Here is a 113,307-nt window from a genome sequence, read left to right on the forward strand (position 1 = left end):
GGTCGACCTCGAGCAGCTGGATGAGCGACGTGTCGCGCGCCGCGGTCTTCGCGAGGATGGTCGCGACGCCGTCGAGACGCTTGAGCAGTTCGGCGCGCGCGGCGGTGGGCACCGCCTCGTCGGCCTTGACGCGGGCGCGCTCCTCGCGCACGAGGAAGGCGATCACCTGGAACTTGACGCGATTCGTCGGTCCGAGCTTGCCGCGCTGCGACTTGGCTTCGACCTCGCGCACCTTGCGGGCGAGGATCGGGATGAGGGGGGCGTCGTCATCGCGACGCGCGGACGATCCGCGGGACTGTCCGCGGCGGCGGGCAGTGGCGGTGGATGCCGTGGGCGGCATGCTCCTCCTGAGCGTGAGAGCCGGATGTGTCACCGGCGTGACGCCGACCTGAATGCACCTACGCGAGGTATTCGGGCCGACCGGTCGGTTCCGCGGCGGGTGCCGCGGGGGAATGCGCGATCCGTGCTCCTGGGGCTGCGGGTACTCGCTTCTGCGAGCTGCGGCGACGCGGGGGCGCGGTCTTCGGCATCCAGTCTAGCGCGGTCAGCGTGCCGACCGCAGACGCAGGCTGTTCAGTACGACGAACACACTCGAGAACGCCATCGCGGCACCGGCGAGCATGGGGTTGAGAAGGCCCAGCGCGGCCGCCGGCAGCGCCGCGACGTTGTACGCGAAGGCCCAGAACAGGTTGCCGCGGATCGTGCGCATCGTGCGGCGGCTGAGGGAGAGCGCGGTCACGACCGGCGTCAGGCCCGAGCCGGCGAGCGCGATGTCGCTCGCGTGCGTCGCGGCGTCCGTGCCGCCGCCCATCGCGATGCCGAGGTCGGCCACGGCCAGGGCCGCGGCGTCGTTGACCCCGTCGCCGACCATCGCGACGCGGTGTCCCTCGGCCTGGAGGCGCGCGATCTCGGCGACCTTCCCCTCCGGCAGCACCCCGGCGATCACCCGGTCGATTCCGGCGGCGGATGCCGCGGAGCGCGCCGCCCCCGGGTTGTCACCCGTGAGCAGGATGACGCTCTGACCGAGCTCCCGCAGCCGCGCGACTGTCGCCGCACTGTCGGGGCGCACGAGGTCGGACACCGCGATCACTGCGCGGACGGCACCGTCCCAGCCGGCGACGATCGCCGTCGCCCCGGCATCCTCCGCATCGCGGACCGCGGATGCCGCGACCGCCGGCAGCGCGCCGGCGACCTCCACCGCGAAGTCGGGTCGACCGGCGAAGACCGCGCGGCCATCGACGGTGCCGGTGACACCGCGCCCCGCGAGTCCGGCGAACTCCGAAGTCTCGGGGAGTGCCGTCCCGTCGGCCGCCCCGTGCGCGGCGATCGCGCGGGCGATCGGGTGCTCGGAGGCGTGTTCGAGCGCGCCGACGAGCCGGGCGATCTCCGCGGCATCCGTCCCGTCGACGGGTGTGATGCCGGCGACCGACATCTCGCCGGTCGTCAGGGTGCCGGTCTTGTCGAGCACGACGGTGTCGATGCGCTCCGCCGCCTCGAGCGCCTCAGGGCCGGTGATGAGCACGCCCAACTGCGCGCCTCGCCCCGTGCCGACGAGGATCGCGATCGGTGTCGCGAGGCCGAGCGCGCACGGGCAGGCGATGATGAGGACGGCGACGGCCGAGGTGAATCCCGCGGCGATCGACGCGCCGCCGAAGCCGCCGACGACCATCCACGCAAGGAGTGTGAGAGCCGCGAGCGCGACGACGACCGGCACGAAGACGGCCGAGATGCGGTCGGCGAGCTGCTGGGCACGGCTCTTGCCCGCCTGCGCGTTCTCGACGAGACGAGCGAGGTGAGCGAGGCGCGTGTCGTCGCCGACCGAGGTCGCCCGGACGACGAGCCGGCCGTCCGCGGCGAGCGTGCCGCCGGTGACGGCATCCCCCGGGGATGCCTCGACAGGTGCCGCCTCGCCCGTGATCATGCTCTGATCGAGCGACGCGTACCCCGAGACCACGACGCCGTCCGTCGCGACCTTCTCGCCGGGCCGCACGAGGAAGCGGTCGCCCACGCGCAGGAGGTCGGCACTCATGCGCGTGCCGTCCTCGAGCTCGACGTCGCGGGCGGCGAGGTCCAGCAGGGCGCGCACGGCCGCGCCCGCGCGACGCTTGGAGCGCTGCTCGATCACGCGGCCGAGGAGGAGGAAGACCGTGACCGCCGCCGCGACCTCGAAGTAGACGAGCGCCGACGGGTCGTGAACGGGATCGAACGGACCGCCGGAGTGCGTCATTCCGATGCGGCCGGCGTTCCCGAAGACGAGCGCCCACACACTCCACAGGAAGGCCGCGCCCGTGCCGAGGGTGATCAGCGTGTCCATCGTCATCGCGCCGCGCCGGGCGTTCGCGAACGTCGCACGGTGGAACGGCCACCCGCCCCACAGGACCACGGGCGTCGTCAGCACGAGCGAGACCCACTGCCACCCGGGGAACTGCCATGCGGGCACCATGCCCAGGGCCACGACGGGCGCGGCGAGCACGGCGCTCGCCGCGAGGCGGGTCACGAGCGGGACGCCGCCGTCGGCCGAGGCGCCGTGGGCGTGCATGTCATGCGACGGCGATGCCGCGGCCTGCGGCGTGCGGCGGACCGTCGCGTCGTAGCCGGCCTCGCGGACGGCGGCCACGAGGCGACTCGGATCGAGCTCTGCCGGGTAGTCCACGCGCGCCGATTCCGTCGCGAGGTTGACCGTCGCGCTCACGCCGTCGAGCTTCTGCAGGCGCTTCTCGACCCGCGCGACGCAGCTCGCGCAGGTCATCCCCGCGATGTCCAGGACCGCATCGGCCCGCGCCGCGGCGCCCGAGCGGGGCGAATCGGCGGTCATCGGCCGGCGACGAGCGTGTAGCCGGCTTCGTCGACGGCGGCCGCGACCGCGGCATCCGGAAGCTCCGTCGCGGAGGTGATCGTCACGTGTCCGCCCTCGACGTCGACAGCGACCGCCTCGACACCGTCGATGCGCCGTACCTCACGGCTCACGGCACCGGCGCAGTGCGCGCACGTCATCCCCTGGACGGTGTAGGTCTGCTCGATCATGTCGTCTCCTCGTTCGCGGCGACCGCTCTCCGCGGCCTTCACTCACGAGAACATAATACCCCCCTAGGGTATTCCCCCGCTAGTCTGATGACATGGCCACGATCACTGAACGCGCCCTCGCGGCGACCCTCGACCACGCGATCCTCAAGCCCGAGCTCACTCGCGCCGACGTCGACGCCGAGCTCGACATCGCCGCCGAGTGGAAGGTGTTCAGCGTGTGCGTGCGCCCGAGCGACATCCCGCACGCCGTCGAACGCCTTGCCGGCACCGGCGTCGCGGTCGGCACCGTGATCGGCTTTCCGCACGGCACGACGTCGACGGCGGCGAAGGTCGCCGAGGTCCGTCAGGCGCTCGCCGACGGCGCGACGGAGTTCGACATGGTCATCAACATCGGCGCCCTGCGCTCCGGGTTCGACGACGCCGTCGCGGCCGACATCGCCGCCGTCGTGGAGGCGGCATCCGGCCACGTCACGAAGGTGATCCTCGAGACGGCGCTCCTCGACGACGAGCAGATCGCACGCGGCAGCCGGCTCACCGAACGCGGCGGTGCCGACTTCGTCAAGACCTCGACGGGCTTCGCCGGCGGCGGCGCGACCGCGGCGCACGTCCGTCTCATGCGCGAGAACGTCGGCGAGGGCGTGCAGGTCAAGGCCTCGGGCGGCGTGCGCAGCTACGCCGATGCGCTCGCGATGCTGGATGCCGGCGCGACGCGCCTCGGCACGAGCGGCAGCGCCGTGATCCTCGGCGAGGCACGGCGCGTGGATGCCGGGGAGGAATCCACCGGCGCCGTCGACGCCTCCTCGTACTGAGCGCCGCGCGCGCCCGGCGGCCGTCAGGCGCGCAGCGCCGTGCGCACGCGCGCGACGTCGTCGGTCATCTGCGCGATCAGCTTCTCGATGCCTTCGAACGCGACCATCCCGCGGATGCGGTCGGTGAACTGGATCTGCACGCGGTGCCCGTAGAGATCGAGCCCCGTCTCATCGAGCACGTACGCTTCGACCTGACGGCGCTCCACGTCGTCGAAGGTCGGGTTGGTGCCGACCGAGATGGCGGCGGGGTACCGCGTGACGGGCGCCGCGGCATCCACCTCGCCGCCCGACGGACCGATGTCGATCAGCCAGCCGCCGTACACGCCGTCGGCGGGGATGAAGCCCTCGGCATCCGGTTCCAGATTCGCCGTGGGGAAGCCGAGTTCGCGCCCGCGCTTGAGACCGTGGACGACCTCGCCCTGCACGGCGTGCGGCCGACCGAGGAGGCGCGCCGCGCCCTCGACGTCGCCCGCCGACAGGAGGTCGCGCACCCAGGACGACGAGACGCGGCGACCGCCGCCCTGGACGTCGCCCACGACGTCGACCGCGAATCCGTACTCCGCGCCGAGCTCCTCGAGGAGCGCGGGGGTGCCCGCTCCCCCGCGGCCGAAACGGAAGTCGTCGCCGACCATGACGGTCACGACGCCCAGCGCGTCGACGAGAAGGTGCTCCACGAACGCACGCGGCTCGAGGCTCGCGAGGCTCTCGTCGAACCGCAGCACGAGGGTCGCGTCGACGCCCGCGTCGGCGAGCTGGGTGAGCTTCTGATCGACGCTCGAGAGCGGATCGGGGCAGAGCTCGGGCCGCAGCAGGCTCAGCGGGTTGCGGTCGAAGGTCACGGCGACCACGCGCGCACCGGCCTCGGCCGCCGTCACGCGGGCGCGGTCGATGACGGCGCGATGCCCGGAGTGCACGCCGTCGAACTTGCCGATCACGACGACGCTCGGGCCGAACTGCGCGGGGACCTCACCCGGCGCGCGGAAGACGATCACCAGTGGGACCCTTCGATGACGACCTGAACGGCCTCGGGCTCGGGGATGCCGTGCCGATGACGCACGAGCCACCACAGACCGACGAACGGCAGCACGAGCGGCACCCAGAAGTAGCCGTAGCCGAAGCCCGACCACACGGTCGCATCGTGCGCGAACAGCTCGGGATGCGTGAGGCTCAGCGTTCCCACGACGAGCACGCCGACGAGCTCGAACGAGATCGCGATCCACGCGACGACGTACCACCCCGCACGGCCGGAGAGGACGAGAGCGACGGTCGCGAGGACGTAGACGAGCGCGGATGCCGCGGAGAGCGCGTAGGCCAGCGGGGCGTTCGCATAGTCCTCGACGATCTGCACGAGGGAGCGGCCCGTCGCGGCGAGCGCCATGATCGCGTAGACGACCACGAGGACCCGGCCGATGCCGGTCATGCGGGTGCGGGACGTGGACGACATGACTTCTCAATGATAGGCGGGCACGGTACGGCACCGGCGCGCTGCCAGCGCGGTGACCTCAGAGCCCCGGAGTCGTCCAGATGACCTCCATACGCCACACCATGACCGCGACGGCGAGAGCCGCGACGCCCATGATGACGGTGCTCCACCGGCTCCGTTCGAGGAGCGCCCAGAACACCGCCGCCGGCGGGAGGAGAACGGCGGACACCAGGTACACCCAGAACTCCAGCGCGCTACCGAGCGGCGGGTTGCCGGCGAGGGGCGCGATGATCGCGACGACGACCTGCGCGATCAGGAGCAGCAGGATGAGCGCCATCCCGCCGACCGAGACATCGCCCGGGCGACGCCCGGCGAGACCCGCGACGACCGCGACGAGGCCGACCACGACCGCGACGATCACCTGGGTGATCGCGAACCACCAGATCACGCCTGCTCCTCCGCCATGTTCATCGCACTCTTGAGATCGGAGCCGCGGCGTTCGACGATCCCGACGAGCCGCCCCTCCGGGTCGATCGCGGCGGGCGTCGAGGTCGTCAGCCCCTCGAGCCGCGGCGCGGCGCCGGCGAGGCGCTTGCCGTGGCGGAGGTCGCGCGCCTCATCGGCCGTCACCGGCAGCGCACCGAGGACGCCCGCCGCGACGATGGCCGGCGGGAGGAGGGCGGCACCCGGCGCGATCTCGACGGCGTCGGCGACCTCGAACGGGCCGATCCGCGTGCGGCGGAGGGCCGTGAGGTGGCCGCCGACGCCGAGGTCCGCGCCCAGATCACGGGCGAGCGCACGGATATACGTGCCGCTCGAGCAGTCCACGACGACGTCGAGGTCGATCCCGTCGGCGTCGCGGCGGAGGTCGCGGATCTCGAACCGGCTGACGGTGACCTCTCGCGGCGTCAACTCGACGTGCTCTCCCGCGCGGGCGAGGTCGTAGGCGCGCTTCCCGCCGACTTTGATCGCCGAGACCGTCGAGGGCACTTGCGAGATCCGGCCGGTGAGCGAGGCGACGCCGCCCGCGATGCGCGGGTCGGTGGCGGCGGCGAGTGCCGCGGCATCCGCCCGCGCGATCTCCGTACCGTCGGCGTCATCGGAGTCGGTCGAGACGCCGAGCCGGATCGTGGCCTCATAGGTCTTGTCGAGCCCGACGATGAAGGTGAGCAGGCGCGTCGCGGGACCCACGCCGAGGATCAGGAGCCCCGTCGCCATGGGGTCGAGGGTGCCGGCGTGGCCGATCTTGCGGGTGTTCAGCGCGCGTCGGGCGCGCGCGACGACGTCGTGGCTCGTCACGCCGCCGGGCTTGTCGACCAGCAGGATGCCGTTCGGGACGCTGTTGTCGGGCATCCCCCCAGCCTAAGCGGCGCGGTCCCCACCGCTTCGTGTTCGCAATTCAGTCTCCGCACAGTCACGACATCGGCCGGCGCCCGGAAATCCGGGCCCCAGCGCGCGTGCGCAAGACGTGCGGACTGAATTGCGTACGCGCCGGCGCCGTAGGCTGGCGTGATGCCCGACCTCGCGACCCCGCTCATCGCGTGGTACCGCGAAGCCGCGCGCGATCTGCCGTGGCGCCGCGCCGGGTTCGGGGCCTGGGGCACGCTCGTGAGCGAGTTCATGCTCCAGCAGACGCCCGTGAACCGCGTCATCCCGCACCTCGAGGCGTGGCTCGACCGCTGGCCGACGCCCACCGCCCTCGCCGCGGACGCTCCCGCCGCCGCGGTCGCCCAGTGGGCGAACCTCGGCTACCCGCGGCGCGCCCTCTGGCTGCACCGGGCGGCCGTCGAGATCCGCGACCGCCATGCCGGCGCCGTCCCGCGCGATGTCGACGACCTCCTCGCTCTGACGGGCATCGGCGATTACACCGCGCGCGCCGTCGCGGTGTTCGCCTATGGCGACCGGCATCCCGTCGTCGACACGAACACTCGACGCGTCCTCGTGCGGGCCGTCGGCGGGCGCGCACAGCCGGGACCTCCGGGCCGTGGCGACCTGGCGGCGATGGCTGCGATCCTGCCGGACGACGATGCGGATGCCGCGATCGTCAACGCCGCGGCGATGGAACTCGGCGCCCTCGTCTGCACGGCGCGCGCCGCGCGATGCGACGAGTGCCCTCTCGCGCACCTGTGCGCGTGGCGCGCGGCGGGTTACCCCGACACGGGCGACACTCGACGTCGCCAAGCCCGCTACGAGGGCAGCGACCGGCAGGCCCGTGGGGCGATCCTGCGCGCGCTGCGGGCGGCACCGGCGCACTCGATGCCGCACGACGCCGTCGCCCCCGACTGGCCGGATGCCGCCCAGCGCGACCGTGCGATCGACTCGCTCATCGCCGACGGCCTGATCGAGGCATCCGGCGGCGCGCTGCACCTCCCCCACTGACGTGCGTCAACGGCCCGGATCCCGCTCCACGAGCACAGGATCCGGCGCCAGCTCACCCGCGACGGCACGCCCTCGGAAGGCGCCGCCGAGAGCCATCACGACGATCACGACCGCGCAGACGCCCCACATGACGACACCGATCGGGCCGGCGATGACCGGCGAAGGCGACTCACCCGCTGCCACGAACAGCGCACCCATCCCCGCCGAGGCGTTGAACGCACCGTGCCCGAGGACCGCCGGCCAGACCGAGCCGGTGTGCAGGCGCGTCCAGCCCAGGAGCACGCCGATCACGGCGCAGCCGATGATCATGAGCGCGACGCCGACGAGATTCGGCTCCGCGAAGTTGTAGCCGAGCAGAATGAGCGGTGCGTGCCAGAACCCCCAGAATGCGCCGCTGAGCAGCAGGGCCGGCCACACTCCCAGGGGACGGAGCGCAGGCAGCAGCCATCCGCGCCACCCCACCTCCTCCCCGAAGGCGAACGGGATGTTGATGAGCGCACCGACCGGGATCGCGACGAGCTGCAGGGCGACGACGTAGCCCATCGGCGGCAGCGGCGTCGCCTCCGAGACGGAGGCGCGCAGCATCTCCCTGAACCCGGAGAACTCGAGGAGATCGAAGCGCACCACTCCCAGCGCACCGCTGATCACGAGCCCGACGGCGACGAGCAGCGGCAGCGCGAAGATCATCGCCACGGTCCACCAGGCGGTGCGCGCCGCGGGTCGCAGCGGCCACATGCCGAGTCGGCGCAGGATGTCGCGGCCCCCGCGCGGACCGTATCCGCGCCTTTCGACGGCGATCGCCGGAATCGTCCCGAGGGCGGGGGTGAACATCATCGCCGCGGCGATGATCGGGAGGAGAGGGTCCGCCAGCCCGCGCCCGCCGACCCACAACGGCAGCGCAACGAGCCAGGACAGCGCGACGGCGACGACCGCGAAGACGGAGACGGCGAGCCAGGGCACGCGTACCGCGGAGACAGGGGTGCTCATGCCCCCACGCTAGGAGACTGGATGCCGCGCCGGATCCCCCGCACGGCGGAGGCCGGGCCGGATCAGTCCTCGTCGGCCTCGCGCGGCTTCACGTACGGATCGGCCTCGCCCGCGTAGGCGGCACCGGCAGCGAGACCCGCGACGGCGGCATCCCGCTCCTGCGCCTCGCGCAGCAGATCCGCGATGTGGCCGGCGTTCTCGGGCAGCGCATCGGGGATGAACTCGAGCGACGGCGTCAGTCGCACGTTGAGGTGCTTGCCGACCTCGCTGCGCAGCATGCCGGTGGCGGCCTTCAGCGCGGCGGCCGAGTCCTCACGCTCCTGGTCGCTGCCGTACACGGTGTAGAACACCGACGCGTGCTGCAGGTCGCCCGTCACGCGGACCTCGGTGATCGTGACGAAGCCGAGTCGCGGATCGCGCAGCCCCTTCTCGAGGCGCTCCGCGAGGATGACGCGGATCCGGTCTCCCAGTCGCGCCTGACGTTCGTTAGCCATCTTCTCTTCCTTCGGGTGTGCGTGAGGGGCACCCGTGAATCCTCACACGGGGTGCCCCTCACGTCGAACGCAGGATCAGCCGCGGGGCTTCTCCACCATCTCGGTCGTCTCGATCTCATCGCCGATCTGGATGTCGTTGTACTTGCCGAGACCGATACCGGCCTCGAAGTCCGTGCGGACCTCGGTGACGTCATCCTTGAAGCGGCGCAGCGACTCGATCGCGAGGCCATCGGCGATGACGACACCGTCGCGGATGACGCGCGCCTTCGCGTTGCGCGTGATCGTGCCCGAGCGGACGATGACACCGGCGATGTTGCCGAACTTCGAGGAGCGGAACACCTCGCGGATCTCGGCGACACCCGACTGCTTCTCTTCGAACTCCGGCTTGAGCAGGCCCTTGAGCGACTGCTCCACGTCGTCGATCGCGTTGTAGATGACGGAGTAGAACCGGACGTCCACACCCTCGCGGGAGGCGCGCTCGCGCGCCTTCGTGTCGGGGCGGACGTTGAAGCCGATCACGATCGCGTTGTCGATCGTGGCCAGGTTGATGTCCGACTCGGTGATCGCGCCGACGCCGCGGTGGATGATCCGCAGCTGCACGGAGTCGTCGACCTCGATCTTGAGGAGCGACTCCTCCAGCGCCTCGACGGCACCGGAGACGTCACCCTTGATGATGAGGTTGAGCGACTCGACCTTGCCCTCTTCGAGCGCACGGGTGAAGTCCTCGAGCGAGATGCGCTTGCGGGCCTTGGCCAGCTGGGCGTTGCGCTCGGCGGCCTCGCGCTTCTCGGCGATCTGACGCGCCATGCGGTCCTCGTCGGTGACGATGAACGTGTCGCCGGCGCGCGGGACCGAGTTGAGACCCTGGACCTGCACCGGACGTGAGGGGTAGGCCTCGTCCACGGCGTCGCCGTTCTCGTCGATCATCGCGCGGACGCGGCCGTACGCCGTGCCCGCGACGATGGCGTCGCCGACGCGCAGCGTTCCGGACTGGATGAGCACCGTCGCCACCGAACCGCGGCCCTTGTCGAGCTTCGCCTCGATCGCGACACCACGCGCCGCCTTGTTCGGGTTGGCCGTGAGGTCCAGACCCGCGTCGGCGGTGAGGAGGACGGCGTCCAGAAGGTCCTGGATGCCGGTGCCCGCACGCGCCGACACGTCGACGAACATGACGTCGCCGCCGTACTCCTCGGCGACGAGGCCGTACTCGGTGAGCTGCTGGCGCACCTTCGCCGGGTTGGCGTCGGGCTTGTCCACCTTGTTGACCGCGACCACGATCGGCACGTTCGCCGCCTGGGCGTGGTTCAGGGCCTCCACCGTCTGCGGCATGATGCCGTCGTCGGCGGCGACCACGAGGATCGCGATGTCGGTCACCTGCGCACCGCGGGCACGCATGGCGGTGAACGCCTCGTGACCCGGGGTGTCGATGAAGGTGATCGCACGCTCGATGCCCTCGTGCTCCGTCCACACCTGGTAGGCACCGATGTGCTGCGTGATGCCACCGGCTTCGCCCGCGACCACGTTGGTCTGACGGATCGCGTCGAGAAGGCGCGTCTTACCGTGGTCGACGTGACCCATGACGGTGACGACCGGCGGGCGGATCTCGAGGTCCTCCTCGCTCTCCTCCTCCAGCTCCTTCTCGAGGTCGAGGCCGAAGCCCTCGAGGAGCTCTTTGTCCTCGTCCTCGGGCGAGACCATCTGGATCTTGTAGCCGAGCTCGGCGCCGAGCACCTCGAAGGTCGCCTCGTCGAGCGACTCGGTCGCCGTCGCCATCTCACCCAGGTTGAACAGGATCGTGACGAGCGTGCCGGGCTGCACGGTGTAGCCGCGCAGAGCCTCGAGCTTGTCCGCGAAGTCGGCGATCGAGGCGCCGCGGCGGAGGCGGATGATCTCGCCGTTGCCCTTCGTGACGTTGACGCCGCCGACGACCGGGGCATCCCTCATCTCGAACTCTTGCCGCTTCGCCCGACGCGACTTGCGCTGCTTGCTCTTGCCGCCGCCCTTGCCGAAGGCACCCGCGGTGCCGCCGCCGGGGCCACGACCGCGACCACCGCCGCCACCGGGACGACCGGCGAATCCGCCGGGCGCGCCACCGGGTGCGCCGCCGGGGCGCTGGAAGCCGCCCGCACCGCCGGGACGACCGGGGCCGCCGGGGCGCTGCTGGAACGGCGCGCCGGGACGACCTGCGCCACCGGGGCGGCCCGCGCCGCCCGGACGCGGCGCACCGGGACGCGGAGCGCCCGGACGCGGCGCCTGCGGGCGCGGGATGTTCCCCGGGGTCGGGCGCTGGCCCATGCCCTGCGCCGACGCGAACGGGTTGTTACCCGGGCGCGGGCCGGCGGGACGCTGGCCCATGCCCTGGCTCGAGGCGAACGGGTTGTTGCCGGGGCGCGGCGCGCCACCGGGGCGCGGCGCCCCGGGGGTCGCGGCTCCCGGGGTCGGGGCCGCTGCGCCACCGTCCGACGGCGCGGCCGCGGCGGGCGCTGCCGGGGCAGCACTGGCAGCCGGAGCGGCGGGCGTCGCGGGGGCGGCCGGCGTCGCCGCCGGGGCCTCCGCGGCCGCGGGCGCCGCAGGAGTCGCCGGGCCGGGGACCGGTGCCGAGGGCTTCGCGGGGCCGGGGCGGGCGCCCGTCGTCGGGCGCGCCGACGCCGCGGGCTTCGCGGCGGGTGCCGCGGCCGCGGGCGCCGCGGCGCTCGTGCCGGCGCCGTCCGCCTCAAGGGCGGTACGGAGCTTGCGCGCCACCGGGGGCGCGATCGTCGATGAGGGGCTCTTGACGTACTCGCCGAGCTCCTTCAGCTTCGCGAGGGCGACTTTCGAGTCGACGCCGAGCTCGGAAGCGATCTCGTGCACACGTGGGTTTGCCACATTTCTCCTGTCTGGGGCCCACCCCGGACAGGGCGGACCGCTACTTGCGGACGGGTCTCATTTCGAGCCGTTCACTTTGCGTCCATAGCCGTTCAGCCTTTTCGCTGGTGGTTGTGAGGAAGGATCTGCGTATCCCAGGCCGACGTATCGAGGGCTCCCGTCACACGCAGTGCTCGCCCGAAGGCCCGGCGACGGAGAGCCGCCGCCACGCACGCGTCCGTGTCATGCACCCACGCACCCCGACCAGGAAGGACCGCCTTCTCGTCTGCGACGAGCACGCCGTCCCGCTGGACGACCCGCAGCAAGGCGGATCGCGGGGCACGCGCGCGGCATCCCACGCACGTTCGAACAGCTTCCATCCTACCCCCGGTCAGGCGTCCTCGAGAATCGAGTCGGGCTGGATGTCGATCTTCGCGCCCGTGAGCTTCGCGGCGAGGCGGGCGTTCTGGCCCTCCTTGCCGATCGCGAGCGAGAGCTGGTAGTCGGGCACGAGAGCGCGGACGGCTTTCGTGTTCGCGTCGAGCACATAGCTGGACGTCACCTTCGCGGGCGAGAGCGCGTTCGCGACGAACTTCGCGAGCTCCGGGTCGAAGTCGACGATGTCGATCTTCTCGCCTCCGAGCTCTTCCGTCACGGCACGCACGCGACGCCCCATCTCGCCGATGCAGGCGCCCTTCGCGTTGATCGCGGGGTCGTTCGCGGTGACGGCGATCTTCGTGCGGTGCCCCGCCTCGCGGGCGAGGGAGGTGATCTCGACGAGCCCCGAGGCGATCTCGGGGACCTCGAGCGCGAAGAGCTTGCGGACGAGCCCGGGGTGCGTGCGCGAGACCGTGATCTGCGGGCCCTTGAGGCCCTTCGAGACCGAGGTCACGTACACGCGGAGCCGTGCGCCGTGCGGGTACTCCTCGCCGGCCACCTGCTCCTCCGGGGGCAGGATCGCCTCGACGGCGCCGAGGTCGACGTGCACCATCCGCGGGTTCGGACCCTGCTGGATGACGCCGGCGACGATGTCGCCTTCCTTGCCGCGGAATTCGCCGAGCACCTGATCGTCGGCGATGTCGCGGAGGCGCTGGCTGATGACCTGCTTGGCGGCGAAGGCGGCGATGCGGCCGAAGTCCTCGGGGGTCGACTCCTCTTCGCCGATGACGGCGCCCGTCTCGTCCACGAGGGGGATGAAGACGGCGACGTGCCCGGTCTTGCGGTCGAGCTCCGCGCGGGCGCCGTCGGGAAGCTCGCCGTCGGGCGAGGTGTGCTTGGCGTAGGCGGTGAGGATCGCCTGCTCGATGATCCGCACGAGCTCGTCGAAGGGGATCTCCCTCTCGCGCTCGACCGTCCGCAGCAGTCCCAGATCGATGTCCACAGGTTCCTCCCCTATTCAGCTCTCACCGCGACGCTCGCGCGCACGGCATCCTTCGAGGATACCGGATGCCTCGCACGGCGACGCCGTCCGTGGGCCCGGCTGGTGCGACCTCGCCGGCCCCCGCGATACTGAGGCAATGGATACGCAGAACGTCGCACGGCCACGCCTGCGCACCGCCGATCCCGGACTCATCGGCCTCCTCGGCTTCGTGATCGCGACCCTCACGGCGCAGCTCGCGCACCTCGGGGTGCAGGACGAGAGCGCCGTGTTCTGGGTCGGCGCCGCGTTCGGCGGCATCGTCCAGGTGACGGCGGGGATGCTCTCCTACTTCATCGGCGACGACTTCCACTTCGTGGTCTACAACGCCTTCGGCTGGTACTGGATCTGCATGCCGGGATTCCTCCTCGGCGGCCAGCTCGGATTCTTCGAGGTCTCGGGGCCGGCGAAGCCCCTCTTCATGCTGATCTTCTCGCTTCTCGCGTTCGGGTTCGCGGTCGCCGGCGCGACGCACAACTCCGTGCTGCCGACGACGCTCCTGTGCGTCGGCGTCGGGCTGGGGCTCGAGTCGATCGGTGCGTTCGCGAACGCACCGGCCTTCGGCATCGTCGGTGCGTGGTTCCTCATCGGCGCGTCCGCGCTCGCGACGTACATGCTCATCGAGAAGTTCTTCTGGCGCACGATGGCGCGTCGGGTCGTTCCCCTCGGCCCCGCATGGATCCGCCCGGCCGACGGCAGCGCGGACCCGGAGTCCTGACGACGGCGGGCGCGCGGCGATCAGGCCACGCGGCGATCAGGGCCCGCCGCGATCACGGAGTCGGCGGCGTCAGCGGCGCGCTCTGCGCGGACGGGAGCTCGTTCAGCGCACGGATGAGCCGATAGAGCTCTCCCACGCGGAACTGGTTCAGTTGCAGCACGACCCGCGGCAGGTCCAGCCGGTCGCCGTCGCGTCGCTCCGCGGGGAGCGGCGCCGTCGCCTGAATGCGCCCCGCGCCGTCGTCGCCCGGCAGCAGGAGATCGCCGAAGCGTTCGTTCAGGCCCTCGATCTCGGCGGGCGTCGGTTCCTGCTGCAACCTGAGCACGAGCCGACCCTTGACCCAGCGGAGCGAGTCGTAGTTGCGGTAGAACCCCGTGATCGCGGCGACGGCGGCATCCACCGAATCGGTCACGAGCACGCGATCGAAATCGTCGGGCGAGATGACGCCCGCGGGGATCAGCTGCTCGGTCGCGAAGCGTTCGAGTCCCGCCCAGAACGTGCCGCCGGGGCGGTCGAGCAGCACGATCGGCGTGGGATCGGCCTTGCCGGTCTGCTGGAGCGTCAGCAGCTCGAACATCTCGTCGAGCGTGCCGAAGCCGCCGGGAACGCAGATGAAGGCACGTGATTCCTTCACCAGCATGAGCTTGCGGGTGAAGAAGTACTTCATCGCGACCGAGCGCGAGTTCCTCGCGATGACGGCGTTCGGCTTCTCCTCGAACGGCAGCCGGATGCTCACGCCGAGCGAGTGATCGGGGCCGGCGCCCTCGGCCGCCGCCTGCATGATGCCGGGGCCGGCACCGGTCACGACCATCCACCCGCGCTCCGCGAGCGCGCGCGCCGCCGCGGATGCCGCGCGGTACAGCTCATCGTCCGGCTTGGTGCGGGCCGAGCCGAAGATCGTCACCTTCGGGATGCCGCGGTACGGCGCGAACAGCCCGAACGCCGCGCGCATCTCACTGAGCGCCGCGGAGGTGATCTTCAGGTCGAGCCGGTCGGTGTCGTCGAGCCCGAGCCCGACGCCGGTCGCGAGGATGCGCGCGACGAGGTCCCGATCGGTCTCGATGCCGGCGTCCGCGAGCAGGCGACGCACATCGTCGGTGACGTCGGCGGGGATCGGGGTGGAGCTCGGGGTCATACGCCCACCCTGGCACGGCCGGGTGAACAGCGGGTGCGCGCACGCGACCGCCCGCTTGTCAATCCCCTGACAGCCGTCGCCGCGCGCTGGGAGGGTCGGGGCATGACCGAGATCACCGGAACCGAAGCCCTCGCCCGCGTCAAGGAACTCGTCGAGGACATCGACTTCACGATGCTCACGACCGAGGATGACGACGGGCACCTCGTGAGCCGCCCGATGTCGACGCGAGAGATGGATGCCGCGGGCGATATCTGGTTCTTCACGTCGGAGGACACCGAGAAAGTCGACGAAGCACGCGCCCACCGCGACGTGGGGCTCTCCTACTGCGACGCGAAGGGCATGCGCTACGTCTCGGTGGGCGGCACTGCGGAGATCGTCCACGACAAGGGCAGGATGGCGGAGCTCTACTCCCCCTCGCTCGATGTCTGGTTCGAGGACGGCCTCGACACCCCCGGGATCGCACTGCTGAAGGTGACGCCGAAGGTCACCGAGTTCTGGGAGCCGTCGAAGGGCAAGATCGCGATGGCCGCGGGGATGCTCAAGGCCCTCGTCACGAAGGACACGCCCGACGACGACATCATGAACCACGGCAAGATCACCTGCTGACGCGGCGTCGTCCCCGTCGTGCGGTCCGCACCGGAGGCGGGACGTCAGCGCGCGTCGCGCGATACCGCGCGGTCGCGCGCGATCTGCTCCCCCAGCACCTGACCGCCGCTCGTGAGGAGTGCCCGGCGCCACGGCAGCACGCCCTCGATCTCGATCTGGATCGACATCGACAGGACCGTCCGGATGAGGACGATCAGGCCGAGGATCACGGCATCCTCGAGGGACGGCTTGGACGTGATCGTGCGGATGAGGTCGGCCGCCACGAGCACCTCGAGTCCGAGCAGGATCGCGGCGCCGAGCGTCGTCCGGAGGGTCTGGAAGGCCGCCTGCCCGCCGTCGCCGCGCCGCAGGGAGCGGATGCCGAGGACGACGGCCACGACGAACCCGACGCACATCGCGAGCGCACCGATCACCTCGAACACGACCGCGACGGTCGTGAAGACGGGTTCGATGTCCATGGGTCGAGCTTACGGGGCGCCTGCGCCGCGCTCTCAGCGTGCGCGGAGGCGCTCCACGACGTCGGTCGCCGGCACGACCTCGCGCTCTCCGGAGCGGCGGTCCCAGAGCTCGACCTCGCCCGCGGCGGCGCCCCGGCCGACGATCACGATCTGCGGCACGCCCACGAGCTCGGCGTCGCCGAACTTGACCCCGGGCGAGACCTTGGGTCGGTCGTCGTACAGGACGTCGAACCCGGCGGCATCCAGTTCGTCCGACAGCGACGCCGACAGCGCGAACGCCGCCTCGTCGCGCCCCGTGGCGACGACCTGCACGTCGAAGGGGGCGACGGATGCCGGCCAGACGAGGCCCTTGTCGTCGTTGTTCAGCTCCGCGATGATCGCGAGGATGCGCGTCACGCCGATGCCGTACGAGCCCATCGTCACCGTCACGAGCTTGCCGTTCTCGTCGAGCACCTTGAGCCCGAGCGCCTCGGCGTACTTGCGTCCGAGCTGGAAGACGTGCCCGATCTCCATGCCGCGCGCGAGCGACACGGGGCCCGAGCCGTCAGGTGCCGGGTCGCCCTCGCGGACGGTCGCGATCTCGACGACGCCGTCGCCGAAGAAGTCGCGCCCGGCGACGAGGGAGTGCACGTGCTTCTGGTCGATGTTGGCGCCCGTGATCCACGCCGTGCCGTCGACGACGCGCGGGTCGAGGAGGTACCGGATGCCGGTCGCCGACTCCTCGCCGAGGATGGCACCCTCCGGCGACCAGGGCCCGATGTAGCCCTTGACGAGGAGCGGGTGGTTCTCGAAGTCCTCCGGCGTCGCGGGCTGCACCGCCGCGGGGGCGAAGGCGACCTCGGCACGCTTGTCGTCGACGTCGCGGTCTCCCGGGATGCCGACGATCACGAGCTCCCGCGTCCCGTCGAGGTGCGTCAGGGCCAGGACGATGTTCTTCAGCGTGTCCGCGGCCGTGTACGGGCCGGAGGTCACGTCGAGCACCGCATTCGTGTGCGCGACGAGCGTCTCGATCGTGGGGGTGTTCGGGGAGTCGAAGATGACGGGCTGCACGGCGTCGTCGAACGGCACGGCGTCCGGAGCGGTCGTCGTGAAGGCCTCGACGTTGGCGGCGTAGCCGCCCGCCGATCGCACGAAGGTGTCCTCGCCTACGGGGGTCGGGTGCAGGAACTCCTCGCTGCGCGAACCGCCCATCGCCCCGGCATCCGCCTGCACGATGACGTACTCGAGGCCGAGGCGCTGGAAGATGCGCTCGTAGGCGTCGCGCTGCGCCTGATAGGAGGCATCCAGACCCGCGTCGGACGCGTCGAACGAGTACGCGTCCTTCATCGTGAACTCGCGCCCGCGGAGGAGCCCGGCGCGGGGTCGAGCCTCGTCGCGGTACTTGTCCTGGATCTGGTAGATCGTGAGCGGCAGGTCCTTGTACGACGAGTACAGATCCTTCACGAGCAGCGTGAAGGCCTCTTCGTGCGTCGGGGCGAGCAGGTAGTCGCCGCCCTTGCGGTCCTGCAGGCGGAACAGCAGGTCACCGTACTCCTCCCACCGACCGGTCGCTTCGTATGCCTCGCGCGGCATCAGTGCGGGGAAGTGCACTTCCTGTGCTCCCGCAGCGGCCATCTCCTCGCGCACGACCTTCTCGATGCGCGCCTTGACGCGCAGGCCCAGCGGCAGCCACGCGAAGATGCCCGCCGCCTGCGGGCGGATGTAGCCGGCGCGGATCAGCAGCTTGTGGCTCGCGACCTCGGCCTGGGCCGGGTCTTCGCGGAGCGTGCGGAGGAAGAAGTTCGACAGACGGGTGACCACGAGGGTCAAGCTTAGCCGCGCGCCGCGGCGTCCTTTCCGGCGATGACGGACAAGACACCGAGGGCGGTGTCGACGACGCTCACGCCGGCGAGGCGCTGGCCCTGCAGGTGCAGGATGTTGACGCCGTCGGAGAGGTACACCTCGCCCTTCGAGGTCACGCGCGCGGCGTACCCGCCGACCGTCGCGTCGACCGAGTCGGGGATGCTCGCCGCGAGCGTCTTCCACGCCCATGCGCCGTTCGGCACCGCGATAACGCTGAAGTCGGAGCCCCGGTCGCCCTCCTGCGTCGGCGTGCGCACCCAGTCGCAGCGCGCGATCGTCGACGAGGCGATCGAGAGGCGTCCGTCGACGGTGGATGCCGCGGGTGCGGCGAGCGCGGTGCGCGCCTCGTCCGACCCGAGCAGGGACGTCACGCCAATCGTCTCCGCGATCGCCGTGCAGTCGAGCGGCTTGCTCCACGTCGCGGGACGCGACTTGGCGGGCTGCCCCTCCGTCGTCGACCCCGCGACGGCGGACGCGATCGCGGTCAGTTCGGCGAGCGCGGCCGGATCGTCCACCGACGTGTCGAACGACGCCGCGGCGAGCACGGTCTGCCCCGCGCCCGGCGCCGACGCGTGACACTCCATCGAGCCGGTGCCGCGATCGCACGTCGCCGCGCCGACGACCGCTGCGACATCCCCGACGACGGTCGCCGCCGGCAGGACGTAGACGTCCACCGCGAGGCGCGGAGTGAGCAGCGAGCAGGCGAGCCCACCCGCCGTGTCGATCCCGATGTGCCACATCTCGTCGAGCGCCGTGACGCGCTGGATCTCACCGGCGGCCGCGACCACCGCGGCCGCGGCGCCGAGCGCGGCGCAGCCTCCGGCGATCGGCGAGGTCGGCGTCAGAGGGGCGGGCGTTCCGGACGGCGTCGGGGTCGGCGTGGCGGTCGGCGACACCGAGGACGGGCCTCCCTGCGTGTCGGCATCCGCCGGTCCCGTGCATGCGGAGAGGAGGCCGGCGACGAGGATCAGCGAGGCCAGGGCCACCGGGACGGACACGGACCTCGACCTCGTAACGCTCACTGCAGAATGCTAACCGGCGGAATCTGTGCCCGCGATGTGCGCAGGCCACCTGCCCGGATGCGCACGACCTACACTGACCCCGTGCCGCACCGTCGCCCCCGCATCGTCCCGAGCCCCGCGCGCGGCGCGCTGGCCGCCTCGCTCGCCGCCCTGCGGCGGTCGCTCGATCTGCCGGAGGCCTACCCGGCCGACGCGCAGGCCGAGGCGGAGGCCGCCGCGCGGGACGTCCCCCTCGCACCGGACGCGGCGGCTCTGCCGGATCTGCGCGACATCGCGTTCCTGACGATCGATCCCGCCGGCTCCACCGACCTCGATCAGGCACTCCACCTCGAGCGCACTCCGACCGGCGCCGTCCTGCACTACGCGATCGCCGATGTCCCCGCCTACGTCGCCCCCGGTGGGCCGCTGGATGCCGAGACCCGCCGCCGCGGTCAGACGATGTACGCACCGGACGAGCGCATCCCGCTCCATCCGCCGGTGCTCGGCGAGGGAGCGGCATCGCTCCTGCCCGGCGTCGACCGGCGCGCCTTCGTCTGGCGGTTCGTCCTCGACGACGGCGCGCGGCCGATCGAGGTGACACTGACACGGGCCGTCGTCCGCTCGCGCGCGCAGTGGTCCTATGACGACGCGCAGCGGGCCATCGACGCCGGCGAGGCGCCCGGGAGTCTCCTGGCCATGCCGTGGTTCGGCGCGCAGCGCGAGGCGCGCGAGCGTGAACGCGGCGGGGCGAGCCTCACCCTCCCCGAGGCCCGCATCCTCCCCGTCGCCGGCGCGGGCGGCGCCGGCGACAGCTACACGATCGAGCGCAGTTACGGCGTCCCCCTCGAGGACTGGAACGCGCACGTGTCGCTCCTCACCGGGATGGCGGCGGCCGACATCATGATCGCGGGCGGCGTGGGCATCCTCCGCACGATGCCGCCGGCGGACCCCGAGGACCTCGCCGACTTCCGCGCGCAGACGGTCGCTCTCGGCATCCCCTGGCCAACGGACGTCGCGTACGGCGACTACCTGCGGAGCCTCGACCGCTCCCCCGCCGCGCGCGCCGTCAAGGAATACGCCGCCGGCCTGTTCCGCGGCGCCGGCTACGTCACCTTCGACGGCGAGGTGCCCGTCGAACGCGAGCAGGCCGCGATCGGCGCACCGTACGCGCACACGACGGCACCGCTGCGGCGCCTCGTCGACCGCTGGGCGCTGATCGTGTGCGAGGCACTCGCGAACGGCCGGGAGATCCCGGAGTGGGCGCGGTCGTCACTGCCGGAGCTCCCCACGCTCATGGCGCGCTCCTCGCAGAAGGCCGCGCAGCTGGATGCCGGGGCCCTCGACCGCGTCGAGGCGGCCCTCCTGCTCGGGCGCGAGGGCGAGACCTTCACGGGCGTCGTCCTCGCCCGGCGCGGCGACGGGGCGCGCATCCAGATCTCCGATCCTGCGGTCGAGGCGAAGGTCGCCGGGGTGGATGCCGAGCCGGGCAGCACCGTCCGGGTCCGGCTCGTCGCGGCATCCATCGCCGACGGCGCGATCGAGTTCGCCGCGGAGTCCTCCGTCGTCGCGGAGTCTTCCCCTCAGCAGAAACTTCGCTGAACTTCACATGCCCAATGGCCGGAAGAGCACCGGTTATTGGCACACAGTGGTGTCAACGCCCACCGCTTCGCACCGGATGCGACAGCGGACGACCACTACGGAGGACGCACAATGACTGCCTACACCGACGCCATCCAGGCGATCACGGCCCTGAAGGAACAGAACGGCTCGGCTTGGGACGCCGTCAACCCCGAGTACGTCGCCCGCATGCGCCTGCAGAACCGATTCCAGACGGGGCTCGAGATCGCCCAGTACACCGCCGACATCATGCGGCGCGACATGGCCGAGTACGACGCCGACTCGTCGGTCTACACGCAGTCGCTCGGTGTCTGGCACGGGTTCATCGGGCAGCAGAAGCTCATCTCGATCAAGAAGCACCTGAAGTCGACGAACAAGCGCTACCTGTACCTCTCCGGATGGATGGTCGCGGCCCTGCGCAGCGAGTTCGGTCCGCTCCCCGACCAGTCGATGCACGAGAAGACGGCGGTCCCGGCGCTCATCGCGGAGCTCTACACGTTCCTACGTCAGGCCGACACCCGCGAGCTCGATCTGCTGTTCTCGAAGCTCGACGATGCGCGCGCCGCCGGCGACGAGACCGCGGTCGAGTTCATCCAGTCGCAGATCGACAACCACGAGACGCACGTCGTTCCGATCATCGCCGACATCGACGCCGGCTTCGGCAACCCCGAGGCGACCTACCTCCTCGCCAAGAAGATGATCGAGGCGGGCGCGTGCGCCATCCAGATCGAGAACCAGGTGTCGGACGAGAAGCAGTGCGGCCACCAGGACGGCAAGGTCACGGTCCCCCACGAGGACTTCCTCGCGAAGATCAACGCGGTCCGGTACGCGTTCCTCGAGCTCGGCATCGACAACGGGGTGATCGTCGCCCGCACCGACTCGCTGGGAGCCGGCCTCACGCAGAAGATCGCCGTCTCGCAGACGCCGGGCGACCTGGGCGACCAGTACAACGCGTTCCTCGACGTCGAGGAGATCGACGCCGCGGACCTGAGCGACGGCGACGTCGTGATCCGCCGCGAGGGGAAGCTGCTGCGCCCCAAGCGCCTGGCATCCAACCTCTACCAGTTCCGCTCCGGCACGGGTGAGGCCCGCTGCGTGCTCGACTGCATCACGTCGCTGCAGAACGGTGCGGACCTCCTCTGGATCGAGACCGAGAAACCGCACGTGGCGCAGATCGCGGGGATGGTCGACGAGATCCGCAAGGTGATCCCGAATGCGAAGCTCGTCTACAACAACAGCCCGTCGTTCAACTGGACGCTGAACTTCCGTCAGCAGGCCTACGACGCACTCGTCGAGCAGGGCGCGGATGTGTCGTCCTACGAGCGCAGCGAACTCATGAACGTGTCGTACGACGACACCGAGCTCGCCCGCATCGCCGACGAGATGATCCGCTCGTTCCAGAAGGACGGCTCGGCTCGCGCGGGCATCTTCCACCACCTCATCACGCTGCCGACCTACCACACGGCGGCGCTGTCGACGGATGACCTCGCGAAGGGCTACTTCGGCGATGAGGGCATGCTGGCCTACGTCAAGGGCGTGCAGCGTCGCGAGATCCGCGAGGGCATCGCGACGGTCAAGCACCAGAACATGGCCGGCAGCGACATCGGCGACAACCACAAGGAGTACTTCGCCGGCGACGCGGCCCTGAAGGCCGGCGGCGCGCACAACACGATGAACCAGTTCTGACGATCGCGTCGAACGCTCGCACGGGCTCCTGCTGAGGCAGGGGCCCGTGCGGCGTTTTTCCTCCGGTTCATTTTGCGATATATTGCATATCGTGCCCCTCGCGTCCACGCCCCTCCCCCGCAACCTCCTGCGTGAGGACGTGCACGCACGGCTGAAGAACGCCATCGTGGACGGGACCCTCGCTCCCGGCGAGCAGCTGCGCGATGGCGAGCTCGCCGCACGCCTCGGCGTCAGCCGCACACCGGTGCGCGAGGCCCTCCTCGAACTCGCGCGCGCGGGTCTCGTCCGCGCGACCCCGGGGCGGTCCACCGTCGTCGCACCGATCGAACCCGCCGCCGTTCGCGACGCGCAGGCAGTCGTGGCGGCGATGCACGCCCTGGCCGTCCGGGCGGCGGTGCCGCACCTCACGGCATCCGACCTCGACGAGATGCGCGCCGCGAACGCGGAGTTCGCCGCCGCGCAGACGCGCGGAGACCTCGACGCAGCGATGGATGCCGATGCCCGATTCCACGCCGTCCCGGTCGCCCGATCGGGCAACGGCGCGGCGGCGGCGGTCCTCGCCCAGTACGAGCCGGTCCTGCAGCGCGCCGAGCGCCTGCGCTTCGCCTCCCACGAAGGCGCCCTGTCCGCGGAGCGGCACGCGCGCCTGATCGAGCTGTGCACCGCCCGTGACATCGACGCCGCGGCGACACTCGCCGCAGAGATCTGGCAGACCCTCCCGGCGCCCGATCTCGCCTCGCCTCACCATCCACACCCGCATCGCCCGCCGAACAGGACACCCCATGAAGCTGCACGAGTTCGCCCGCTACCCGCTGACGTTCGGCCCGAGCCCCCTCCAGCGGCTCGACCGCCTCTCCGACCACCTGGGCGGAGCGCGCATCTGGGCCAAGCGCGAAGACGTCAACAGCGGCCTCGCCTTCGGCGGCAACAAGGTGCGCAAGCTCGAGTACATCGTCCCCGATGTGCTCGCGTCGGGGGCCGACACGATCGTCTCGATCGGCGGCTACCAGTCGAACCACACGCGTCAGGTCGCCGCCGTCGCGGCGCACCTCGGACTCAAAGCGCGCCTCGTGCAGGAGAAATGGGTGCCGTGGGACGACCCCACCAACGACCAGGTCGGCAACATCCTCCTCTCCCGCATGATGGGCGCCGACTCGCGCCTCGACGACGCCGGCTTCGACATCGGCATCCGCGATTCGTGGAAACAGGCGCTCGAGGAGGTCGAAGCGGGCGGCGGAACCCCCTACCCGATCCCGGCCGGGGCGAGCGAACACCCCCTCGGCGGTCTGGGCTTCGCGAACTGGGCCTTCGAAGTGGCGGAGCAGGAGAAGCAGCACGGAGTCTTCTTCGACACGATCGTCGTCTGCACGGTGACCGGTTCGACGCACGCGGGCATGATCGCCGGCTTCGCGGCGCTGGAGGAGCTCACCGGGGTGAAGCGACGCGTCCTCGGCATCGACGCATCGGCGACGCTCGAGAAGACCCGCGACCAGGTCGCGCGCATCGCGCGGCACACGGCGGACCTGATCGAGCTCGGCCGGGAGCTCCGGGACGACGAGATCCAGGTGCTCGAGGGCTGGGCGGGCGACCTCTATGGCATCCCTGTGGACTCGACGATGGAGGCGATGGCACTCGGCGCGCAGCTGGAGGCGATGATCACCGACCCGGTCTACGAAGGCAAGTCTCTCGCGGGGCTCATCGACCTCGTCCGATCCGGGGACATCCCGAAGGACTCCACCGTCCTCTACGCGCACCTGGGCGGGCAGCCGGCGATCAACGCCTACCACTCGCTGTGGGATCCGTCGGCCTCCTGAGCGGACGGTCGCCGGCGATGGGGGCCAGGCCGCTCAGGCCGTGACGACCTGCGCGGTGCCGAGCGGGGCGTCGGGGCCCATCTCGGCGGCGAGGCGGTTCGCCTCTTCGATGAGCGTCGCGACGATGTCGGCCTCGGGAACCGTCTTGATGACCTCGCCCTTGACGAAGATCTGCCCCTTGCCGTTGCCCGAGGCCACGCCGAGGTCGGCCTCGCGCGCCTCGCCCGGTCCGTTGACGACACACCCCATCACGGCGACGCGGAGCGGCACGGTCATGTCCTTCAGACCCTCGGTGACGTCGTCCGCGAGGGTGTAGACGTCGACCTGGGCGCGCCCGCACGACGGGCACGAGACGATCTCGAGCTTGCGCTCGCGGAGGTTGAGCGACTGCAGGATCTGGTGGCCGACCTTGACCTCCTCGGCCGGCGGCGCCGACAGCGAGACGCGAATCGTGTCGCCGATACCCTCCGACAGCAGGATGCCAAACGCGGTCGCGCTCTTGATCGTGCCCTGGAAGGCGGGACCCGCCTCCGTGACGCCGAGGTGCAGCGGCCAGTCGCCGCGCTCGGCGAGGAGGCGGTACGCCTTGACCATGATGATGGGGTCGTTGTGCTTGACCGAGATCTTGAAGTCGTGGAAGTCGTGCTCCTCGAAGAGGGACGCCTCCCACACGGCGCTCTCGACGAGCGCTTCGGGGGTGGCCTTGCCGTACTTCTCGAGAAGGCGCTTGTCGAGCGAGCCGGCGTTGACGCCGATGCGGAGGGACACCCCGGCCTCCTTCGCCGCCTTCGCGATGGCGCCGACGTTGCCGTCGAACTCGCGGATGTTGCCCGGGTTCACGCGCACCGCGCCGCAGCCGGCGTCGATCGCCTGATAGATGTACTTCGGCTGGAAGTGGATGTCGGCGATGACCGGGATCTGGCTCTTCTTCGCGATGATGTGCAGCACGTCGGCGTCTTCGGGGCGCGGGACGGCGACGCGGACGATCTCGCAGCCCGAGGCGGTGAGCTCCGCGATCTGCTGCAGCGTCGCGTTGATGTTGTGCGTCGGGGTGGTCGTCATCGACTGGACGCTCACGGGCGAGTCGCTGCCGACGCCGACCGATCCGACCTTGATCTGACGGGTCCGGCGGCGGGGGGCGAGGACTTCCGGCACGCGGGGCATCCCGAGGTTCACTGCTGGCACGACATCAGCCTACGCCGCACGGCGGGGCGAAGGCTGAGGATGCCACGAGCCCGCCCTGCCCGCGACGTCTGCTAACGTGACCTCATGTTCGCGAGCACCTCCTGGTGGCCCACCCGCTGAGGCGGTGTGCTCGCAACGCTTGACACAGACCGCCCCGCACTCCACCGGGCGGTCTTCTCGTTTTCGCGATGAGGCAGCCCGCCTGAACGACAGAAAGGCCCGGCATGCCCGACGCCATCGCTGACGCGATCTCCTCCGGACGCCCCTTCGCCCTGCTCGCCCGCGACGGCGAGACCGTCGAGATCCTGACGGGAGACGTCGTCGATGTCGCCCTCCTCGCCGACATCCCGCTGCACGGCGTGGACGGTGCTCCGCGCGAAGTCCTCGCCCTCGTGCCGTACCGCCAGATCGTCGAGCGCGGCTTCGTCTGCCACGACGACGGCGCTCCGCTGCGCTGCCTCGTCGTCGACGAGCACACGGCGATCCCTGTCGCCGCCGCGCTGGCCGCCCTCCCGACCACGCCGATCCCGCTCACGGATGCCGGATTCGACATCTCCGACGCGGAATACGCCGACATCGTGCGCACCGTCATCACCGACGAGATCGGGCGCGGCGAAGGCGCGAACTTCGTGATCCGGCGCGACTACACGGCATCCGTCGACACGGATGCGCTGACGGCGGGGCTCACGTGGTTCCGTGCCCTGCTCGAGCACGAGCGCGGCGCCTACTGGACGTTCCTCGTCTCGACGCCCGGTCACCTCGCCGTCGGTGCGAGCCCCGAGGCGCACGTCAGCGCCGTCCACTCCGACAGCGGAGCCGGGGTGGTCACGATGAACCCCATCTCGGGAACCTTCCGCCACCCCGCCGGCGGGGCGACGAGCGAGACGTTGACCGAGTTCCTCTCCTCGACGAAGGAGACCGAGGAACTCTTCATGGTCGTCGATGAGGAGCTCAAGATGATGAGCGCCGTCTGCAGCGACGGCGGCCGCATCACGGGGCCGCACCTCAAGGAGATGTCGCGCCTCACCCACACGGAGTACATGCTGCGCGGGCACAGCGCGATGGACCCCCGCGACATCCTGCGCGAGACGATGTTCGCGCCCACGGTCACCGGATCGCCGATGCAGAACGCCTGCACGGTCATCCAGCGCCACGAGAAGACGCCCCGCGGCTACTACTCGGGTGTGGCGGCGCTGTTCACCCCGTCGTCCGACCCGGCGCCCCGGAACGGCGCGGGCACGCACGACCTCGATGCGCCGATCCTCATCCGGACGGCGTACCTCGTCGACGGTCGCCTGCGCGTTCCCGTCGGCGCGACGCTCGTGCGCCACTCCGACCCGGACGGCGAAGTGAGCGAGACCCACGGCAAAGCGGCCGGCGTGCTCGGCGCGATCGGCGCGATCCCGCGCGACGAGGCCGCCGAACGCGCGGTCCTCGACGAGGATGCGCCCACGGTTCCGAAGGCGTCCCTCGCCGACGATCCCGCGGTCGCGACGCTGCTCGCCGCGCGCAACGAGCGCCTCGCCTCGTTCTGGCTGAACCCGCAAGACGGTGCCGAGGCGCCGACGGGACCGGGCGCGGGACGCACTGCCCTCGTCGTGGATGCCGAGGACCGCTTCACGACGATGCTCGCCCACCAGCTGCGGCACCTCGGCTTCGCCGTCGAGATCGCCCCGTGGAGCGAGGTGACGGATGCCGCCGTCGCTGCGGCCGACGTCGTCGTCGCCGGTCCCGGCCCCGGCGACCCGCGCGACGGCGCGAGCCCGCGCATCGCGCGCATGCGCGACGTGGTCGGCCGCCGACTGTCATCCGGCCGGCCGCTCCTCGCCGTGTGCCTCAGTCACCAGATCCTCGCCGACGCCCTCGGCATCGAGCTCGCGCCTCTCGCGTCGCCGCACCAGGGGCTGCAGAAGAGCGTCGACGTGTTCGGGTCTCCCGCGTCGATAGGCTTCTACAACACGTTCACGGCACGCGTGACCCCGGGCACGACATGGCTCGGCGCGACCGAGATCGCCGCCGACGCGGCATCCGGCGACGTCTATGCGATGCGCGGACCGGGCTACGCCTCCGTGCAGGGCCACCTCGAGTCGATCCTCTCCCGCGACGGCCTGGAGACGCTCGAGCGGCTCATCGTGCACGCGCTCACCCCGGTCGGAGCCTGAGGGGGCCCGACGGGGACGCGGCTCACCCCAGCAGCTGGACCGGATTGACGATGTCGGCGAGGATCAGCACGCCGCCCATGACGGCGAGCGCGATCACGACGACGAACGTCACAGGCACGAGCCTCGTCGCATCGACGGGGCGCGGGCTCGGGCGGCGGAACAGCTTCGCCCACGCCCGCTTGAGCGCGTCCCACAGCGCGACCACGACGTGGCCGCCGTCGAGCGGCAGGAGCGGGATCAGGTTGAAGACGAAGAGGGCGATGTTGAGCGCGCCGAGGATCGTGAGGAGGCTCGCCACGCGGTTCAGAATCGGCGCGTCGGTCGCCGCGACCTCTCCCGCGAGCCGCCCCGCGCCGACGACGGAGAGCGGACTGTTCGGGTCGCGACTCTGACCCGTGACGAGGTCGACGGCGGTGTCCCAGACCCGCACCGGGAGCTGCCAGATGATCCCGAACACCTGGCCCGTCTGAGCGAGCGCGGCCTGCGGGCCGTCCCAGATCGGCTGGCGGACGTACTCGACCGTCGCGGTCATGCCGACGAACCCGACCTCGGCCGTCGTGACCGCGCCGCCCTCGCCCTGCACCTGGCGCTCGGCGAGCATCGGCGTGACCTGGAGCGACTGGCGCTGTCCGTCCCGCTCGACGACGATCGGCAGGGCGCGGCCCGGGGATGCCTGGATGATGGCGGATGCCTCGGCGAACGTGGAAACGGCGGTGCCGTCGACCGACACGATCTCGTCCCCCGGGAGGAGCCCCGCGGCCGCTGCCGGAGACGCCGGATCCGAGCTCGTGCACGTGGTCTGTGTCGACCCGGCGGGGAGCACGCATTCGTTGACGGACGCGATGGTCGTCGTGGCGGTCTGCAGTCCGATCCCGCTGAACACGATCGCGAACAGCACGATCGCAAGGACGAAGTTCATGAACGGACCGCCGAGCATGATGATGATGCGCTTGTACACCGGCAGGGCGTAGAAGGTGCCGTCCGCGCTGCCGCCGAGGGTCTCGTCGTTCGCGGTGCGCGCGTCCTGCACCATCGCGGAGAAGAACCTGCCGGGCGCACGTCCGGGCTCCTCCGCGGGCGACGGCGGGTACATGCCCGCCATGGAGATGTAGCCGCCGAGGGGGAGCGCTTTGACGCCGTACTCGGTCTCGCCGATCCGCCGCGACCACAGCGTCGGCCCGAACCCGATCATGTACCTGCCGACGCGCACGCCGAAGCGCTTCGCGGGGACGAGGTGCCCGATCTCGTGCAGGCCGATCGAGACCGCGAGGCCGACGACCAGCAGCAGCACGCCGACGATGAAAGCGATGACGGTCACAGCAGGCGACGATACCGCGGGCCGCTTTGCGTTTGCCGTTAGGCTCCTCGTGTGGCACACGGCGAATCCGGGAGAGCACTGCGCGCGCTGCGCGGGTGCGCAGCCGCCGCGATCGCCGTCCTCATCGCCTCGACCGCGCACACCCTCTCCGGCGGTGAGGCACCTCCGTTCTGGCTCGCCCTCGCGGTGACGATCCTCGCGGCGCCCGTCTGCGTCGCCCTGATCGGGCCCCGCCCGGGTCGCGCACGCGGTCTTCCCCGCCTGGGCGCCGCCGTCGTCGCGGCGCAGCTCGCGCTCCACGGCGCCTTCGCCGCGGTCGGCGACGGTGCCCCGTCACTCGCGTCGGCGGGGCACCACCACGCGATCGACCTCGGCGCGCTCGTCGCGGGCGGTCAGTCCGTCGCAGCCGGCATGACGCTCGGCCACGCCCTCGCCGCCGTCCTCACCTTCGTCGTCCTCGCGTGGGGCGAGCGGCTCGTAGCGATCGTCGCCCGCGGCATCCGGCAGCTGCTGCGCCGCACCCTGCCGGCGCTCCGCCCGCACCGGGCCGTGATCACATCGACCGGCCATGTCGCCCCGCATCTGACCTCCCGACTCGTGCACTGCGCGAGCCGCCGTGGGCCCCCGCAGCGGCTCGCGCTCGCTCTCACCGCCTGACCGGGCTCTCCGGCGGCGGTGGCTTCATCGCGGCATCCCGCCGCCGCCGATCTTCGTCGCGGCATCCCGCCGCCATCGACCTTCGTCGCGGCATCCCGCCGTCATCGACCCTCGTCGCGGCATCCCGCCGTCATCGACCTTCGTCGCGGCGTCCCGCCGCTCCCTGACGACCTTGCACAGAAAGACCCTCATGACCCGTACTTCCTCGCGCACGCGTGCGCGCCTGCTCGCCGGCGTGATCGCCGGATCCGCCCTCGTGATCGCCGCCCCGCTCGCGGCATCCGCCCACGTCCACGTCACCCCCGACGAATCGGCGGCCGGCGGCACGACGCGGCTCTCCTTCTCGTTCAGCCACGGCTGCGAGGACTCCCCCACGACCGCGCTCGTCTTCACGATCCCCGAGGGGATCGACGGCGTCGCGCCGGTCCTCGACGGCGCCTGGACCATCCAGCGCGACCTCGGCTCCGACGGGATCCCCACCGCGGTCACGTACACCGCCGTGAACCCGATCGAGTCGGGAGTCGCAGCGTCCGTGTCGCTCGACGTGATCTTCGCCGCGTCGGCGTCGGGGACCTCCGTCGCCTTCCCCGTTCTGCAGAAGTGCGTGGTCGGCGAGACCGACTGGTCGGAGGTGGCCGCCGAGGGCCAGACCGAGGACGACCTCTCCGCCCCCGCGCCGGTCGTCGCCGTGGGCGACGTCGTCGCGGAGTCCGGCCACGGCGGCCACGGCGATGACGACGCGTCGTCGGATGCCGCGGCATCAGATCACGGCGACGCCGCCGCTGCCACGAGCGACGCCGACCCGGTCGCGCGCTGGCTGAGCGGCGGAGCACTCGTCGCGGCTCTCTCCGCGCTCGGTGTCGCCCTGTTCGGACGCCGTCGCCGCACGTAATATCTGCGGGGCGTTCCGTCGGCTCGGACGGGACGCCCCGCTGTGCGCGCGGCACGATGTCGTAGGGACCTCCTCGTTCCTTCTGACGAATCTCATAAGCATGCGCGTGAATATGGATAGGGACATGACTCCTTATCCCCCAGAGCACTCGCCGTCCTTCCTCCATCCCCGACGCCCGCCGCGTCGCCGCCTCGATGACCTCGTCCGCCGACTCGACGCCCGCCTCGTCGGCGCTCCGGCGGAGGATGTCGTCATCGGCGGCATCACACATGCGACGAACGAGCTCCGCCCCGGCGCGGCCTTCGTCGCGCTCCCCGGTGAACGCCATCACGGAGCCGAGTTCGCCGCCGAGGCCGTTGAGCGCGGCGCCGTCGCGATCATCACGGATGCCGCGGGTGCCGACATCGCCGCGGAGATCACGGTCCCGATCGTCTGCGTCGAGGGGCCGCGACGGCGGCTCCCCGAGATCGCGGCGTGGATCTACGGGACGGACGCCGACCTCCCGATCCTCCTCGGCGTGACCGGGACGAACGGGAAGACGAGCGTCACGCACCTGCTGGAGGGGATCCTGACGCAGATCGGTGTGACCGCGGGCTCCTCGTCCACGGTGGATCGGCGCATCGCCGGGCGATCCGTGATCGCCGGGCTGACGACGCCCGAGGCATCCGACCTGCACGCGCTCCTCGCCGTCATGCGAGAACACGACGTCGAGGCGATGGCCGCGGAGGTCAGTGCACAGGGGCTCGTCCGCGACCGTGTCGGCAGCATCGTCTTCGATGTCGCGGGCTTCACGAACCTCACGCACGACCATCTCGACGACTTCGGCGACATGGAGACCTATCTCGATGCCAAGGCGCTCCTCTTCAAGAAGGACCGCGCCCGACGCGCCGTCGTGAGCCTCGATTCCGCCGCGGGTTCCACCATCGTCACCCGCGCCGACGTGCCGGTGACGACGATCCTCACACCATCGGTCGCGATCGATCCCGCCCTGACTGCGCACTGGCGGGTCGAGATCGTCGCCGAGCGCCACGACGGCACGTCCTTCCTCCTGACCGGCCCCGAGGGACGATGGCTGCGCACCACCGTGCCGGTGATCGGCCGGCACATGGCTGCCAACGCGGGCCTCGCGATCGTCATGCTCCATGAGGCCGGATACGCGTGGGACCGCCTGCGTGACGCCCTCCACGGCGCGCGCATCGCAGCGTCGATCCCGGGACGGACGCAGCGCGTGTCCGGCGAGTCCGGCCCGACGGTCTACGTCGATTTCGGACACACCCCGGACGCGTTCGCGAAGACCCTCGCCGCCGTCCGGCGGGTGACGCCGGGGCGGGTCCTCATGCTGTGCGGCGCCGACGGCGACCGCGACGCCACGAAGCGCGCCGCGATGGGCCGTACCGCCGCCGAAGGCAGCGACATCCTCGTCATCACCGATCATCACCCTCGATTCGAGGACCCCGACGCCATCCGCGCGGCGCTCGTGTCCGGGGCGCGCTCCGCCGGCGGATCCACCGAGATCCTCGACTTCTCCCCGCCGGAGCGGGCGATCGTCGAAGCGGTGGACCGCGTGACGGAGGGCGACGCGATCCTGTGGGCGGGGCCCGGACATCAGAACTACCGTGACATCCGGGGCACGCGTGCCCCCTACTCCGCTCGTGAACTGGCTCGGCGAGCCCTGCGGGCGGCCGGGTGGGCGGCGCCCGAACCGACGTGGGAGGTTCCCTACCCGGCGGACTCCACGCCGCCGTCGGACGAGCTCCGGCCCTTCTGAGCGTCGCGGACGACGCCTCCGGAGACGGGCGTGGACTCGTTGTGGTCAGTCCACAGAATGGGCGCCGGTCCGGCCGGGAGGACAGGAGGTTTCGTGCACGAAATCACTGTGGTCTGACCACAGTTCTATCCTGAGATCACGGCTTCGCGCGAACGGGCGCGGATCCCACGACGACTGAGGAAGCGAATCATGACCACCGTCACCCCCGCAGCTCAAGACGCGCAGCCCACCGCCTGGCGCGGATTCACCGCCGGCCCCTGGCAGGACGAGATCGACGTGCGCGACTTCATCCAGCGCAACTACACGCCCTACACGGGCGACGCCACGTTCCTCGCCGGGGCCACCGCGCGCACGACGCGCATCTGGGACACGCTCTCCGCCATGTTCCCCGAGGAGCGCGCCAAGGGCATCTACGACGTCGATCCGCACACCCCCGCGGGGATCACGGCCCACGGCCCGGGATACATCCGCGAGGGCGACGAGGTCATCGTCGGGCTGCAGACGGACGCGCCCCTCAAGCGTGCGATCATGCCCAACGGCGGCTGGCGCATGGTCGAGGGAGCCTTGGAGACTTACGGCTACGAGGTCGACCAGACGCTCAAGACCGTCTTCAGCGAGTACCGCAAGACCCACAACCAGGGCGTCTTCGACGTGTACCCGCCGAACGTCCGCGCCGCACGCTCCTCGCACATCATCACGGGCCTCCCGGATGCCTACGGCCGCGGACGCATCATCGGCGACTATCGGCGCGTGGCGCTGTACGGCGTCGACCAGCTGATCGCCGCCAAGAAGATCGACAAGCTGGGCCTGGACACCACCCCGTTCACCGAGCAGATCGCCCGCGAACGCGAGGAGCACGCCGAGCAGATCCGCGCGCTGCAGGAGCTGAAGCAGATGGCCGCCTCCTACGGCATCGACATCTCCGGGCCCGCGACGACGGCGAAGGAAGCCGTCCAGTGGCTGTACTTCGCCTACCTCGGAGCGGTCAAGGAGCAGAACGGCGCGGCGATGTCGCTCGGCCGCACCTCGACGTTCCTGGATGTCTTCATCCAGCGCGACCTCGAAGCGGGCACTCTCACCGAGACCGAGGCGCAGGAGATCATCGACGACTTCGTGATCAAGCTGCGGATCGTGCGATTCCTCCGCACCCCCGAATACGACGCGCTCTTCTCGGGCGACCCCACCTGGGTGACCGAGACGATCGGCGGCATGGGAGAGGACGGCCGTCCGCTCGTCACGAAGAACTCGTTCCGCTATCTGCAGACCCTCTACAACCTGGGCCCGGCGCCCGAGCCGAACATGACCGTGTTCTGGAGCCCCGAGCTTCCCCAGGGCTTCAAGGACTTCTGCGCGCAGGTCTCGATCGACACCTCGGCGGTGCAGTACGAGTCCGACGAGATCATCCGGCCCGCGTGGGGCGACGACGCGGCGATCGCCTGCTGCGTGAGCCCGATGCGCATCGGCAAGCAGATGCAGTTCTTCGGCGCACGGGTCAACCTCGCCAAGACTCTCCTGTACGCCATCAACGGCGGACGCGACGAAGTCTCGGGCAAGCAGGTCTCGCCGATCGCCGCTCCGGTCGGCGAAGGCCCCCTGGACTTCGACGACGTCATGGCCCGGTTCGACCTTACGATGGACTGGCTCGCCGCGACGTATGTCGAGGCGCTGAACTGCATCCACTGGTCGCACGACAAGTACGCCTACGAGCGCCTCGAGATGGCCCTCCACGACAAGGACGTGCTGCGCACGATGGCCTGCGGCATCGCGGGCCTGTCGGTCGCGGCGGACTCGCTGGCGGCGATCAAGTACGCGACGGTCACCCCGGTCTTCGATGACCGCGGCATCGTCGTGGACTACGCGATCGAAGGCGAGTTCCCGACGTACGGCAACGACGACGACCGCGCCGACGCCATCGCCGTCGACCTGGTCGAGCGCTTCATGTCGAAGATCCGCCGCCACCCGATGTACCGGAACGCGCTGCCCACCCAGTCGGTGCTGACGATCACCTCGAACGTCGTGTACGGCAAGGCGACGGGGAACACCCCCGACGGCCGTCGTGCGGGCGAGCCCTTCGCTCCCGGCGCCAACCCGATGAACGGCCGCGACACGCACGGCATGCTCGCCTCGGCGCTGTCGGTCGCGAAGCTGCCCTATTCGGAATCTCAGGACGGCATCTCGCTCACCAACACGGTCGTTCCCGCGGGCCTCGGCCGTACGAAGGACGAGCAGGTGAAGAACCTGGCAGGTCTCCTCGACGCGTATGTCGGTTCCCAGGGCTATCACATGAACGTCAACGTGCTGAACCGCGAGACCCTCGAGGATGCCATGGAGCACCCCGAGAACTACCCGCAGCTGACGATCCGCGTGTCCGGCTACGCCGTGAACTTCGTGCGCCTGACCCGCGAGCAGCAGCTCGACGTCCTGTCCCGCACGTTCCACGGCTCGATGTGACCCCATCCCCATCGCGACCCATCGCGCAGACCCCGAGAGGAGCAGAGACCATGGCCGCCACGCTCATCCACACCCTGATCGACGCTCCGCTCGGGGGCCTCGCGGTGGCCGACGTCGACCGCCACGAGCGGCTGACCGCGATGCGCGAGGGCCGGCTCGGCTCGGTGCACTCGTGGGAGCTCGTGACAGCGGTCGACGGGCCGGGGACGCGGCTCACGACCTTCCTGTCGGGGTGCCCCTTGCAGTGCCTGTACTGCCACAACCCCGACACGCTCCAGATGAAGGACGGGCACCCGGTGACGAGCGACGAGCTGCTGCGTCGCATCGCACGGTACGCGGGAGTCTTCCGCGCCACGGGCGGCGGCATCACGCTGTCCGGCGGCGAAGTGCTGATGCAGCCCGCGTTCGCGGCGCGGATCCTGCGCGGCGCGAAGGAACTCGGCATCCACACGGCGATCGACACGTCCGGGTTCCTCGGCGCCGCGGCGACCGACGCGATGCTCGCGGACGTGGACCTCGTCCTCCTCGACGTCAAGAGCGGCGACCCCGAGACCTATCGGCGCGTCACCGGGCGCGAGCTCGAGCCGACCCTCGAGTTCGGGCGCCGGCTGGCGGAGACGCCTGACGGCCCCGACGTCTGGATCCGCTTCGTCCTCGTCCCGGGGCTCACCGATGACGCCGACAACGTCGAGCGGGTGGCCGCCTACGCGGCATCCCTGAACGAGATCCGACCCGGCACCGTCCCGCGGGTGGAGGTGCTGCCCTTCCATCAGATGGGCCGGGACAAGTGGGCCGCACTCGGTCGTGAGTACGTCCTCGCCGACACCGAGCCGCCCACGATCGAGCTCACCGAGCGTGTGCGCGGACAGTTCCGCGTACACGGCCTCACGACGTACTGACCGCGTTCAGCCGGCGGCGATGAGCCCGTCGGCACTCTGACGCGCCCAGCGCTCGGCCTCGGCGAGCGCACCCCGGTCGAGGGTCGCCGGCGGCGTGTGCGCGTCCACGACGCGGCGGACCGTGTCCAGGATGCCGAGGAACGTCAGGGCACCCTCGTGGAAGGCATCCACCGCCTGCTCGTTCGCCGCATTGAAGACCGCCGGGTAGGTGCCCCCCGCGCGTCCCACCTGCTTGGCGAGGTCGACGGCGGGGAACGCCTCGGCATCGAGCGGCTCGAACGTCCACGTCTGCGCCGTCGTCCAGTCCAGCGGCACGCCGACACCCGGAACCCGCCGCGGCCAGTCGAGGCCGAGCGAGATCGGCAGCCGCATGTCCGGCGGGGATGCCTGGGCGATCGTCGACCCGTCGACGAACTCGACCATCGAGTGGACGATCGACTGGGGATGCACGGCGACGTCGATGTCGTCGTAGTCCACGCCGAAGAGGAGATGGGCTTCGATGACCTCGAGGCCCTTGTTGACCAGCGTCGCGGAGTTCGTCGTGACGACGCGCCCCATGTTCCACGTCGGATGCGCGAGCGCCTGGGCGGGGGTGACATCGTGCAGCGATGCGCGGGTGCGCCCGCGAAACGGTCCACCGGACGCCGTGAGGACGAGTCGGCGCACTTCTCCCGCCGCGCCGCTGCGCAGCGCCTGCGCGATCGCGGAGTGCTCCGAGTCGACCGGCACGATCTGGCCCGGCGCGGCGAGCGCGGTGACGAGATCGCCGCCCACGATGAGCGACTCCTTGTTCGCGAGAGCGAGGGTGCGCCCCGTCTCGAGCGCGGCGAGCGTCGGCCCGAGTCCGACCGATCCGGTGATGCCGTTGAGTACGACGTCCGCGTCGAGGTCGCGAACGAGCTGCTCGGCGGCATCCGCCCCCAGCGCCGTCGCCGCGCGGGCGACGCCGAACTCGGCGGCCTGCGCCGCGAGGGTCTCCGCGTCGCGCCCCGCAGCGAGACCGACGACCTCGAACTGCTCGCGGCGTGCCCGGATGACATCGAGCGCCTGCGTCCCGATCGAACCGGTGGAGCCGAGGATCAGGACGCGCCGCATGCGCTCAGCCTACCCGCGCGCGATCGGTCGGCCGGGGTCGATCACCCCCGGCCGCTCAGCCCTGGGCCTTCTGCGCGCCGATGATGTCGACGACGAAGACGAGCGTCTCGCCCTTCAGGTCGTTGGCGTTGATGTCGCCCTCGCCGTAGCCGTCCTTCGGCGGGATGACGACGAGTACCTGCGACCCGACGGTCTGGCCCTCGAGCGCCTTCTGGAAGCCCGCGACGACACCCGTCGTCGAGAAGCTGGTGGGCACGCCGCCCTTGTCCCACGTGGAGTCGAAGGTCTTGCCGTCCGACCAGCGGACGCCGGTGTACTGCACGAGGACGGAGTCGCCGCTCTGCACGGTGTAACCATCGCCCTTCTTGAGGGTCTCGAGCGTCGTCTCGGTCGGCGCGTCGCCGCCGGGGAGCGTGATGGTCGGTGCGCCGTTGTCGGCGAGGGCGACGGTCGGCAATCCCTCGGTAGCGGGCTGCGGCTCGCCCCACGCGGACGTCGGAACGACCGAGAGGAGGTCGATGACATACACCTGGCCGGAGGCCGACTCCGTCGCCGGGAAGGTCGCGACGACCCGCTCGCCGGGAGCGCCACATCCGAAGATCTGGCCGAGCGGCGCGTCCGCGGAGATCTGCTGCGGCATGAGCTCGGCGGGGTTGTAGCCGATGTCGCCGACCTTCTCACCGGTCGTCGCGTCGAACGCGCTCATCGCGTAGGTGACGAAGTCGCCGGCCTTGATCGGCGTTCCGGTGCCCTCGGAGATGACCGTGGCCTGGAGCTCGGGGATGTCCAGCGGCGCGCTGAAGGTCGCCGTCGACGCGGCGCCCGCATCCCCCGTCACCTGGACGGCGTCCGAGGCGACGCCCGATGCGGCGCGCGCGTCGCACAGGTCGACCGCTGCGCTCGCGCTGGGGGATGCCGAGGGCGAGGCCGTGCCACCTCCGGCGCAACCGGCGAGAAGCAGCACCGACACAGCGGCGGCGGACAGGGCGGCGATCGGGCGCAGGCGCACGGAGAACCTCACAGAGATGGTGATGCAGGGGACGCCCCATCATGGCGCACTTTGTTCTGTGCACGCTGAGAACGGCGCCGGCCGGCGCGCGCACTCATCGCAGAAGCTGGCCATACGCGAAGCGGCATGGAATCGGGAGTACCCTCGACGGGTGGCAGAAGAGCAGGCCAGCGCACCGGACGCGCATCAGCCCCACGCCCCGCAGGCGCACGCCGAGGTCGCCCCGGTCGGGTTCACGTACTACTTCGGGCGCGGCGTGCTCGTCCCGCTCGCACGCCTGCTCTACCGCCCGCGTATCGAGGGCCGCGCGAACATCCCGCGCACCGGCAAGGTGATCTTCGCGAGCAACCACCTGTCGTTCATCGACTCGCTCGTCATCCCGATGTTCTCCCCTCGCCCGGTGTACTTCCTCGCGAAGTCGTCGTACTTCGACGGCAAGGGGTTCAAGGGATGGGTGAGCCGGCACTTCTTCACCGCGATCGGCGCGACGCCGGTCGAACGCGGGGCCGGACAGGCCGCGCTCGACGCGCTCGACCAGCAGCGCCGGATCCTCCACTCGGGGCGGGCGATCGCCCTCTATCCCGAAGGCACCCGCTCTCTCGACGGCCGTCTGTACAAGGGGCGCACCGGCGTCGCGTTCCTCGCGTTGGAAGAGGGCGCGCAGGTCGTGCCCGTCGGGATCATCGGCACGAACGAGGCGATGCCCGTCGGCGCAAGATTCCCCAAGCGGCATCCTCGCGTGACGGTGCGCTACGGCGAGCCCATCGACCTCTCCCATCTCGGCGCCGCGAACAGCGGACGCGCCCGCCGCCAGGCGACCGACGAGATCATGGCGGCGATCCACGCGCTCTCCGGCCAGGAGCTCGCCGGGACCTACAACGAGGCGCCCGCCTCGAACCCGGTCGAACGGCTCAAGCAGGTCCTTCCGCACGAACGGCGCTGACCGCCGCGCTCGCGCGGGAGATCGTGCGCGTCGGAGCGCCCAGACGTTCCGAAAACAGGGCCGATCGACGACATCCGCGCCGAACGACGTCTGCGCGCCGTTCTCACCCTGCTTTCGTGACCCGCACCGGCCTTCCTGGCGGTCCGGCGTCGGGCACCCCGTCGCCAGCGTGGTCATCGCCTTCTCCACAACCCGCCGATTCGCCGATCGATCCACAGATGCGGCCGTCGCGCTCCGGAACGGCAGGTCCGTCCGCAACCGTGTCCGTCATGGATCACGCCGACACGGCCGAGAGACTCCCCGGCTTCCTCCGCACCCGAGACCTCCGATCCGCTGGCTGGCGTCCGCGCGACCTCCGCGACGCAGTCGCGTCTGGGCGCCTGACACGGCTTCGACAGGGGGCATACTGCGCGGTATCGACTCCCGACGACTGCGTCGCGGCCGGTCGAGCGCGGGGGCGGCTCGCCTGCGTCTCCGAACTGCGCCGCGTCGGCGTGTTCGTTCTCGAACACTCCTCACGTCATATCCACGTCGCCCCCGAGGCATCACGACTCGTCCCTGCCGGAGCGGATCGGGTGCACCGCGACCGACTGTTGCGCGCGCCACACCCCCGTGCGCTCAGTGTGGAGATCGTCGACGCTGTGAGGCAGGCGGTCCTCTGCCAGAATCCGCGCGCGGCGATCGCGACGATCGACTCGGCACTGCATCTCGGTCTCCTGGTTCCGGACGATCTGGATGACCTCTTCGCCGCGCTGCCGCGCCGCCACCGACGCCTGCGCGCGCTCATCGACGCACGGGCCAAGTCCGGGCCGGAGAGCCTCCTGCGTCTCATCCTCCGGACGATCGGATGCCGCTTCGACGTGCAGGTGCGTGTCTCCGGGGTCGGCAGGGTCGACTTCCTCGTCGAAGGCTGGCTCATCATCGAGTGCGACAGTGAGGCCTTCCACTCCTCATGGGAAGACCAGAAGCGCGATCGCCGGCGCGATCAAGCGGCGGCAGCCCAAGGACTAGTGACGTATCGCCCGATCGCCGAAGACATCATGTGGCATCCGGATGTCGTGCGGACCGCGATCTCAGGGCTGCTCGCGCGCCGCCCGCGAGGCTGAGTCACCGCGGCGAACAGGCTGACCCCTGGGAGAACCTTCGCCACGGCTGTGACAAAAGCAGGGCCGATCGACCGCAGGCAAGTCTGCGGAGTGCCTGCGTGCGGGTACGCCCTGCTTTCGTCACACCTGACCCCCGTCACGCGGCACGGCTCGGCGGTGCGGCGCCGTCACCGCGCGGCGCTGACCGCCGCTTCGTGGCGGACCGGGAAGTTCACCGAGTTCGCGATGAAGCACCAAGCGTTCGCCTGCGCGTGCGCGGCTTCGGCGGCGGCGATCATGGATGCCTCGGCCACGACGACACGCGGATGCAGCACGACCTCGCGGAACGCTCCCCCGCCGTGCCCGTCGAGGACCATGACGCCGCTCGCCTCGTCCGTGTACTCGATGACGGTGACGCCCGCGACGACGCACGCGTGGAGGTACGACAGCAGATGACACTCGGACAGCGCGGCCAGCAGCAGGTCTTCGGGGTTCCACTTCGCGCGGTCGCCTCGGAAGGGCCGGTCGGCGGATGCCGCGATCGGGTCCTTCCCGTCGACACGGAGCGTCACCGAGCGGTCGTAGTCGCGGTAGCCGCTCGTCCCCGCGCCGCGATTGCCCGTCCACTCGCTGCGCACGAGATAGCGGTGCTCGTCGATCGTAGAACCCGTCATGGCGCCAGTCTGCCACCACCCCGGCGGTAGGCTGTCCCGGTGCCCGAGACCATCACCGTTCCCGCATCCGTCGAGCTCGCCGTCGTCGAACGCAGCGGCTTCGTGGAGTCCCGGCACGCGGGTTCGGCCATCGTTCTCGACGCGGAGGGCGTGCCGGTCTTGACGCTCGGCGATGTCGAGACGCCGATCCTGCCGCGCTCGAGCCTCAAGCCGCTGCAGGCGCTGGGCTCGCTCACGGCGGGCGCCGTCCTCGACGGCGAGCGCCTGGCCCTGGCGACAGCGAGCCACGCCGGCACCGACCGCCACGTCGCGGTCGTGCGCGACATGCTCACGGCGGGCGGGCTCTCCGAGTCCGACCTCGGATGCCCGGCGGCCTGGCCGAGCGACACCTCGACGCGCGATGAGCTCGTGCGCGAGCTGGGTCAGCCCGAACGCATCCGCATGAACTGCTCCGGCAAGCACGCCGCCATGCTCCTCGCCTGCCGCGCGAGCGGCTGGGACCTCGACACCTATCTCGACCCGGCTCATCCGCTGCAGGTGCACATCCGCGAGGTGATCGAGCGGCTCACCGGCGCGAAGATCACCGTGACGGCGATCGACGGGTGCGGGGCTCCCGTGCACGCGATGAGCCTGTCCGCCCTCGCCCGCGCGACGCATCGGATCGGCACCTCCTCGGAGCGCTCGCCCTTCGCTCTGCATCGCACGGCGGGAGCGCTCGTGCGCGCCGTGCGCGAGAACCCGTGGGCGATCGACGGCCCCGGCCGGCAGGACACGATCGCGATCGAGCGTCTCGGCGTCTTCGCGAAGGGCGGCGCCGAGGGGATCATGATCATGGTCGCCCCGAACGGCACGACCGTCGCCCTCAAGGTGCTCGACGGCTCGGGTCGCGCAGCCACCGCGATCGCGATCGCCCTGCTCGAGCGCGTCGGAGCGCTCGCGGCCGGCGACGTCGCGCAGACGCTCGCACAGCTGCCCCTCGAGGTCCTCGGCGGGGGACGCGGTGTGGGCACGATCCGCGCGACCGTCTGAGCCCGGCGTCTGACCTCGGCATCCGAGCCCGGCGCGCTCACGCGCCAGGGAGCCGTACGCGACGCGTGGGCAGGCCGGGCTCGACGAGCCACGCCCGCCCGGCTCCCGGGGCGGCGAACGGCGGCAGCTCTCGCGATCCGGTGACGGCGCGGAACTCCGCGGCGCACGCCGTGTCGACGACGATCGTGCCGCGCTCGCGCGCGACGGCGAGCAATCGCCACTGCGCGAGCCACGCCTCGGGAGTGCCGACCACGACCTCGACGTCCTCCGCGCCGAGGCCGTCTGAGCGCGCGTCCGTGATGTCGGCGATCTCGCGGACCCGGACTCCTCGATGTGCCCACGCCGCGCATTCTCGCTCGGCCCGCGCACCGTGCGGCAGGACGAGGGCGAGGAGGCGACCGGGCACGTGCTCGACCACCGGCGCCGCCGGCGCCAGCACCTCGCCCACGCCACCCACCTCGCCGGCACCGAAGCCGATGACCGCGACCTGGACGAGCGTCCGCCCCCACCGTCCCCGTCCGGCGGGTGCGTCCGGCGCGAAGTCGGCGGACTCGCCACCCGCCGCGACATGATCCGCGCGCGTCGCCACCGGCAGGATGAGTCGCTGCGGCAGCAGCTCGAGCACGCGCCCGAGCATCCCGGTGAGCCGCGTCACCGCGACGACGATCGTCACCTCCCGCGCCCGCGCCTCGCGGCACGCCCGCTCGAGCGCGGCGAGCCACGCGGCGCCGTGATCGACTCCGAGGCGGGACACCAGCGCGTCGGCGTCGTCGATCAGCACGACGGAGCCGCGCGGCGCGGCCTCGAGGCCCACGATCGCATCCCACGCCCCCTCCGGGTCGGTCGGCACCCGGATCGGCGCCCGCGCCTGTGACGCCACCGTCTGGAGCGTCGTGGTGCGCCCGCTGCCCGGGCCGCCGATGACGACGAGCCCCGTCGCGCCGACCGGCAGTGTCACGGCCGGCTGCCGCTGAAGCTCCGGTTCATCGGCGACGCCGATGAGGATGCCGCTCAGCGATGCCCCCGTCAGCGCACGCGCGGCATCCAGGTCGATTCGATCCGGCAGCGGCGGCAGCCACGGCCGTCGTGCGAGTCGGAGGCTCGCCGCCCTCTCGCGCACGGCACCGATCGTGTCCGGAGGGCACAGGGCGATGCGTGCGCGGCGCGGGGAGCTGTCGGCCGCTCGCCGGATGAGCGCGACGCCGCGCGCCCCCGTCGTGCCCGCCAGTCGCACGGCGTCGTCGTGCCCGAGGATCGTGCGCGAGTCAGCGGCATCCGTCACCCGGAACGCGATGCGCAGCGGAGCGTTCGCGAGCACACCGTCGCGGAAGGCGCCCGCTGCGCGCTGCGACGCGAGGACGAGGTGCATGCCGAGTGCGCGCCCACGCGCGGCGATGTCGGCGAAGAGATCGTGCAGCTCGGGACGCGCAGCGACGAGCGCGGCGTATTCGTCGACAACGATGACGAGGCGGGCGAGCTCGTCACCGGCTTCGTCGATGTCGCGCGCCTCCGCGCGGGCGAGAACCCGCTCGCGATGGCGGATCTCGGCGCGGAGGCTCTCGACGGCCCGCAGCGCCCGCACCTCGTCGAGGTCGGTCAGCACTCCCGTCACGTGCGGCAGCCCGAGGAGTGCGTCGAACGTGCGTCCGCCCTTGAAGTCGACGAGGAGCAGCGCGACCTCCTGCGGAGTCCGGGTGCGGCACAGGGCGATCATCCACGTCGTCAGCAGCTCGCTCTTGCCGGAGCCGGTGACTCCGACCACGACGGCGTGCGGCCCGTCGGCGACGAGGTCGAGCACGACCGGCTGCCCCGCGCTCACCCCGATCGCGGCGGCGAGGCTGGCGCGCCCGCCCGAGACGGGGGTGAGTTCGTCGAGGAGGGTCGCGCCGTCGACCCGATGTCCGAGAGTCGCCGCGCGTGCGGCGAGGGCCGTCGCCAGCCGCTCCGCCTGCCCTCGCGACACCGCCTCGACCGCGACCTCACGCGACGAACCGTCGTGGTCGAGGCGAGCGCGCCCTCCGGCGAGCAGCGTCAGGACGGCGGCGCAGCGCGGCGGAGGTGGCGCGTCCTCGGCGACGCGGATGATCGGGAGATCGGCGTCTTCGGGAACCGGCTGGTCGGCCGTTCCGACGAAGACGACGAGGCCACGTGTCGCGTCACGATGCGGCACTGCCGCAGCGCCCGCGTCCTCCCCCACGAGCCTCGCACTCCCCGGCGGATGAGCGAGGCACGCCTGCAGCGCGAGTGCACGCACGACGGCCGCCGCCGCGACGGGCGGCCCACATACGGCGATACCCGCCGCGAACGGCACCGCGACGGGCACGCCGTCGATGCGCGTCGCACGTCGACGCATCTCGCGGGTCGCGCCCTCGTGCCCGTCGGCGCCGTCGGATGCCGCACCGCCGGCGCCCTCGACGCGGAGCGCGCTCGGCCCGCTCCCCCGGCCGACGACCACGACGTCGCCGCGACCCGGCACGACCCGCCAGATCTCGTCGACGTCGGCGGCGTAGCCCGCGACATCCGGCGTGCGTCGCCACGCCCGCGTGCGCTCGGCGTCGTGCCGCGCGTCGACTTCTCCGCCGAGCGCCAGGAGCGCCGCCGCGCTCGCCCGGAGCGCGCGACGGCGGGCGCGTCGGGCCGTGCGCAGACCGTCGGCGAAGCCTGCGAGAGCCATGAGGGGCCCGAGGGCGGCGAACCACAGCGCGAACATCGAGCCGGTCACCTGCCACAGCACGACGGCGCCGACGACGGGGACGAGGGCCGCCGCGACCGGGATCGTGGGGCGGGCGGGGGAGGGAGGAGCCGCGGGGAGCCGTAGCGGCTCGTCGATGACGTCGTACATGCGCGCCAGTCAAGCGCGCCGGGCCACCGCGCGGAGCGCCGGAGCCGGATCGGTGGATGGATCCCGTCAGAGGCCGGTTGTGGAGGAGTCGATGGACTCCGCGGCATCCGAGGTCGTGCGATGCGCGTTGAGCACGATGATCGTCACGTTGTCGCGCCCACCGTTCTCCAACGCCGCCTCGAGCATGTCGTCGGCGGCCTCCGTCGGGTCGTCGTGCTGCAGGAGGAAGTGCAGGATGCCGTAGTCGGTGAGCTCCTTCGTGAGCCCGTCGCTGCAGATCACGAACCGATCGCCGTCGACGACCTCGAGGCGCACGTAGTCGGGCGCGACGCCGTCGGAGGGGCCGATCGCGCGCGTGATGACGTTGCCGTAGGGATGGTTCTCGGCCTCTTCGGGAGTGAGCCGGCCCGCCGCGATGAGCTCCTGCACGACGGAGTGGTCGGTCGTCACCTGGGCCAGACCACCGTCGCGGAAGAGATACACGCGCGAGTCGCCGACGTTCAGAGTCACCCATGTCGGCTCGTCGCCGGTGAGGTCGAGATACACGCCCGTGACGGTCGTGCCGGTGCCCTCGTCGGTCGTCTCGGGGTGGGCCGCGATGTCGTTCACCGCGCGGGCCAGTGCCTTCTCGATCGTCTTCGGCCCCACATCGCCCTTCGCGGCGACGGAGCGCAGCCGGTCGACGGTGGACGCACTCGCGATCTCACCGCCGATGTGGCCGCCCATCCCGTCGGCGACGACGAACAGCGGGAACTCTGCGAGAACGGCGTCCTGATTGGCATCGCGCCGACGCCCGCGATGGGTCAGCGCGGACCAGGTCAGCTCGAGCGCACCGTCTTCGAGAGGGACGGTGCGCGACTGGGTCGCGGCTTCGGTCACGCTCACACTCTAGTGGACGCCTCCCCCGCGTCCTCGGCGACGGGCTCATCGAACTGCGCGTTGTACAGCCTCCAGTAGGCGCCGCGCGCCGCCAGGAGCGCGGCGTGACTGCCCTGCTCCACGATCGCGCCGGCCTCCATGACGAGGATGAGATCGGCGTCGCGGATCGTCGAGAGGCGGTGCGCGATGACGAAAGAGGTGCGGTCCTCGCGCAGCCGCGACATCGCCCGCTGGATGAGCAGCTCCGTCCGGGTGTCGACCGAGCTGGTCGCCTCATCGAGGATGAGGATGCGCGGATCGGAGAGGAACGCGCGCGCGATCGTCACGAGCTGACGCTCCCCCACGGACAGATTCGTGGCCTCGTCGTCGAGGACGGTGTCGTATCCGTCCGGCAGGGCGTGCACGAACCGGTCGACGTAGGCCGCGGTCGCCGCCGCGACGATCTCCTCCTCGCTCGCCCCGGGGCGACCGTAGGCGATGTTCTCGCGGATCGTGCCGGCGAACAGCCACGTGTCCTGCAGCACCATTCCGGTTCGGCCGCGCAGATCGTCGCGTGTCATCAGCCGCGTGTCGAGTCCGCCGAGGGAGATGACACCGGCATCCACATCGTAGAACCTCATGATGAGGTTCACGAGCGTCGTCTTGCCCGCACCGGTCGGACCGACGATCGCGACGGTGGAGCCGGGCTCGGCGTGGAGGGACAGGTCCTCGATGAGCGGGTTCTCCGGCGAATAGCTGAACGCGACGCTGCGAAAGGCGAGGTCGGCCGCGCTCGGGGGCACGGTCTCGGCGGGGTCGGCATCCGGGGTCTGCTCCGCCTCGTCGAGCAGTTCGAAGACGCGCTCCGCGCTCGCGACACCCGACTGCAGCAGATTCGCCATCGACCCGAGCTGGCTGAGGGGCTGGGTGAACTGGCGCGAATACTGGATGAAGGCCTGGACGTCGCCGATCGACATGAGGCCGCCCGCGACCTGCAGGCCGCCCACGACGGCGATCGCGACGTAGACGAGGTTCCCGATGAACATCATGGCGGGCATGATGATGCCGGAGAGGAATTGGGCGCCGAAGCTCGCGCGATACACCTCTTCGTTCTCCGCGGCGAAGTCGGCCTCGACGTCGCGCTGGTGTCCGAACACCTTGACCACGTTGTGCCCGGAGAAGGTCTCCTCGACACGGGCGTTGAGGATGCCGGTGGCCTTCCACTGCAGGACGAACAGCTTCTGCGACCGCTTCGCGACGAGCATCGTGATGACGATCGTGAGCGGGATCGTGACGAGCGCGATGACGGCGAGGAGCGGCGAGATGAGGAACATCATGACGAGCACGCCGACGACGGTCAGAAGCGAGATGACGACCTGCGAGAGCGTCTGCTGCATCGTCTGCCCGATGTTGTCGACGTCGTTGGTCACGCGACTGAGCAGCTCGCCGCGCTGGACCCGATCGAAGTAGGACAGCGGCAGGCGGTGGATCTTGTCCTCGACATCCACGCGCAGGCGGTTCATCGCGCGCTGCACGATGCCGTTGAGCAGGCGCGCCTGCAGCCAGCCGAAGACCGCCGCGAGCAGGTACACCGCGAGGACCGTGAGGATGATCGCGCCGAGATGGGCGAAGTCGATGCCCGCTCCGGGCGTGAAGTCCATCGCGCCGAGCATGTCGGCCTGCTGCTGATTGCCGCTCGCGACCAGCTGGTCGATCACCTGCTGCTTGGTCGCGCCGGCGGGCACCTGCATCGAGATGAAGCCCGCGAAGATGATGTTGGTGCCCTCGCCGAGGATCTTCGGCCCCGCGACGCTCAGTGCGACGGAGAAGATGCCGAGGACGAGCACCACGATGAGCTTCGGTGTGTCCACGCGGAGCGTTCCGAGCAGCCGCTTCGCGCTCGGGCCGAAGTTCTGCGCCTTCGCCCCCGGAGCCATCCCCCGGCCCATCGGTCCGCCCGGCCCGCGCCCGCCACCCGGTCCGCGCCCGCCGCCCGGTCCCTGCCCGCCGCTCATGCCGCCTCCTTCGCCGAGAGCTGCGAATCGACGATCTCGCGGTACGTCTCCGAGGTCTCCAGCAGTGCGTCGTGGGTGCCCATGCCGACCATGCGCCCGTGGTCGAGGACGATGATCTGGTCGGCGTGCTGGATCGTCGACACGCGCTGCGCCACGACGATGCGTGTCGCGTCGGGGATGTTCCGGTCCAGCGCGCGGCGCAGCGCGGCATCCGTCTTCAGATCCAACGCGGAGAAGGAGTCGTCGAAGACGTAGATCTCCGGCTGCTTCACGAGCGCCCGCGCGATCGCGAGGCGTTGGCGCTGACCGCCCGACACGTTCGTGCCGCCCTGCGCGATCGGGGCTTCGAGACCGCCGTCGAGCGCCTCCACGAAGTCCTTCGCCTGGGCGAGGTCGAGAGCGCGCCACAGGTCGTCGTCGCTCGCGTCACGATCGCCGTAGCGCAGGTTGGATGCCACGGTGCCGGCGAACAGGAAGGCACGCTGCGGCACGAGACCGACCCGCGCCCAGAGATCGTCGGGGTCCATCCGGCGCACGTCGACGCCGTCGACCCGCACCACTCCGTCCGTCACATCGAACAGGCGTGCGACGAGCCCGACGAGGGTCGTCTTGCCCGATCCGGTCGAGCCGATGATCGCGGTCGTCGTGCCGGGCTCAGCCGTGAACGTGATGTCGTGGAGCACGGCGTCGTCGGCGCCCGGATAGGTGAAGGACACGTGGTCGAACTCGACGCGTCCGTTGCCGCGCGCGACGACGGCGCTCTCGGTGGGCGCCTCGACCGAGGGCTCGGTCTCCAGGACCGCTCCGATGCGGTCGGCGCAGACGGCCGCGCGCGGGATCATGACGAACATGAACGTCGCCATCATGACGCCCATCAGGATCTGCATGAGGTAGTTCAGGAAGGCGAACAGGGTGCCGATCTGCACGCCGTGGTTCTGCACCTGGTCGGCGCCGAACCAGATGACCGCGGCCGAGGAGAGGTTCATCACGAGCATCACGACGGGGAACATCAGCGCCATGAGGTTGCCCGCCCGGAGCGCCGTCTCCATGACGTCCGCGCTGGCGCCGCCGAAGCGCTCGCGTTCCTCGCGCTCGCGCACGAAGGCACGGATGACCCGGATGCCGGTGAGCTGCTCGCGGAGGATCTGGTTCAGCCGGTCGATGCGGGCCTGCATACGCGTGAACGCCGGCACCATGCGCACGACGATCAGGGCGACGGCGATGAGGAGGACGGGGATCGCCACGAGCATGAGCCAGGAGAGCCCGGCATCCTGACGCACCGCCATGATGATGCCGCCGATCGCCAGCATCGGAGCCGACACCATGACGGTCGCCGACATCTGGACGAGCATCTGCACCTGCTGGACGTCGTTCGTGTTGCGCGTGATCAGCGACGGGGCGCCGAACTGCCCCACTTCGCGCTGTGAGAACGCGACGACGCGGTGGAAGAGGTCGCCGCGCAGGCTCTTGCCCATACCCATCGCAAGCCGGGACCCGAAGTACACCGCGATGAGCGAGCAGATCACCTGCAGCAGGCTCACACCCAGCATGACGGCGCCCGTGCTCCAGATGTAGTCGATGTCGCCGGTGATGACGCCGTTGTCGATGATGTCGGCGTTCAGTGTCGGGAGGGCGAGCGAGGCGATCGACTGCCCGAGCTGGAACACCACGACGAGCACGAGCAGCGGCCAGGCCGGCGCCAGATAGCGAACGAGGATCTTGCCGAGCATGCGCCCGCCTCTCCGCGCGCGGAGTGAGGTCCGGGCGCGGATCGACGCTACGCCCGGGCGCGCGATGCGGGCAAGCCCTCGCGTGCGCTGTCGGCGAACGCGAGGGCCGCGGCCATGCACGCCGAGACGACGAGGTGGGAGGGGGTGATGTCACCCCCTCCCACCTCGTCAGCGGTACTCAGGCCTTGGGCGCGTCGCCCTCGGCCGCCGGCGGCGCCGGCGGCTCGGTCGTCGGCGGCGTCACGGGCGGAACCGGCGGAGCTGCCGGCGGCTGCGCGGCCGGCGGGGCCGGCGGGGGCTGGTACGCCGGCGGGGCGGCGGGCGGCTGGTAGGCCGGCGGGGCGGCGGGGGGCTGGTATCCGGCGGGCGGCGCCTGGTATCCCGGCTGCGGCGCGGCCGCGCCGGCACTCGGCTGCACGGGGATGCCCTGCCACACGGTGCGGTCCGCGAAGAAGCCGTTCGACGCCCACGGGGCGGGCGCGACATTCGGGTTCCAGCGCGACTTGTCGAACGCGTTGATGCCGAGCCAGACGATCGACAGCAGGACGTAGAGGATGACCCAGGGGGTCTCCTTCTGCAGCTTCTGCCCCACACGCCAGGCGGCCATCGCGCCGGCGGCGACCGGCAGCAGGGCGATGATGAAGCCGAGCACGGGGATCGAGCTCAGGATCGCTCCGGCGGCGATCGCGATCAGCATGACCCAGGGGCTCAGATCACCGAGCTTGGCGAACACGAGCAGGTTGTACACGGGAACCCACGCACGCCAGCGGCCCTGCACGCCCGCCTTGTCGAAGATCTTCATCAAGAACCAGGAGCCGATGACGTAGAACGCGACGGCGAAGAGGAAGAACAGGAACCCGAAGGCGGCGAGAAGGGCGAGATAGCCCGTATCCGAGTAGGAGCTGTCCATGGAAGTGCCTTCCTATCTGACAGAGCGACGCCGATCCGCGGCGCTCGGGGCACACGTGCCCGTCAGGACACATCGTAGGGGTGCGCGGTGCCCCGCGACCAGAGTGCGTCACTCGCGTGTCGGGCGGCCGGGTCGCTAGCCTGGCGACAGACATCTGCCGAGAGGACCGCCATGACCGACCCGTCGACGCCCACTCCCCCGCCCGTGCCGCCGCTGCCGCCGCTTCCCGGCCGCACCGCCGCTGACGCTGCGGCGGATGCCGCCACCGAGCCCGGCCTCGCCGACGGGCCCACCGAGGGCATCGCGGGCGTCGACGACACCGGGGTCCGCCGCCTCGCGGGTGACCTGGACGACATCGGCCGGGGATTCCTCGCCGCGCTGTTCGACATCTCGTTCACGCGTTTCATCACGCGGCGCCTCGCGAGCGTGTTCTTCCTCGTGGGGCTCGTCGCGATCGGCATCGCGTTCGTCTCGACGTTCGTCGGCGGCATCATCTCCGGCATCGGCGCGCTCGGCTGGAACCCCGGCGGCGGCATCGCGCTCATCCTGTCGACCGTGATCGTCGTGCCCGTCCTCGCCTTCTTCGCCGTCGTGTTGCTGCGCTTCGTCATCGAAGCAGGCGTCGCGCTCGTCGCCATCGCGGAGAACACCGAGCGCACGGCGCAGAACACGCGCCGCGACTGAGCTCACACGACGAGGTCGACCTCGCCCGGCGCACCGGAGCGTGCCGTCAGCCCCGCACGGCCCGCCCACGTGAGGAAGGCGGCCGTGCCGCCGATGCGCGGGCGCGTCTGCGCCAGCAGGCGCACGAGGGCGCCCTTCGCGTGCTTGTTGAAGTGGTTCAGCGCGCGCGTCACGCCGTCGCCGGCGTCCGTCACGACCCGCACGTACGCCGTCGGGATGCCGGCGGGGACGGGGCCGAGCGCGACATACGCCTCGGAGCGCAGATCCAGCACGAACCGCGGCGTCGCGTCCGCGAGCGCTGCGCCGGCGGCATCCGCCCACACTCTGCGCAGCGGCGGGATGCCGGGGAGCGATGCGCCCGCAGAGAGCCGATAGGCCGGGATCGCGTCGAGCGCGCCGACCGGCCCGAACGGCGCGGACTGGATCATCACGTGTGTGCCGAGCCAGCGGCGCGCGGGCGCGTCGAGTGACGCGGCATCCAGGGCGTCGTAGAGGACGCCGGTGTAGCGGTCGACCGCGGGCATCGTCGGCGCGGAACGCAGGGCGGCGTTGTCGGCGATCTCTCCGCGCTGCCGGGCGGAGAGCTTCAAGACACGCGCCGCGGCATCCTCGTCGGCGCTGAGGGCGACGAGGGCGTCGACGACCGCCTCGCGCTGCGGTGCCAGGCCCTGAAGCGCCAGCGCCCCGACGTCCAGAGGTCGCGCACGCCCGCCGGGCCGCTTCGTCTCACTCGGCGGCAGCAGGATCAGCACGGAGGTCTCCAGAACAGCGAGAAACCACTCCGCACGCGACGAACCACCTCAGCAGTGGTCTCTCGCGCGAGAAGTGGTTTCTCGACGGGTCGGTCAGGCGGGGTCAGGACTCGAGCGCGGCGTGGCCCGCGACGATCGTGAGCTCGTCGTTCTCCATGGAGAGGAAGCCGTCCTGCGCGGAGGCGATCACCTTGGTGCCGTCGGCCTGGGTGATGCGCACCTGACCCTCGGCGAGGATCGCCAGCACGGGCTCGTGACCGGTCATGAAGCCGATCTCGCCCTCGACGGTCTTGGCGACGACGAGGCTCGCCTCGCCGTGCCAGACCTCCTCCTCCGCGGAGACGAGGGTGACGACGAGAGCCATGTCAGCTGTTCTCCTTCTGGATCTGCGCCCACTTCTCCTCGACGTCGGAGATGCCGCCGACGTTGAAGAAGGCCTGCTCGGCCACGTGGTCGAAGTCACCCTTGACGATCGCGTCGAACGACTCGATGGTCTCCTTGATCGGGACCGTGGAGCCCTCGACACCGGTGAACTTCTTCGCCATGTAGGTGTTCTGCGAGAGGAACTGCTGGATGCGGCGTGCACGCGACACGACGATCTTGTCCTCTTCGGAGAGCTCGTCGACACCGAGGATCGCGATGATCTCCTGCAGTTCCTTGTTCTTCTGCAGGATCTGCTTCACGGCGGTCGCCACGCGGTAGTGGTCCTCACCGATGTAGCGCGGGTCCAGGATGCGGCTCGTCGAGGTCAGCGGGTCGATGGCCGGGTAGAGGCCCTTCGACGCGATCTCACGCGAGAGCTCGGTCGTGGCATCCAGGTGGGCGAAGGTCGTCGCCGGAGCCGGGTCGGTGTAGTCGTCGGCGGGCACGTAGATCGCCTGGAGCGACGTGATCGAGTGACCGCGCGTCGAGGTGATGCGCTCCTGGAGCACACCCATCTCGTCGGCGAGGTTCGGCTGGTAGCCCACCGCGGAGGGCATGCGGCCGAGAAGGGTCGACACCTCGGAACCGGCCTGCGTGAAGCGGAAGATGTTGTCGATGAACAGCAGCACGTCCTGCTTCTGCACGTCGCGGAAGTACTCCGCCATCGTCAGCGCCGACAGGGCGACGCGCAGGCGCGTCCCCGGCGGCTCGTCCATCTGGCCGAAGACGAGGGCGGTCTTGTCGAAGACGCCCGCCTCCTCCATCTCGCCGATGAGGTCGTTGCCCTCACGGGTGCGCTCGCCGACACCAGCGAACACCGAGACACCGCCGTGGTCCTGCGCGACGCGCTGGATCATCTCCTGGATGAGGACCGTCTTGCCGACGCCCGCGCCGCCGAAGAGGCCGATCTTGCCACCCTGCACGTACGGCGTGAGGAGGTCGATCGACTTGATGCCGGTCTCGAACATCTCGGTCTTCGACTCGAGCTGGTCGAAGTTGGGCGCCTGGCGGTGGATGCCCCAGCGCTCGGTGACCTCGATCGTCTCGCCCGGCGCGGCGTTGAGCACGTCGCCGGTGACGTTGAAGACCTTGCCCTTGGTGACGTCGCCGACGGGGACCGTGATGGGGCCGCCGGTGTCGCGCACCTCCTGGCCGCGGACCATGCCGTCGGTGGGCTTGAGCGAGATGGCGCGCACGAGGTCGTCACCGAGGTGCTGTGCGACCTCGAGGGTGATCTCCGCGGACTCGTCGCCGATCGTGATCGTCGTCTTCAGCGCGTTGTAGATGTCGGGGATCGCATCGTGCGGGAACTCGATGTCGACGACCGGGCCGGTGACGCGAGCAACGCGCCCGACGACCGTCGTCTCGGCCGTGTCGGCAGTGGCGGTGGCAGTCATTGTCTGTCTCTTTCGGTGGGAATTACTTGCCGGATGCCAGGGCGTCGGCGCCGCCGACGATCTCGGCGATCTGCTGAGTGATCTCGGCCTGACGCGCGTTGTTGCGCAGGCGGGTGTAGTCGGTGATGAGCTTGTCGGCGTTGTCCGACGCGCTCTTCATGGCCTTCTGCGTCGCGGCGTGCTTCGCGGCCGACGACTGCAGCAGCGCATTGAACACGCGGCTCTGCACGTAGACCGGCAGCAGCGCGTCGAGCACGATCTCGGGGCTCGGCTCGAACTCGTAGAGCGGATAGACCTGGTTCGCACTGGCGGAGGCCGCCTCGGCGACCTCGTCGGCCTCGACGATCTCCAGCGGCAGCAGACGGACGGTCTGCGGCTCCTGCGTCATCATGCTGACGAAGCGGTTGAAGACGAGGTGGATCTCGTCGACGCCGCCCTGTTCTTCGCCGCCGCGGTCGTAGGCATCCAGGAGGGCGCCCGCGATCTGCTCCGCGGTGTTGAAGTGCGGGGTGTCGGTGTCGCCGATCCACTCCCCCGCCGCCTGCATGCGGCGGAACTGGAAGTAGCCGACGGCCTTGCGGCCGACGAGGAAGTACTCGACCTCCTTGCCCTGCGAGCGCAGCAGCTCGCCCAGCTGCAGACCCTCACGGAGGATCTGCGAGTTGAACGCGCCGGCGAGGCCTCGGTCGCTCGCGAAGATGACGACCGCTGAACGGCGGATCACCTCGCGCTCGGTCGTCAGCGGGTGCTGGATGTTGGAGTGCGTCGCCACGGCGGAGACGGCCCGCGTCACGGCCCGCGCGAAGGGCGAGGACGCGCGCACGCGCGCCATCGCCTTCTGGATGCGCGAAGCCGCGATGAGTTCCATCGCCTTCGTGATCTTCTTGGTCGTCTGAGCAGAAGCGATCTTCTGCTTGTAGACCCGGAGTTGTGCGCCCATGGATGTCCTGTATCAGTGAGGGATGCCTCGGCCTCAGCCGCGGCGACCCTTGACGATCTGCTCCTGGTTCACGTCTTCCTCGTGCGCGGCGGCGACCTCTTCGTGACCCGGCTTGTTGATGGCCTGGCCCTTGCCGCCCTGGAACTCGAGGATGAAGGCGTCGGTGACCTTCTCGAGCTCCGCAGCCGTGGCGTCGTCGAGGACGTTCGTGTCGCGCAGCGTGTCGAGGATCGACGTGTTGCGCTTCAGGTAGTCGAGGAGGTCGCGCTCGAAGCGGAGCACGTCCTCGACCGCGATCGAGTCGAGCTTGCCGTTCGTGCCGGCCCAGATCGAGACGACCTGCTCCTCGACGGGGTACGGGTCGTACTGCGGCTGCTTGAGGAGCTCGGTCAGGCGCGCACCGCGCTCGAGCTGACGGCGGGATGCCGCGTCGAGGTCGGAGGCGAACATCGCGAACGCCTCGAGCGAGCGGTACTGGGCGAGCTCGAGCTTCAGCGTGCCCGAGACCTTCTTGATCGACTTGACCTGCGCGTCGCCACCGACGCGGGACACCGAGATGCCGACGTCGACCGCGGGGCGCTGGTTGGCGTTGAAGAGGTCGGACTGGAGGAAGATCTGCCCGTCGGTGATCGAGATCACGTTGGTCGGGATGTACGCCGAGACGTCGTTCGCCTTCGTCTCGATGATCGGGAGGCCCGTCATCGAACCGGCACCGAGCTCGTCGGAGAGCTTCGCGCAGCGCTCCAGCAGACGCGAGTGCAGGTAGAAGACGTCGCCGGGGTACGCCTCGCGGCCCGGCGGGCGGCGGAGGAGGAGGGACACGGCGCGGTAGGCCTCGGCCTGCTTCGACAGGTCGTCGAAGATGATGAGGACGTGCTTGCCGCCGTACATCCAGTGCTGGCCGATCGCCGAGCCCGTGTAGGGGGCGAGGTACTTGAAGCCGGCGGGGTCGGAGGCGGGAGCGGCGACGATCGTCGTGTACTCCATGGCCCCGGCATCCTCGAGCGCGCCCTTGACGGAGGCGATCGTGGAGCCCTTCTGGCCGATCGCGACGTAGATGCAGCGCACCTGCTTGTTGACGTCGCCCGAGTCCCAGTTGGCCTTCTGGTTGATGATCGTGTCGATCGCGATGGCCGTCTTGCCGGTCTGGCGGTCGCCGATGATGAGCTGGCGCTGGCCGCGGCCGACGGGGATCATCGCGTCGATGGCCTTGATGCCGGTCTGCATCGGCTCGTGGACGGACTTGCGCTGCATGACGCCCGGCGCCTGCAGCTCGAGCGCGCGGCGACCCTCGGTCGCGATCTCGCCGAGGCCGTCGATCGGGTTGCCGAGCGGGTCGACGACACGGCCGAGGTAGCCGTCGCCCACCGCGACGGAGAGGACCTCGCCCGTGCGCGTGACCTTCTGGCCCGCCTCGATGCCCGAGAAGTCGCCGAGCACGACGACACCGATCTCGGATTCGTCGAGGTTCAGCGCGAGGCCTTCGATGCCGTTCGCGAAGCGGACGAGCTCGTTCGCCATGACGCCGGGGAGACCCTCGACGTGCGCGATGCCGTCGGCGGCGTCGACGACCGTGCCGACCTCGGTCGCGGCCGCACCGGTGGGCTCGTACGCGGCGACGAAGTCTTTCAGCGCGTCACGGATGACGTCGGGGCTGATGGTGAGATCTGCCATGGTGTTCCTTCTGTTCTAGCCAGCGAGACGCTGGCGCAAGTCGTTGATTCGAGAGGAGACCGTCGCGTCGATGACGTCGTCACCGATCTCCACCCGGACGCCCCCGAGGACGGTCGGGTCGACGACGACGTTCAGGGTGACGTCGCTGCCGTACTTCGCGCCGAGCGCGGCCGCGAGGCGGCTCTGCTGCGCGGCATCCAGAGCACTCGCGACACGGACCGTCGCGACCGTACGGCCACGCTGGTCGGCCACGATCTTCAGCGCCCGTCCGAGCAGCGCACGCACGCGCCGCTCGCGCGGCTGCTGCACCAGCTCGGAGACGATGAGCACCGTCGCCTCGCTCGCGCGGCCGACGAGGAGCTTCTCGACGAGCGCGCCCTTCGCCGCCGCGTCGCCCAGGCGACTGCCGAGCGCGAGCTCGAGCTCGGGGTTCGCGGCGACGGTGCGGGAGACCTGGAACAGTTCGCCTTCGACGTCGGCGCCCCCCGCGCCGAGCGCGGCGGCACGGATCGCGAGCTCTTCGATCCCGGCGATCAGGTCCTCGAGGGACGACCACCGCTCGGCGGCCGCGGCCGCGAGCAGCTGCAGGGATGTCGCACCGTAGCCGGCGAAGACCGTGCGGACGAGCTGGGCGCGCGCCGCGCCCGGCGCGCCCCACGCGGAGAGCGCGCCGCTCAGCTGCGCCGAGTCGGCGATCTCGCGCGCCGCCGTGAACAGCTCGCGAGCGACGACGAGGTCGCCCACCTTCGCTGCCCGAAGCTCCGCGGTGGTCGTCGCCAGTGCCTGAGTGGTCGCGCTGCCCATTACTTGGCCTTCTCGAGGTCGGCGAGGAAGCGGTCCACGACGCCCTTCGCCTTGGCGTCGTCGGAGAGCGACTCCCCGATCACGCCGCCGGCGAGGTCGAGTGCGAGCGTGCCGACTTCGCTCCGCAGCGAGACGAGGGCCGACTGGCGCTCCGCCTCGATCTGCGTCTGCGCGGCGGCGGTCACCCGTGCGGCCTCGGTGGTCGCGGCGCCCTTCGCCTCGGCGACGATCTTCTTGCCGTCCTCACGGGCGGCGTCGCGGATCTCACCGGCCTCCTTGCGAGCCTCGGCGAGCTGAGCCGTGTACTCCTCGAGTGCGGCCTCGGCCTTGCGCTGTGCCTCGTCGGCCTTCGCGATGTTGCCCTCGATCGCTGCGGCGCGCTTGTCGAGCATGACCTTCATCTTGGGAAGTGCGACCTTCCACACGACGATGAGGATGATGACGAAGCAGACCGCCGACCAGATGATGTCGTACCACGCGGGGAGCAGCGGGTTCGGAGCCCCCTCTTCCGCGGCGTACGCGACAAGATTGTGCATCCTGTCTCCTTAAGACTGGTGGGAAGCGATCAGAAGCCGAAGATGAAGGCGGTCGCGATGCCGATGAAGGCGAGCGCCTCGGTGAAGGCGATACCGATCCACATCAGGACCTGCAGGCGACCGGCCAGCTCGGGCTGGCGGGCTACGCCCTCGATCGTCTTGCCGACGACGATGCCCACGCCGATGGCGGGGCCGATGGCGGCGAGGCCGTAGCCGACCGTCGCGATGGAGCCGGAGACATCGGCGAGAACCGTAGTAGCGTCCACGGGTTGTTTCCTTTCGGGGTTGGGTGGGAGAGGCGGAAGCCTCGCCCGCTCAGTGCTCTTCTGCCACCGCGAGCTGGATGTAGACCGCGGTGAGGATGGTGAAGACGTAGGCCTGGAGGACGGCCACCAGGAGTTCGAACAGCGTGAAGACGAAACCGAAGGCGAGCGAGCCCGCCGCGAGCGCCGACCACCAGCCGCCGAGGGTGAACAGGAAGAACTGCGTCGCCGCGAAGAACAGCACGAGCAGGAGGTGCCCGACCATCATGTTCATGAGGAGTCGCAGCGTGAGCGTCACCGGGCGGATCACGAACGTCGAGATCAGCTCGATCGGCGTCACGATGATGTAGATCGGCCACGGCACCCCCGAGGGGAACAGCGCGTTCTTGAAGAAGTTCTTCGGGCTCTTCTTGATGCCGGCGTAGATGAAGGTCACGTAGCTGACGACCGCGAGCAGCAGCGGCACCGCGATGATCGCGGTTCCGGCGAGATTCAGGAACGGGATGATGCCTGTCAGGTTGAAGAACAGGATCATGAAGAAGAGCGTCGTGAGGATCGGCAGGAACCGCTGGCCGTCCTTCTTGCCGAGGAGGTCCTCGGCGATGTTCACACGGACGAAGTCGAGCCCCATCTCGGTGATCGACTGGAAGCGCCCCGGGATGAGACGCATGTTGCGCGTACCGAGCCAGAGGAACAGCACGAGCGCAATCGTCGCCAGGAACTGGATCAGGTGGATGCGCGTGACCGGGATTCCGGCGATCGTGAAGAGGACGTCGGGGAAGAACTCGAAGATCGACGGTCCGTGGAACTCGCCGCCGTCTTCAGCGGTCTTGGCGATCAGGGTCGCAGCGTGGGTAAACAGCGCAGACTCCAGCTTCGGGGCATCGGCGTGAACCGAGGCGACGATGGTCGGTGAAAGTCGATGCGCACACAGTCCCCAGCGTTTTCACACCGCGGTTAGGGCGCAGAGACAGCCTATCAGGCGCGCGGGCCCCCCGCGTCCGCCGGGTTCGCGGCATCCCCCTCTTCCGGCGGCAACGGCGGCAGGGACGGGTGCCGCGCCTCGTCGATGATGTCGGACAGCGTCGGCAGGTTCACATCGCCGACGTGCGGCACGCGCATCTTCAGCATCACGACGACGTCGACGACGAGGGATGCCACGACGCTGACGACGAGCGCGACGAAGAACACGGTGCCGTTGAGCCACGGCTGTCCGCGCAGGACGAGCAGCACGACGATGAACAGCGCGAACTTGACGATCCAGCCGCCCATCACCGCCCCGAAGAAGATCGGCACGTACAGCGGATCGCCATACCAGCGGTTCGCGACGAGGATCGTCCCGGCGGTGAGGCTGAGGAAGACGGCGGCCAACAGGATCGCGACGAGCGCGCTCCACAGCCCCGAGGTGCCGGCGACCGCGAAGCCGATGATCGCGCCCACGACGGCGAGCCCCGCGGTGATCGCGGCCGACCACAGAAGGGTCGTGCGGAAGATGCGGTTGCTCGACACGTCGCGGCGGGTCGTCGTGGAGGTCGGATCGGGGGTCTCGGTCATGAGGTCCTCGGTTCGGAGTCGGGTTCGGGTCGGGTGGCGGGAACGGCTCGGCCGGCGGAGGGCAGGAGCGTCACGATGACGCACGCGGCCGCGCCGACGACGAGGAATGCGACTCCGCCCCAGTAGTCGCCCGGCCAGTCCCGGCTCGTCCCCATGTACATGAGGAGCACACCGACGGAGACGACGGCAGTCCACGCGTAGAAGATGACGACGGCGGCGCGGTCGCTGTGCCCCATGTCGAGCATGCGGTGGTGCAGATGCTTGCGATCGGGTGAGAACGGGGACTTCCCGCGGCCCATCCGGCGGATGACCGCCATGCCGAAGTCCAGCAGCGGCAGCAGCACGACGACGACTGGCAGCAGGATCGGGATGAACGCACCGAGCAGCTGGGAGCGCCCGAACACGTCGTTGTCGCCGAGGAGGGCAGGGTCGAGGCTCCCCGTGAAGGCGATCGCCGCGACCGCCATGAGGAGGCCGATGAGGAGCGCGCCGGAGTCCCCCATGAAGAGCTTGGAGGGGCTCCAGTTGAGCGGGAGGAACCCGAGGCACACCGCCACGAGGGCGACGGCGATGAAGGAGGCGAGACTCGAGTAGGTCGATGCGCCGGTGTCGCGGGCGACGAGGTAGGTGTAGACGAAGAAGACGGCGTTGGCGATGAGCGCGACGCCGGCGACGAGACCGTCGAGGCCGTCGATGAAGTTGACCGCGTTCATCACGATCACGATCGCGAACACCGAGAGCACGAAGCTCATCCAACTCGACACGACGAACTGCTGACCGAGCGGGATGGCGAAGATCTGGATGCCGCCGAAGCCGACGACGACCCCTGCGGCGAGGAACTGCGCGCCGAGCTTGATCATCCAGTCGAGATCCCACAGGTCGTCGGCGACGCCGATGATCACGATGAGGGTCGCGGCTCCCAGGATCGACCAGATGCGAGCCGGATCGTTCCAGATGATCGCGAAGTACGGGATCCGCGACGACAGTGCGAAGGCCGCGAGGATGCCGATGTACATCGCGACCCCGCCGATGCGGGGCTTCGGCGTCGTATGGACGTCGCGTTCGCGGATCTCGGGGTAGAGCCGGAACCTCAGCCCCAGCTTCCACACGATCGCCGTGAGGCCGAGAGTGACGAGGGCCGTCACGACGACGGTGAGGGCGTAGAACCTCACGCGGAGCCGTCGTCGTCGGGAGCCTCCGGCTCGAGCAGATCGCCGAGGATCTCCTCGAGCTCGCTGCGCGAGACGGCGCCGCGGCGGAGGATCCGAACGGGCCGAGCGCCCGAGACGAGGCCCGTCGCGTCGATGATCGTCGAGGCGACCCCGTCGCGCGAGGGACCGCCGTCGAGATAGACGGCGACGGAGTCGCCGAGCATGCGGGCGGCGTCGTCGACGTCGACGGCGGCGGAGCGCTTCGTGAGGTTGGCGCTGGAGACGGCGAGTGGACCGCACTCTTCCAGGAGCTCGAGGGCGATGCGGTCGGCCGGCATCCGCACGGCGACGGTCCCGCCGGTGTCACCGAGGTCCCACGACAGCGACGGCTGCGCCGGGAGGACGATCGTGAGACCGCCCGGCCAGAACGCCTCGACGAGCCGCTCGACCGCCGCGGGGACCTCGGCGACGAGAGCTCTCATCGTGTTGACGCCGGCCACGAGGACGGGCGGCGGAGACTGACGGTCGCGGCCCTTCGCGGCGAGCAGGCGGGCGACGGCATCCGCGCTGAACGCATCGGCGGCGACGCCGTAGACGGTGTCGGTCGGCAGGACCACCAGCTCGCCCCGCGCGATCGCCTGGCGCGCCTTGCGCATGCCGGGAAGCAGCTGCTCGGAGTCGCGGCAGTCGAAGAGCTCGTACATATCGCCCCCCAGTCTACGGATGCCGAGGTCAGGGGCGCAGAGCCGTCGTCGCGCGGTCGCGACCGGTCAGGTCGGGGTGGGTCGCGGTCGCACGCCAGCCGCCCTGGGCGAGGAGCTCGCGAATGGGGGCGCCCTGCCACTCGCCGTGCTCGATCACGAGCGCCCCGCCGGGCCGCAGCAGGCGCAGACCGACGCCGGAGAGCGTGCGGACGACGTCGAGCCCGTCCTCCCCGCCGTACAGGGCAGCGGGCGGATCCCAGTGCCGCACCTCGGGGTCGCGCGGGATCGCGGCATCCGGGACGTACGGCGGGTTGGACACGAGCACCGCCACCTGCCCGTCGAGCTCGGGGAACGCCGACGCCAGATCGATGAAGGCGAGGCGGGCGCCGGGTGCATGCTCGGCGAAGTTCTCCTTCGCCCAGACGAACGCCTCCACCGAGTTCTCCGCCGCGTGGACGCGCGCGTGCGGCACCTCGGTCGCGAGTGCCAGAGCGATCGCACCGGAACCGGTACCGAGGTCCACCGCGATCGGATCCGGGTCGGCGACGGCGCGCAGCGCGTCGATCGCGAGCTGGGCGACCATCTCAGTCTCCGGGCGCGGGACGAACACGCCCGGCCCGACACGCAGCTCGAGGTGGCGGAAAGGCGCAACGCCCGTCAGATGCTGGAGCGGCTCGCGTGCGGCGCGGCGCTCGATCAGTTCGGCGAAGCGGAGAGCCGCCTCCCCCTCCGGCGCGCGATCGCCGCGCAGGCTCGCGGCGGCGACCTCGCCGCGCCCACGCCCGAGGACGTGCGCAGCAAGGAGTTCGGCATCCACGTCGGGGGTGGGAACGCCGGCGGATGCCAGGGTGCCGGCTGCCGCGCGCAGCAGCTCGGCCAGGCTGCGCGCGTCGGAGTCCTGCTCGATGCTCATGGGTGCATCCAGCCTAGACGTTCCGTCACACAGCCCCTCGGAAAGTGACGTTCCGTCATATTCAGCCGACGGCTACCCGCGCGTTCTAGGCTTGTTCGACCTGTCGACCCCGATTCGACCTCGATTCGAACCTCGGCCCGACCCTCACTGCAGAAAGGCCGCCCATGTCCGGCATCCATCCCGACATCACCAGCGCGTTCGGCAACACCCCGCTCGTGCGCCTCAACCGCCTGACCGAGGGCCTGCCCGGCACGATCCTCGCGAAGCTCGAGTTCTACAACCCCGCGTCGTCGGTGAAGGACCGCCTCGGCATCGCGATCGTCGACGCCGCGGAGGCATCGGGCGAGCTGAAGCCCGGCGGCACGATCGTCGAGGGCACAAGTGGCAACACCGGCATCGCGCTCGCGATGGTGGGTGCGGCGCGCGGCTACAAGGTCATCCTCACGATGCCGGCATCCATGTCGATCGAGCGTCGCCTGCTGCTGAAGGCCTACGGCGCCGAGCTCGTCCTCACCGAGCCCGCACTCGGCATGAAGGGCGCCGTCGCCAAGGCCGAGGAGATCGCCGCCGAGACGCCCGGCGCGATCCTCGCGAAGCAGTTCGCGAACCAGGCGAACGTCGAGATCCACCGGAAGACGACGGCCGAGGAGATCATCCGCGACACCGACGGCGAGATCGGCTACTTCGTCGCGGGCATCGGCACCGGCGGAACGATCACGGGCGTCGGCCAGGTGCTCAAGGAGCGCGTGCCGGATGCCAAGATCATCGCCGTCGAGCCGGCGGACTCCCCGCTGCTGACCAAGGGCACGCCCGGACCGCACAAGATCCAGGGCATCGGCCCGAACTTCATCCCGCCGATCCTCGATCAGGGTGTCATCGACGAGGTCGTCGACGTCGAGTTCGACGACGCGATCCGCGTCGCTCGCGAGGTCGCGACCTCCGAGGGCATCCTCGTCGGCATCTCGTCGGGCGCCGCGATCTGGACCGCGCTGCAGATCGCCGCACGCCCCGAGGCGGCCGGCAAGAACATCGTCGTGATCGTGCCGTCGTTCGGCGAGCGCTACCTCTCCACGGCACTGTACGAGCACCTGCGCGACGAGCCCGCAGGCATCTGAGGCATCCGTCACGTGACAGGGATCGTCCCCGATATCACCCGCGCGTTCGGCGACACGCCGCTCGTCCGCCTGAACGCTCTCACCGAGGGCGTTCAGGCGGAGGTCGTCGCCAAGCTCGAGTTCTACAACCCCGGCGCGTCCGTCAAGGACCGCCTGGGGTACGCCCTGGTCGAGGCGGCTGAGCAGTCCGGCGCGCTGCAGCCGGGAGGAACGATCGTCGAGTCGACGAGCGGCAACACGGGCATCGCGCTGGCCCTCATCGGCGCGGCACGCGGGTACCGGGTGATCCTCACGATGCCGGCATCCATGTCGAAGGAACGGCGCACGCTCTTGAAGGCGTACGGCGCCGAGCTCGTGCTCACCGACCCGTACAAGGGGATGACGGAGGCGGTCCAGACCGCCGAGCGCATCGCGGCCGAGACCCCCGGCGCCGTCCTCGCCCACCAGTTCGAGAGCGCCGCGAACGCCGCGATCCATCGCCGCACGACGGCCGAGGAGATCTGGCGTGACACGGACGGCAAGGTGGACGTGTTCGTCGCGGGGTCTGGCACGGGCGGAACGGTGAGCGGCGTCGGGCAGGTGCTCAAGGAGCGGAACCCCGACGTCAAGGTCGTGGTCGTCGAGCCGGCGGACTCCCCCGTCCTCAGTGAAGGCCGAGCGGGCGGGCACCGGATCCAGGGCATCGGGCCGAACTTCGTCCCCCCGGTGCTGGATCGGTCGGTCATCGACGAGATCGTCGACGTGCAGTTCGACGACGCGATCCGCGTCGCCCGCGAGCTCGCGACACGCGAGGGCATCCTCGCCGGCATGTCGGCGGGCGCGGCCGTGTGGGCGGCACTCGAGATCGCGGCGCGACCGGAGTCGACGGGAAAGCGCATCGTCGTGATCGTGCCGGATGCCGGGGAGCGCTACCTTTCGACGGCCCTCTACGCGCACCTGCAGGACGAGGCGACGGCGTGAACAGCGTCAACCGGGTCGAACGGCTCGGCGCACGCGCGCGCCTGCGCGAGGATCTCGCGGCGGCGAAGCTGCGCGACCCCGCAGCCCGCAGCGCGTGGGAGATCGCGGTGCTCTACTCGGGTCTGCATGCGATCTGGTCGTACCGGCTCGCGCACGCGCTCTGGACGCGCGGCTGGCGCTTTCCCGCGCGTGCGTTGTCGCAGCTGACCCGCTGGCTCACAGGGGTCGAGATCCATCCCGGCGCCGTGATCGGCCGCCGCTTCTTCATCGACCACGGGATGGGCGTCGTCATCGGAGAGACCGCCGAGATCGGCGACGACGTGATGCTGTACCACGGCGTGACGCTCGGCGGCCGGACGCGCGATGCCGGCAAGCGGCATCCCACCCTCGGCGACGGCGTCGCCGTCGGGGCGGGCGCGAAGATCCTCGGGCCGATCACGATCGGCGCGGGCTCAGCGGTCGGCGCGAACGCCGTCGTGACGAAGGATGCCGCGGAGGACTCGATCCTCGTCGGCGTTCCGGCCAAGGCGCGCCGACGTGGCGATGGCGAGGACACCAGGGCGCTCCTGACGACGCCGGAGTACTTCATCTGAGCGTGATCGGCCCGGCGGTTGTTCGGCGTGGTCAGTCGGCGTGGATGAGGTGGAGTCCAGCTTTGGCCAGTTCGCGTGAAGCCGGGTCACTCTTGGGTTTGTCCGTGATAATGCCGGTGACGGCGTCGATCGAGACGACGGCGTAGCGGGAGGCTGCGCCGATCTTCTCGTCGCTGCCGAGGACGTAGGTTTCGACAGCACGGGCAGCAAGTGCGCGTTTCATTGCGGCTTCCTCGGCGTCGCCCGTGGTGAGTCCTGCGGTGGGATGGATGCCGGTGACACCGAGAAAGAACAGGTCAGCGCCGATCCGGTTCGCGGCCTCGACCGCGGCGGCCCCGCAGGCCACGGCGGAGTGCTTGAAGATTCGACCCCCGATCAGGAGGACATCGGCCTCGTGGTCGAGGAGCGCCGCGGCGATGGTCGGACTGTGGGTGATGATCGTGCCGCGGAAGGTCTTGGGGAGAGCGTCGACCATCGCGAGCGTTGTGGTTCCGCCGTCGAGGATCACGGTGGCTCCCGGCTCGATCAGCTGGACCGCTGCCTGCGCGACGCGCCTCTTGCTCTCTTGTGCAACTCCGGCTCGAGCAGCGTAGTCGGCCACGGCGGGCGAGGCGGGTAGTGCTCCGCCGTAGACGCGCACGGCGAGGCCGTGCGCATCGAGTTCGCGCAGGTCCCGGCGGATGCTGTCCTCTGACAGGCCCAGTTCGGCGGCGATCTCCTTGGCGACGATGCGCCCGTCGATGCGCAATCGCTCTAAGAGCAGGTCCTTGCGTGCCGCAGCCAGCATTCACATTCCTTCTTGTTTATGCACGTTGTTGCTGTATCGTGCCTGGTGTGACTAAGCCTATGTTGATTCTGATCGCCGGCCCCTACGCATCCGGCACGAACGGGAACCCTGACTTGATGGCCCAGAACCTCAAGCGCCTGGAAGCGGCCGCTTGGCCGATCTTCCAAGCTGGTCATGTGCCGATGATCGGCGAGTGGGTGGCGCTGCCCGTGCTGGAGAGCGCGGGAGCGAGCGGGCCGACGGATCCGCTCGCGGCCGAAGTCATGTACCCCACGGCAGAGCGTCTCCTCCAGCACTGTGATGCAGTGTTGCGTCTTCCCGGCGAGTCTCGCGGCGCCGACCAGGACGTCACGATCGCACAGCGAAGGGGCATCCCTGTGTACTACGCACTCCAGGAGATCCCGAACGCCGCCGTATCGGCCCAGTGAATGGATGACGGCTCTCCGAAACGCGGCGGACTGCGCTCTGATCTCCTTCAACGCCACCGGGGCGTGAGAGAGACGTGAGAGATCAGAACGGCGGAGGGTCGGTCGGGTCGCGTCGGGCGTCGAGTAAGTGTCGCCACGGCGGCGGACCCACGGCCTCGACGACCGCCGGCGCGTCGTTTCGATATCGTCGCCGGGTCGGCGAGGTGAATTCGAGACGGCCGCCGCCGAGCTGTCGGACGGTCCACGCCGATGCGTGCTTGAGGGTGTGGTGGCCCTTGCAGAGAATCTCGAGGTTCGACGCGCACGTCGTGCCGCCGTCCTCCCACGCTTCGGTGTGATCGGCTTCCGAGCGGGCCGCGGAGCGGCGGCATCCCGGCCACCGGCAGGTACGGTCCCGCACGTTCAGCAGGCGGCGGAGGCGCCCGCTCGGCCGGTAGGTGTCGAGCCGAAGCGGCTCCTCGGTCAGAGGATGCGTCAGGACCCGCTGCCAGACGGGCGCGGCCGCTGCCAGGAGTCGCGCGGTGTCGACGTCGATGGGCCCGTGTCCGTCGAGGACCGCCGGCTGGTCGTCGAGGCCGGCGAGCGTGAGAACCGGGACCGTGACGTGCACAGTGGCGCGGATGGCGCCGAGCCCCGCGTCACCGCCGAGCGCGGGAGCCCCCGTGAGCAGCAGGTCGCAGAGGACATCGGCCCGGCGCTGATCGAGCGTGCGCGCGTCGCAATCGACGGTCGCAGGTTCCTCATCGGCTGCGGAGGAGAGCGCACCCGCCATATCGGTGACACGCTCGAAGATCCCCTGGACGAGCGCCGCCGGCGCATCGAGCAGCAATCGCGACAATCCATCGCGCAGACCGTACGTCCTCACCTGGCGCTGCGCGAGTGCGTCACGGCGGGACTCCTCGACGATCGACGGCTGCAGTCGCGCCGCGATGACGCGCGCCGTATCGCGCAGCTCCGGGGCAGTGGCCGTGTCGGCAACGTCGAGCGCACGGCGCTCGTACTCCGCGCGCACATCGTCATCGAGGAGCATCCCGGCGTCGATGATCGCCGAGGCGTGCCGCTCATCGATCCGGCCCGCGCGAAGTGCCTCCAGTGTCGCCGGATACGTGCAGACGAGTGCCGCCCCGTCGCCGAGCCAGCTCGAAACCGTGCGCTCCCCCACCCGGAGAGCCGTCGCGAGTTCGGCGAGGACCTCGCGCAGCGGAATGGTGTCGCCGAGCTCGCGGCCCGGATGCGCCGCCTGCCGCTGCGCGACCCGCCGCGCGATCAGGTCCAGGGCTTCGGCGCACATCTCCGCACGTTCGGCGTGAAGACGGGACATCTCGGCACGATTGACGCCGACGCGCTCGACGAGGGATGACAGCTCCGCCCAGTGTGGATCGAGCAGCGGCGCGGGTGGATCGAGCAGCGGCGCGGGTGGATCCAGCTGCGCGGCGGGGTCATCCGCCCGCGCGGCATCCACGAATCGCACCCCGGGGTGGGATTGCTGCGGCTTGTCCATGGCACTCCTGACGTCGATGCATTCAACGTCCGGTTGCTCTGCCGGCTCACCCTTGCGACCACCTGAATGGGATGACCGCCACCCTCAGTTTAGAACATAATTACGAAGAATGCAATGCGCCGTGCACTCCGAGGCGAGCGCCGAGGTCCTGATAGGTTCACGAGCATGAAGACATCCAGGATCGCTGCTGCCACTGCCGCCGTGGTCCTGGGATCTCTGACGCTCTCCGCATGCGCCCCCTACGGGGTCGCCTGCCCTGCAATCGCCTTCGTCTACACAGCACCAGTGGCGATCGAGATGAGTCCCGACCTGATCGGCGATGGAACGCTCGCCGCCTGCCTGGGCGAGGCGTGCGAGCCTGCTGCCATCGCTCCCGTAGAACCGGGAAGGTGGGAGGTCCCGCAGGAAGCACCCTACGCGCGAGAGGACACCATCGGGCTCGACGCGGGCGCCGGGATTCGTGTCGTCATCATCGACGCGTCCGGCGTCACCGTCCGGGACGAGTGGTTCGACATTCCATTCGTCAGCAGTTCAGATGGGTTCTGCCCCGGCCCCGGCGAATTCCAGCCGGTCGTGGTGACATGACCCCCACACCCGGGTCAGAGAGACATATCAGGCCGCCCGGCGCTCGGCGACCTTCTTCTTGATGAACAGGCCCGGCAGCAGCCACGTCGCGAGCGCCGTGACGACCCACACGATCATCGGCGCGACGATCCAGGTCCACCACGGCAGTCCGATGGTGAGCCCCGCGCCGGGGATCAGCGCGACGACGAGCAGCGCGACGAACGTCGACACGATGCCGATGCCGCCCAGAAGAGCCGGCGCGTTGCGCCGGGCGACCTTTGCGGCCCACGGGGTCAGCACCGACTGCAGGACGGCGAAGATGACGACCGCGAGCACGAAGCCCCACCAGTGCGACCAGTCGATGCGCACGCCCTCGAGGAGGAGGTCGGCGACGATCAGGCCGACGGCGGCCGAGACGAGGAAGATGAGCGCGCGGATCAAGAAGGTGATCATGCGCTGAGAGTATCGCGATCCGGCGCGCCCCGGTGCGCGACGCGGCGGCGCTCAGCCCTCGGCGAGCGCCGCGAGCCGGGCCTCTTCGTCGGCCGCGATCGCCGAGTCGATGATGGGCCCGAGGGCGCCGTCCATCACCTGATCGAGGTTGTAGGCCTTGTACCCCGTGCGGTGGTCGGCGATGCGGTTCTCCGGGAAGTTGTAGGTGCGGATGCGCTCGGAGCGGTCCATGCCGCGGATCTGCGAGCGACGGGCATCGGATGCCGCGGCATCCCGCTCCTCCTGCTGCCTGGCGAGCAGGCGCGCGCGCAGGACACGCATGCCGGCCTCGCGGTTCTGCAGCTGGCTCTTCTCGTTCTGCATCGACACGACGATCCCCGTGGGGAGGTGCGTGATGCGCACGGCCGAGTCGGTCGTGTTGACCGACTGCCCGCCCGGGCCCGAAGAGCGGTACACGTCGATGCGCAGGTCGTTCTGGTCGATCTGCACCTCTTCGGGCTCGTCCACCTCGGGAAACACCAGAACGCCCGTCGTCGACGTGTGGATACGCCCCTGCGACTCGGTCGCGGGCACGCGCTGCACGCGATGCACCCCGCCCTCGTACTTCAAGTGCGCCCACACACCCTGCGCCGGATCCGTCGAGGACCCCTTCAGAGCGACCTGCACGTCCTTGTAGCCGCCGAGATCCGACTCGTTGCGCTCCAGGAGCTCGGTCTTCCAGCCCATGGATGCCGCGTACTGCAGATACATCCGGAGGAGGTCCGCCGCGAACAGCGCCGACTCGGCACCGCCCTCCCCCGCTTTGATCTCCATGATCACGTCGCGAGCGTCGTCGGGGTCGCGCGGGATGAGCAGGCGCCGCAGCTTCTCCTGCGCTGCGGCGACCTTCTCCTCGAGCGCGGGGACCTCCGCCGCGAAGGCGTCGTCCTCGCCGGCGAGCTCGCGCGCGGCATCCACGTCGTCACCGGCCGCGCGCCAGGCGTCGTACGCCGCAACGATCCTCGACAGCTCGGCATAGCGCCGGTTCACGCGCTTCGCGCGCGCGGCATCGGCGTGCACCGCGGGGTCGGAGAGCTCCTCCTGGACCGCGCGGTGCTCGTCGATCAGCGCCTGGACGGACTCGAACACGGCGAGACCGCTCAGCGGATGCTGTTCTCGTGCCCGTGGCTGTGGCCGCCGCCGGCGGCCTGCTTGAGCTGCACGTTCTGCATCTGATACAGGAACTCGACGTTCGAGCCCGTCTCCTTCAGCTTGCCGAGGACGACCTCCAGGGCCTGCTGCGGGTCGAGGCCCGCCAGCGCACGACGCAGCTTCCAGGTGATCTTGACCTCGTCGGGGCTCAGCAGCATCTCCTCGCGACGCGTGGACGAAGCGTTCACGTCGACCGCCGGGAAAATGCGCTTGTCGGCGAGCTGGCGCGACAGGCGCAGCTCGCTGTTGCCGGTGCCCTTGAACTCCTCGAAGATGACCTCGTCCATCTTGGACCCGGTCTCCACGAGCGCCGTCGCGAGGATCGTGAGCGACCCGCCGTTCTCGATGTTGCGGGCCGCGCCGAAGAAGCGCTTCGGCGGGTAGAGCGCCGAGGCGTCCACGCCGCCCGAGAGCACGCGTCCCGACGTCGGCGCCGAGATGTTGTAGGCGCGCGAGAGACGCGTGATCGAGTCGAGCAGCACGACGACGTCGCGGCCGAGCTCGACGAGGCGCTTCGCGCGCTCGATGGCGAGCTCGGCGACCGTCGTGTGGTCCTCGGCGGGGCGGTCGAAGGTCGAGGCGATGACCTCGCCCTTGACCGTGCGCTGCATGTCGGTGACCTCTTCGGGGCGCTCGTCGACGAGCACGACCATGAGGTGGACCTCGGGGTTGTTCTTCGCGATCGCGTCGGCGATCTGCTGCAGCACGATCGTCTTTCCGGCCTTGGGCGGCGCGACGATGAGGCCGCGCTGACCCTTGCCGATGGGGGCGACGAGGTCGATGATGCGCTGGGTCAGCTTCTCGGGCGCCGTCTCCATACGCAGGCGCTCCTGCGGGTAGAGCGGGGTGAGCGCGCCGAACTCGACGCGGGTCGCGGCATCCTCGACGGAGAGTCCGTTGATCGCGTCGACCTTGACGAGCGCGTTGTACTTCTGCCGGCTCGACTGCTCGCCCTCGCGCGGCTGCTTGATCGCGCCGACGACGGCGTCGCCCTTGCGCAGGTTGTACTTCTTGACCTGGCCGAGGGACACGTAGACGTCGCTCGCACCCGGGAGGTAGCCGGACGTGCGGACGAACGCGTAGTTGTCGAGCACGTCGAGGATGCCGGCGATCGGGATGAGGATGTCATCCTCGCCGATCTCGGTCTCGAACTCATCGCCCGTGCCGCTCTGACCGCGGCGCTTGTTGCGCTGACGGCCGCGAGCCGAGCCCTGCTCGTCGGTGGTGCTCGTCGTGTTGCCGCCGCCCGTGCCCGCGCCGTCCGCGTCGGATGCCTCGGTGGGCGCGTTCTGAGCGCCCTGCTGGCCGTTCTGGGCCGTGTCGGACTTGCCGCGGTTGCGGCTGCGGCTGCGCGAGCGGCTGCGGCTGCGGCTCGGGGTCTCCCCCTCGCCCTCGGTCTTCTCGCCGTCCGCGTTCTCGGTCGTCTCGGCGGGCGCGTCGGCCGCCTCAGCCGGAGCGTCGGTCGCCTCAGCCGGAGCGTCGGTCGCCTCGGTGGCGGCGTCGGGCTCGGCGATGACCTCGGCGGTCTGCTCGGCTTCGGGGGCGGCGGCGTCTGCGGCAGCGGCGGCGTCCGCCTCGGGGGCGCCGGCCTCGGCTGCGGCCGGCTCGACCGGCTCGGCGGGCACGTCGGTGCTCTTCGCGCGGCGCGGCGCACGCTTGCGCGGCGCCTTCACCGGGGCGGGCTCCTCGACGGCCACGGGCTCGGCAGCCTCCGGCTCAGCGGCGGCGGGCTCGTCGGCGACGACAGGCGCCTCAGCAGCAGGCTCGTCGGCGACGGCAGGCGCCTCGACGGCAGCGTCCTCGGCGGGGGCTTCCTCCGCGGCGGGCGCCTCTTCGGCATCCACCGACGTCTCGTCGGCGGGGGTCTCGTCCGCGGCGGGCGCGTCGACGGGGGCTTCGCTCACAGGCGTCGCGGCGTCCTCGCGCGCGGCATCGGTGTTCTCGGTTTCGATCTCGGAGAGGGACTCCACGAGTTCTCCTTCAATAGGGATGTGGACAGGACAGATCCGCACAGACGTCGTCCACGACAGGCGCCAACCCACGGCTGTCGAACGACCGATCGGTCGTCGCATGGTGCAGGGGGATCGTGCGGGGTTCGCAGAATTGCGACGGAGGCCAGACTCACGGACCAGCCGTGGAACCCTCCGTATAGTTCCTCACTGTACCACCCTTGACATCGACGGCGAGCAAACGCGGGTCCCACGGAGTGTCCGAGACGGATGCCGCGACACGCACCGCATCGAGGCGCCGCCCGGGGCCGTCGGCCAGCACGAGGACGCTGGGGCCTGCCCCCGAGACGACCGCCGCGAAGCCCTCCGCGCGGAGCGCCCGCACGAGCGCGTCCGTCGCGGGCATCGCCTGCGCGCGATAGGACTGATGCAGCTTGTCCTCCGTGGCGGCCATGAGGAGCTCGGGGCTCTGGGTCAGCGCCGCGATCAGCAGGGCCGAGCGGGAGACGTTGAACACGGCGTCCTCACGGGTGACCTGCAGCGGCGCGAGCCCGCGGGCGACCGACGTCGACATCGTGAACTCCGGCACGAAGACGAGCGGCGACACACCTCGGTGCACGAGGAGCTTCTTGTGCTGCGGACCGTTCTCGTCGATCCACGCGATCGTGAGGCCGCCGAACAGGGCCGGAGCGACGTTGTCGGGGTGGCCCTCGAGCTCGGTCGCGAGGCGCAGCAGGGTGTCGCCCGAGAACTCGACGTCACCCGCGAGCAGCCCCTTCGCCGCGAGCAGTCCCGCGACGACGGCCGCGCCCGACGAGCCCATGCCGCGCCCGTGCGGGATCGCGTTGTCGGCGACGAGCCGGATGCCGGGGAGCGTGCGTCCGACCGCTTCGAACGCATACGCCATCGAGCGCACGACGAGGTGCGAGGCATCCGTCGGCACCTCCGCGGCGCCCTCCCCGGTCACGACGATCTCGAGACCCGGCTCCGGCAGCGCGGTCACGACGAGCTCGTCGTACACGCTCAGCGCGAGGCCGAGCGTATCGAAGCCGGGACCGAGGTTCGCGCTCGTCGCGGGAACACGGACCGCGACCGAGCGCTCGGTCACGGTCATGCCAGGTCGAGGACGGCGGCGACCTCGCTCGTCGTCGCGTCGACGACGGTGGGCTCGATCTCACTGCCGTCGGCGTTGCGGAGGGCCCACTGCGGGTCCTTCAGGCCGTGACCGGTGACGGTGAGCACGACCTTGGCGCCCTGCGGGATGATGCCCGCCTCGGCGCGATCGAGCAGCCCCGCGACGCTGATCGCCGAGCCGGGCTCGACGAAGACGCCTGCGGTGGATGCCAGGAGCTTCTGCGCCGCGAGGATCTTGTCGTCGCTGATCGCGCCGAACCAGCCGTCGGTCGCGTCGCGCGCTTCGAGGGCGAGCTCCCACGAGGCGGGGTTGCCGATGCGGATCGCAGAGGCGACCGTCTCGGGGTTCTTGACGATCTCACCGCGCACGAGCGGCGCGGAGCCCTCGGCCTGGAAGCCGAACATGCGCGGCACACGCGTCGACACGCCCCGTTCGGCCTCTTCGCGGTAGCCGCGCGTGTACGCGGTGTAGTTGCCCGCGTTGCCGACCGGGATGAAGTGGAAGTCGGGGGCGTCGCCCAGCTGCGAGACGACCTCGTACGCGGCCGTCTTCTGCCCCTCGATGCGGTCGGGGTTGACCGAGTTGACCAGGTGCACGGGGTAGTTCGCCGCGAGCTCGCGGGCGATCTCGAGGCAGTCGTCGAAGTTGCCCCGCACCTGGATGAGCTTGCCGCCGTGGATGACGGCCTGGCTGAGCTTGCCCATCGCGATCTTGCCCTCGGGCACCAGCACCGCCGCCGTGATCCCGGCGTGCGCGGCGTAAGCCGCGGCCGACGCCGACGTGTTCCCGGTCGAAGCGCAGATGACGGCCTTCGCGCCGTGCTCGACGGCGCGCGAGAGCGCGACCGTCATCCCGCGGTCCTTGAACGAGCCCGTCGGGTTCATGCCCTCGAACTTCACGAAGACGTCGGCGCCGGTCAGGCGCGAGAGCGCCGCGGCGGGGATGAGCGGCGTGCCGCCCTCACCCAGCGTGACGACGGTGGAGGCGTCGGTGACGCCCAGCCGGTCGGCGAACTCGCGCAGGACGCCCTGCCATACGTGGACCATGTCCGTCTCCTTCTTCCGGGGATGCCTTGTTTTTCGAGGGATGCCGCGGGTGCGGTCGTCCGCTTCAGTCGCCCTCGACGCGCAGCACCGAGACGACGCGCGTGACGGCGGCGCTCGCGGCGAGACGGTCGACGGTGTCGGCGAGGTCCTGCTCGAGCGCGCGGTGTGTTCCGATCACGAGGCGCGCCGTGCCGCTCTCGCCGCCCGCCTCGCCCAGGACGGTCTGCAGGGCGGTCGCGATCGACACGCGTCCGTCGCTCAGGATGCCGGCGACGGTCGCCAGCACGCCGGGCTCGTCGGCCACGTCGAGCGTGATCTGGTAGCGCGTCGTGATGCGGCCGATCGGCAGCACGGGGAGGTTCGCGCGGGTCGACTCCCCCACACCGACTCCGCCCGCGATGTGCCGGCGCGCAGCGGAGACGACGTCGCCGAGGACGGCGGACGCCGTCTGCACGCCGCCCGCGCCGGCGCCGTAGAACATGAGGCTGCCGGCGGCTTCGGCCTGGACGAACACGGCGTTGTTGGCGCCGTGCACGGAGGCGAGCGGGTGCTCGCGCGGGACGAGAGCGGGCGCCACCCGCACCGAGATCGCCTCGCCCGTCGGCGACTCCGCCGCGCCGTCGAGCCGCTCGCACACGGCGAGGAGCTTCACGACGTACCCGGCGCCGCGTGCGGCATCCATCACCGTCTTGTCGATCGCGGTGATGCCCTCGCGGTGGACGGCGTCGACCGGGACCGCCGTGTGGAACGCGAGGGATGCCAGGATGGCGGCCTTCTGCGCCGCATCGAATCCCTCGACGTCACCGGTCGGATCGGCTTCGGCATAGCCGAGGCGCTGCGCGTCGGCGAGCACGGCATCGAACTCGCCGCCCTCGCGATCCATGCGGTCGAGGATGTAGTTGGTCGTGCCGTTGACGATGCCCATGATCCGCTGCACACGATCGCCGGCGAGCGAGTCGCGTAGCGGGCGGATGATCGGGATCGCGCCGGCGACGGCGGCCTCGTACGACACCGTCGCGCCGACCTGGTCGGCGACGTCGAAGAGCTCCGAGCCGTGCGTGGCCACGAGGGCCTTGTTCCCGGTCACGACGTCGGCGCCCGAGTTCAGCGCCAGCTCGATGTACTCGCGCGCGGGATGGATGCCGCCCATCAGCTCGATGACGATGTCGGCGCCGACGATGAGCCCCTCGGCATCCGTCGTGAAGAGCTCGCGCGGGAGGTCGGCGTCCCGCGGCGCGTCGAGGTCGCGCACCGCGATGCCGACGAGGTCGAGCGCGGCGCCCGCGCGGTCGGCCAGCTCGTCCTGGTGGGTGAGCAGCAGGGCGGCGACCTGGGAGCCCACGGAGCCGGCGCCCAGCAGAGCGACGCGGAGACGGCGGTAGTCGGTCATGCGGACTCCTTCGGTGCCGGCGTTCGGTCCGAAGCGGCGAGAGGGGAGGCGGAGACGTCGCCGGTGACGCCGAGGTCGCGGGCGAGGAGGTCCTCGATCGTCTCGCCGCGCACGATGACGCGCGCCGCGCCGCCCGAGACGGCGACGACGGGCGGACGAGGGACGTAGTTGTAGTTGCTCGCGAGCGAGAAGCAGTAGGCGCCCGTCGCGGGCACCGCGAGAAGGTCGCCGGGGGCGACGTCGCCGGGCAGGTACTCGGCGTCGACGACGATGTCGCCCGACTCGCAGTGGCGGCCGACGACACGGGCGAGCGCGGGGGCGGCATCCGACACCCGCGCCGCGAGACGCGCGGAGTACTGTGCACCGTACAGCGCCGGGCGGGCGTTGTCGCTCATGCCGCCGTCGACGCTCACGTACAGACGCGTCAGCTCGTCGGAGACGACGACGGGCTTGACCGTGCCGACCTCGTACAGCGTGATGCCGGCGCGCCCGACGATCGCGCGCCCCGGCTCGAACGCGAGGTTCGGCAGCGGCACGCCGCGCACTTCGCACTCGCGCGCCACGGCGTCGACGATCCCCTCGGCGAGCTGCGCGATGGGCGTCGGCTCGTCGACCGAGGTGTAGGCGATGCCGAAGCCGCCGCCCAGGTTCAGCACGGGAAGGTCGCCGCCGGCGAGGAGCTCGGCGTAGAGGTCGGCCAGGCGTGACGCCGACTCCGCGAAGCCGGCGGTGCCGAAGATCTGCGAGCCGATGTGGCAGTGCAGTCCGACGAGGCGCAGCGACGGCAGCTCGCGGATGCGCGCGGCGACGGCGGGGGCCGCAGCGAGGGAGAAGCCGAACTTCTGGTCCTCGTGCGCCGTCGCGAGGAAGTCGTGGGTCTCCGCGTGCACGCCGGTGTTCACGCGGATGAGGACGTTCTGCGCGCTCTCGCCGCGACGGCCCGCGCGGTCGGAGATCACGGCGAGCCGCTCGACCTCGATCAGGGAGTCGACGACGATCGAGCCGACGCCGATCTCGATGGCACGCTCGAGCTCGGCGACCGACTTGTTGTTGCCGTGGAGGCCCAGACGGGCCGGATCGGCGCCCGCCGCGAGCGCGACGGCGAGCTCTCCCCCGGTCGCGACGTCGACGGCGAGGCCCTCGCCCGTCACCCAGCGGACGACCTCGGTCGACAGGAAGGCCTTGCTCGCGTAATAGACGCGCGCGTGGATGCCGTGGCGCGCCGTCGCGGCGTCGAACGCCGCCTTCACTTCGCGCGCTCGCGCGCGCACTCCGTCTTCGTCGAGGACGTACAGCGGAGTGCCGAACTGCGCACGCAGCGCAGAGGCGGAGACGCCGCCGACGACGACCTCCCCCCGGTCATCGCGGTGCGCGGCATCCGGCCACACCTCCGCCGCGAGCGCGTTGACGTCGCGGGGCACGGCGAGCCACTCCGGCACGAGAGGACGGTCGGGAGAGGCGGACACGCGGATGAGAACCAATCGAGGTGGGAGCCGCGGGCCGGGCGCTCGCGCGCCGCCGGCCCGTCAGATGTGCGACAAGTCTAGGGCACCGGTGCATTCCGCCTCGCGCATGAACGGACCGCCCCGACACGGGAGCGCGTCAGGCGCAGGTGCCCTTCTGCTGCAGCGACCGGTCATGGATGATGTCGCCGTCGATCGCGAAGTCCGCCACGACGTGGTCGCCTTCGACGCGGACGTCGGTGAGCGTCATCCCGGCCGGCAGATATTGCGCGACGCAGACGTCCCAGTCGCGGACGACCGTCGATGCGACCGCTCCGAACTGGTCGAGCAGCGCCTGCGCGGAGATCTGGGCATCCGCGACCGTGAGGGTCGTCGGCGTGAGCACGAGCTGTCCGGCAGTCGCGCTCGGCGTGAGACCGACCCCGACCGGCACCGTCAGGGCGAACAGCCGCAGCTCCATCGCGACGCGGATGTCGGGCTCGGCAAGGGTGACGGTGCTCGCCGGGAAATCCTCGACGGTCGCGAGGAGCGCCTGCACCTGCGCCGCGTCGAGGGTGATGGATGCCGAGGCATCCTGAGCCGGGCCGTCGCCGCGGATCGGCACCCCGCTCGCGCGGACGACGACGTCGCCCGCGAGCTGGCCGAGCGGGACGTCGCGGGAGGCCAGCGTGATCTCGCCGAGCGTGCCGGAGACGAGCTGCGGCAGGATCGGGCCCGGGATGTCGACGTCGATCTGCTGATCGGCGGGGAGGGAGAGCTCCTTCTGCACCTGGTCGCGGACCGTGCGCTCGACGATGCCGCGCGCGATGTACTCCCCCGCGAACCACGCTCCGACCGCGAGCGCCGCGACCGCGACGAGCGCGACGAGCCACGGCCAGCGACGGGCACGGTGACGAGCGGGCGAGGTCATGTCACATGCGCTCGGGCGCGCTGACGCCGAGCAGGTCGAGTCCGTTCCGCAGCACCTGGCCGGTGGCGTCGTTCAGCCACAGGCGCGTGCGGTGGAGGTCGGTGACCTCCTCGTCGCCGAGCGGCGTGACACGGCAGGTGTCGTACCAGCGGTGGTAGAGGCTCGCGAGCTCCTCGAGGTAGCGCGCGACGCGGTGCGGCTCGCGCACCTCGGCGGCGAACGCGACGATGCGCGGGAACTCCTGCAGGGCGCCGAGGAGCGCCGCTTCGGTCCCGTCGACGAGGAGTTCCGGCGCGAACGCACTGCGGTCGACGCCCGAGTCGGCGGCGTTGCGGCCGACGTTGTGCGTGCGGGCGTGCGCGTACTGCACGTAGAAGACGGGGTTGTCGTTCGTGCGCTTCGTGAGGATCTCGGGGTCGAGGGTCAGGGGCGAGTCGGCCGGGTAGCGGGCGAGCGAGTACCGCAGCGCATCGGTGCCGAGCCAGTCGCGCAGATCGTCGAGCTCGATGATGTTGCCCGCACGCTTCGAGAGCCGGGCGCCGTTGACCGACACGAGCTGCCCGATGAGCACCTCGATGTCCTTCGCCGGGTCGTCGCCCGCGGCGCCGGCGAGCGCCTTCAGCCGATGCACGTAGCCGTGGTGGTCGGCGCCGAGCAGGTAGATCTTGTGGCGGAAGCCCCGGTCGCCCTTGTTGAGGTAATACGCGGCATCCGCGGCGAAGTAGGTGTACTCGCCGTCGGACTTGCGGATGACTCGATCCTTGTCGTCCCCGAAGTCGGTCGTGCGCACCCAGACGGCGCCCTCGGCGTCGAAGACGTGACCCTGGGCGCGCAGACGCTCGACGGCCTCGTCGACGAGGCTCGGCGTACCGTCCGAACCCTTCGCGTGCAGCGTGCGCTCGCTGAAGAACACGTCGAAATGCACGTTGAACCGGATGAGGGACTCCTGCAGGTCCCCCAGCTGGAGGCGATAGCCGCGGTCGAGCGCCTCGGCGAGCTGCTCGTCGGCGGGCAGGTCGAGGATGTCGGGCAGCTCGGCGCGCACGCGCATCGCGAGGTCGCCGATGTACGAGCCGGGGTAGCCGTCTTCGGGGGTCGGTTCGCCCTTGATGGCGGCGAGCACCGACCTGCCGAACCGCTCCATCTGCGCACCCGCGTCGTTGATGTAGAACTCACGGACGATCGTCGCGCCGGATGCCTGCAGGACGCGCCCGATCGCGTCGCCGAGCGCCGCCCACCGCGTGTGTCCGATGTGCATCGGACCGGTCGGGTTGGCGCTGACGAACTCGAGGTTGATGCTCTGGCCGCGCTGCGAGTCGTTCGTGCCGTACGCGGCACCCGCCTCGACGATCGTCTTCGCGAGGGCGCCGGCGGCCGCGGCATCCAGCCGGATGTTGATGAAGCCCGGGCCGGCGACCTCGACCGACGCGACGCCGGGGGTCGCGGCGAGGGCGTCGGCGATCTCCTGGGCGAACTCGCGCGGGTTCGCGCCGACGGCCTTGCCCAGCTTGAGGGCCGCGTTCGAGGCCCAGTCGCCGTGGTCCCGGTTGCGCGGCCGCTCGAGCGGGAAGTCCGCGGCGGTCAGCCCCGTGCTCGACCCCTCGCGTCGCGCCTCCGCGAGCGGGGTGATGACGGAGAGGAGGGCTGCGGCGAGGGCGTCGGGATTCATAGCCCGTCAAGTCTACGGGCCGCGCCCCAGCACGCGCTGTGCGCCGACTCCGCGCCCGTCGTGCGCACAGGCGAACCGACGTCAGGCGAGCTGGACGAGCTCGGCGAAGTCGTCGAGGGCGGGGTCGGATGCCGCGGCCGCCGCATCGGCGAGGGCGACGTCGGCCGCATCGTCGGGCACGACGCAGGCGTCGACGCGCATGCGCTGAAGCCCGACGTACCCGCCGTGGTAACTGAGGAAGGCGCAGTCGGCGGCGTCGCGCCCGGTCGCGATCCGGACGAGCGAACGGCGGTTCGACAGCCGGGTCGCGTCGATCACGTACCAGCTGCCGTCGAGGTAGGCCTCGGCGACGGCGTGGAAGTCCATCGGGCGCAGGCCCGGCGCGAAGCAGGCGGCGTAGCGGGCGGGCATGTCCATCGCCCGCAGGAGAGCGATCACGACGTGCGCGTAGTCGCGGCAGACGCCCTGACCGGTCATGAGCGTCGTGACGGCAGAGTCGGTTCCCTGGCTGAGCCCGGGAGTGTACGTCGTGCTCGTCGCGACGAACTCGCTCACCGCCGTGATGAGGTCCATCCCCTGGAGCCCGCGGAACTGGCGCCGCGCCTGCGTGAACACCTCGTCGGACTGGCAGTACCGGCTCGGACGCAAGTAGGTGATCGCCTCGAGGTCGCTCGTGGCGCGCTGCGCGACGTGCCCGTCGATGACGGCTTCGTAGCGCACCTCGAGCCGGCCGGCGTCGCCCTGGAGGCGGTGCAGGCGGCTGCCGGACTGGTCGACGATCTCCGTCGGCGTGTACACGCGATCGCCCTGGATGAACGTCAGCTCCTCGCGGAGGACGGGGGCCGGCTGGGCCGCCGCGATCTGGAAGATGAGGTCGACGGAGGAGCCCAGTTCCAGGTCGAGTTCGGCGGTCACGATGCGCTGCACCGAAGTATCCTCGCACGCCGGAGGGGGTGCTCCGACACCCCTTGTGCGACACCATTCGTCGGCGGCCTATCGTGATCGCTCCGAGCGTGACTTACCCTCAACGCATGCGTGCGTTCCGGGTCCCGTCGCGGCGCCGGCCCGCGTGGGTTCTGCCGGTGATCGCACTGGGGATCGCCGCGGTCCTCGGCGCCGCACTGTGGCGACCGTGGACGGCAGCGGCGACCCCCGAATCGGTCGCGGCCGCCGGTGCGGGCGGCGTCGTCGCCGCCGCCTCTCCGGAGCCGTTGGACCTGCCGGAGAACCCGACCGTGCTGATCGTCGGCGACTCCTGGACCTACGGCTCCGCGGCGTCCGACCCGAGCCTCGGCTACGCGTATGTCGTGGGTGCGCTCGCGGGGTGGACGACGGTCGTCGACGGCGTCCGCGGGTCGGGTTATCTCAAGCCCGGACTCGACGGCCCCGACTTCGGGACGCGGATCGCCGCGCTCGATCCGGCGCTCGAGCCCGACCTCGTGATCGTGCAGGGGTCGATCAACGATCGTCGCGAGGGTGCGGGCGGGTACCGCGCCGCGGTGGATGCCGCGTGGAATGCGCTCGCGCGCGTGTACCCGCGCGCGCAGGTCGTCATTCTGGGACCGGCGCCGCAGGTGCTGCCGGTCGAGGCGGCGACCGCCCGCATCGACGGCGACCTGCGCGACGCGGCCGCAGCCCGGGGCTGGTGGTACGTCTCGCCGCTCGCCGAGGAATGGATCACGACGGAGAACTACGCCGCCGTCATCGACACCGGCGCCGGGCGCGACCACCCCTCCACGGCGGGTCACCGCTACCTCGCCGAGCGCCTGGCGGCGGCGGTCGCATCGCTCGCGCGGTGATACCCTCGACAGGTCCGCCTCCGTAGCTCAGGGGATAGAGCGTTGGTTTCCGGTACCAAAGGTCGCAGGTTCGATTCCTGTCGGGGGCACCACCTTTCGTCGCGCGCCGTGTCGTCGCACGCCCGCGCGGCCCCGTCATACGACGTCATCTGCGGTCACATGACTACACGCTGACGCACGGGCGCCGAGAACCTCCTAGCGTCGAGGCATGACGCAGCCACTGGCCTCCCTCCCCCGGCAGAATCATCCCGCCGAGGGGCCCGTCGCCGAACGCTCCGGACGGACGGAGCACTCTTCGTTCTCCGCATCGCTCTCGCCGCAGAGCTTCAAAGACCTCTTCCGCGGGCACCCCGGCGGTGTGGCCGTGATCACGGCGGACGCGGGAGACGGCCCCGTCGCGCTGACGGCGACGTCGGTGTCGTCGGCGAGCGCGGAGCCGCCGCTGCTGACGTTCTCGATCTCGGCACTGTCCTCGGCATCCGCGTCGCTCGGCCGCGCGGACACGGTCGTCGTGCATCTTCTCGATGCGGACGACCTCGACATCGCGAAGCTGGGCGCGACGAGCGGGATCGACCGCTTCGCGGACACGAGCCGTTGGACGCGCCTCGCGACCGGAGAGCCCGTGTTCGCGAAGGTCCGCGCGTGGGTGCGGTGCGCCGTCATCGGCCGCATGGAGGCCGGCTCGTCCACCGTGATCGCCGCGCACGCGCTCGAAGCGACGATCAGCCGCGGGAACGACGACGAGACAAACGCGCTCGCCTATCACAACCGCACGTGGCACCGCCTCGACGAGCGGTCGCGGCTGTCGTGAGCCGCACGTGACGTCGCTCCTGGAGCGGGAGGCCGTCGAGTTCACGCGAGACCTCATCCGGATCGACAGCGTGAACACCGGCGTCGCCGCGACGATCGGCGACGGCGAGACCCGCGCGGCGCGATACGTCCAGGAACGCCTGGCCGAGGTCGGCATCACCTCGGAGCTCATCGAGCCCGTCCCCGGCCGCGGGTCGCTCATCGCACGCATCCGCGGCACCGATCCGACCGCCCCCGCACTCCTCGTGCACGCCCACCTCGACGTGGTCTCCGTCGACGAGGACGACTGGACCCACCCCCCGTTCGGCGGCGACATCGCCGACGGGTTCGTCTACGGCCGCGGCGCGGTCGACATGAAGAACTTCGCGGGCACGGTGCTGGCGGTCGTGCGCCACTTCGCCCGTGAGGGCTTCGCGCCCCGCCGCGATCTCGTCCTGGCGTTCATCGCCCTCGCCCGGCAGTCGAAGTCGCCGCTCGTGAGCAGCGCAGCGTGGCTCTACATCTGGTTCTTCCGCTCGGTCCCCCTCGTCGTCCAGCTCGTCGTCTGGTACAACCTCGGCTACCTCTACCCGACGCTCGGCCTCGGAACCCCGTTCACGACCGACTTCTGGATCGTGGAGTTCCCGACGGTCCACCTGATCTCGGCGTTCGCCGCGGGCGTGCTGGGCCTGAGCCTCCACCAGGCCGCGTACTCCGCCGAGATCATCCGCGGCGGTCTCCTCTCGGTCGACCAGGGGCAGCTCGAGGCGGCCGCCTCCCTCGGCATCCCGCCGCGACGTCGGCTCAGCCGCATCGTGCTTCCGCAGGCGATGCGCTCGATCGTCCCCAACGCGACGAACGAGGTCATCGGGCTCGTGAAGGGGACGTCGGTGCTGTTCGTCATCGCGATCCCGGAGCTGTTCTACTCGGTGCAGGTGATCTACAACCGCAACAGCAGGGTCATCCCGCTCCTCCTCGTCGCGGTCGTCTGGTACACGATCATCACGACGATCCTCAGCATCGCGCAGTACTACATCGAACGGCACTACGCCCGCGGGACCGTGCGCGTGCTGCCCCCGACGCCCGTCCAGCGCGCACGCACGTGGATCTCCACCCAGTGGGCGCGCCTCGGCGACGAATCCGCGCCGGATGCCCGCAGGCAGCCACCGAGCCGCACGGCCGCCGCCACGGGGACCGACACGACGGGAGACGCGTCATGAGCGCCCAGACCACGGGTCTCGTCGAGATCCACAACGTCCACAAGTCCTACGGCGGGGTCGAGGTGCTCGGCGGGATCGACCTGACGATCGCTCCGGGCGAGGTCGTCGCGATCCTCGGGGCGAGCGGATCGGGCAAGTCCACGCTCCTGCGGGCCATCAACCATCTCGAGAGGGTGGATGCCGGTTCGGTGACGGTCGACGGCGAGCTCATCGGGTACGAGAAGCGTGGCGGGAAGCTCTACGAGCTCCGAGAGAAGCAGGTGCTGGCCCGCCGCACCCAGATCGGGATCGTCTTCCAGAACTTCAACCTGTTTCCGCACCTGACGGCGCTCGAGAACGTCGCGGAGGCCCCGATCGCGCTCGGCCGGCACACGAAGGATGACGCCCGCGAGCTCGCACTGGGACTGCTCGACCGTGTCGGGCTCGCGGACAAGGCGGGCCACTATCCGCGGCAGCTCTCCGGTGGACAGCAGCAGCGCGTCGCGATCGCCCGCGCCCTCGCGCTCACGCCCAAGGTGATCCTCTTCGACGAGCCGACGAGCGCCCTCGATCCGGAGCTCGTGGGCGAGGTGCTCGACGTCATCCGCGACCTCGCCCAGCTCGGCACGACGCTCGTCATCGTGACCCACGAGATCGGGTTCGCGCGGGAGATCGCCGACCGCGTCGTCTTCCTCGACGGCGGCCGCGTCATCGAACAGGGTCCCGCGTCGGAGGTCCTCGTCAGCCCGCGGCATCCGCGCGTGCGCGAGTTCCTCGCGAAAGTCCTCTCCTAGCCACCCCGTCCCCCACCCGAACAGAAAGCAGAACACAGCAATGGCCATCAGCAAGAAGCAGGGCATCGCGATCGGCGTCGGTGTCGTCGCCGTCGCGGCGGTCGTCGGCGGCATCATCGCCGCCGTCACGGCCAACGGAGCGGCGACCGCCGCCGAACCCACGCCGAGCGCAACGAGCGCGAACGTCGCGACCGCCGACATCCAGTGGGTCCATCTCGACGAGCCCGTCCAGAAGGCGGTCGACGCGCTCGAGTCGAGCGGGTTCAGCCCCGTCACGCCGGGCAAGCTCACCGTCGCGGTCGCGGCCTACCAGCCCCCGCTCGCCTACATCCCCGAGGGCGAGACGCTCCCGGCGGGAAGCGAGCCCAACATCGGATCGCTCATCGCCGAGGCACTCGGACTCGAGTACAACCCGGTCGTCGTGGCGTGGGCGGACTGGCCCCTCGGCATCCAGTCGGGCAAGTACGACCTCATCACCTCGAACGTGACGGTCACGGAGGAGCGCAAGGAGCTCTACGACTTCGCGAGCTACCGCGTCGACCTCCTCGGCTTCTATGTCAAGTCCGACAGCAAGATCACCAAGATCGAGGACGCCGAGGACATCTCGGGGCTCAAGATCATCGTCGGCTCCGGCACCAACCAGGAGAAGGTGCTGCTCACCTGGAACCAGAAGCTGACCGACGAGGGCAAGGCCCCCGCCGAGCTCCAGTACTACGACGACAACGCGGCGGCGACCCTCGCGATCCAGTCGGGCCGCGCGGACGCCACGTTCGGGCCGAACGCGAGCGGTGCGTGGGCCGCGAAGGAGACGGGCGACACCCGTCTCGTCGGGACCGTGTCCGGCGGCTGGCCGCTGACGGCGAACATCGCGGCGGCGACCGCGAAGGGCAACGGTCTCATCGAGCCGGTGCAGATCGCCCTCGACGCGCTCATCCAGGGTGGCCAGTACGACGAGGTCCTGAAGATCTGGGGCCTCGAGAAGGAGCGGGTCGACACGAGCGAGATCAACCCGCCGGGTCTGCCCAAGTCCTGACGTCCCTCGCCGTGCCGACCGGGCCGCGTCCACGCGGTCCGGTCGGCACGGTGTCATCCCCCTCACCGCGTCGTCCCCTCACCGTGTCGTCTCATGCCCTTCGGAGAGTCCCATGTCCCGCGTCCCCCTGTCGGTCCTCGACCTGTCGCCTTTCGGGATCGGCCAGTCCCCCGCGACGGGGCTCCGCACCACGCTCGAGCTGGCGCGCGCCGCGGAGGCGTTCGGCTATCGCCGCTTCTGGCTCGCCGAGCACCACTTCAACTCCGGCATCGCGGGGTCGGCGCCGCATGTGCTCCTCGCGGCGGTCGCCGCCACCACGGAGCGCATCCGCGTCGGCACCGCGGCGACCATCATCGGCAACTACTCACCAGCTCAGGTGGCCGAGGCGATCGGCGTCGTCGCGGCGCTGCACCCGGGCCGCGTCGATCTCGGGATCGGACGATCGGGAGCGCGCCCACCCGCGCCGGCGCAGGTCGCCGGCGACCGAGAGGTCGACGGGCTGCTCATCCCCGCGGCGACGACGGTCTTCCCCTTCGACGCACCTCGTTTCGTCGCGCAGGCGCGCGCGCTCGGCCGCGGGGACGACGTCGGCGACCGGTTCGCGGAGGATGTCGCCGACATCCTCGCGTACTTCTCCGGTCCCTCCGCCGCACCGGGAGGCGTGACCCTGCACGCGACCCCGGCCGAGGGTCAGTCGGTCGAGACCTGGATCCACGGGTCCACACCGGGCCCGAGCGCGCGCCTCGCGGGCGCGCTGGGGCTTCCCTTCGGCGCGAACTATCACGTGGCGCCGTCGTTCGTCCTCGACGCGATCGCCGCGTACCGATCCGCTTTCCGCCCCGGGCGCCTCCCCGCACCCCAGGTCATCGTGTCGGTCGACGTCCTGGTCGCCGAAACGGATGCCGAGGCCGAACGCCTCGGAGCCGGGTACGGTCGGTGGGTGCACAGCATCCGCGCCGGCGACGGCGCTGCCCCCTACCCCGCCCCCGACGACGCGGCCGCGGATCCGCTGACGCCCGCAGAGGAGGAGATCGTCCGCGACCGCCTGCGCACCCGTTTCGTCGGGTCGCCGCACACGGTCGTCGCCCGGCTCGAGACGCTCCAGCGGGTCACGGGCGCCGACGAGCTCCTCGTCACGACGATCGCGCACGATCCCGCCGACCGCATCGCGTCGTACCGCCTGCTGGCCGACGCCTGGGGCGGGGGCGGGCGAGAGGATGCCGCGGCATCCGACCCCGCCGACGGTGCGACGACCGGCGACGACGTCACGATCCGTCTGGTCCGCACCGAGGAGTACGCCCGCGCCGGCGAGGTGACGGCGGCGGCGTACATCGCCAGCTACGGGGCGCTCTCCGATCAGTACCTCACGTCGCTGCGCGACGTCGCGGCCCGCGTGCGCGAGGGCGATGTGTGGGTCGCGACGGACCCCACGGGCGACCTCCTCGGTACCGTGTGGGTCTCGCGCCCCAATCGTCCCCTGAACCCCGACATCGGCCGGCCCGGCGAGACCGACTTCCGCCAGCTCGCGGTCGCCCCGCACGCCCGGGGCCGCGGCATCGGCGAGGCGCTGACCCGGCACGTGATCGCACTCGCCGCCGAACGCGGCTCGCACCGGGTCGTCATGAACTCGGGGCCGGAGATGACCGGGGCGCACGCGCTGTACACCAAGCTCGGATTCCGGCGTCTGCCCGAGCGCGAACAGGAGCGCGAACTGGAACCCGGCCGCGTCGTGACCCTCCTCGCCTTCGGCTACGACCTCGACGCGGCGAACGACGGTGCGGCATCCGCGGCATCCTGGCGCATCGAGCACGTCGCATGGGACGACCCGCGCGCCGAGGCGCTGCGGGAGCGGATGGATGCCGAGGTCGGCCCTCGTTACGCCGACGCGTTCTCCGCCGCCGACGCGGATGCCGCAGCGCACGCGTTCTCGATCGACCCGGCGACGATCGTCGCGACGATCATCGCGACGGATCGGGGTGGCGCTCCGCTCGGCCACGCGGCGCTGCGCGACCTCGCGCACGACGGCACGCGCGACCTCGAGATCAAGCGGTTCTACGTGCATCCGCGCGCACGAGGACTCGGGCTCAGTCGGGCGCTCCTTGCCGAGCTCGAGCGCATCGGCCGCGAGCGCGGCGCGCCGCGGCTCGTCCTGCAGACGGGAGATCGTCAGCACGACGCCGTCGTCCTGTACGAGAAGGCGGGCTACGCGCGCATCGCACCGTTCGAGCCCTACACTCCCTTCGCGCTCTCGCGCTGCTTCGCGAAGGAGCTCACCGCCGCGGCGGCCGTCCCCTGAGACCGCTCAGGGGACGGCGGCCGGGCGTGGAGGCGCCGAGACTTCAGGCCGGAACCTGCGATGTCTCGCCGTGCACGCGAGACCGCGGCGTCTTCTCCCCCGCTTCGATCGCGATCGGCAGGCGGTTCTCGCTCGGCGGGAGCGGGCACGTCGCGAAATCGGTGTACGCGCACGGCAGATTGGTCGCGCGGGTGAAGTCGATCGTCGTCCAGCCGCTCTTATCCGGAGCATCGACGGCGACGGCGCGGTTCGCGGCGTACGTCGTGACGCCGCTCGTCGCGTCGGTGAAGAGGACGAGCAGTCCGCTGCCGCGGCCGGGGAACGCGGTGAGCGCGAACGACTCCCCCCGCCAGGCGAACTCCAGCCGACCCGGCGCTTCGTACACGTGGGTGAGCCCGTCGACCGCGGAGCCGACCGCGGTCGGCCGCGGGTGATCGAACGGAACGAATCGGGCCGCGACCCGCCATCCAGGGTCCGGCAGATACGCGGGTGTACCGGGATACGCCGCCAGGAAGGGATGGTCGGACCGCCGGGGTCGCACGATCGTGTGCCCGCCGCGCTGCGCGAGCTCGATCGCGCCCGTCACCTCACCGTCGGTGAACGAGAGGAAGACGGACGCGCGCTCGGGGAGCACGCCGAGTACGTGACGGTCGGTGATGACCTCGCCGTCCAGCGTCAGCCGTTCGTCGTCCCGCAACTCGACGACGGTCCCCTCCGTCCCCGCGCCACCGCTGCTCCACGCACCCGGTGCCCCGTCCAGGCGGACGGGTTCCGCGCCGAGCCAGTGCAGGCCCGTGATCGCGTGGAAGCCGAGCGGGTCGTTCCGGCGCTCCTCGTGGGCGCGGTGCCACGTGTCCCACTCGTCGGCGAACTGCGCGCGGTCGATGCCGGCATCGGTCGTGCTGGTCATGGTCTCTCCTGTCGTCGATTCCCGGTCGTCGTTTCGAGGGTGGATGCCGCGGGCACGCCCGGTCAGGCGGCGCTGCCGACCGCGGCGGCCGTGCGCGCGGCGACGAGCGGCAGGACGGCGTGACGGACGTCGAACAGGATCTGCCGATACTCCTCGAGGGCGAAGCCGTAGGGCAGGGCGACCCGCAGCTCGGTGCGGCCGTCGAACGAGGGATCCGACGCGAGGCGATCGGCGATCTCCGCGGCAGTGCCGTACAGGTCGCGCTGGAAGACGATGCGGCGGGAGCCGACGGTGACCGGCTGCGCCGTCCGCACATCGCGCTCGCTCGCATAGGCGGCATAGTGCGCGCGCTGAGCCGCCGTGGCCGTGTCGATGGGCAGGATGACTCTCTCGACGGCGACCTCGGGGACATCGCCGCCCCCGTCGTCACTGGTGAACAGACGGTGGTACTCCGCGATGTGGATCGCCTGCGCCTCCTCGAACGTGTCCGCCGCGTCGCCGTCGCCGACGTTTCCGAGGAGGAGCTTCAGGCCGCGCGCCGCAGCCCATCGCACGGAGCGGAGCGAGCCGCCCCCGAGCCACACGCGCCGACGCAGGGCCGGGACGTGCGGCTGGATGCGCGGCACCTGCGGCCCGTACGGGGTGGAGAGCGGGTCCGCGCCGAGGACGTGGCCTTCGAGCGCTTCCAGGAACCGCGAGATGAGCTCGAACGGGTCCGCGCCCGGATCGGCGTCGGGCCGGCCGAGCGCGCGCAGCAGATCGGCGTGCGGAGCAGAGGTCGAGACGCCGACGTTCAGTCGGCCGCCGGAGAGCGCGTCGACCGTCGCGAAGTCCTCCGCGAGCCGGAACGGCGTCTCGTAGCCGAGCGGGATGACATCGGTCTCGAGCCGGATGCGGCTCGTACGCTGCGTGACTGCGGCGAGGAACGTGAGGGCCGAGGAGACTCCCCGCTCCAGGTGCCGCTGCCGCACCCCGGCCACGTCGAAGCCGAGCTCCTCGGCGTAGGCGAACAGGTCGAGGGTCTCTTCCAACCCCGCCCGGGGGTCGTGCTCGGGGTACGTGCCCGCGACGATGATCCCCGTCGCGGGGATGAGGCTGTGCGAGTCGGTATCGGTGGTCATGTCGTCGCCTTCTTTCTGCTGTCGGTTCGTTCCGGGCCGTCGATTCGACGGGCGCGCGCAGAGCCGCCCGGGTCGTGGAACGTCCGCACGACGTCGTCGAGCGCCGTGACGGTGAGTTCGAGCGAGGCGACGTCGATCCGTTCGTCGTTGCCGTGGAAGAGACGCCGGAACGTGCCGTAGTCCCACCGCTCGCTGAGCACGCCGAAGCCGTAGGCCGGGATGCCGCGACGACGGTAGAAGCGGCCGTCGGTGCCGCCGACGCCCAGCATCGGCAGAAGCTCGGCACCCGGGTGCACGCGACGGACGGCGGACCCGAGGGCGTCGAACAAGGGGGTGTCGGTGGGTGACAGCGTCGCCTCGCCGAACCAGTCGCCCTCGATCTCGATGTGCTCCAGCAGGTCGCCCAGCGCGTCGCGCAGCTGACCTTCGACGTCCTCGCGCGAGACACCCGGGAGAACCCGGATGTCCAGCTGCACGGTGGCCTCTCCGGGGATGACGTTGCCCTTCTCACCCGCGCGCACCACGTTGGGCGAGACGGTCGTGTGCGTCGACGCGTGTGCGAAGCCCGCCAGCGCGCCGAGGTGCGGCAGCACGTCGTCGATGCGGTCGGCGTCGACGAGCGCCGCGGTCGTCTCGGCATCCAGATCGAGCGCTCGGGCGTAGTCGCGCCACTGCGGGGTGATGACGGCGGGCGCTCGGTGGCGGCTCAGGCGGACGACCGCCTCGGCGGCGAGCACGGCGGCGTTGCGGGCGCCCCACGGCGCCGATCCGTGTCCCGGAGTCCCCGTCACCCGCAGGCGCCGCCCGGCGCCGCCCTTCTCCCCCACCATGACGGTGATCCCGGGACGGGGGCCCGCGTGGGCGCCGCCCGACTCGGTGAGCACGTAGTCGGCGTCGATCAGGTCGAGTCGGTGCTCGGTGAGCCACTCGACGCCGAACCGGCTGCCGTTCTCCTCGTCGGCGACGGCCGCGAACACGAGGTCGCCGCGCGGCCGGAAGCCTTCGACGGCGAGCCGGCGCGTCACGGCGGCGTACGCCGCCGTGAGGTTCAGCATGTCGATCGCCCCGCGCCCCCACACGACACCGTCGACGATCTCCGCGGCGAACGGATCGCGCGACCACCCCGCGGGCTCGACAGGCACGACATCGGTGTGCCCGACGAGAGCGAGCGCGGGAGCCGAGGCGTCGGTGCCCTCGATCCGGACGACGAGGGACGTACGCCCCGGGTGCGGCTCGACCGTCACCCCTTCCAGCCCCGAGCCCTCGAAGTAGCGCAGGAGCGTCTCGACCTGGCGGTGCTCACCGCCGCCGTCGGGCGCGCCGTCGTTGACGGCCTCGCCTCGAATGAGCTGCTGCAGGAGCTCCACGGTGTCGCGCCCGAGGTCGCTCATGCCGGCACCCCCTGCGGGGCCCGTCGGCCGGGGATCGCGTCGATGAGTCGCCGCGTGTAGTCATGGCGCGGCGTCGTCAGGACGACGGAGGTCCGTCCCTCCTCGACGACCCGGCCGGCCTGCATGACGGCGACCCGATCGGAGATCTCCCGCACGACGGAGAGATCGTGACTGATGAAGAGGTACGCGACACCCGAATCACGCTGGATCTCGGCGAGGAGGGCGAGGATCTGCGCCTGCACCGAGACGTCGAGCGCGGACACCGCCTCGTCGAGCACGACGAGCTCCGGTCGCAGGGCGAGCGCGCGCGCGATCGCGACGCGCTGGCGCTGCCCACCCGACAGCTCCGCCGGGCGGCGGCGCGCGAGGTCGGCGGGGAGTGCTACCTGATCGAGCAGCTCGCGCACGCGCGCGGCCCGCTCGGCGCGATCGCCGACGCCGTAGGCGCGCAGCGGCTCGTCGACGATGTCGGCGATCGAGAACAGCGGGTCGAGGGACGCGAACGGGCTCTGGTGGACGAGCTGCAACCGTCGCCGGATGGTCCGCAGCTCCTCTCGACGCGCGTGGACGAGATCCACCCCGTCGAAGCGGATCTCCCCCGCCGTCGGGCGTTCGAGGCGCAGCGCGAGACGCGCCGTCGTCGTTTTGCCGGACCCCGACTCTCCCACGATCGCGACGGTCTCCCCGCGACCGACGGCGAGCGAGACGTCGTCGACCGCGACGAGGGGGACTCTGCCGGGCAGCGCGAACTCCTTGCGGAGTCGGACGAGCTCGAGGAGCGGCGCGGCATCCTTCGGCGCCTGCCTTTCGAAATGCTCCGACGAGGAGCGCTCCGACGAGGAGACCGGGCGGGACGCGACCCGCAGGATCGGTGCCGCACGCAGCCCGGGCGCCGCCGCGATGAGCGCGCGGGTGTAGGGATGCCGCGGAGCGGCGAGCACCTGCGGCGCCGACCCTTCCTCGACGATCCGGCCGTGCTGCATCACGATGATGCGGTCCGCACGGTCCGCGGCGACGCCGAGGTCGTGCGTGATGAGGAGGACGGCGGTGCCGAGGTCGCGCGCGAGGAGATCCAGGTGGTCGAGGATCTGCTTCTGCACGGTGACGTCGAGTGCGCTCGTCGGCTCGTCCGCGATCACGAGCTGCGGGTCGGCGGCGAGCGCCGTCGCGATGAGCGCGCGCTGGGTCATCCCACCGGAGAACTGGTGCGGGAACTGCAGCGCGCGAGCCTTGGGATCGGAGATCCCCGCCAGGCGGAGCAGTTCGACGGCGCGCGCATCGGCGCCGCGCCGCCCGGCGAGCCCATGGATGACGAGGGGCTCCCCGACCTGCCGCCCGACGCGCTTGACGGGGTTGAGGCTCGTCGCCGGGTCCTGCGGGATGAGCCCGATCCGCCGGCCCCGCACGTCGCGCCACGCCCGCGGCGACAGCCGCGACAGGTCGTCTCCGTCGAGGCGGATCGAGCCGGCATCCACCGCGGCATTCCGGGCGAGGAGATGGATGACCGCGTGCGCCGTCGTGCTCTTGCCCGAGCCCGACTCTCCGACGATCGCGACGATCTCCCCCCGGTCGACGGTGAAGCTGACGTCGTCGACCGCCGTGCGGGTCGATCCCGCGACGGCATAGGAGACGGTGAGTCCGTCGACCTCGAGCAGCGCGGTCATCGACGGCCGCCGTCGCGTTCGAGGGCGCGCGAGATGCGGTTCGCGGCGAGGACGACGGCGACGATCACGAGCCCGGGGAGCGTCGTCAGCCACCAGGCGACCGCGAGGTAGTCGCGCCCGCCCGCGACGAGCGATCCCCACTCCGGCGCGGGCGGCGGCGCGCCGAACCCGAGGAACGACAGCGACGAGATCGCCAGCACCATGACGCCGAACTCCAGCGCCGCCAGCGCGACGACCGGGCCCGAGGCGTTGGGCAGCACGTGTCGGCGGAGGATCGTGTACCACCGCACACCGGCGATGCGCGCGGCCTCGACGTAGACGGCCGTCGACACCGTGAGGACCTCGGCGCGCATGACGCGCGAGAACGAGGCGATGCTCGCCAGGCCGACGGCGATCGCGACGTTGAGCGTGCCGAAGCCGAGCGCCGTGATGAGCGCGAGCGACAGGAGCAGGCTCGGGATCGCGAGGAGCACGTCCATGAAGCGCATGATGGCGTCGTCGACGATCCCGCGGAGGAAGCCCGCGAGCAGGCCGAACAGCGAGCCCGCCGCCAGCCCGACGACGACCGCGACGCTCGTCGCAGCGAGCGACGTGGCGGAGCCGTGCACGACGCGAGCGAAGAGATCACGCCCCAGATTGTCGGTTCCGAACCAGTGCGCCGCGCTCGGCGGCTGGAGGCGATCGGCGGGAACCCCTTGGATCGGATCCCACGCCGTGAACCACGTCGGTGCGATCGCCCACAGCGTCACGAGCACGAGCACCACGATGGATGCGACGAGCGAGGGCCGGCGCAGCACGGCCCTCCAGCGGCTCGTGGCGGCCGCTCGCGGCGCGGCGCTCTCCGCGGTGTCGACCGCGGTGGCGGAGTCTGCGTCCGGGTCGCCTGGGACCGGGGCCACGAGGGCCTGTTCGGGGAGGGCGACGGTCGTGTCGAGTGCCATGAGAGCTCCTTGGGAGACGGGCATCGTGCTCATGCGGCGGCGAACGCGCTGCGGGCGAGGGTGATGCGACGGTCGACGAGCGGGTAGACGAGGTCGACGAGGAGGTTCGCGACGACGAACACGAAAGCCGCGAAGACGACCACGGCCTGGACGACCGGCACGTCGCGGTTGTTGACGGCCGTGACGACGAGCCGACCTATGCCGAGTCGGGAATACACCGTCTCGGTGACGACGGCGCCCGAGAGCAGCCCGCCGACCAGCACCCCGAGCATCGTGAGCGTGGGGATGGCGGCGTTCCGGAACGCGTGCCCGAGCTGGACGCGCGCCTCGCTCGCGCCCTTTGCGCGGACGACGTCCACATAGGGCTGGGCGAGCGTCGCGCGGAGGCTCCGCGCGAGGAGCTGCGCCACGAATGCGCCCGACGGGATCGCGAGCGTGACGGCCGGAAGGATGAGGCTGACGAAGCCCGCATCTCCGACCGAGGGGAAGATCCGCAACCGGAACGAGAACGCCTGGAGGAGGAGGAGCCCGATCCAGAAGACGGGGATCGACACCCCGATCGGCGGGAGGGAGAAGAGCAGATTCCGCAGCCACGTCGGACGGGCCAGGGAGGCGCCGAGCGCGAGCCCGACGCCGATGAGGACGGAGAGGGCGAGCGCGAGCGAGGTGAGCGCGAGCGTCGGCGGAAGCGCCTCGAGCAGGAGCGCTGTGGCGGGGCGTCCGGTCTGCGTCGAGACGCCGAGGTCGCCCGTGAGCGCACGGCCGAGCGCCGCGAGGTACTGCTCCCAGAGGGGGCGGTCGAGCCCGAGCTCACCGCGCAGCTTCTCGACGAGGGCGGGGTCGACCGCATCCTGATCACCGCCGCCCGCGAAGAGCGTCGCGGCATCCCCCGGCAGAAGGTAGAGGATGAGGAACGAGATCGTGTATGCCGCCCACAGCACGAGCAGTCCTTGGCCTGCTCGCCGGCCCACATAGCGCAGCCACACGGTCTCGCTCCTCATCCTCGTCACACCTCAGTCGCGGACGCCGCGACTCACTCCGAGATCCAGGCGTCGTAGAAGTCGAGGCGGCTGGATGCCTCGAACTTCAGGTCCACCACCTTCTTCGCCGCCGTGATCGTGGTCGACAGCTGGTAGATCGGGATGGAGTAGGCGTCGCTGATCAGGAGCTTCGCCGCCTCGTCGACGACCTTCTGCCGCTCGGCGCGGTCGGTGATCGACGCCTGCGAAGCGAGCAGCTCGTCGATCGGATCGATCGCCGTCCGCTTCGTCACGTTGTTGGTCCCCTGGGACGAGAAGACGGTGCGCAGGACGTCCGGGTCGGCGCGCGTCAGGTTGCCGTAGCTGAAGTCGTAGTCCCCGGCCGCCTGCGCCGCCTGGACATCGGCGATCGCCGCGAACTTCAACTGCAGGTCGACGCCGATCTGGCGCAGCTGCTGCTGCACGAGCTCCAGCACCTCCTTCGGGGCCTGCCAGTACGTCACGAGGAAGCTCAGCTTCTCGCCGTCCTTCTCGCGGATCCCGTCGGAGCCGACCGTCCAGCCGGCGCCGTCGAGGAGCTTCTTCGAGGCAGCGGGGTCGTAGACGAGGTCGTCGCTGAGGTCGGTGAAGTACGGCGTCGAGGACGACAGCGGCGAGACGGCGGGGGTGTCGTCGGGGCCGAGGAGCGACGACGTGATCTGCTCGCGGTCGATGCCCTTCTGGATCGCCTGGCGGACGGCCTTGTCGGCGAGCTTCGGCGTCGACTGGTTGGCGTACAGGTTGTACACGACGCCCGGGTTCGCGCGGTTCAGCGCCCAGAAGCCGTCGGTCTGGAAGAGCGGCGCGTCGGTCGCGGCGATCCCGGTCGTCGCGTCGATCTGCCCGGACTGGAGGCTGCCGGTGCGGTTGCCGGACTCCGGGATCACGACGTACGTGATCGTGTCGAGGTAGGCGTCGCCCGTGTGCGCCGCGGTGGGCGGAGCCCAGTCGTACCCCGTCCGGCGCTCGAGCACGGCGCCCTGGTTCGGGGTGTAGCTCTGGACCGAGAAGGGACCGGATCCGACGTACTTGCCGAGGCAGCGGTCGGGCTGGCTCACGGCCGCCGTGGCGGGCGAGAGGAGACCGAGGGTGAACGTCGATGTCGCCTGCAGGAACTGCGCGCTCGGCGCGGAGAAGTCGATCGTGACCGTCTGCGGGTCGACGACCTCGATGCTCTTCAGGCCCGCGAGATACGACGAGCCGAGCGTCGACTTCGCCCCGAGCGCCTGGATCGCCTCGAAGTTCGTCTTTACGGATGCCGCGTCGATCGGCTCGCCGTCGGCGTAGGTGGCACCGGTGCGGAGGGTGAAGGTGAAGCTCGTCGCATCGTCGTTGACGGTCCACGAGTCGGCGAGCCACGGGAGGATCTCGCCGCTCTCCGGGTCCTGCGTGGTGAGCGAGGCGACCGTCTGGCGGGCGATCGCGATCGCGTCGTTGTTGCCGACCTGCTGCGGGTCGATGCACTGGCTGTCGACGGAGATCGCGAAGGTGAGGTTGCCGCCGGGGACGGCGCTCGGCGCCGCCGTGGTGGGCGCGGCGGCGGGAGTGCCGCCGGCACAGGCGGTGAGAACGACCGTGAGCGCTCCCGCGGCGGCGATCAGCGCCGCGGCTCGGGCTCGCAGCGGGGTGCGGTGCGGGGTATGGGACATGGACGACTCCGAGAGGGGGTGAGGGACAGGCGCAGGGGTCGGGGACCCGAGATCGCTGCTCCCAGGGTGTCCGCACCGCCCGATCGGCGCTGGCGGCGTCGTCATGCGGCTCAATGTGTCGTCATGCGGCGAGGTCCGGCGTCATCCGGCGTCATCTGGCCGGGCACGCGATCGCCCCGGTCACGTCCCGCAGAATGTGCGGTGCGGCGGATGCCCCGCCGGCGCCGGCCACGCGTAGCGCCGGTATTCCGCACCCGCTCGCCGCGTGAACGGGTCGCGGACGAGAGCGAGCAGCCGGTCGAACGGGACGAGGTCGCCGCCGACCGCCGCATCCAGCGCTTCGTCCACGAGGTGGTTCCGCGGGATGTAGATCGGGTTCGCGCGACGCAGGGCCGCTCCCGACGGCGCGTGGGAGCGCCAGCGCACGAGCCACGCGTCGAGATCGGGCACCTCGCCGAGGAACCGCGCCCGGACGGCGCGCTCCTCGCCCTCCGCGGCGGCGGCGAGATCGCGCCAGAAGCCGGTGTAGTCGACGCGGTGCCTTTCGATGAGTTCGAAGGCGGCCTCGGCGACCTCGTCGATCTCACGCGCGGGGACGCGATCGTCGAGACCCAGCTGCGCGCGGAACCCGATGCGCCGATGTGCGCGGTAGCGGGCGTCGAACGTCGCGACGATCTCGGCCGCGGTCGCCTCGCCCGCGCTGGGCGATGACGCGAGCAGCGGCGCGAGCGCCTCGCCGAGGCGGGCGAGGTTCCACGCCATGATCGCCGGCTGCCGGTCATGGGCGTAGCGGCCATGCTGATCGAGCGTGCTGAAGACGACCTGCGGGTCGTACTCGTCGACGAACGCGCACGGCCCGTAGTCGATCGTCTCCGCCGAGACGAGCACATTGTCGGTGCTGAGCACGCCGTGGACGAAACCTCGGCGCATCCAGAGCGCGGTCACGGATGCGACGGCATCCACGACGGCTTCCAGGAGGGCGCGGTAAGGCTCCGCCGCGCTCCGCGCCGAGCTGTAGTGGCGATCGATGACGTGATCGGCGAGGCGCCGGAGGAGACCGGGGTCGGGATGGTGGTGGGCGTACTCGAAGGAGCCGAACCGAGCGTGACTCGCCGCGGTCCTCGCGAGGACCGCGCCCGGCAGGATGTCGTCCTCACCCACGCGCGGCACACGCGGCGCGCCCGTCGCGATGACGGCGAGCGCGCGGGTCGTCGGCACGCCGAGCGCGTGCATCGCCGCGCTCACGAGGAACTCCCGCAGCATGGGCCCGACCGTCGCGAAACCGTCGACGCGTGACATCGGGGTCGGTCCGATGCCCTTGAGATGGATGTCGCGCAGGCGCCCGCGCGCGTCGCGCGCCTCACCGAGGAGCGCCGCACGCCCGTCGCCGAGGATGGGGCGGTACGAGCCCCACTGATGACCCGCGTACACCTGTGCGACGGCGCGCGCGGCGTAGGCCCCCGCGAAGAACTCGCCGCCGTCGGACGACGCGACGCGTGCCACGTCGAACCCGAGGTCGCGAAGGAGTGGTTCGTCCGCGGCGAGGAGCCGCGGCGCGCGCGGCGAGACGAGACGGACGGGCACCGACAGCTCGGGCAGGGCCTGCGCCCAGGCAGCGGCGAGGCCGACCGTCCCCGCGGGACGGGCTTCGCTGACCGCCGCGTCGCTCACGGGCCCGCGAGGACGGCGGCGTCCACGGCGGGCGCAGCGGCGGACGCCTCCGCGTCGACGCCCGCCGCCCCGAGGAGGGCGTCGATCATCGCCCCGGCGACACGGTCGTTCTGACGGAAGGGCAGCGCGTCGCTGCGTGGACGTGTGAAGGCCCCGCCCTCCGCGAGCGACGTGAAGGGGCCGAGCGCGAAGAGGGTGTCGTGCAGCGTTCCTCCGGCGCGCGCCACGCGTCCGTCGTCGGCAACGACGACACGGCCGAGCGATCCGGCGAACTCCGCGTCGGCGACGCGCAGCTCGCTGCCGTGGATCGCGACGAGATCTCTCAGCGCAGCGTCGTCGCTCCGGGAGGCGACGCTCGCCGGCAGCCAGGCGTCGACGAGGATCCCGGCGCGTACGGAGCCCGGACGGCGGGGGCTCGTGGCGACGAACCCGGCGTCGATGCCCTCGCGGTCCGCCGGCTCGATCGCGACCGACACCTCGGGCCCGAGGAAGCGCAGCGCACCGGCATCCGCGAGCGCGAGGAGCTCTTCGAGCCGATGCGCGGGCGGACCGCTGGCGACGTAGCTGAAGAACGTCTGCCAGCGTTCCGGCAGCGTGACGGCGCGCGAGCGCGCGTTCCAGCGTGCGGCGGGGATCTCGCTCAGGGCGAGGAACGACAGCAGGGTCGCGAAGAAGAGGCCCTGGGCGGCACTGTGCTCCGGCGACGTCCGCAGCTGAAGATCGCGGCGGATGTGCGCGACGACCGCGTCGTGCGCATCGTCGGCGCTGTCGAAGCGAGCAGCGCGCGCACCGTCCTCCGGAGCGCCGAACGGGCGGTCGAGGTCTCCGATGTCGAGCCGGTCGAGCGGGTCGGGAACGAGTGCCGCGATCGCCGTCTGCAGGCCCGGATCGTCCCAGGCGTGGCGTGACAGCGTGCGGCGCGCGTCGTCCCACGTCCCTCTCACCCGATCCGGATGCCCCGTGAAGAGCTCCCGATAGTGACCGTGGAGCAGCTCCGATGCGATGAGCGGCCAGACGTCGCGGTCGAAGTCGAGGGGCGGAGCATCGGATGCCGAGAGCGCGGCGATCACGTCGGGCGTGAGGACGTCGCGCTGCGGCGCATCGCCGTGGAGACGCGAGGACACCTTGGAGCGATACGGGACGCCGCGGCGCGACCCCAGATGAAGGCGGGGTTCGCGGCCCGATGCGACATATCGCAGACGGCCGTCGACGCGTTCGAACAGCCCTCCGCGGCCCTGCGTGAGAAGGACCACGAGGTCGACGGCGGCGAGCCCCATGCCGCGGACGATCACGTCGGCCCCGGGTGGGATGCCCTCGAGGTCGAGATCCGCCGTGAAGGCCGGCGGTACGTAGTGGAGTCCCGCCGTGCGCGCGCGCTCGACGAGGTCGGCGACCGAGGCGTCCGGCGCCGACCCGTGGTGGCCGACCGCGTACACGACGGCGTCGGCATCGAGGACGGCGCCCGACGCCAGCTGCACCCGCCAGCCGTCGCGCTCCCGGCGGACGGCGGTCGCGGCATCCTGTCGCGCCCTGATGACGACTCCGCTCGGCGCGGACGCGCGCACGCGGCGCGCGAACCAGGCGAGGTAGGAGCTCTGGAGCCTGCGGGTGGGGAAATCGGAGCCGGCGAGCCGCGTCGCCTCGGCGCGCACGAGCTCGTCGTCGATCTCCACGTCGGGGAGCTCACCGCGGCGCCACGCCTCGACCCACTCGATCAGCGACGGTCCGGGGACGATCGGGCCGTCGATGCGGCACGTGTCGTCGGTGAAGACGGTGACGTCCTGCGCCATCGAGTTGAGCTTCAGCAGCGCGGACTGCGCGCGACGCCAGATACGGCCGGCGCCGAAGGGATGCGGGTCGACGACGTCGACCTCGACGGCGAGGCCGCTGGGGGCGAGTCCGTCGGAAGCCCGGGCGACGATCCGCTCGAGGAGCATCGCCGCGCGCGGGCCTCCGCCGATGACGACGAGGCGAGCGTTCATCTCGCCGCGACGGCCGCGTCGACCGCCCGCACGGCCGGCAGCCCCAGCAGGTCGCGGAGCGTCGCGCCCTCTTCGTACGCCTCGCGGTACGAGCCGCGCTCCTGCAGGAGCGGAACGACACGATCGGCGAACTCGTCGAGGCCATGCGGAGACAGGTGCCCGACGATCGTGAACCCGTCGGTGGCGCGCCCCTGCACGTAGCGGTCGATCTCCGCCGCGATGTGCTCCGGCGTGCCGACGAACGTGTGCTTCGCCGTCAGCCGGATGACGACCTCGCGGATGCTGAGGTTCTCCGCCGCGCTGAGCTCGCGAAGACCGGCGATCCGCTTGCGGACGGCCGCGTGGCGATTCGCCCAGCCGTGGTCGGACTCGGCACCGGTCTCCGGCTCGACCTGCGGCAGGGGGCCGTCGGGGTCGTAGCCGCTCAGGTCGCGCCCCCACACCTGCTCGATGTAGGTCAGGGCCGTCTCGGGCCGCACCTGCTGGAGCGCGATCTCGCGAGAGCGCTCCTGCGCCTCCGCCGCCGAGTCGCCGATCACGAACGTCGCCGCGGGAAGGATCTTCAGGGACTCCTCGTCGCGGCCGTCCGCCGCCAGGCGACCCTTCACGTCGTCGTAGAACGCGCGCGCGTCGTCGAACTCGGTGTGGAGCGAGAAGATGACCTCGGCGTGCGCCGCCCCGAAATCGCGCCCATCGGCGGAATCGCCCGCCTGGACGATCACGGGGCGTCCCTGCGGCGAACGCGGCACGTCGAACAGGGCGTCGACGTCGAACTGGGCGCCGGTGTGCCGCACCCGCGCGGGAGCGCCCGGCCGGAGGAATCGCCCCGTCTCGGCATCCGCCACGATGTCCCCGGGCGCCCAGGAGTCCCAGAGCTCCTTCGCGAGCTCCGCGAACTCGGCGGCACGGGTGTACCGGTCGGCGTGGTCGAGGAAGCCGCCGCGGCGGAAGTTCGCGCCGTGGAAGGCGTCGGAGCTCGTCACGGCGTTCCACCCCGCCCGCCCCGCGGACAGCCAGTCGAGGGTCGCGAGCTCGCGAGCGAGTTCGTACGGCTCGTTGAACGTCGTGTTGAGCGTGCCGACGAGCCCCACGTGGTCGGTGACGGCGGCAAGCGCCGCGAGGATCGAGAGCGTGTTCGGGCGGCCGACGACGTCGCGCCCGTGGATGCGGCCGCGATGCTCGCGCAGCCGCAGACCTTCTGCGAGGAAGACGTAGTCGAACAGACCCTTCTCGGCGGTGCGCCCGAAGTACTCGAACGAGGAGAAGTCGATCTGGCTGCCGGAGTGCGCGTCGTTCCACACCGTCGTGTTGTTCACGCCGGGGAAGTGGGCGGCGAGATGGATCTGACGGGGACGGGTCATGACGAGACCTTCTCTCGGAGTGGGCGGGATGCCGGACGCTCGAGCCCCAGACGCCCGCGCAACGACACCCGGTCGTCGCGGCGCAGGCCCCCGAAGGAGTCGAGGAGCGGGAGGACGCGTTCGGCGATCGCGACGACGTCGCGCGGCTGACGGGCCGGGCGGAGGCGGACGCCGTCGACACCGGATGCCGCGAGGGCGCGGATCTCGTCGACGACGTGCAGCGGCGTGCCGACGACGTAGCGCGCGTCCGACGTGAACGGCGCCCCGGCGAGGTCGTCGAGGCGCGCGGCCGCATCCCGTGCCGCGGAGGCCGTCTCCTCGACGAGCACGACGAGGTCGGCGAACACCCGCAGCCGCTCGTGACGTCGGTGCACGTGCGCCACGGCCTGATCGAGCTCGGCGAGGATGCCGGTGGCCGAGCCCTCGTCGTGCGGTGTGACGAAGACGACGTCGGCGCTCTCGGCGGCCAGGAGATACGGCACGCGCTGGTGAGCGAGGACCGCGATGAGCGGCTGGCCCTGCGGCGAGCGCGGCACGATCGAGGCCCCCTCGACCGCGAAGAACTCCCCCTCGAACCGCGCGGGGTGCACGCGATCGGGGTCGAGGAACAGGCCCCGCGCCTCGTCGCGGACGATCGCCTCGTCCTCCCACGAGTCCCACAGCCGGCGGAGCACCTCGGCGACCTCGCCCGTCTCACGGAACGCCGCGAGGAACTCGGGAGCGTCCTCGACGCGGAGCGAGGCGGGGAGGCCATCCGGGCCGGATGCGCGGCGGCCGAAGTTCGCCCGCTCGGCCGGCGACGACCCGGCGACGAGCCGCACCCCCGCCCGTCCGCGACTCGCGAAGTCGAGGGTCTGGATGCCGGTCGCGACGTGGAAAGGCTCGGTGTGGGCCGTCGTCACGGTGGGGATGAGCCCGATGCGCTGCGTCGACGGCGCCGCGTACGCGGCGATCAGAACGGCGTCGAGCCGGCCGCGCACGCGTCCCGCGGCGGGCTCGTCGGCCGATTCGAAGCGATCGGTGAAGCTCAGCGCGTCTTCGATCGTGGCGAGCACGATGCCGGCGCGATCGGCGGTCTCGAGGAGTGCCCGCCAATACGCGGGACTCTGCAGGTCGAGCGGCGTCGCGGAAGGATCACGCCAGGCGGCGGGATGCCAGCCGGCGCGGTCGAGGGCGACGGCGAGGTGTACAGGGGCTGTCATGTCGGCCACTGTGATCCACCACCGACGGGCGCCCAAACCGGGACGACATGCGACGACCCACCGTGACACGCAGCGTCATCTTCCGCGGATCGCTCTCGTCAGGCCGTCCGCGGGGGCAGAAACTGGACGGATGACCCAGGTGTCCCCTGCACCCGCACACATCCCTGTACCCGAAACCGCGCTCGACAACGCCCCGTGGTCCGCCCTCACCGGACCCCACGCCCGCTTCGCGATCGGCGGCGACCTCGCGCGGCGCTACCCGGAGGATGTCGCGCCCTTCGTCGCCGTCCGGTCGTGGGACCACCCCGACGTGTGGGACGCGCTCCGCGAGATCCTCGACCCCGGCGAGGTGTTCGGCGTGTCGGGCTACGAGGGCGACGTCCCCCACGGCTGGACGCTCGTCGGCGGGGGTGACGGGGTGCAGCTCGTCGAGACCGCGGCGCTCGACCCGCGGCCCGACCCCGAAGCCGTCCTGCTCGGCCGCGACGACGTCTCGGAGATGCTGGCCATCGTCGAGCGCAACCAGCCCGGGCCGTTCCGTCCCCGCACCTACGAGCTGGGACGCTACATCGGCATCCGTCACGAGGGTCGGCTCATCGCGATGGCGGGCGAGCGGCTCCACCCCGAAGGCTGGACGGAGATCAGCGCCGTCTCGGTCGACGAGGATCACCGGCGCCGCGGGCTCGCGTCGCGCCTGGTCCTCGACGTCGCCTTCCACATCCAGGCGCGCGGCGACCGCGCCCTGCTGCACGCGGCGGCGACCAACACGGGCGCGATCGCGGCGTACGAGCGGCTCGGGTTCGCCCTGCGCCGCCGGACGCGATTCAGTTCGATCGCCGCGCCGTGACGACGCCCGGTCTCACCAGCCCCTGAAGACGTCTCCCGGGGTCGGCCCGACCGCGACCGGGCGGCGGCGATCACGCGACCATTGGGTCCATGCACCCGGGTAGATGGCCGGGGGGATGCCGGCGCTCGCGAGGGCGAGCGCCGAGTGGGCCGAGGCGATCCCCGTGCCGCAGTACAGGACGATGTCGGCGGTCGGATCGACGTCCAGCTCGCGCAGGACGGCGCGGATCTCGTCGGGTGACCGCAGGCCCCCGCGCGAATCGATGTAGGCCGTCGTCGGCAGGTTGATCGCGCCGGGGATGTGGCCGGCGGCCGGATCGATCCCCGCGACGGTCCCGCGGTAGTGCCCGGGCGCGCGGACGTCGAGGAGCACGCCGGTCAGCGGTGCGCGAGCGACGTCGTCGATCGTGGCGATGCGCGGGCCGGCGCCGGTGAAGGTCACCGAGCCGCGCGTCGCGAGGTGGTCGCCCGAGCCGACGGGAAGCCCGCCCGCGACCCACGCCCTTATCCCCCCGTCGAGGACGCGGATGTCGATGCCGCGCTCGCGCAGCAGCCACCACGCCCGGGCGGCCGCGACCGAGTCGTTGTCGTCGTACGCGACGACGAGGTCGCCGTCATCCAGCCCCCAGCGCCGGGCCGCCTCCAGGAGGTCCGCGTCGCGGGGCAGCGGGTACCGCCCCTCTTCGGGATGCCCGGGGCTTGCGAGCTCGCGCTCGAGATCGACGTAGACGGCACCGGGCACGTGGGCGGCGAGGTACGACGGCCGCCCCTCGGGCACGTCGAGCCGCCAACGCACGTCGAGCAGCCGCACGGGTCGGTCACCGGCGAGCGCCGCTCGCACGTCGGCGAGATCGATGAGATGCGGCATCGTCCCAGCGTCGCGCCGACGGCGCGAGCGCGGAAACGATGACGAAACCAACCGCAACAGGGCGAAAGACGGCGACGCATAACGTCATCCGCGCGCCGCGGATGCCGCACGCCTCGACCGCACGTCCCGAGCGGCGGGCGCGTCAGTGCTCGCCGACGAGCTTCAGCCCGACGACGCACCCGACGAGGCCGAGGATGAGGAGCATCTTCACGACCGAGAATCCCTCGTCGCCCGTGATCATGGCGTACGCGACGGTGAGGGAGGCGCCGATCCCGACCCAGACGGCGTACGCCGTGCCCGTCGAGATGTCGCGCATGGCCCACGCGAGTCCGCCCATGCTGAGGACGAGCGCGACGCCGAAGACGACGGTCGGCCAGAGCTTCGTGAAGCCCGCCGACTTTCCGAGCGCGGTCGCCCAGACGGCTTCGAGGCATCCGGAGACGATGAGAACGATCCACGACATGACGTGACCTTCCGGTCAGTCTTGTCGCTCACCGGGTACTGAACCCTCGTCCGGGGATCCGGTCGGGATCCGGAATTGAGCCTAGCGGAGCGACCTGTGCAGTGCCCGGGCACGGGCCGCGGGCGCACCGCTCACGGCGAGACGAGGAACAGGCCGTCCAGCAACCCCGGGTTGTGGGCGTGCACGAGCACGGCGAACACGACGGCGTCGAACAGCAGATGCACCGTCACGACGTACGCGAGCGATCGGGTCTTCAGGAAGATGACCGCCTGCAGGAGTGCGAACGGGATCGTCAGCAGGGGTCCCCACGCGCGATATCCCAGCTCCCACAGGAACGAGACGAACACGATCGCCTGGAGGACGTTCGCCGTGGCATCCGCGAGGTGGCGACGCAGCGCCGCGAACACGGTGCAGATGAAGAACAGCTCGTCCCAGATTCCGACCGCTCCGACGCCGACGAACAGACGCGCGATGAGACCGGGCTCGTCGACGACCGGCCAGTTGAGGTAGACGCCGGAGGTGATGAAGTAGAACGGCAGGATCAGCCAGCCGAGCACCAGCACCGCGGCCAGCCACCCCCACTGCCACGGTCGCCACCGCCCGCCGCCCCGCCAGGGGAAGGCGATCGCCCGGTCGCGGTATACCCAGCGCGACAGCGCGTACGGCACGGCGACCGCGCCGCCCAGGACGAGCGTGAAGCGCACCATCGACGCGTCGTCGAGCTTCGCCTCGAGCGACATCGTGCTGACGATCGTGAGGCCCGCGGCGATGAGGGAGAGGTCGCGCGTCAGCGAGGGGCTGGATGCCAGGGCGCGCGCCCGTTCGAGCGCCGCGGCGAGCCCCACGCCCGCCACGATCAGCACCCAGCCGAGCCACGGCTGGAGCAGGACGAAGAACGCCGGAGCGGCGAGCGCGACGAGGAGCGCCGGAAGGAGCGCCGCGCCGACGACCGGCCGACCCGCGGCGAGCTGACCGGCGGGGGTTCTCACCCGCGCGGCTCCCGGCGGTAGACGAGGTCGCAGATCTCGCGCCCCTTCTGCAGGCCCTTGCGCTCGAACGCCGTCATGACGCGCCCGTCGAAGCGGGGCGCCCAGTCGCCGTCGAACGCGGGGGCGAAGTCCGCGGCAGCCGCCATCACGTCGCGCATCTGGAGGGCGTAGTCCTCCCAGTCGGTCGCGAGGCGGAGCACGCCGCCGTCGCGCAGAGCGCGCGCCGCGAGCGGCGGGAAGGCGGGGGCGACGAGACGGCGCTTGTTGTGCTTGGCCTTGTGCCACGGGTCGGGAAAGAAGATCCAGAGCTCATCGACGGAGCCCGCGGGCAGCAGGTGCTCGAGGACCTCGGGCGCGTTCGCCTCGACGAGGCGCAGGTTCGCGACGCCGTCCCGATCAGCGTCGAGCATCGTGCGGGCGAGCCCCGCCCGGAAGACCTCGACGGCGAGGAAGTCGCGCTCCGGGGCGGCGGTCGCCGCGTGCACGATCGCGTGCCCCTGGCCCGATCCGATCTCGACGACGAGCGGCGCGCGCCGCCCGAACACGGTCGCCGGGTCGATCGACGTGCCCGGGCGCACGCTCGTGGCCGCGGCATCCCGCTCGACGTCGATGACGTAGTGCGGCGCGAGGTCCTGCCAGGCGCGCTCCTGGGCGTCGCTCATCCGGCCGCTGCGGCGGACGAACGAGACGGGTTTGTCACGGAAGCGCGGAGCGGGGTCGGTCACTCCCCCAGGCTATCGGTGGCCGCTCGCGTCACGCCGTGACGAAGTCGATGAGCTCCTCGACACGGCCGAGGAGCGCTGGGTCGAGGTCGCGGTAGGTCTTCACCGACGCCAGGATGCGCTGCCACGTGCGGGCGAGATCGGCCTGGTCGCGCGCGGGCCAGCCGAGCGCGCGGCTGACGCCGACCTTCCACTCGATGCCGCGCGGCACGTCGGGCCAGGCGCGGATGCCGAGGGAGGACGGCCTGACGCACTGCCAGACGTCGATGTGCGGATGCCCGACGATCCGCACGTGCGCGCCGTGCGGGCCGCGCCGGACGGCGTCGGCGATGCGCGACTCCTTCGAGCCCGGCACGAGGTGGTCGACGAGCACCCCGTAGCGGCGCCCCGGACCGGGGGGCTCGTTCTGCAGGGTCTCGTCCAGCAGATCGACGCCCTGGAGGTATTCGACGACGACGCCTTCGGCGCGCAGATCGTCACCCCACACCTTCTCGACGAGTTCGGCGTCGTGGCGCCCTTCCACGAGGATGCGGCTCGCGCGGGCGACGCGGGCGCGGCGGTCCTCCGCGGCGAACGACCCCGACGCGGTGCGGGCGCGCGCCGCCGGGGCGGCGACGGGGACGACGAGCTCGACGGGTGCGCCGTCGATGAGGAAGCCTCCGCCCAGGGGGAACAGACGCCGCCGTCCGAGGCGATCCTCGAGCTCGACGGTGCCGGACTGCACGCGCGTGACCGCGCCGCAGAACCCGTCGCCGGCGACTTCGACGACGAGATCGGCCGCCGCCTCGATGCGCCGGGTGGTCGGCCGCCCGCGATCGCGCCACCCGGATGCCAGGACGTCGCCGCCGTACCGATCGAATCCGTTGTCGTGCATGATCCCCTCCGAACAGGTCACGCTACCGGCAGGCTCGCCCGCCGGCATTCATCCCCGCCGCCTGTTGCCACATGCGCGCCGCGGAATAGGATCGGAAGGGGGGCGGGAACGACCACTCCCGCGAAGGAGGGAATGCGCTTGCGCATGCGTCTGGCTCTTGCTCTCACGACCGCGGCCGCCCTCGTGCTCGGCGGGTCCGTGGCGCTGTTCGGCGCCGCCGCGCCCGCGAGCGCGACCGATCCCGTGACCCTCGCCGGGTCGCGCGTGCTCGACGTGTCGGACGTCCTGAGCGACGCGCAGGAGGGCGAGCTCGACACGTCGCTGCGCTCGCTGTCGTCCACGTCGGGGGTCGATCTGTGGGTCACGTACGTGCCGACCTTCACGAACCCTTCCGCGTCGGACGCCTGGGCGAACGACACCGCGCAGCGCAACGGGCTCGGGCCCAATCAGTACCTCCTCGCCGTCTCGACGGACGGCCGCCAGTTCTATCTGTCCGGCGACTCGTCCGGCCCGGTGAGCGAGGACCAGCTCGGCGCGATCGAGCAGCAGCGCATCCAGCCCGCCCTCGCGAGCGGCGACTGGGCGGGGGCGGCCACAGCGGCGCGCGACGGTCTCGCCGACGCCGTCTCGGGCGGCTCCGGCGGCACGGGATCGGCTGGAGGCTCGGGCGTCTGGGGAGTGCTCCTCGTCCTCGTGCTGCTCGCCGTCGCGGCGCTCGTGGTCGTCATCGTGGTGCGCTCGCGCCGGAAGACCCGCACCGCGGTCCCGGCCGGCGGCGGAGGCGGCCCGGGCGGTGCCGCCGATGCGGACCCTCTTGCGGGGGTGTCCACGGAAGAGCTCGGGCGGCGCGCGGCATCCGCGCTCGTCGCGACCGACGACGCGATCAAGACGAGCGAGCAGGAGCTCGGTTTCGCGCGCGCGCAGTTCGGCGACGCGGCCGCGGTCGAGTTCGAGACGGCCCTCGCCCACGCGAAGGAAGACCTCGACAAGGCGTTCGCCCTCAAGCAGCAGCTCGACGACAGGACGCCCGACGCCGAGGCCGACACCCGGGCGTGGAACGCGCAGATCATCGACCTCTGCACCCACGCGAACGGCGAGCTCGACGAGAAGGCGAGGGCCTTCGACGACCTGCGCCGGCTCGAGCAGAACGCGCCCGAGGCGCTCGCGCGTACGCGAGCGGAGCACGACGCGGTCGCCGCACGCCAGGGTGCCGCGGCGGCATCCCTCTCCGCGTTGCAGCGCTCGTACGCGCCGGAGGCCCTCGCGACCGTCGTCGACGACCCCGCGCAGGCCGCCGAGCGCCTGCAGTTCGCCGATGAGCACCTGGCCGCCGCGGAGCGCGAGATCGCCGCGGGCGACGGCGCGTCCGCCGCGGTCGAGATCCGCTCGGCCGAAGCCGCCGTCGCGCAGGCCGACCAGCTGCAGAAGGCGATCGACAAGCTCGGCGCAGACCTCGCCCGCGGCGAGACCGACGCCGCGGCGCTCACCGCCGACATCGAGCAGGATCTCGCCGCCGCCGCCGCGCTGCCCGACCCCGACGGGCGACTCGCGCCCGTCATCGCCGCGACGCGCCAGCAGGTGGATGCCGCGAAGGCGCTCCTCTCCGGCGACGCCAAGCGACCGCTGGTCGCCCTCGACTCCCTGACGCAGGCCAACGCGCAGATCGACGCGCTCGTCTCCGGCGCGCGGGACGCTCAGGCACAGGCACAGCGCCAGGGGGCGCAGCTGAACCTCCTGCTCAATCAGGCGCAGGGCCAGGTCTCGGCTGCGGAGGACTACATCACGTCGCGCCGCGGCGCGATCGGCGCCCCGGCGCGCACCCGGCTCGCCGAGGCCGGTGCCTCGCTCGTGCAGGCGCGTCAGCTGCAGCAGACCGACCCCGCCCAGGCGCTGCCCTACGCGCAGCGCGCGAATGACCTCGCCGCGCAGGCGATCCAGCTGGCCCAGAACGACGTCGGTGCGTTCTCCGGCAGCTCCGGAGGCGGGGGCGGCGGCAACATGATGGGCGCCGTGCTCGGCGGCATCCTCATCAATTCGCTGCTGAACGGCGGCGGGGGCGGCCGCAGCGGCGGCGGCTTCGGCGGCGGACGCTCCGGCGGCGGGCGATCCGGCGGCGGCATGAGCCCGGGCAGCTTCGGCGGCGGCGGCACGCGATCGCGCCGCGGAGGGGGCCGATTCTGACCGCTGCATCCCCACCCTCGACACGACACAGATCACGCTAGGAAAGGAAACCCGATGGTAAAGCAGTCCATCTTCGGTCGCATCTCGACGCTGGTGAAGGCGAACATCAACGCGATGCTCGACTCCGCAGAAGACCCGCAGAAGATGCTCGACCAGCTCGTTCGCGACTACACCAACAACATCGCCGACGCCGAGTCGGCGATCGCCGAGACGATCGGCAACCTGCGCCTCCTCGAGCGGGATCACGAGGAAGACGTCCGGGCCGCCACGGAGTGGGGCAACAAGGCCCTCGCCGCGAGCCGCAAGGCCGACGAGCTGCGCGGCGCCGGCAACACGGCGGATGCCGACAAGTTCGACAACCTCGCCAAGATCGCCCTGCAGCGGCAGATCAGCTCGGAGAACGAAGCCCGTCAGGCCGAGCCGACGATCACCTCGCAGACCGAGGTCGTCGACAAGCTCAAGGACGGCCTCAACGGCATGAAGCAGAAGCTCGTCGAGCTGAAGGCGAAGTCGTCGGAGCTCATGGCGCGCCAGAAGACCGCCGAGGCGCAGAACAAGGTTCACGACGCCGTCAAGTCGATCGACGTCATGGACCCGACGAGCGAGCTCGGCCGCTTCGAGGACAAGGTGCGCCGCCAGGAGGCGCTCGCCGCGGGCAAGGCGGAGATCGCGGCATCCAGCCTCGACGCCCAGTTCAACTCGCTCGAAGACGTCGGTGAGCTCACCGAGGTCGAGGCGCGGCTCGCCGCGCTGAAGTCCGGCGCACCGGCGCCCGCGATCGAGCAGTGATCCGTCGTCGCGGAACCTCTCGCGTACACGTGATCGCGTCGCGACGCGTGACACACGGGAGGTTCCGCGACGCTCTTCGCGGCTCGGGAAGGTGGACACCATGACGCGTTTCGTCGTCGTGCCGCAGTGGCAGGGCTCCCCCGCCGCACGCGCGATGCATCTCGTCGACGGTGCGGAGGCGATCGCGGGTGACCTGCCGCGGGCATCGACCGTGCGCTTGGAGGTGCCGGCGTCGGCCGGCGAGGCCCTCGACACCGGCATCCGGCGTTTCAGTGCGCTCTCCCGCACGGCGACGGCGCTCCGCGACGCCCTGGACGCCCACGACCCCCAGAACGGCGAGAGCGCGGGCGCCGATCCCGTGCTCGTGATCGGCGGCGACTGCGGGGTCGCGGTCGCCGCGATCGCGCACGCGGCCAGCCGCAACGAGGCCCTCGCGGTGGTCTGGTTCGACGCCCACGGCGACCTGAACACCCCGGATGCCTCGCCCTCGGGCGCGTTCGCCGGCATGGCCCTGCGCGCCGTCATCGACGCGATGCCTTTCGAGGGAAGCGGCGCCGTGCCCGCGAGCCGCGTGATCCTCGCCGGGGCCCGCGAGCTCGACGACGCCGAACGCGACGTCGTGGCGGACTCCGGCATCACGCATCTCGACGTCGACGCGCTGAGGGATCCCGCCGCACTCGTCGAGGCCGTCGCCGCCACCGGTGCGACAGCGGTCTACGTGCACGTCGACCTGGATGTGCTCGATCCCGCCGTGATCGGCGGCGTCGCGCTGCCCGTGCCGTTCGGTCTCAGCCTCGAGCACCTCCTCGCCGCTCTCGGCGCCCTCCGTGCCCGCGTGCCGCTCGTCGGGGCGTCGATCGCCGGCTTCGCGCCTGCGTCGCCCGCGGCGGCGATCGACGATCTCGGCACGATCCTGCGTGTCGTCGGAGCGCTCGCGTGATCCCACGGCCTCCCGCCGGATGGCGCGTCCGCGCCGAACGCGCCGTCACCCGCGGAGAGCGTCTCGACGCGTTCATCCCGACCGTGCTGCTCGACTCGCCGATCAGCCGCGTCGGCTACTGGTGGGGGACGACCGTCGGATTCGTCTGGGGCGGACTGTGGTCGCGTGGCCGGATCGAACGCCGCGCGGGCCTCTGGGTCTTCCGCGGCCTGCCGAACTGGGCGTTCGGGCGTGGTGGCGTCTGCGTCGGCGGCTGCTACCTCACCGGGTCGGCGCCCGTGACGGATGCCGTCCTCGCACACGAGGCGGTGCACGCGCGCCAGTGGCGCCGGTACGGATTCCTCATGCCGCTGCTGTACCTCGTCGCGGGGCGCGATCCGTTGCGCAATCGGTTCGAGATCCTCGCGGGCCTCGAAGACGGCAACTACGTCCCGCGCGGCAGCTGAGCGGGCTCAGCGCCCGGCACCGGTCCCGGCGTATCGACCGGAGCGTTCAGTGCGCGGCGGCGAGACCGAAGCGTGCCGGCGTGGCGATGGATGCCGCGTCGATCCCGAGCGCATCCGTCAGGTGGTCGAAGATGTCGGCCGTCCCGAGGAAGCCGCCCAACAGGTGGATGCACGTGCCCCCGGCGCAGGTCGCCGTGCGCGCAGGGCGCTCCTCGGCATCCCCCGCGGCGACGTCGTCGCACAGCATCTCGTCCGACCAGGCGACGACCGCGCGCGCGAGCGCCTGACCGGGCGCGCATGCGCGGCCCGTGCCCGGGGCGCCGCTGCGCTGCGAGCGATCGAGCCACGTCACGATCATGCGGGCGGGAACCCGCAGATCGAAGATCCACGAGGCATCGGGCACCTCGACGAACACGCGTCCCGTCGAGCAGATCGGAAGCGTCGCGACGAGCGTCTCGAGCTCGATGAGCGACGTCTCGTCCGCCGTGATGAGCTGCTGCACACGCGCGTGCCGCGACGCCTTGCAGGCGGCGGCGTCGTGCGTGCCGTGGTGCGCGATCAGGGTGCTCATCTCACCCCCCACTATACGCCTCGTTTAGGCGAGCCTTACCTCACGTTGCGATGAGGATGCCGCGCAACGCGGCGAGCTCGCCCGCGTCCAGCCCGTGCGCGCTCAGGTAGCCGGCGACGGATCCGTGACGCTCCTCGATCTCGGCGAGGAGCGCGCGCATCACCTCCGCGGGAGCCCGCGTGGCCAGTTCGTCGACGTTCCGCGCCGCCGGGTGCGCACGTCGCAGGTAGGTGAGCACCCGTGCGTTGCGCTCGGGCGGCAGACTCGATTCGGTCGCCGCATAGTCGGCGACGACGGCATCCACCTCGACACCCGCCGCCGTCAGCAGGAGTGCGACGACGACGCCGGTCCGGTCCTTGCCGACCGTGCAGTGCACGAGCGCGGGCTGCGCGGCCAGGATCGCGCGCACGGCCTCGACCACGCGGTCCCCCGACTCGTCGATGAGGCTCCGGTACAGCTCGCCGAGCGTCACGTCGCGCTCGAAGAAGGAGGCCACCGAGCCGAGGAAGAGGGGCACGCGGACGATCTCGACGTCGAGCCCCTCGACGAGGCTCGGCTCCCACGCGACCTCGTCGTCGTCCCGGAGGTCGACGATGCGCCGCACGCCGAGCGCGCCCAGCGCGGTGCGCCCCGCCGCCGTGACGTGCGCGAGGTTGGCGGACCGGTAGAGCACCCCCGCGCGCGTGATGCCAGTGCCCGCGGGCAGACCGCCCGTGTCGCGGAAGTTGAAGACCCCGTCGACGGGCTCGACCCGGCGCGCCGTCATTGCCCGGAGTCCGCGCCGCGCCGCGGCGGCACGGGATACTTGCCCGCGATGGTGATGCGGTTGAACGCGTTGATCGAGACGAGGAGCCAGCTGAGTGCGACGTACTCCTCTTCACTGAGGATGCCGCCGACGCGGTCGTAGACCTCGTCCCGGATCCCCTCCTCGTGGATGAAGACATAGCTCTCCGCGAGTTCGAGCGCCGCACGTTCGCGCGCCGTGAAGACGCCGGACTCACGCCAGGCTGGAAGCTGCGCGATCTCGTCGGCGCCGAGGCCCGCCGCGACGGCGCGGTCGACGTGCACGCGCACACAGTAGGCGCAGCCGTTCAATTGCGACGCATGGATGAGCGTGAGCTCGCGGAGCCGGTCGTCGATGCCCGCCGCGGCGGCGACGTCGCCGACCGTGCGGGAGAACGCCTCGAGCGCGTCGTAGGCGGGGCGCGCCGAGCGGGAGAGGTGGACACGGCGTTCGGCGGTCATGCGCACCAGCCTATTCCCCGGTCTCCGCCCGCAGGCGCCCGGCGAGCATCGCGAGGGGTCGCGACACGCGCCGACGTCGCCGTGCGACAGCGCGTGTCGCGACCTCTCGCCGATGGGGCGACAATGGCGGGATGGACGAGTTCGACTTCCTCCCCGCGCAGGCCGCCGAGCTCGGTGTCGCCGCTCCCCCGGTGCGCCGCCTGGACCACGCACTACCCGACGGACGCACGATCAGCGCCCTGCAGTACGGCGACGCCGCGACGGGCGCCTTCCCCGACCCCGTCGTCACGTTCCTGCACGGCGCGGGCCTCAACGCGCACACGTGGGACACGACGGTCCTCGCCCTGGGCCTGCCCGCCCTCGCCCTCGACCTTCCCGGGCACGGCGACTCATCGTGGCGGGAGGATGCCGCCTACACCGGACGCACGCTCGCCGCCGATGTCGCGCCGGCCATCGCCGCCTGGACCCGCGGGCCCCAGGTGCTCGTCGGGCAGTCACTCGGGGGACTCACGGCGGCAGCCGTCGCGAGCACGCACCCCGGGCTCGTCCGCGAGCTCGTCGTCGTCGACATCACCCCCGGCATCGATCCGAACGGGGATGCCGCACAGATCGGCGCGTTCTTCGCGGGGCCCACCGACTGGGCGAGCCGCGATGAGCTCGTCGACCGCGCCCTCGCATTCGGCCTCGGCGGCACCCGCGAAGCGGCGACGCGCGGCGTCTTCCTCAATTCGCGCGTGCGCCCGGACGGACGGGTGGAGTGGAAGCACCACTTCGCTCACCTCGCGAACGCCCTCGCGGGAGACCCGGCCGCAGCCGCCGGCGCCGCG

Annotated in this window: 105 protein-coding genes, 1 tRNA gene, 2 pseudogenes and 1 riboswitch (2 of these 109 running past the window's edge); of the genes and pseudogenes, 37 read left to right on the forward strand and 71 right to left on the reverse strand. The window is 71.1% G+C overall.

The genetic code is table 11. The features are described 5' to 3' along the window. The 3 genes from J0I43_RS13435 to J0I43_RS13445 all read right to left on the reverse strand — a co-directional run. Positions 1-340, reverse strand: the beginning of a protein-coding gene (locus tag J0I43_RS13435) for a DEAD/DEAH box helicase (protein ID WP_292864786.1). It extends 1,817 nt beyond the left edge of the window; 340 of the gene's 2,157 nt are visible here — the first part of the coding sequence; it begins with the start codon at positions 338-340; its stop codon lies off the left edge, out of view. Positions 341-544: 204 nt separating this feature from the next. Beyond that, a complete protein-coding gene (locus tag J0I43_RS13440; RefSeq protein ID WP_292864789.1) occupies positions 545-2,815 on the reverse strand; it encodes a cation-translocating P-type ATPase in 2,271 nt (756 codons plus the stop codon). Beyond that, positions 2,812-3,024, reverse strand: coding sequence for a heavy-metal-associated domain-containing protein (locus tag J0I43_RS13445; RefSeq protein ID WP_292864792.1), 213 nt, complete (start codon positions 3,022-3,024; stop codon positions 2,812-2,814). The genes J0I43_RS13440 and J0I43_RS13445 overlap by 4 nt, the downstream gene beginning before the upstream one ends. Positions 3,025-3,116: 92 nt before the next feature. On the opposite strand from J0I43_RS13445, the gene deoC reads away from it, so the two are divergent. Then, positions 3,117-3,833: a deoxyribose-phosphate aldolase gene (deoC, locus tag J0I43_RS13450; protein ID WP_292864795.1), complete on the forward strand. Its 717-nt coding sequence runs from the start codon at positions 3,117-3,119 to the stop codon at positions 3,831-3,833. Between the two features lie 23 nt (positions 3,834-3,856). On the opposite strand, the gene J0I43_RS13455 is transcribed toward deoC, so the two are convergent. Genes J0I43_RS13455 through truB form a run of 4 tightly spaced genes read right to left on the reverse strand, consistent with a single transcriptional unit; the run spans position 3,857 to position 6,609 of the window. Continuing rightward, positions 3,857-4,825 (reverse strand): bifunctional riboflavin kinase/FAD synthetase, encoded by a 969-nt coding sequence (locus tag J0I43_RS13455; protein ID WP_292864798.1) that lies wholly within the window; start codon positions 4,823-4,825, stop codon positions 3,857-3,859. Beyond that, the gene (locus J0I43_RS13460) at positions 4,822-5,277 is read right to left on the reverse strand and encodes a hypothetical protein (RefSeq protein WP_292864801.1); all 456 of its coding nucleotides are present in this window, start codon (positions 5,275-5,277) and stop codon (positions 4,822-4,824) included. The genes J0I43_RS13455 and J0I43_RS13460 overlap by 4 nt, the downstream gene beginning before the upstream one ends. Before the next feature lie 58 nt (positions 5,278-5,335). Then, the gene (locus J0I43_RS13465; RefSeq protein WP_292864804.1) at positions 5,336-5,704 is read right to left on the reverse strand and encodes a hypothetical protein; all 369 of its coding nucleotides are present in this window, start codon (positions 5,702-5,704) and stop codon (positions 5,336-5,338) included. Then, on the reverse strand, positions 5,701-6,609 hold the full coding sequence (gene truB / locus J0I43_RS13470; protein ID WP_292864806.1) for a tRNA pseudouridine(55) synthase TruB: 909 nt from the start codon (positions 6,607-6,609) through the stop codon (positions 5,701-5,703). Before truB ends, J0I43_RS13465 begins: the two co-directional genes overlap by 4 nt. A gap of 159 nt (positions 6,610-6,768) precedes the next feature. Here truB and J0I43_RS13475 point away from each other — a divergent pair, with 159 nt between their 5' ends. Beyond that, entirely contained in the window at positions 6,769-7,635 is an 867-nt protein-coding gene (locus tag J0I43_RS13475) for an A/G-specific adenine glycosylase (RefSeq protein WP_292864809.1), read from the forward strand. A gap of 6 nt (positions 7,636-7,641) precedes the next feature. On the opposite strand, the gene J0I43_RS13480 is transcribed toward J0I43_RS13475, so the two are convergent. The 5 genes from J0I43_RS13480 to nusA form a co-directional block, all read right to left on the reverse strand. Next, positions 7,642-8,622: a CPBP family intramembrane glutamic endopeptidase gene (locus J0I43_RS13480; protein WP_292864812.1), complete on the reverse strand. Its 981-nt coding sequence runs from the start codon at positions 8,620-8,622 to the stop codon at positions 7,642-7,644. Between the two features lie 62 nt (positions 8,623-8,684). Next, positions 8,685-9,116 (reverse strand): 30S ribosome-binding factor RbfA, encoded by a 432-nt coding sequence (gene rbfA / locus J0I43_RS13485; RefSeq protein WP_292864815.1) that lies wholly within the window; start codon positions 9,114-9,116, stop codon positions 8,685-8,687. A gap of 75 nt (positions 9,117-9,191) precedes the next feature. Further along, on the reverse strand, positions 9,192-11,981 hold the full coding sequence (gene infB, locus J0I43_RS13490; RefSeq protein ID WP_292864818.1) for a translation initiation factor IF-2: 2,790 nt from the start codon (positions 11,979-11,981) through the stop codon (positions 9,192-9,194). Between the two features lie 92 nt (positions 11,982-12,073). Beyond that, positions 12,074-12,340: a YlxR family protein gene (locus tag J0I43_RS13495; RefSeq protein WP_292864821.1), complete on the reverse strand. Its 267-nt coding sequence runs from the start codon at positions 12,338-12,340 to the stop codon at positions 12,074-12,076. 11 nt (positions 12,341-12,351) lie between these two features. Next, positions 12,352-13,341, reverse strand: a complete 990-nt coding sequence (gene nusA / locus J0I43_RS13500) for a transcription termination factor NusA (protein WP_292864824.1) — start codon at positions 13,339-13,341, stop codon at positions 12,352-12,354. A 136-nt stretch (positions 13,342-13,477) separates the two neighbouring features. On the opposite strand from nusA, the gene J0I43_RS13505 reads away from it, so the two are divergent. Beyond that, on the forward strand, positions 13,478-14,095 hold the full coding sequence (locus J0I43_RS13505; RefSeq protein ID WP_292864827.1) for a GPR1/FUN34/YaaH family transporter: 618 nt from the start codon (positions 13,478-13,480) through the stop codon (positions 14,093-14,095). Between the two features lie 52 nt (positions 14,096-14,147). Here J0I43_RS13505 and J0I43_RS13510 read toward each other — a convergent pair whose 3' ends face one another. After that, the gene (locus J0I43_RS13510; protein ID WP_292864830.1) at positions 14,148-15,230 is read right to left on the reverse strand and encodes a TIGR00730 family Rossman fold protein; all 1,083 of its coding nucleotides are present in this window, start codon (positions 15,228-15,230) and stop codon (positions 14,148-14,150) included. 102 nt (positions 15,231-15,332) lie between these two features. Between J0I43_RS13510 and J0I43_RS13515 the strand changes: the two genes are divergently transcribed. Next, the gene (locus J0I43_RS13515; protein WP_292864833.1) at positions 15,333-15,836 is read left to right on the forward strand and encodes a pyridoxamine 5'-phosphate oxidase family protein; all 504 of its coding nucleotides are present in this window, start codon (positions 15,333-15,335) and stop codon (positions 15,834-15,836) included. Between the two features lie 44 nt (positions 15,837-15,880). Here J0I43_RS13515 and J0I43_RS13520 read toward each other — a convergent pair whose 3' ends face one another. Genes J0I43_RS13520 through J0I43_RS13530 form a run of 3 tightly spaced genes read right to left on the reverse strand, consistent with a single transcriptional unit; the run spans position 15,881 to position 19,158 of the window. Then, on the reverse strand, positions 15,881-16,294 hold the full coding sequence (locus J0I43_RS13520) for a DUF1622 domain-containing protein (protein ID WP_292864836.1): 414 nt from the start codon (positions 16,292-16,294) through the stop codon (positions 15,881-15,883). A 33-nt stretch (positions 16,295-16,327) separates the two neighbouring features. Then, positions 16,328-18,094, reverse strand: a complete 1,767-nt coding sequence (locus J0I43_RS13525; RefSeq protein WP_292865337.1) for a proline--tRNA ligase — start codon at positions 18,092-18,094, stop codon at positions 16,328-16,330. Between the two features lie 11 nt (positions 18,095-18,105). After that, positions 18,106-19,158: a hypothetical protein gene (locus J0I43_RS13530; RefSeq protein ID WP_292864839.1), complete on the reverse strand. Its 1,053-nt coding sequence runs from the start codon at positions 19,156-19,158 to the stop codon at positions 18,106-18,108. 81 nt (positions 19,159-19,239) lie between these two features. Between J0I43_RS13530 and J0I43_RS13535 the strand changes: the two genes are divergently transcribed. The 4 genes and pseudogenes from J0I43_RS13535 to J0I43_RS13550 all read left to right on the forward strand — a co-directional run bounded on the left by J0I43_RS13535 (position 19,240) and on the right by J0I43_RS13550 (position 24,254). Further along, the gene (locus J0I43_RS13535; protein WP_292864842.1) at positions 19,240-20,736 is read left to right on the forward strand and encodes an RNB domain-containing ribonuclease; all 1,497 of its coding nucleotides are present in this window, start codon (positions 19,240-19,242) and stop codon (positions 20,734-20,736) included. 111 nt (positions 20,737-20,847) lie between these two features. After that, complete coding sequence (locus tag J0I43_RS13540; RefSeq protein WP_292864845.1) at positions 20,848-22,440, forward strand: isocitrate lyase; 1,593 nt, start codon at positions 20,848-20,850, stop codon at positions 22,438-22,440. Between the two features lie 166 nt (positions 22,441-22,606). After that, positions 22,607-23,086, forward strand: a pseudogene (locus J0I43_RS13545) (GntR family transcriptional regulator); the annotation flags it as partial. A gap of 136 nt (positions 23,087-23,222) precedes the next feature. Beyond that, complete coding sequence (locus J0I43_RS13550; RefSeq protein WP_292864848.1) at positions 23,223-24,254, forward strand: 1-aminocyclopropane-1-carboxylate deaminase; 1,032 nt, start codon at positions 23,223-23,225, stop codon at positions 24,252-24,254. Between the two features lie 33 nt (positions 24,255-24,287). On the opposite strand, the gene ispG is transcribed toward J0I43_RS13550, so the two are convergent. Continuing rightward, on the reverse strand, positions 24,288-25,439 hold the full coding sequence (ispG, locus tag J0I43_RS13555; RefSeq protein WP_292864851.1) for a flavodoxin-dependent (E)-4-hydroxy-3-methylbut-2-enyl-diphosphate synthase: 1,152 nt from the start codon (positions 25,437-25,439) through the stop codon (positions 24,288-24,290). A 224-nt stretch (positions 25,440-25,663) separates the two neighbouring features. On the opposite strand from ispG, the gene J0I43_RS13560 reads away from it, so the two are divergent. After that, positions 25,664-27,601, forward strand: a complete 1,938-nt coding sequence (locus J0I43_RS13560) for an anthranilate synthase family protein (protein ID WP_292864854.1) — start codon at positions 25,664-25,666, stop codon at positions 27,599-27,601. Between the two features lie 22 nt (positions 27,602-27,623). Here the strand turns inward: J0I43_RS13560 and J0I43_RS13565 are convergent, their stop codons facing one another. Beyond that, complete coding sequence (locus J0I43_RS13565) at positions 27,624-28,919, reverse strand: site-2 protease family protein (protein ID WP_292864857.1); 1,296 nt, start codon at positions 28,917-28,919, stop codon at positions 27,624-27,626. Positions 28,920-28,970: 51 nt separating this feature from the next. On the opposite strand from J0I43_RS13565, the gene J0I43_RS13570 reads away from it, so the two are divergent. Further along, positions 28,971-29,576 (forward strand): hypothetical protein, encoded by a 606-nt coding sequence (locus J0I43_RS13570; protein ID WP_292864860.1) that lies wholly within the window; start codon positions 28,971-28,973, stop codon positions 29,574-29,576. 24 nt (positions 29,577-29,600) lie between these two features. Here the strand turns inward: J0I43_RS13570 and J0I43_RS13575 are convergent, their stop codons facing one another. Next, positions 29,601-29,768, reverse strand: coding sequence for a hypothetical protein (locus J0I43_RS13575; protein ID WP_292864863.1), 168 nt, complete (start codon positions 29,766-29,768; stop codon positions 29,601-29,603). On the opposite strand from J0I43_RS13575, the gene J0I43_RS13580 reads away from it, so the two are divergent. The 4 genes from J0I43_RS13580 to pflA all read left to right on the forward strand — a co-directional run bounded on the left by J0I43_RS13580 (position 29,767) and on the right by pflA (position 35,586). Then, a complete protein-coding gene (locus J0I43_RS13580) occupies positions 29,767-30,468 on the forward strand; it encodes a DUF1775 domain-containing protein (protein WP_292864866.1) in 702 nt (233 codons plus the stop codon). The genes J0I43_RS13575 and J0I43_RS13580 overlap by 2 nt on opposite strands. Positions 30,469-30,592: 124 nt before the next feature. Beyond that, positions 30,593-32,236, forward strand: a complete 1,644-nt coding sequence (locus J0I43_RS13585; protein ID WP_292864869.1) for a Mur ligase family protein — start codon at positions 30,593-30,595, stop codon at positions 32,234-32,236. 189 nt (positions 32,237-32,425) lie between these two features. Next, the gene (gene pflB / locus J0I43_RS13590) at positions 32,426-34,687 is read left to right on the forward strand and encodes a formate C-acetyltransferase (RefSeq protein ID WP_292864872.1); all 2,262 of its coding nucleotides are present in this window, start codon (positions 32,426-32,428) and stop codon (positions 34,685-34,687) included. Positions 34,688-34,737: 50 nt separating this feature from the next. Beyond that, positions 34,738-35,586 carry a pyruvate formate-lyase-activating protein gene (pflA, locus tag J0I43_RS13595; RefSeq protein WP_292864875.1) on the forward strand — a complete coding sequence of 283 codons (849 nt, stop codon included), beginning with the start codon at positions 34,738-34,740 and terminating at the stop codon, positions 35,584-35,586. A gap of 6 nt (positions 35,587-35,592) precedes the next feature. Here the strand turns inward: pflA and dxr are convergent, their stop codons facing one another. Beyond that, complete coding sequence (gene dxr, locus J0I43_RS13600) at positions 35,593-36,681, reverse strand: 1-deoxy-D-xylulose-5-phosphate reductoisomerase (RefSeq protein WP_292864878.1); 1,089 nt, start codon at positions 36,679-36,681, stop codon at positions 35,593-35,595. Between the two features lie 55 nt (positions 36,682-36,736). Further along, positions 36,737-37,690, reverse strand: coding sequence for an FKBP-type peptidyl-prolyl cis-trans isomerase (locus J0I43_RS13605; protein ID WP_292864881.1), 954 nt, complete (start codon positions 37,688-37,690; stop codon positions 36,737-36,739). A gap of 256 nt (positions 37,691-37,946) precedes the next feature. On the opposite strand from J0I43_RS13605, the gene J0I43_RS13610 reads away from it, so the two are divergent. The 3 genes and pseudogenes from J0I43_RS13610 to J0I43_RS13620 all read left to right on the forward strand — a co-directional run bounded on the left by J0I43_RS13610 (position 37,947) and on the right by J0I43_RS13620 (position 39,739). Further along, the gene (locus tag J0I43_RS13610) at positions 37,947-38,633 is read left to right on the forward strand and encodes a 1-acyl-sn-glycerol-3-phosphate acyltransferase (RefSeq protein ID WP_292865340.1); all 687 of its coding nucleotides are present in this window, start codon (positions 37,947-37,949) and stop codon (positions 38,631-38,633) included. Between the two features lie 269 nt (positions 38,634-38,902). Further along, a pseudogene (locus tag J0I43_RS13615) lies at positions 38,903-39,031 on the forward strand (type IV toxin-antitoxin system AbiEi family antitoxin domain-containing protein); the annotation flags it as partial. Between the two features lie 243 nt (positions 39,032-39,274). Beyond that, complete coding sequence (locus tag J0I43_RS13620) at positions 39,275-39,739, forward strand: hypothetical protein (RefSeq protein WP_292865352.1); 465 nt, start codon at positions 39,275-39,277, stop codon at positions 39,737-39,739. A gap of 167 nt (positions 39,740-39,906) precedes the next feature. Here J0I43_RS13620 and J0I43_RS13625 read toward each other — a convergent pair whose 3' ends face one another. Further along, positions 39,907-40,392 (reverse strand): OsmC family protein, encoded by a 486-nt coding sequence (locus J0I43_RS13625; RefSeq protein ID WP_292864883.1) that lies wholly within the window; start codon positions 40,390-40,392, stop codon positions 39,907-39,909. A 39-nt stretch (positions 40,393-40,431) separates the two neighbouring features. Here J0I43_RS13625 and J0I43_RS13630 point away from each other — a divergent pair, with 39 nt between their 5' ends. After that, positions 40,432-41,421, forward strand: a complete 990-nt coding sequence (locus J0I43_RS13630) for an asparaginase (RefSeq protein ID WP_292864886.1) — start codon at positions 40,432-40,434, stop codon at positions 41,419-41,421. A gap of 37 nt (positions 41,422-41,458) precedes the next feature. On the opposite strand, the gene J0I43_RS13635 is transcribed toward J0I43_RS13630, so the two are convergent. The 5 genes from J0I43_RS13635 to J0I43_RS13655 form a co-directional block, all read right to left on the reverse strand. Then, positions 41,459-44,263, reverse strand: coding sequence for an FtsK/SpoIIIE domain-containing protein (locus J0I43_RS13635; protein WP_292864889.1), 2,805 nt, complete (start codon positions 44,261-44,263; stop codon positions 41,459-41,461). Positions 44,264-44,329: 66 nt separating this feature from the next. Beyond that, positions 44,330-45,142 (reverse strand): protein phosphatase 2C domain-containing protein, encoded by an 813-nt coding sequence (locus J0I43_RS13640; RefSeq protein ID WP_292864892.1) that lies wholly within the window; start codon positions 45,140-45,142, stop codon positions 44,330-44,332. A gap of 2 nt (positions 45,143-45,144) precedes the next feature. Beyond that, a complete protein-coding gene (locus J0I43_RS13645) occupies positions 45,145-47,136 on the reverse strand; it encodes an ABC transporter ATP-binding protein (RefSeq protein WP_292864895.1) in 1,992 nt (663 codons plus the stop codon). Then, entirely contained in the window at positions 47,133-48,866 is a 1,734-nt protein-coding gene (locus J0I43_RS13650) for an ABC transporter ATP-binding protein (RefSeq protein ID WP_292864898.1), read from the reverse strand. The genes J0I43_RS13645 and J0I43_RS13650 overlap by 4 nt, the downstream gene beginning before the upstream one ends. 178 nt (positions 48,867-49,044) lie before the next feature. Then, positions 49,045-49,776: a DUF5684 domain-containing protein gene (locus J0I43_RS13655; RefSeq protein WP_292864901.1), complete on the reverse strand. Its 732-nt coding sequence runs from the start codon at positions 49,774-49,776 to the stop codon at positions 49,045-49,047. Between the two features lie 171 nt (positions 49,777-49,947). Between J0I43_RS13655 and J0I43_RS13660 the strand changes: the two genes are divergently transcribed. Then, positions 49,948-50,460, forward strand: coding sequence for a DUF4282 domain-containing protein (locus tag J0I43_RS13660; RefSeq protein WP_292864904.1), 513 nt, complete (start codon positions 49,948-49,950; stop codon positions 50,458-50,460). 2 nt (positions 50,461-50,462) lie between these two features. Here the strand turns inward: J0I43_RS13660 and J0I43_RS13665 are convergent, their stop codons facing one another. The 13 genes from J0I43_RS13665 to prmC all read right to left on the reverse strand — a co-directional run bounded on the left by J0I43_RS13665 (position 50,463) and on the right by prmC (position 61,571). After that, a complete protein-coding gene (locus tag J0I43_RS13665; protein WP_292864907.1) occupies positions 50,463-51,212 on the reverse strand; it encodes a peroxide stress protein YaaA in 750 nt (249 codons plus the stop codon). Between the two features lie 103 nt (positions 51,213-51,315). Beyond that, entirely contained in the window at positions 51,316-51,576 is a 261-nt protein-coding gene (locus J0I43_RS13670; RefSeq protein WP_292864909.1) for a F0F1 ATP synthase subunit epsilon, read from the reverse strand. A 1-nt stretch (position 51,577) separates the two neighbouring features. Next, positions 51,578-53,032, reverse strand: coding sequence for a F0F1 ATP synthase subunit beta (gene atpD, locus J0I43_RS13675; protein ID WP_292864912.1), 1,455 nt, complete (start codon positions 53,030-53,032; stop codon positions 51,578-51,580). A 22-nt stretch (positions 53,033-53,054) separates the two neighbouring features. After that, the gene (locus J0I43_RS13680; RefSeq protein ID WP_292864915.1) at positions 53,055-53,972 is read right to left on the reverse strand and encodes a F0F1 ATP synthase subunit gamma; all 918 of its coding nucleotides are present in this window, start codon (positions 53,970-53,972) and stop codon (positions 53,055-53,057) included. A 33-nt stretch (positions 53,973-54,005) separates the two neighbouring features. Next, a complete protein-coding gene (gene atpA / locus J0I43_RS13685; RefSeq protein ID WP_292864918.1) occupies positions 54,006-55,646 on the reverse strand; it encodes a F0F1 ATP synthase subunit alpha in 1,641 nt (546 codons plus the stop codon). Positions 55,647-55,661: 15 nt separating this feature from the next. Beyond that, the gene (locus J0I43_RS13690; protein WP_292864921.1) at positions 55,662-56,450 is read right to left on the reverse strand and encodes a F0F1 ATP synthase subunit delta; all 789 of its coding nucleotides are present in this window, start codon (positions 56,448-56,450) and stop codon (positions 55,662-55,664) included. Further along, on the reverse strand, positions 56,450-56,986 hold the full coding sequence (locus J0I43_RS13695; protein WP_292864924.1) for a F0F1 ATP synthase subunit B: 537 nt from the start codon (positions 56,984-56,986) through the stop codon (positions 56,450-56,452). The genes J0I43_RS13690 and J0I43_RS13695 overlap by 1 nt, the downstream gene beginning before the upstream one ends. A gap of 29 nt (positions 56,987-57,015) precedes the next feature. After that, positions 57,016-57,252 carry an ATP synthase F0 subunit C gene (gene atpE / locus J0I43_RS13700; protein ID WP_215487937.1) on the reverse strand — a complete coding sequence of 79 codons (237 nt, stop codon included), beginning with the start codon at positions 57,250-57,252 and terminating at the stop codon, positions 57,016-57,018. Between the two features lie 49 nt (positions 57,253-57,301). Next, complete coding sequence (atpB, locus tag J0I43_RS13705; RefSeq protein WP_292865343.1) at positions 57,302-58,111, reverse strand: F0F1 ATP synthase subunit A; 810 nt, start codon at positions 58,109-58,111, stop codon at positions 57,302-57,304. A gap of 116 nt (positions 58,112-58,227) precedes the next feature. Then, positions 58,228-58,803: a hypothetical protein gene (locus tag J0I43_RS13710; protein WP_292864930.1), complete on the reverse strand. Its 576-nt coding sequence runs from the start codon at positions 58,801-58,803 to the stop codon at positions 58,228-58,230. After that, positions 58,800-59,975: an MraY family glycosyltransferase gene (locus tag J0I43_RS13715; RefSeq protein WP_292864933.1), complete on the reverse strand. Its 1,176-nt coding sequence runs from the start codon at positions 59,973-59,975 to the stop codon at positions 58,800-58,802. Before J0I43_RS13715 ends, J0I43_RS13710 begins: the two co-directional genes overlap by 4 nt. Further along, positions 59,972-60,658 (reverse strand): L-threonylcarbamoyladenylate synthase, encoded by a 687-nt coding sequence (locus J0I43_RS13720; RefSeq protein WP_292864936.1) that lies wholly within the window; start codon positions 60,656-60,658, stop codon positions 59,972-59,974. Before J0I43_RS13720 ends, J0I43_RS13715 begins: the two co-directional genes overlap by 4 nt. 28 nt (positions 60,659-60,686) lie before the next feature. Then, positions 60,687-61,571, reverse strand: a complete 885-nt coding sequence (prmC, locus tag J0I43_RS13725) for a peptide chain release factor N(5)-glutamine methyltransferase (RefSeq protein WP_292864938.1) — start codon at positions 61,569-61,571, stop codon at positions 60,687-60,689. A 164-nt stretch (positions 61,572-61,735) separates the two neighbouring features. Between prmC and cysK (J0I43_RS13730) the strand changes: the two genes are divergently transcribed. The 3 genes from cysK (J0I43_RS13730) to epsC are packed head-to-tail and all read left to right on the forward strand — an operon-like array spanning position 61,736 to position 64,239. Beyond that, on the forward strand, positions 61,736-62,686 hold the full coding sequence (gene cysK / locus J0I43_RS13730; protein WP_292864941.1) for a cysteine synthase A: 951 nt from the start codon (positions 61,736-61,738) through the stop codon (positions 62,684-62,686). A gap of 12 nt (positions 62,687-62,698) precedes the next feature. After that, a complete protein-coding gene (gene cysK, locus J0I43_RS13735) occupies positions 62,699-63,646 on the forward strand; it encodes a cysteine synthase A (RefSeq protein ID WP_292864944.1) in 948 nt (315 codons plus the stop codon). After that, on the forward strand, positions 63,643-64,239 hold the full coding sequence (gene epsC / locus J0I43_RS13740; RefSeq protein ID WP_292864947.1) for a serine O-acetyltransferase EpsC: 597 nt from the start codon (positions 63,643-63,645) through the stop codon (positions 64,237-64,239). Before cysK (J0I43_RS13735) ends, epsC begins: the two co-directional genes overlap by 4 nt. A gap of 31 nt (positions 64,240-64,270) precedes the next feature. Here the strand turns inward: epsC and J0I43_RS13745 are convergent, their stop codons facing one another. Beyond that, positions 64,271-65,026, reverse strand: a complete 756-nt coding sequence (locus J0I43_RS13745; RefSeq protein ID WP_292864949.1) for a DeoR/GlpR family DNA-binding transcription regulator — start codon at positions 65,024-65,026, stop codon at positions 64,271-64,273. Positions 65,027-65,142: 116 nt separating this feature from the next. Here J0I43_RS13745 and J0I43_RS13750 point away from each other — a divergent pair, with 116 nt between their 5' ends. Continuing rightward, the gene (locus J0I43_RS13750; RefSeq protein ID WP_292864952.1) at positions 65,143-65,454 is read left to right on the forward strand and encodes a DUF4406 domain-containing protein; all 312 of its coding nucleotides are present in this window, start codon (positions 65,143-65,145) and stop codon (positions 65,452-65,454) included. 82 nt (positions 65,455-65,536) lie between these two features. Here J0I43_RS13750 and J0I43_RS13755 read toward each other — a convergent pair whose 3' ends face one another. After that, the gene (locus tag J0I43_RS13755; protein WP_292864955.1) at positions 65,537-66,955 is read right to left on the reverse strand and encodes an HNH endonuclease signature motif containing protein; all 1,419 of its coding nucleotides are present in this window, start codon (positions 66,953-66,955) and stop codon (positions 65,537-65,539) included. A 285-nt stretch (positions 66,956-67,240) separates the two neighbouring features. On the opposite strand from J0I43_RS13755, the gene J0I43_RS13760 reads away from it, so the two are divergent. Then, entirely contained in the window at positions 67,241-67,540 is a 300-nt protein-coding gene (locus tag J0I43_RS13760) for a hypothetical protein (protein WP_292864959.1), read from the forward strand. Between the two features lie 27 nt (positions 67,541-67,567). Here the strand turns inward: J0I43_RS13760 and J0I43_RS13765 are convergent, their stop codons facing one another. The 10 genes from J0I43_RS13765 to J0I43_RS13810 all read right to left on the reverse strand — a co-directional run bounded on the left by J0I43_RS13765 (position 67,568) and on the right by J0I43_RS13810 (position 79,652). Continuing rightward, a complete protein-coding gene (locus J0I43_RS13765; protein ID WP_292864962.1) occupies positions 67,568-67,972 on the reverse strand; it encodes a phage holin family protein in 405 nt (134 codons plus the stop codon). Positions 67,973-68,023: 51 nt separating this feature from the next. Continuing rightward, complete coding sequence (gene prfA / locus J0I43_RS13770) at positions 68,024-69,100, reverse strand: peptide chain release factor 1 (RefSeq protein WP_292864965.1); 1,077 nt, start codon at positions 69,098-69,100, stop codon at positions 68,024-68,026. Between the two features lie 11 nt (positions 69,101-69,111). Beyond that, positions 69,112-71,133: a transcription termination factor Rho gene (rho, locus tag J0I43_RS13775; RefSeq protein WP_292864968.1), complete on the reverse strand. Its 2,022-nt coding sequence runs from the start codon at positions 71,131-71,133 to the stop codon at positions 69,112-69,114. Positions 71,134-71,284: 151 nt separating this feature from the next. Beyond that, positions 71,285-72,226, reverse strand: a complete 942-nt coding sequence (gene thrB, locus J0I43_RS13780; RefSeq protein WP_292864971.1) for a homoserine kinase — start codon at positions 72,224-72,226, stop codon at positions 71,285-71,287. After that, complete coding sequence (gene thrC / locus J0I43_RS13785) at positions 72,223-73,293, reverse strand: threonine synthase (RefSeq protein ID WP_292864974.1); 1,071 nt, start codon at positions 73,291-73,293, stop codon at positions 72,223-72,225. The genes thrB and thrC overlap by 4 nt, the downstream gene beginning before the upstream one ends. 64 nt (positions 73,294-73,357) lie before the next feature. Next, entirely contained in the window at positions 73,358-74,683 is a 1,326-nt protein-coding gene (locus J0I43_RS13790) for a homoserine dehydrogenase (RefSeq protein ID WP_292864977.1), read from the reverse strand. After that, the gene (lysA, locus tag J0I43_RS13795; protein ID WP_292864980.1) at positions 74,680-76,149 is read right to left on the reverse strand and encodes a diaminopimelate decarboxylase; all 1,470 of its coding nucleotides are present in this window, start codon (positions 76,147-76,149) and stop codon (positions 74,680-74,682) included. The genes J0I43_RS13790 and lysA overlap by 4 nt, the downstream gene beginning before the upstream one ends. Before the next feature lie 136 nt (positions 76,150-76,285). Further along, the gene (locus tag J0I43_RS13800; RefSeq protein ID WP_292864983.1) at positions 76,286-77,056 is read right to left on the reverse strand and encodes a DUF2993 domain-containing protein; all 771 of its coding nucleotides are present in this window, start codon (positions 77,054-77,056) and stop codon (positions 76,286-76,288) included. 1 nt (position 77,057) lies between these two features. Then, positions 77,058-78,725, reverse strand: a complete 1,668-nt coding sequence (argS, locus tag J0I43_RS13805; protein WP_292864986.1) for an arginine--tRNA ligase — start codon at positions 78,723-78,725, stop codon at positions 77,058-77,060. 81 nt (positions 78,726-78,806) lie between these two features. Beyond that, entirely contained in the window at positions 78,807-79,652 is an 846-nt protein-coding gene (locus tag J0I43_RS13810; protein WP_292864989.1) for a transglutaminase family protein, read from the reverse strand. Between the two features lie 104 nt (positions 79,653-79,756). On the opposite strand from J0I43_RS13810, the gene J0I43_RS13815 reads away from it, so the two are divergent. The 7 genes from J0I43_RS13815 to J0I43_RS13845 all read left to right on the forward strand — a co-directional run bounded on the left by J0I43_RS13815 (position 79,757) and on the right by J0I43_RS13845 (position 86,635). Beyond that, positions 79,757-80,524, forward strand: coding sequence for an SGNH/GDSL hydrolase family protein (locus J0I43_RS13815; protein ID WP_292864992.1), 768 nt, complete (start codon positions 79,757-79,759; stop codon positions 80,522-80,524). Between the two features lie 16 nt (positions 80,525-80,540). Next, positions 80,541-80,616: transfer RNA gene (locus J0I43_RS13820), tRNA-Arg, on the forward strand. Positions 80,617-80,732: 116 nt separating this feature from the next. Then, positions 80,733-81,335: a flavin reductase family protein gene (locus J0I43_RS13825; protein ID WP_292864995.1), complete on the forward strand. Its 603-nt coding sequence runs from the start codon at positions 80,733-80,735 to the stop codon at positions 81,333-81,335. A gap of 7 nt (positions 81,336-81,342) precedes the next feature. Then, positions 81,343-82,533, forward strand: coding sequence for a M20/M25/M40 family metallo-hydrolase (locus tag J0I43_RS13830; protein WP_292864998.1), 1,191 nt, complete (start codon positions 81,343-81,345; stop codon positions 82,531-82,533). Continuing rightward, positions 82,530-83,306, forward strand: a complete 777-nt coding sequence (locus J0I43_RS13835; RefSeq protein ID WP_292865001.1) for an amino acid ABC transporter ATP-binding protein — start codon at positions 82,530-82,532, stop codon at positions 83,304-83,306. Before J0I43_RS13830 ends, J0I43_RS13835 begins: the two co-directional genes overlap by 4 nt. A gap of 40 nt (positions 83,307-83,346) precedes the next feature. After that, complete coding sequence (locus J0I43_RS13840) at positions 83,347-84,339, forward strand: ABC transporter substrate-binding protein (protein WP_292865004.1); 993 nt, start codon at positions 83,347-83,349, stop codon at positions 84,337-84,339. Between the two features lie 112 nt (positions 84,340-84,451). Beyond that, the gene (locus J0I43_RS13845) at positions 84,452-86,635 is read left to right on the forward strand and encodes an LLM class flavin-dependent oxidoreductase (RefSeq protein ID WP_292865007.1); all 2,184 of its coding nucleotides are present in this window, start codon (positions 84,452-84,454) and stop codon (positions 86,633-86,635) included. Positions 86,636-86,678: 43 nt separating this feature from the next. Here the strand turns inward: J0I43_RS13845 and J0I43_RS13850 are convergent, their stop codons facing one another. From J0I43_RS13850 to J0I43_RS13900, 11 genes are all read right to left on the reverse strand, one after another. Continuing rightward, on the reverse strand, positions 86,679-87,545 hold the full coding sequence (locus J0I43_RS13850) for a DUF1684 domain-containing protein (RefSeq protein ID WP_292865010.1): 867 nt from the start codon (positions 87,543-87,545) through the stop codon (positions 86,679-86,681). Positions 87,546-87,607: 62 nt separating this feature from the next. Then, positions 87,608-88,666: an LLM class flavin-dependent oxidoreductase gene (locus tag J0I43_RS13855; RefSeq protein WP_292865013.1), complete on the reverse strand. Its 1,059-nt coding sequence runs from the start codon at positions 88,664-88,666 to the stop codon at positions 87,608-87,610. Then, complete coding sequence (locus tag J0I43_RS13860) at positions 88,663-90,057, reverse strand: M20/M25/M40 family metallo-hydrolase (protein ID WP_292865016.1); 1,395 nt, start codon at positions 90,055-90,057, stop codon at positions 88,663-88,665. Before J0I43_RS13860 ends, J0I43_RS13855 begins: the two co-directional genes overlap by 4 nt. Further along, on the reverse strand, positions 90,054-91,721 hold the full coding sequence (locus tag J0I43_RS13865) for an ABC transporter ATP-binding protein (protein ID WP_292865019.1): 1,668 nt from the start codon (positions 91,719-91,721) through the stop codon (positions 90,054-90,056). The genes J0I43_RS13860 and J0I43_RS13865 overlap by 4 nt, the downstream gene beginning before the upstream one ends. Beyond that, positions 91,718-92,662: an ABC transporter permease gene (locus J0I43_RS13870; protein WP_292865022.1), complete on the reverse strand. Its 945-nt coding sequence runs from the start codon at positions 92,660-92,662 to the stop codon at positions 91,718-91,720. The genes J0I43_RS13865 and J0I43_RS13870 overlap by 4 nt, the downstream gene beginning before the upstream one ends. 29 nt (positions 92,663-92,691) lie before the next feature. Then, a complete protein-coding gene (locus tag J0I43_RS13875; RefSeq protein WP_292865025.1) occupies positions 92,692-93,663 on the reverse strand; it encodes an ABC transporter permease in 972 nt (323 codons plus the stop codon). Between the two features lie 32 nt (positions 93,664-93,695). Beyond that, positions 93,696-95,330 (reverse strand): ABC transporter substrate-binding protein, encoded by a 1,635-nt coding sequence (locus tag J0I43_RS13880; protein ID WP_292865028.1) that lies wholly within the window; start codon positions 95,328-95,330, stop codon positions 93,696-93,698. A gap of 180 nt (positions 95,331-95,510) precedes the next feature. After that, a complete protein-coding gene (locus J0I43_RS13885; protein ID WP_292865030.1) occupies positions 95,511-97,001 on the reverse strand; it encodes a protein adenylyltransferase SelO family protein in 1,491 nt (496 codons plus the stop codon). After that, positions 96,998-98,983, reverse strand: a complete 1,986-nt coding sequence (locus J0I43_RS13890) for an FAD/NAD(P)-binding protein (protein WP_292865032.1) — start codon at positions 98,981-98,983, stop codon at positions 96,998-97,000. The genes J0I43_RS13885 and J0I43_RS13890 overlap by 4 nt, the downstream gene beginning before the upstream one ends. Beyond that, positions 98,980-100,344, reverse strand: coding sequence for an NtaA/DmoA family FMN-dependent monooxygenase (locus J0I43_RS13895; RefSeq protein ID WP_292865034.1), 1,365 nt, complete (start codon positions 100,342-100,344; stop codon positions 98,980-98,982). The genes J0I43_RS13890 and J0I43_RS13895 overlap by 4 nt, the downstream gene beginning before the upstream one ends. Further along, positions 100,341-101,546, reverse strand: coding sequence for an LLM class flavin-dependent oxidoreductase (locus J0I43_RS13900; RefSeq protein ID WP_292865037.1), 1,206 nt, complete (start codon positions 101,544-101,546; stop codon positions 100,341-100,343). Before J0I43_RS13900 ends, J0I43_RS13895 begins: the two co-directional genes overlap by 4 nt. A gap of 130 nt (positions 101,547-101,676) precedes the next feature. Between J0I43_RS13900 and J0I43_RS13905 the strand changes: the two genes are divergently transcribed. Further along, positions 101,677-102,393: a GNAT family N-acetyltransferase gene (locus tag J0I43_RS13905; RefSeq protein WP_292865040.1), complete on the forward strand. Its 717-nt coding sequence runs from the start codon at positions 101,677-101,679 to the stop codon at positions 102,391-102,393. 12 nt (positions 102,394-102,405) lie between these two features. Here J0I43_RS13905 and J0I43_RS13910 read toward each other — a convergent pair whose 3' ends face one another. The 5 genes from J0I43_RS13910 to J0I43_RS13930 form a co-directional block, all read right to left on the reverse strand. Beyond that, positions 102,406-103,260 (reverse strand): sulfurtransferase, encoded by an 855-nt coding sequence (locus J0I43_RS13910; RefSeq protein WP_292865043.1) that lies wholly within the window; start codon positions 103,258-103,260, stop codon positions 102,406-102,408. Positions 103,261-103,402: 142 nt separating this feature from the next. Continuing rightward, entirely contained in the window at positions 103,403-103,723 is a 321-nt protein-coding gene (locus J0I43_RS13915; RefSeq protein ID WP_292865046.1) for a multidrug efflux SMR transporter, read from the reverse strand. A gap of 10 nt (positions 103,724-103,733) precedes the next feature. Beyond that, positions 103,734-103,802, reverse strand: a riboswitch (guanidine-III (ykkC-III) riboswitch). Between the two features lie 52 nt (positions 103,803-103,854). Then, positions 103,855-104,712 carry a CPBP family intramembrane glutamic endopeptidase gene (locus J0I43_RS13920; protein ID WP_292865049.1) on the reverse strand — a complete coding sequence of 286 codons (858 nt, stop codon included), beginning with the start codon at positions 104,710-104,712 and terminating at the stop codon, positions 103,855-103,857. Next, positions 104,709-105,374 carry a tRNA (guanosine(46)-N7)-methyltransferase TrmB gene (trmB, locus tag J0I43_RS13925; RefSeq protein ID WP_292865346.1) on the reverse strand — a complete coding sequence of 222 codons (666 nt, stop codon included), beginning with the start codon at positions 105,372-105,374 and terminating at the stop codon, positions 104,709-104,711. Before trmB ends, J0I43_RS13920 begins: the two co-directional genes overlap by 4 nt. Positions 105,375-105,465: 91 nt before the next feature. Further along, a complete protein-coding gene (locus J0I43_RS13930; protein WP_292865052.1) occupies positions 105,466-106,308 on the reverse strand; it encodes a DUF3097 family protein in 843 nt (280 codons plus the stop codon). A 144-nt stretch (positions 106,309-106,452) separates the two neighbouring features. Here J0I43_RS13930 and J0I43_RS13935 point away from each other — a divergent pair, with 144 nt between their 5' ends. The 4 genes from J0I43_RS13935 to J0I43_RS13950 all read left to right on the forward strand — a co-directional run bounded on the left by J0I43_RS13935 (position 106,453) and on the right by J0I43_RS13950 (position 110,664). Beyond that, complete coding sequence (locus J0I43_RS13935) at positions 106,453-108,489, forward strand: TPM domain-containing protein (RefSeq protein ID WP_292865055.1); 2,037 nt, start codon at positions 106,453-106,455, stop codon at positions 108,487-108,489. A gap of 54 nt (positions 108,490-108,543) precedes the next feature. Continuing rightward, positions 108,544-109,278 (forward strand): PspA/IM30 family protein, encoded by a 735-nt coding sequence (locus J0I43_RS13940; RefSeq protein ID WP_292865058.1) that lies wholly within the window; start codon positions 108,544-108,546, stop codon positions 109,276-109,278. A 100-nt stretch (positions 109,279-109,378) separates the two neighbouring features. Then, positions 109,379-110,218 carry an arginase family protein gene (locus J0I43_RS13945; RefSeq protein WP_292865060.1) on the forward strand — a complete coding sequence of 280 codons (840 nt, stop codon included), beginning with the start codon at positions 109,379-109,381 and terminating at the stop codon, positions 110,216-110,218. Next, entirely contained in the window at positions 110,215-110,664 is a 450-nt protein-coding gene (locus J0I43_RS13950; RefSeq protein WP_292865062.1) for a Fe-S oxidoreductase, read from the forward strand. The genes J0I43_RS13945 and J0I43_RS13950 overlap by 4 nt, the downstream gene beginning before the upstream one ends. Positions 110,665-110,710: 46 nt before the next feature. Here the strand turns inward: J0I43_RS13950 and J0I43_RS13955 are convergent, their stop codons facing one another. From J0I43_RS13955 to J0I43_RS13965, 3 genes are read right to left on the reverse strand one after another with little or no spacing between them, the layout of a single operon-like run. Continuing rightward, a complete protein-coding gene (locus J0I43_RS13955; protein WP_292865065.1) occupies positions 110,711-111,235 on the reverse strand; it encodes an SIP domain-containing protein in 525 nt (174 codons plus the stop codon). 40 nt (positions 111,236-111,275) lie between these two features. Next, positions 111,276-112,001 carry a tyrosine-protein phosphatase gene (locus J0I43_RS13960; RefSeq protein ID WP_292865068.1) on the reverse strand — a complete coding sequence of 242 codons (726 nt, stop codon included), beginning with the start codon at positions 111,999-112,001 and terminating at the stop codon, positions 111,276-111,278. After that, complete coding sequence (locus tag J0I43_RS13965) at positions 111,998-112,480, reverse strand: carboxymuconolactone decarboxylase family protein (protein WP_292865071.1); 483 nt, start codon at positions 112,478-112,480, stop codon at positions 111,998-112,000. Before J0I43_RS13965 ends, J0I43_RS13960 begins: the two co-directional genes overlap by 4 nt. 131 nt (positions 112,481-112,611) lie before the next feature. Here J0I43_RS13965 and J0I43_RS13970 point away from each other — a divergent pair, with 131 nt between their 5' ends. Continuing rightward, positions 112,612-113,307: the 5' portion of an alpha/beta hydrolase gene (locus J0I43_RS13970; protein WP_292865074.1), read on the forward strand. Its footprint extends 240 nt past the window's final position; only the first 696 of its 936 coding nucleotides appear in the window; it begins with the start codon at positions 112,612-112,614; the stop codon falls past the right edge of the window.

Origin of the sequence: Microbacterium sp. (assembly GCF_017305435.1) — a bacterium.
Lineage (GTDB): Bacteria > Actinomycetota > Actinomycetes > Actinomycetales > Microbacteriaceae > Microbacterium.

Excerpts from the sequence above, each read along its gene's own strand:
- J0I43_RS13965 (WP_292865071.1), bottom strand. The coding sequence starts at position 112,480 with ATGACCGCCGAACGCCGTGTCCACCTCTCCCGCTCGGCGCGCCCCGCC.
- J0I43_RS13890 (WP_292865032.1), bottom strand. The coding sequence starts at position 98,983 with ATGAACGCTCGCCTCGTCGTCATCGGCGGAGGCCCGCGCGCGGCGATG.
- J0I43_RS13505 (WP_292864827.1), top strand. The coding sequence starts at position 13,478 with ATGGATACGCAGAACGTCGCACGGCCACGCCTGCGCACCGCCGATCCC.
- rbfA (WP_292864815.1), bottom strand. The coding sequence starts at position 9,116 with ATGGCTAACGAACGTCAGGCGCGACTGGGAGACCGGATCCGCGTCATC.
- cysK (WP_292864941.1), top strand. The coding sequence starts at position 61,736 with ATGTCCGGCATCCATCCCGACATCACCAGCGCGTTCGGCAACACCCCG.
- J0I43_RS13680 (WP_292864915.1), bottom strand. The coding sequence starts at position 53,972 with ATGGGCGCACAACTCCGGGTCTACAAGCAGAAGATCGCTTCTGCTCAG.
- J0I43_RS13475 (WP_292864809.1), top strand. The coding sequence starts at position 6,769 with ATGCCCGACCTCGCGACCCCGCTCATCGCGTGGTACCGCGAAGCCGCG.
- J0I43_RS13750 (WP_292864952.1), top strand. The coding sequence starts at position 65,143 with ATGGCCCAGAACCTCAAGCGCCTGGAAGCGGCCGCTTGGCCGATCTTC.
- J0I43_RS13930 (WP_292865052.1), bottom strand. The coding sequence starts at position 106,308 with ATGCACGACAACGGATTCGATCGGTACGGCGGCGACGTCCTGGCATCC.
- J0I43_RS13900 (WP_292865037.1), bottom strand. The coding sequence starts at position 101,546 with ATGACAGCCCCTGTACACCTCGCCGTCGCCCTCGACCGCGCCGGCTGG.
- atpD (WP_292864912.1), bottom strand. The coding sequence starts at position 53,032 with ATGACTGCCACCGCCACTGCCGACACGGCCGAGACGACGGTCGTCGGG.
- J0I43_RS13875 (WP_292865025.1), bottom strand. The coding sequence starts at position 93,663 with ATGAGGAGCGAGACCGTGTGGCTGCGCTATGTGGGCCGGCGAGCAGGC.
- J0I43_RS13905 (WP_292865040.1), top strand. The coding sequence starts at position 101,677 with ATGACCCAGGTGTCCCCTGCACCCGCACACATCCCTGTACCCGAAACC.
- J0I43_RS13540 (WP_292864845.1), top strand. The coding sequence starts at position 20,848 with ATGACTGCCTACACCGACGCCATCCAGGCGATCACGGCCCTGAAGGAA.
- truB (WP_292864806.1), bottom strand. The coding sequence starts at position 6,609 with ATGCCCGACAACAGCGTCCCGAACGGCATCCTGCTGGTCGACAAGCCC.
- J0I43_RS13915 (WP_292865046.1), bottom strand. The coding sequence starts at position 103,723 with ATGTCGTGGATCGTTCTCATCGTCTCCGGATGCCTCGAAGCCGTCTGG.
- J0I43_RS13635 (WP_292864889.1), bottom strand. The coding sequence starts at position 44,263 with ATGTACGACGTCATCGACGAGCCGCTACGGCTCCCCGCGGCTCCTCCC.
- J0I43_RS13865 (WP_292865019.1), bottom strand. The coding sequence starts at position 91,721 with ATGACCGCGCTGCTCGAGGTCGACGGACTCACCGTCTCCTATGCCGTC.
- J0I43_RS13720 (WP_292864936.1), bottom strand. The coding sequence starts at position 60,658 with ATGTACGAGCTCTTCGACTGCCGCGACTCCGAGCAGCTGCTTCCCGGC.
- J0I43_RS13940 (WP_292865058.1), top strand. The coding sequence starts at position 108,544 with ATGGTAAAGCAGTCCATCTTCGGTCGCATCTCGACGCTGGTGAAGGCG.
- J0I43_RS13645 (WP_292864895.1), bottom strand. The coding sequence starts at position 47,136 with ATGAGCGGCGGGCAGGGACCGGGCGGCGGGCGCGGACCGGGTGGCGGG.
- J0I43_RS13515 (WP_292864833.1), top strand. The coding sequence starts at position 15,333 with ATGACCGAGATCACCGGAACCGAAGCCCTCGCCCGCGTCAAGGAACTC.
- J0I43_RS13510 (WP_292864830.1), bottom strand. The coding sequence starts at position 15,230 with ATGACCCCGAGCTCCACCCCGATCCCCGCCGACGTCACCGACGATGTG.
- J0I43_RS13625 (WP_292864883.1), bottom strand. The coding sequence starts at position 40,392 with ATGACGGGTTCTACGATCGACGAGCACCGCTATCTCGTGCGCAGCGAG.
- deoC (WP_292864795.1), top strand. The coding sequence starts at position 3,117 with ATGGCCACGATCACTGAACGCGCCCTCGCGGCGACCCTCGACCACGCG.
- J0I43_RS13560 (WP_292864854.1), top strand. The coding sequence starts at position 25,664 with ATGCCCGACGCCATCGCTGACGCGATCTCCTCCGGACGCCCCTTCGCC.
- J0I43_RS13710 (WP_292864930.1), bottom strand. The coding sequence starts at position 58,803 with ATGACCGAGACCCCCGATCCGACCTCCACGACGACCCGCCGCGACGTG.
- J0I43_RS13860 (WP_292865016.1), bottom strand. The coding sequence starts at position 90,057 with ATGAGCGACCTCGGGCGCGACACCGTGGAGCTCCTGCAGCAGCTCATT.
- J0I43_RS13855 (WP_292865013.1), bottom strand. The coding sequence starts at position 88,666 with ATGACCACCGATACCGACTCGCACAGCCTCATCCCCGCGACGGGGATC.
- J0I43_RS13460 (WP_292864801.1), bottom strand. The coding sequence starts at position 5,277 with ATGTCGTCCACGTCCCGCACCCGCATGACCGGCATCGGCCGGGTCCTC.
- dxr (WP_292864878.1), bottom strand. The coding sequence starts at position 36,681 with ATGCGGCGCGTCCTGATCCTCGGCTCCACCGGTTCGATCGGGACGCAG.
- pflA (WP_292864875.1), top strand. The coding sequence starts at position 34,738 with ATGGCCGCCACGCTCATCCACACCCTGATCGACGCTCCGCTCGGGGGC.
- J0I43_RS13655 (WP_292864901.1), bottom strand. The coding sequence starts at position 49,776 with ATGGACAGCTCCTACTCGGATACGGGCTATCTCGCCCTTCTCGCCGCC.
- J0I43_RS13575 (WP_292864863.1), bottom strand. The coding sequence starts at position 29,768 with ATGAGGGTCTTTCTGTGCAAGGTCGTCAGGGAGCGGCGGGACGCCGCG.
- J0I43_RS13585 (WP_292864869.1), top strand. The coding sequence starts at position 30,593 with ATGACTCCTTATCCCCCAGAGCACTCGCCGTCCTTCCTCCATCCCCGA.
- prmC (WP_292864938.1), bottom strand. The coding sequence starts at position 61,571 with ATGAGCATCGAGCAGGACTCCGACGCGCGCAGCCTGGCCGAGCTGCTG.
- trmB (WP_292865346.1), bottom strand. The coding sequence starts at position 105,374 with ATGAGCGACGCCCAGGAGCGCGCCTGGCAGGACCTCGCGCCGCACTAC.
- thrC (WP_292864974.1), bottom strand. The coding sequence starts at position 73,293 with ATGGTCCACGTATGGCAGGGCGTCCTGCGCGAGTTCGCCGACCGGCTG.
- J0I43_RS13670 (WP_292864909.1), bottom strand. The coding sequence starts at position 51,576 with ATGGCTCTCGTCGTCACCCTCGTCTCCGCGGAGGAGGAGGTCTGGCAC.
- J0I43_RS13440 (WP_292864789.1), bottom strand. The coding sequence starts at position 2,815 with ATGACCGCCGATTCGCCCCGCTCGGGCGCCGCGGCGCGGGCCGATGCG.
- J0I43_RS13755 (WP_292864955.1), bottom strand. The coding sequence starts at position 66,955 with ATGGACAAGCCGCAGCAATCCCACCCCGGGGTGCGATTCGTGGATGCC.
- J0I43_RS13835 (WP_292865001.1), top strand. The coding sequence starts at position 82,530 with ATGAGCGCCCAGACCACGGGTCTCGTCGAGATCCACAACGTCCACAAG.
- J0I43_RS13955 (WP_292865065.1), bottom strand. The coding sequence starts at position 111,235 with ATGAGCACCCTGATCGCGCACCACGGCACGCACGACGCCGCCGCCTGC.
- J0I43_RS13945 (WP_292865060.1), top strand. The coding sequence starts at position 109,379 with ATGACGCGTTTCGTCGTCGTGCCGCAGTGGCAGGGCTCCCCCGCCGCA.
- J0I43_RS13825 (WP_292864995.1), top strand. The coding sequence starts at position 80,733 with ATGACGCAGCCACTGGCCTCCCTCCCCCGGCAGAATCATCCCGCCGAG.
- J0I43_RS13745 (WP_292864949.1), bottom strand. The coding sequence starts at position 65,026 with ATGCTGGCTGCGGCACGCAAGGACCTGCTCTTAGAGCGATTGCGCATC.
- J0I43_RS13790 (WP_292864977.1), bottom strand. The coding sequence starts at position 74,683 with ATGACCGACTACCGCCGTCTCCGCGTCGCTCTGCTGGGCGCCGGCTCC.
- J0I43_RS13580 (WP_292864866.1), top strand. The coding sequence starts at position 29,767 with ATGACCCGTACTTCCTCGCGCACGCGTGCGCGCCTGCTCGCCGGCGTG.
- J0I43_RS13495 (WP_292864821.1), bottom strand. The coding sequence starts at position 12,340 with ATGGAAGCTGTTCGAACGTGCGTGGGATGCCGCGCGCGTGCCCCGCGA.
- J0I43_RS13840 (WP_292865004.1), top strand. The coding sequence starts at position 83,347 with ATGGCCATCAGCAAGAAGCAGGGCATCGCGATCGGCGTCGGTGTCGTC.
- atpA (WP_292864918.1), bottom strand. The coding sequence starts at position 55,646 with ATGGCAGATCTCACCATCAGCCCCGACGTCATCCGTGACGCGCTGAAA.
- thrB (WP_292864971.1), bottom strand. The coding sequence starts at position 72,226 with ATGACCGTGACCGAGCGCTCGGTCGCGGTCCGTGTTCCCGCGACGAGC.
- argS (WP_292864986.1), bottom strand. The coding sequence starts at position 78,725 with ATGAATCCCGACGCCCTCGCCGCAGCCCTCCTCTCCGTCATCACCCCG.
- J0I43_RS13520 (WP_292864836.1), bottom strand. The coding sequence starts at position 16,294 with ATGGACATCGAACCCGTCTTCACGACCGTCGCGGTCGTGTTCGAGGTG.
- J0I43_RS13870 (WP_292865022.1), bottom strand. The coding sequence starts at position 92,662 with ATGGCACTCGACACGACCGTCGCCCTCCCCGAACAGGCCCTCGTGGCC.
- pflB (WP_292864872.1), top strand. The coding sequence starts at position 32,426 with ATGACCACCGTCACCCCCGCAGCTCAAGACGCGCAGCCCACCGCCTGG.
- J0I43_RS13480 (WP_292864812.1), bottom strand. The coding sequence starts at position 8,622 with ATGAGCACCCCTGTCTCCGCGGTACGCGTGCCCTGGCTCGCCGTCTCC.
- J0I43_RS13800 (WP_292864983.1), bottom strand. The coding sequence starts at position 77,056 with ATGACCTCGCCCGCTCGTCACCGTGCCCGTCGCTGGCCGTGGCTCGTC.
- J0I43_RS13960 (WP_292865068.1), bottom strand. The coding sequence starts at position 112,001 with ATGACGGCGCGCCGGGTCGAGCCCGTCGACGGGGTCTTCAACTTCCGC.
- J0I43_RS13550 (WP_292864848.1), top strand. The coding sequence starts at position 23,223 with ATGAAGCTGCACGAGTTCGCCCGCTACCCGCTGACGTTCGGCCCGAGC.
- J0I43_RS13845 (WP_292865007.1), top strand. The coding sequence starts at position 84,452 with ATGTCCCGCGTCCCCCTGTCGGTCCTCGACCTGTCGCCTTTCGGGATC.
- J0I43_RS13650 (WP_292864898.1), bottom strand. The coding sequence starts at position 48,866 with ATGCTCGGCAAGATCCTCGTTCGCTATCTGGCGCCGGCCTGGCCGCTG.
- J0I43_RS13765 (WP_292864962.1), bottom strand. The coding sequence starts at position 67,972 with ATGATCACCTTCTTGATCCGCGCGCTCATCTTCCTCGTCTCGGCCGCC.
- J0I43_RS13880 (WP_292865028.1), bottom strand. The coding sequence starts at position 95,330 with ATGTCCCATACCCCGCACCGCACCCCGCTGCGAGCCCGAGCCGCGGCG.
- J0I43_RS13935 (WP_292865055.1), top strand. The coding sequence starts at position 106,453 with ATGCGTCTGGCTCTTGCTCTCACGACCGCGGCCGCCCTCGTGCTCGGC.
- J0I43_RS13695 (WP_292864924.1), bottom strand. The coding sequence starts at position 56,986 with ATGCACAATCTTGTCGCGTACGCCGCGGAAGAGGGGGCTCCGAACCCG.
- J0I43_RS13895 (WP_292865034.1), bottom strand. The coding sequence starts at position 100,344 with ATGACCCGTCCCCGTCAGATCCATCTCGCCGCCCACTTCCCCGGCGTG.
- J0I43_RS13690 (WP_292864921.1), bottom strand. The coding sequence starts at position 56,450 with ATGGGCAGCGCGACCACTCAGGCACTGGCGACGACCACCGCGGAGCTT.
- J0I43_RS13815 (WP_292864992.1), top strand. The coding sequence starts at position 79,757 with ATGCGTGCGTTCCGGGTCCCGTCGCGGCGCCGGCCCGCGTGGGTTCTG.
- J0I43_RS13445 (WP_292864792.1), bottom strand. The coding sequence starts at position 3,024 with ATGATCGAGCAGACCTACACCGTCCAGGGGATGACGTGCGCGCACTGC.
- J0I43_RS13910 (WP_292865043.1), bottom strand. The coding sequence starts at position 103,260 with ATGCCGCATCTCATCGATCTCGCCGACGTGCGAGCGGCGCTCGCCGGT.
- J0I43_RS13660 (WP_292864904.1), top strand. The coding sequence starts at position 49,948 with ATGACCGACCCGTCGACGCCCACTCCCCCGCCCGTGCCGCCGCTGCCG.
- J0I43_RS13850 (WP_292865010.1), bottom strand. The coding sequence starts at position 87,545 with ATGACCAGCACGACCGATGCCGGCATCGACCGCGCGCAGTTCGCCGAC.